108 protein-coding genes and 2 pseudogenes (2 of these 110 cut by a window edge) are annotated in these 113838 nt (G+C 62.1%); 59 read left to right on the top strand and 51 right to left on the bottom strand.

The features are described 5' to 3' along the window. Nucleotides 1-254, bottom strand: partial view of a LysR family transcriptional regulator gene (locus AC3WJP_RS05465; protein ID WP_493720213.1) — the beginning only. The gene continues 640 nt to the left of window position 1, outside the view; 254 of the gene's 894 nt are visible here — the first part of the coding sequence; its start codon is at nt 252-254; the stop codon falls past the left edge of the window. Between the two features lie 151 nt (nt 255-405). Between AC3WJP_RS05465 and AC3WJP_RS05460 the strand changes: the two genes are divergently transcribed. From AC3WJP_RS05460 to AC3WJP_RS05430, 7 genes are all read left to right on the top strand, one after another. Then, on the top strand, nt 406-666 hold the full coding sequence (locus AC3WJP_RS05460; protein WP_493720212.1) for a hypothetical protein: 261 nt from the start codon (nt 406-408) through the stop codon (nt 664-666). Between the two features lie 37 nt (nt 667-703). Beyond that, a complete protein-coding gene (locus tag AC3WJP_RS05455) occupies nt 704-1540 on the top strand; it encodes an oxidoreductase (protein ID WP_493720211.1) in 837 nt (278 codons plus the stop codon). A gap of 3 nt (nt 1541-1543) precedes the next feature. After that, nucleotides 1544-2146: a flavodoxin gene (locus AC3WJP_RS05450; protein WP_493720210.1), complete on the top strand. Its 603-nt coding sequence runs from the start codon at nt 1544-1546 to the stop codon at nt 2144-2146. Between the two features lie 53 nt (nt 2147-2199). Further along, nucleotides 2200-3192 carry an aldo/keto reductase gene (locus AC3WJP_RS05445; protein ID WP_493720348.1) on the top strand — a complete coding sequence of 331 codons (993 nt, stop codon included), beginning with the start codon at nt 2200-2202 and terminating at the stop codon, nt 3190-3192. Between the two features lie 67 nt (nt 3193-3259). Beyond that, nucleotides 3260-3739 carry a (R)-mandelonitrile lyase gene (locus AC3WJP_RS05440; RefSeq protein ID WP_493720209.1) on the top strand — a complete coding sequence of 160 codons (480 nt, stop codon included), beginning with the start codon at nt 3260-3262 and terminating at the stop codon, nt 3737-3739. A gap of 59 nt (nt 3740-3798) precedes the next feature. After that, on the top strand, nt 3799-4587 hold the full coding sequence (locus AC3WJP_RS05435; RefSeq protein WP_493720208.1) for a carboxymuconolactone decarboxylase family protein: 789 nt from the start codon (nt 3799-3801) through the stop codon (nt 4585-4587). After that, nucleotides 4584-5663 (top strand): alpha/beta hydrolase, encoded by a 1080-nt coding sequence (locus AC3WJP_RS05430; RefSeq protein ID WP_493720207.1) that lies wholly within the window; start codon nt 4584-4586, stop codon nt 5661-5663. The genes AC3WJP_RS05435 and AC3WJP_RS05430 overlap by 4 nt, the downstream gene beginning before the upstream one ends. A gap of 222 nt (nt 5664-5885) precedes the next feature. Here AC3WJP_RS05430 and AC3WJP_RS05425 read toward each other — a convergent pair whose 3' ends face one another. Beyond that, complete coding sequence (locus AC3WJP_RS05425; protein WP_493720206.1) at nt 5886-6827, bottom strand: LysR family transcriptional regulator; 942 nt, start codon at nt 6825-6827, stop codon at nt 5886-5888. A 157-nt stretch (nt 6828-6984) separates the two neighbouring features. Here AC3WJP_RS05425 and AC3WJP_RS05420 point away from each other — a divergent pair, with 157 nt between their 5' ends. The 3 genes from AC3WJP_RS05420 (at nt 6985) to AC3WJP_RS05410 (ending at nt 11238) form a co-directional block, all read left to right on the top strand. Further along, nucleotides 6985-7995 carry a zinc-dependent alcohol dehydrogenase family protein gene (locus AC3WJP_RS05420; RefSeq protein WP_493720205.1) on the top strand — a complete coding sequence of 337 codons (1011 nt, stop codon included), beginning with the start codon at nt 6985-6987 and terminating at the stop codon, nt 7993-7995. A gap of 258 nt (nt 7996-8253) precedes the next feature. Beyond that, nucleotides 8254-8724, top strand: coding sequence for a hypothetical protein (locus tag AC3WJP_RS05415; RefSeq protein WP_493720204.1), 471 nt, complete (start codon nt 8254-8256; stop codon nt 8722-8724). Nucleotides 8725-9021: 297 nt separating this feature from the next. After that, the gene (locus tag AC3WJP_RS05410; RefSeq protein WP_493720203.1) at nt 9022-11238 is read left to right on the top strand and encodes a TonB-dependent siderophore receptor; all 2217 of its coding nucleotides are present in this window, start codon (nt 9022-9024) and stop codon (nt 11236-11238) included. Nucleotides 11239-11573: 335 nt separating this feature from the next. Here AC3WJP_RS05410 and AC3WJP_RS05405 read toward each other — a convergent pair whose 3' ends face one another. Beyond that, on the bottom strand, nt 11574-12533 hold the full coding sequence (locus tag AC3WJP_RS05405; protein WP_493720202.1) for a LysR family transcriptional regulator: 960 nt from the start codon (nt 12531-12533) through the stop codon (nt 11574-11576). A gap of 46 nt (nt 12534-12579) precedes the next feature. Between AC3WJP_RS05405 and AC3WJP_RS05400 the strand changes: the two genes are divergently transcribed. Continuing rightward, nucleotides 12580-13581 carry an NADP-dependent oxidoreductase gene (locus AC3WJP_RS05400; protein ID WP_493720201.1) on the top strand — a complete coding sequence of 334 codons (1002 nt, stop codon included), beginning with the start codon at nt 12580-12582 and terminating at the stop codon, nt 13579-13581. Between the two features lie 141 nt (nt 13582-13722). Here AC3WJP_RS05400 and AC3WJP_RS05395 read toward each other — a convergent pair whose 3' ends face one another. Together AC3WJP_RS05395 and AC3WJP_RS05390 are read right to left on the bottom strand one after the other, a co-directional pair. Then, nucleotides 13723-13971 carry a hypothetical protein gene (locus AC3WJP_RS05395; RefSeq protein ID WP_493720200.1) on the bottom strand — a complete coding sequence of 83 codons (249 nt, stop codon included), beginning with the start codon at nt 13969-13971 and terminating at the stop codon, nt 13723-13725. Nucleotides 13972-14074: 103 nt separating this feature from the next. Beyond that, complete coding sequence (locus tag AC3WJP_RS05390; RefSeq protein WP_493720199.1) at nt 14075-14887, bottom strand: DUF1206 domain-containing protein; 813 nt, start codon at nt 14885-14887, stop codon at nt 14075-14077. Between the two features lie 364 nt (nt 14888-15251). Here AC3WJP_RS05390 and AC3WJP_RS05385 point away from each other — a divergent pair, with 364 nt between their 5' ends. Then, nucleotides 15252-16220: a LysR family transcriptional regulator gene (locus AC3WJP_RS05385; protein WP_493720198.1), complete on the top strand. Its 969-nt coding sequence runs from the start codon at nt 15252-15254 to the stop codon at nt 16218-16220. Here AC3WJP_RS05385 and AC3WJP_RS05380 read toward each other — a convergent pair. Next, nucleotides 16192-17853, bottom strand: coding sequence for a thiamine pyrophosphate-binding protein (locus AC3WJP_RS05380; protein WP_493720197.1), 1662 nt, complete (start codon nt 17851-17853; stop codon nt 16192-16194). The two genes, AC3WJP_RS05385 and AC3WJP_RS05380, sit on opposite strands and share 29 nt — an antisense overlap. After that, nucleotides 17846-19087 carry an MFS transporter gene (locus tag AC3WJP_RS05375; protein ID WP_493720196.1) on the bottom strand — a complete coding sequence of 414 codons (1242 nt, stop codon included), beginning with the start codon at nt 19085-19087 and terminating at the stop codon, nt 17846-17848. The genes AC3WJP_RS05380 and AC3WJP_RS05375 overlap by 8 nt, the downstream gene beginning before the upstream one ends. A 327-nt stretch (nt 19088-19414) precedes the next feature. On the opposite strand from AC3WJP_RS05375, the gene AC3WJP_RS05370 reads away from it, so the two are divergent. After that, entirely contained in the window at nt 19415-19954 is a 540-nt protein-coding gene (locus AC3WJP_RS05370) for a hypothetical protein (protein ID WP_493720195.1), read from the top strand. Between the two features lie 244 nt (nt 19955-20198). On the opposite strand, the gene AC3WJP_RS05365 is transcribed toward AC3WJP_RS05370, so the two are convergent. The 10 genes from AC3WJP_RS05365 to AC3WJP_RS05320 all read right to left on the bottom strand — a co-directional run bounded on the left by AC3WJP_RS05365 (nt 20199) and on the right by AC3WJP_RS05320 (nt 29421). Then, on the bottom strand, nt 20199-20720 hold the full coding sequence (locus tag AC3WJP_RS05365; protein ID WP_493720194.1) for a GNAT family N-acetyltransferase: 522 nt from the start codon (nt 20718-20720) through the stop codon (nt 20199-20201). A 303-nt stretch (nt 20721-21023) separates the two neighbouring features. After that, a complete protein-coding gene (locus AC3WJP_RS05360) occupies nt 21024-22316 on the bottom strand; it encodes an OprD family outer membrane porin (protein WP_493720193.1) in 1293 nt (430 codons plus the stop codon). Nucleotides 22317-22456: 140 nt separating this feature from the next. Further along, nucleotides 22457-22882: a DUF3830 family protein gene (locus AC3WJP_RS05355; RefSeq protein WP_493720192.1), complete on the bottom strand. Its 426-nt coding sequence runs from the start codon at nt 22880-22882 to the stop codon at nt 22457-22459. 23 nt (nt 22883-22905) lie between these two features. Beyond that, nucleotides 22906-23505: an LOG family protein gene (locus tag AC3WJP_RS05350; protein WP_493720191.1), complete on the bottom strand. Its 600-nt coding sequence runs from the start codon at nt 23503-23505 to the stop codon at nt 22906-22908. After that, nucleotides 23505-24287, bottom strand: coding sequence for an ABC transporter permease (locus AC3WJP_RS05345; RefSeq protein ID WP_493720190.1), 783 nt, complete (start codon nt 24285-24287; stop codon nt 23505-23507). The genes AC3WJP_RS05350 and AC3WJP_RS05345 overlap by 1 nt, the downstream gene beginning before the upstream one ends. Further along, a complete protein-coding gene (locus AC3WJP_RS05340) occupies nt 24284-25165 on the bottom strand; it encodes an ABC transporter ATP-binding protein (RefSeq protein WP_493720189.1) in 882 nt (293 codons plus the stop codon). The genes AC3WJP_RS05345 and AC3WJP_RS05340 overlap by 4 nt, the downstream gene beginning before the upstream one ends. Nucleotides 25166-25240: 75 nt before the next feature. After that, nucleotides 25241-26695: an allantoinase AllB gene (gene allB, locus AC3WJP_RS05335; RefSeq protein WP_493720188.1), complete on the bottom strand. Its 1455-nt coding sequence runs from the start codon at nt 26693-26695 to the stop codon at nt 25241-25243. Between the two features lie 11 nt (nt 26696-26706). Continuing rightward, entirely contained in the window at nt 26707-27498 is a 792-nt protein-coding gene (locus AC3WJP_RS05330) for an SDR family NAD(P)-dependent oxidoreductase (RefSeq protein ID WP_493720187.1), read from the bottom strand. A gap of 20 nt (nt 27499-27518) precedes the next feature. Next, nucleotides 27519-28589 (bottom strand): ABC transporter substrate-binding protein, encoded by a 1071-nt coding sequence (locus tag AC3WJP_RS05325; protein WP_493720186.1) that lies wholly within the window; start codon nt 28587-28589, stop codon nt 27519-27521. 10 nt (nt 28590-28599) lie between these two features. After that, nucleotides 28600-29421, bottom strand: coding sequence for a cysteine hydrolase family protein (locus AC3WJP_RS05320; RefSeq protein ID WP_493720185.1), 822 nt, complete (start codon nt 29419-29421; stop codon nt 28600-28602). A gap of 371 nt (nt 29422-29792) precedes the next feature. Here AC3WJP_RS05320 and AC3WJP_RS05315 point away from each other — a divergent pair, with 371 nt between their 5' ends. Continuing rightward, the gene (locus AC3WJP_RS05315; RefSeq protein ID WP_493720184.1) at nt 29793-30689 is read left to right on the top strand and encodes a LysR family transcriptional regulator; all 897 of its coding nucleotides are present in this window, start codon (nt 29793-29795) and stop codon (nt 30687-30689) included. Nucleotides 30690-30955: 266 nt separating this feature from the next. Further along, entirely contained in the window at nt 30956-33361 is a 2406-nt protein-coding gene (locus tag AC3WJP_RS05310) for a DUF3772 domain-containing protein (RefSeq protein WP_493720183.1), read from the top strand. A gap of 51 nt (nt 33362-33412) precedes the next feature. On the opposite strand, the gene AC3WJP_RS05305 is transcribed toward AC3WJP_RS05310, so the two are convergent. Together AC3WJP_RS05305 and AC3WJP_RS05300 are read right to left on the bottom strand one after the other, a co-directional pair. After that, nucleotides 33413-35272 carry an ABC transporter ATP-binding protein gene (locus AC3WJP_RS05305; protein WP_493720182.1) on the bottom strand — a complete coding sequence of 620 codons (1860 nt, stop codon included), beginning with the start codon at nt 35270-35272 and terminating at the stop codon, nt 33413-33415. 132 nt (nt 35273-35404) lie between these two features. Beyond that, nucleotides 35405-35527, bottom strand: coding sequence for a hypothetical protein (locus tag AC3WJP_RS05300; protein ID WP_493720181.1), 123 nt, complete (start codon nt 35525-35527; stop codon nt 35405-35407). Here AC3WJP_RS05300 and AC3WJP_RS05295 point away from each other — a divergent pair. The 3 genes from AC3WJP_RS05295 to AC3WJP_RS05285 all read left to right on the top strand — a co-directional run bounded on the left by AC3WJP_RS05295 (nt 35526) and on the right by AC3WJP_RS05285 (nt 38637). Further along, nucleotides 35526-36014, top strand: coding sequence for a hypothetical protein (locus AC3WJP_RS05295; RefSeq protein WP_493720180.1), 489 nt, complete (start codon nt 35526-35528; stop codon nt 36012-36014). The genes AC3WJP_RS05300 and AC3WJP_RS05295 overlap by 2 nt on opposite strands. A 120-nt stretch (nt 36015-36134) precedes the next feature. Then, entirely contained in the window at nt 36135-37364 is a 1230-nt protein-coding gene (locus AC3WJP_RS05290) for an MFS transporter (RefSeq protein ID WP_493720179.1), read from the top strand. A 145-nt stretch (nt 37365-37509) separates the two neighbouring features. Continuing rightward, entirely contained in the window at nt 37510-38637 is a 1128-nt protein-coding gene (locus AC3WJP_RS05285; protein WP_493720178.1) for a metallophosphoesterase, read from the top strand. A gap of 17 nt (nt 38638-38654) precedes the next feature. Here AC3WJP_RS05285 and AC3WJP_RS05280 read toward each other — a convergent pair whose 3' ends face one another. After that, nucleotides 38655-39212 (bottom strand): DUF4174 domain-containing protein, encoded by a 558-nt coding sequence (locus AC3WJP_RS05280; RefSeq protein ID WP_493720177.1) that lies wholly within the window; start codon nt 39210-39212, stop codon nt 38655-38657. A gap of 334 nt (nt 39213-39546) precedes the next feature. Between AC3WJP_RS05280 and AC3WJP_RS05275 the strand changes: the two genes are divergently transcribed. The 10 genes from AC3WJP_RS05275 (at nt 39547) to AC3WJP_RS05230 (ending at nt 51705) form a co-directional block, all read left to right on the top strand. Further along, a complete protein-coding gene (locus AC3WJP_RS05275; protein ID WP_493720176.1) occupies nt 39547-40779 on the top strand; it encodes an MFS transporter in 1233 nt (410 codons plus the stop codon). Nucleotides 40780-40863: 84 nt separating this feature from the next. Next, complete coding sequence (locus AC3WJP_RS05270) at nt 40864-41775, top strand: LysR family transcriptional regulator (RefSeq protein WP_493720175.1); 912 nt, start codon at nt 40864-40866, stop codon at nt 41773-41775. A gap of 97 nt (nt 41776-41872) precedes the next feature. Further along, on the top strand, nt 41873-43399 hold the full coding sequence (locus AC3WJP_RS05265; protein ID WP_493720174.1) for an amidase: 1527 nt from the start codon (nt 41873-41875) through the stop codon (nt 43397-43399). 52 nt (nt 43400-43451) lie between these two features. After that, nucleotides 43452-44789, top strand: coding sequence for a D-serine ammonia-lyase (gene dsdA / locus AC3WJP_RS05260; RefSeq protein WP_493720347.1), 1338 nt, complete (start codon nt 43452-43454; stop codon nt 44787-44789). A gap of 329 nt (nt 44790-45118) precedes the next feature. Further along, complete coding sequence (locus AC3WJP_RS05255; RefSeq protein WP_493720173.1) at nt 45119-46117, top strand: TRAP transporter substrate-binding protein; 999 nt, start codon at nt 45119-45121, stop codon at nt 46115-46117. Between the two features lie 302 nt (nt 46118-46419). Continuing rightward, nucleotides 46420-47052 carry a TRAP transporter small permease gene (locus tag AC3WJP_RS05250; RefSeq protein ID WP_493720172.1) on the top strand — a complete coding sequence of 211 codons (633 nt, stop codon included), beginning with the start codon at nt 46420-46422 and terminating at the stop codon, nt 47050-47052. Beyond that, a complete protein-coding gene (gene dctM / locus AC3WJP_RS05245; RefSeq protein ID WP_493720171.1) occupies nt 47052-48335 on the top strand; it encodes a C4-dicarboxylate TRAP transporter large permease protein DctM in 1284 nt (427 codons plus the stop codon). Before AC3WJP_RS05250 ends, dctM begins: the two co-directional genes overlap by 1 nt. A gap of 198 nt (nt 48336-48533) precedes the next feature. Beyond that, on the top strand, nt 48534-49295 hold the full coding sequence (locus tag AC3WJP_RS05240; RefSeq protein ID WP_493720170.1) for a substrate-binding periplasmic protein: 762 nt from the start codon (nt 48534-48536) through the stop codon (nt 49293-49295). 156 nt (nt 49296-49451) lie between these two features. Next, nucleotides 49452-50795, top strand: a complete 1344-nt coding sequence (locus AC3WJP_RS05235) for an MFS transporter (protein ID WP_493720169.1) — start codon at nt 49452-49454, stop codon at nt 50793-50795. Then, nucleotides 50776-51705 (top strand): 2-hydroxyacid dehydrogenase, encoded by a 930-nt coding sequence (locus AC3WJP_RS05230; protein ID WP_493720168.1) that lies wholly within the window; start codon nt 50776-50778, stop codon nt 51703-51705. Before AC3WJP_RS05235 ends, AC3WJP_RS05230 begins: the two co-directional genes overlap by 20 nt. Before the next feature lie 110 nt (nt 51706-51815). On the opposite strand, the gene AC3WJP_RS05225 is transcribed toward AC3WJP_RS05230, so the two are convergent. After that, nucleotides 51816-52223, bottom strand: coding sequence for an IPT/TIG domain-containing protein (locus AC3WJP_RS05225; RefSeq protein ID WP_493720167.1), 408 nt, complete (start codon nt 52221-52223; stop codon nt 51816-51818). 555 nt (nt 52224-52778) lie between these two features. On the opposite strand from AC3WJP_RS05225, the gene AC3WJP_RS05220 reads away from it, so the two are divergent. From AC3WJP_RS05220 to AC3WJP_RS05190, 7 genes are read left to right on the top strand one after another with little or no spacing between them, the layout of a single operon-like run. Further along, on the top strand, nt 52779-53516 hold the full coding sequence (locus AC3WJP_RS05220) for a FadR/GntR family transcriptional regulator (RefSeq protein ID WP_493720166.1): 738 nt from the start codon (nt 52779-52781) through the stop codon (nt 53514-53516). Further along, nucleotides 53513-54505, top strand: a complete 993-nt coding sequence (locus AC3WJP_RS05215) for an ABC transporter ATP-binding protein (RefSeq protein ID WP_493720165.1) — start codon at nt 53513-53515, stop codon at nt 54503-54505. Before AC3WJP_RS05220 ends, AC3WJP_RS05215 begins: the two co-directional genes overlap by 4 nt. Then, entirely contained in the window at nt 54502-55620 is a 1119-nt protein-coding gene (locus AC3WJP_RS05210; RefSeq protein ID WP_493720164.1) for an ABC transporter ATP-binding protein, read from the top strand. The genes AC3WJP_RS05215 and AC3WJP_RS05210 overlap by 4 nt, the downstream gene beginning before the upstream one ends. Beyond that, nucleotides 55617-57116: an ABC transporter substrate-binding protein gene (locus tag AC3WJP_RS05205; protein ID WP_493720163.1), complete on the top strand. Its 1500-nt coding sequence runs from the start codon at nt 55617-55619 to the stop codon at nt 57114-57116. The genes AC3WJP_RS05210 and AC3WJP_RS05205 overlap by 4 nt, the downstream gene beginning before the upstream one ends. Before the next feature lie 25 nt (nt 57117-57141). Continuing rightward, the gene (locus AC3WJP_RS05200; protein WP_493720162.1) at nt 57142-58086 is read left to right on the top strand and encodes an ABC transporter permease; all 945 of its coding nucleotides are present in this window, start codon (nt 57142-57144) and stop codon (nt 58084-58086) included. Continuing rightward, the gene (locus tag AC3WJP_RS05195; RefSeq protein WP_493720161.1) at nt 58086-58970 is read left to right on the top strand and encodes an ABC transporter permease; all 885 of its coding nucleotides are present in this window, start codon (nt 58086-58088) and stop codon (nt 58968-58970) included. Before AC3WJP_RS05200 ends, AC3WJP_RS05195 begins: the two co-directional genes overlap by 1 nt. A gap of 55 nt (nt 58971-59025) precedes the next feature. Then, nucleotides 59026-60621, top strand: a complete 1596-nt coding sequence (locus tag AC3WJP_RS05190; protein WP_493720160.1) for a gamma-glutamyltransferase family protein — start codon at nt 59026-59028, stop codon at nt 60619-60621. A 38-nt stretch (nt 60622-60659) separates the two neighbouring features. Here AC3WJP_RS05190 and AC3WJP_RS05185 read toward each other — a convergent pair whose 3' ends face one another. The 5 genes from AC3WJP_RS05185 to AC3WJP_RS05165 all read right to left on the bottom strand — a co-directional run bounded on the left by AC3WJP_RS05185 (nt 60660) and on the right by AC3WJP_RS05165 (nt 66350). Next, nucleotides 60660-61991, bottom strand: coding sequence for an MFS transporter (locus tag AC3WJP_RS05185; protein ID WP_493720159.1), 1332 nt, complete (start codon nt 61989-61991; stop codon nt 60660-60662). 190 nt (nt 61992-62181) lie between these two features. Then, on the bottom strand, nt 62182-63000 hold the full coding sequence (locus tag AC3WJP_RS05180; RefSeq protein WP_493720158.1) for an aldolase: 819 nt from the start codon (nt 62998-63000) through the stop codon (nt 62182-62184). Between the two features lie 87 nt (nt 63001-63087). Further along, complete coding sequence (locus tag AC3WJP_RS05175) at nt 63088-63966, bottom strand: LysR family transcriptional regulator (protein ID WP_493720157.1); 879 nt, start codon at nt 63964-63966, stop codon at nt 63088-63090. 130 nt (nt 63967-64096) lie between these two features. Beyond that, entirely contained in the window at nt 64097-65020 is a 924-nt protein-coding gene (locus tag AC3WJP_RS05170; protein ID WP_493720156.1) for a carbon-nitrogen hydrolase family protein, read from the bottom strand. Nucleotides 65021-65030: 10 nt separating this feature from the next. Beyond that, the gene (locus AC3WJP_RS05165; RefSeq protein ID WP_493720155.1) at nt 65031-66350 is read right to left on the bottom strand and encodes an MFS transporter; all 1320 of its coding nucleotides are present in this window, start codon (nt 66348-66350) and stop codon (nt 65031-65033) included. A 79-nt stretch (nt 66351-66429) separates the two neighbouring features. On the opposite strand from AC3WJP_RS05165, the gene AC3WJP_RS05160 reads away from it, so the two are divergent. Together AC3WJP_RS05160 and AC3WJP_RS05155 are read left to right on the top strand one after the other, a co-directional pair. Continuing rightward, on the top strand, nt 66430-67458 hold the full coding sequence (locus tag AC3WJP_RS05160; RefSeq protein ID WP_493720154.1) for a LysR substrate-binding domain-containing protein: 1029 nt from the start codon (nt 66430-66432) through the stop codon (nt 67456-67458). Nucleotides 67459-67515: 57 nt separating this feature from the next. After that, on the top strand, nt 67516-67764 hold the full coding sequence (locus AC3WJP_RS05155) for a hypothetical protein (protein WP_493720153.1): 249 nt from the start codon (nt 67516-67518) through the stop codon (nt 67762-67764). 28 nt (nt 67765-67792) lie between these two features. Here the strand turns inward: AC3WJP_RS05155 and fecE are convergent, their stop codons facing one another. The 7 genes from fecE to AC3WJP_RS05120 form a co-directional block, all read right to left on the bottom strand. Next, nucleotides 67793-68596, bottom strand: coding sequence for a Fe(3+) dicitrate ABC transporter ATP-binding protein FecE (fecE, locus tag AC3WJP_RS05150; protein ID WP_493720152.1), 804 nt, complete (start codon nt 68594-68596; stop codon nt 67793-67795). 4 nt (nt 68597-68600) lie between these two features. Next, nucleotides 68601-69569 (bottom strand): FecCD family ABC transporter permease, encoded by a 969-nt coding sequence (locus AC3WJP_RS05145; protein WP_493720151.1) that lies wholly within the window; start codon nt 69567-69569, stop codon nt 68601-68603. Next, the gene (fecC, locus tag AC3WJP_RS05140) at nt 69566-70555 is read right to left on the bottom strand and encodes an iron-dicitrate ABC transporter permease FecC (protein ID WP_493720150.1); all 990 of its coding nucleotides are present in this window, start codon (nt 70553-70555) and stop codon (nt 69566-69568) included. Before fecC ends, AC3WJP_RS05145 begins: the two co-directional genes overlap by 4 nt. 2 nt (nt 70556-70557) lie before the next feature. Further along, nucleotides 70558-71478, bottom strand: a complete 921-nt coding sequence (locus AC3WJP_RS05135) for a Fe(3+) dicitrate ABC transporter substrate-binding protein (protein ID WP_493720149.1) — start codon at nt 71476-71478, stop codon at nt 70558-70560. Nucleotides 71479-71654: 176 nt separating this feature from the next. After that, nucleotides 71655-72029 (bottom strand): AprI/Inh family metalloprotease inhibitor, encoded by a 375-nt coding sequence (locus AC3WJP_RS05130; RefSeq protein WP_493720148.1) that lies wholly within the window; start codon nt 72027-72029, stop codon nt 71655-71657. Beyond that, nucleotides 72022-73416: a serralysin family metalloprotease gene (locus tag AC3WJP_RS05125; RefSeq protein WP_493720147.1), complete on the bottom strand. Its 1395-nt coding sequence runs from the start codon at nt 73414-73416 to the stop codon at nt 72022-72024. The genes AC3WJP_RS05130 and AC3WJP_RS05125 overlap by 8 nt, the downstream gene beginning before the upstream one ends. 171 nt (nt 73417-73587) lie before the next feature. Then, complete coding sequence (locus tag AC3WJP_RS05120) at nt 73588-74670, bottom strand: DUF1615 domain-containing protein (protein ID WP_493720146.1); 1083 nt, start codon at nt 74668-74670, stop codon at nt 73588-73590. Between the two features lie 326 nt (nt 74671-74996). Between AC3WJP_RS05120 and AC3WJP_RS05115 the strand changes: the two genes are divergently transcribed. From AC3WJP_RS05115 to AC3WJP_RS05105, 3 genes are all read left to right on the top strand, one after another. Continuing rightward, complete coding sequence (locus AC3WJP_RS05115; RefSeq protein ID WP_493720145.1) at nt 74997-76223, top strand: MFS transporter; 1227 nt, start codon at nt 74997-74999, stop codon at nt 76221-76223. A 160-nt stretch (nt 76224-76383) separates the two neighbouring features. After that, on the top strand, nt 76384-76890 hold the full coding sequence (gene msrA / locus AC3WJP_RS05110; protein ID WP_493720144.1) for a peptide-methionine (S)-S-oxide reductase MsrA: 507 nt from the start codon (nt 76384-76386) through the stop codon (nt 76888-76890). A 198-nt stretch (nt 76891-77088) separates the two neighbouring features. Next, on the top strand, nt 77089-78459 hold the full coding sequence (locus AC3WJP_RS05105) for a GntT/GntP/DsdX family permease (RefSeq protein ID WP_493720143.1): 1371 nt from the start codon (nt 77089-77091) through the stop codon (nt 78457-78459). Nucleotides 78460-78478: 19 nt separating this feature from the next. On the opposite strand, the gene AC3WJP_RS05100 is transcribed toward AC3WJP_RS05105, so the two are convergent. Beyond that, the gene (locus tag AC3WJP_RS05100) at nt 78479-79273 is read right to left on the bottom strand and encodes an exodeoxyribonuclease III (RefSeq protein ID WP_493720142.1); all 795 of its coding nucleotides are present in this window, start codon (nt 79271-79273) and stop codon (nt 78479-78481) included. A 174-nt stretch (nt 79274-79447) separates the two neighbouring features. Between AC3WJP_RS05100 and AC3WJP_RS05095 the strand changes: the two genes are divergently transcribed. The 3 genes from AC3WJP_RS05095 (at nt 79448) to AC3WJP_RS05085 (ending at nt 80836) form a co-directional block, all read left to right on the top strand. Continuing rightward, nucleotides 79448-80002, top strand: coding sequence for a YbhB/YbcL family Raf kinase inhibitor-like protein (locus AC3WJP_RS05095; RefSeq protein ID WP_493720141.1), 555 nt, complete (start codon nt 79448-79450; stop codon nt 80000-80002). A 158-nt stretch (nt 80003-80160) separates the two neighbouring features. Further along, on the top strand, nt 80161-80322 hold the full coding sequence (locus tag AC3WJP_RS05090; protein WP_493720140.1) for a DUF2986 domain-containing protein: 162 nt from the start codon (nt 80161-80163) through the stop codon (nt 80320-80322). 52 nt (nt 80323-80374) lie between these two features. Next, nucleotides 80375-80836, top strand: coding sequence for a MarR family winged helix-turn-helix transcriptional regulator (locus tag AC3WJP_RS05085; protein WP_493720139.1), 462 nt, complete (start codon nt 80375-80377; stop codon nt 80834-80836). Here AC3WJP_RS05085 and AC3WJP_RS05080 read toward each other — a convergent pair. Together AC3WJP_RS05080 and AC3WJP_RS05075 are read right to left on the bottom strand one after the other, a co-directional pair. Further along, nucleotides 80828-81238 (bottom strand): ester cyclase, encoded by a 411-nt coding sequence (locus tag AC3WJP_RS05080; RefSeq protein WP_493720138.1) that lies wholly within the window; start codon nt 81236-81238, stop codon nt 80828-80830. The two genes, AC3WJP_RS05085 and AC3WJP_RS05080, sit on opposite strands and share 9 nt — an antisense overlap. A gap of 147 nt (nt 81239-81385) precedes the next feature. Continuing rightward, entirely contained in the window at nt 81386-81973 is a 588-nt protein-coding gene (locus AC3WJP_RS05075; RefSeq protein ID WP_493720137.1) for a LysE family translocator, read from the bottom strand. 102 nt (nt 81974-82075) lie between these two features. Here AC3WJP_RS05075 and AC3WJP_RS05070 point away from each other — a divergent pair, with 102 nt between their 5' ends. From AC3WJP_RS05070 to AC3WJP_RS05060, 3 genes are all read left to right on the top strand, one after another. Continuing rightward, nucleotides 82076-82990: a LysR substrate-binding domain-containing protein gene (locus AC3WJP_RS05070; protein ID WP_493720136.1), complete on the top strand. Its 915-nt coding sequence runs from the start codon at nt 82076-82078 to the stop codon at nt 82988-82990. 73 nt (nt 82991-83063) lie between these two features. Beyond that, on the top strand, nt 83064-83666 hold the full coding sequence (locus AC3WJP_RS05065) for a TetR/AcrR family transcriptional regulator (protein ID WP_493720135.1): 603 nt from the start codon (nt 83064-83066) through the stop codon (nt 83664-83666). Between the two features lie 88 nt (nt 83667-83754). Beyond that, entirely contained in the window at nt 83755-84918 is a 1164-nt protein-coding gene (locus AC3WJP_RS05060; protein ID WP_493720134.1) for an MFS transporter, read from the top strand. A 20-nt stretch (nt 84919-84938) separates the two neighbouring features. Here the strand turns inward: AC3WJP_RS05060 and AC3WJP_RS05055 are convergent, their stop codons facing one another. Further along, nucleotides 84939-85832: a LysR family transcriptional regulator gene (locus AC3WJP_RS05055; RefSeq protein WP_493720133.1), complete on the bottom strand. Its 894-nt coding sequence runs from the start codon at nt 85830-85832 to the stop codon at nt 84939-84941. Nucleotides 85833-85929: 97 nt separating this feature from the next. On the opposite strand from AC3WJP_RS05055, the gene AC3WJP_RS05050 reads away from it, so the two are divergent. From AC3WJP_RS05050 to AC3WJP_RS05035, 4 genes and pseudogenes are all read left to right on the top strand, one after another. Continuing rightward, nucleotides 85930-87111 (top strand): MFS transporter, encoded by a 1182-nt coding sequence (locus AC3WJP_RS05050; RefSeq protein WP_493720132.1) that lies wholly within the window; start codon nt 85930-85932, stop codon nt 87109-87111. 62 nt (nt 87112-87173) lie between these two features. Next, nucleotides 87174-87422, top strand: a pseudogene (locus AC3WJP_RS05045) (MBL fold metallo-hydrolase); the annotation flags it as partial. Nucleotides 87423-87490: 68 nt separating this feature from the next. Beyond that, entirely contained in the window at nt 87491-88330 is an 840-nt protein-coding gene (locus AC3WJP_RS05040) for a substrate-binding periplasmic protein (RefSeq protein WP_493720131.1), read from the top strand. Nucleotides 88331-88348: 18 nt separating this feature from the next. Continuing rightward, the gene (locus AC3WJP_RS05035; RefSeq protein ID WP_493720130.1) at nt 88349-88546 is read left to right on the top strand and encodes a DUF1737 domain-containing protein; all 198 of its coding nucleotides are present in this window, start codon (nt 88349-88351) and stop codon (nt 88544-88546) included. A gap of 98 nt (nt 88547-88644) precedes the next feature. Here AC3WJP_RS05035 and AC3WJP_RS05030 read toward each other — a convergent pair whose 3' ends face one another. Continuing rightward, on the bottom strand, nt 88645-89544 hold the full coding sequence (locus AC3WJP_RS05030) for an SdiA-regulated domain-containing protein (protein WP_493720129.1): 900 nt from the start codon (nt 89542-89544) through the stop codon (nt 88645-88647). A 234-nt stretch (nt 89545-89778) separates the two neighbouring features. On the opposite strand from AC3WJP_RS05030, the gene proP reads away from it, so the two are divergent. Both proP and AC3WJP_RS05020 read left to right on the top strand, forming a co-directional pair. Further along, nucleotides 89779-91281, top strand: a complete 1503-nt coding sequence (proP, locus tag AC3WJP_RS05025) for a glycine betaine/L-proline transporter ProP (protein ID WP_493720128.1) — start codon at nt 89779-89781, stop codon at nt 91279-91281. A gap of 335 nt (nt 91282-91616) precedes the next feature. Continuing rightward, nucleotides 91617-92897 carry a sugar MFS transporter gene (locus AC3WJP_RS05020; protein ID WP_493720127.1) on the top strand — a complete coding sequence of 427 codons (1281 nt, stop codon included), beginning with the start codon at nt 91617-91619 and terminating at the stop codon, nt 92895-92897. 155 nt (nt 92898-93052) lie between these two features. Here the strand turns inward: AC3WJP_RS05020 and AC3WJP_RS05015 are convergent, their stop codons facing one another. Further along, nucleotides 93053-93811 (bottom strand): hypothetical protein, encoded by a 759-nt coding sequence (locus AC3WJP_RS05015; protein WP_493720126.1) that lies wholly within the window; start codon nt 93809-93811, stop codon nt 93053-93055. Next, entirely contained in the window at nt 93808-94986 is a 1179-nt protein-coding gene (locus tag AC3WJP_RS05010) for an AAA family ATPase (RefSeq protein ID WP_493720125.1), read from the bottom strand. The genes AC3WJP_RS05015 and AC3WJP_RS05010 overlap by 4 nt, the downstream gene beginning before the upstream one ends. A gap of 288 nt (nt 94987-95274) precedes the next feature. On the opposite strand from AC3WJP_RS05010, the gene AC3WJP_RS05005 reads away from it, so the two are divergent. Then, complete coding sequence (locus tag AC3WJP_RS05005) at nt 95275-96384, top strand: aldose epimerase family protein (RefSeq protein ID WP_493720124.1); 1110 nt, start codon at nt 95275-95277, stop codon at nt 96382-96384. Between the two features lie 37 nt (nt 96385-96421). On the opposite strand, the gene AC3WJP_RS05000 is transcribed toward AC3WJP_RS05005, so the two are convergent. The 9 genes from AC3WJP_RS05000 to AC3WJP_RS04960 form a co-directional block, all read right to left on the bottom strand. Further along, on the bottom strand, nt 96422-97894 hold the full coding sequence (locus AC3WJP_RS05000; RefSeq protein ID WP_493720123.1) for an aldehyde dehydrogenase family protein: 1473 nt from the start codon (nt 97892-97894) through the stop codon (nt 96422-96424). Nucleotides 97895-97903: 9 nt separating this feature from the next. After that, the gene (locus AC3WJP_RS04995; protein WP_493720122.1) at nt 97904-98713 is read right to left on the bottom strand and encodes an ABC transporter permease; all 810 of its coding nucleotides are present in this window, start codon (nt 98711-98713) and stop codon (nt 97904-97906) included. A gap of 1 nt (nt 98714) precedes the next feature. Next, nucleotides 98715-99632 (bottom strand): ABC transporter permease, encoded by a 918-nt coding sequence (locus AC3WJP_RS04990; protein ID WP_493720121.1) that lies wholly within the window; start codon nt 99630-99632, stop codon nt 98715-98717. A gap of 31 nt (nt 99633-99663) precedes the next feature. Beyond that, nucleotides 99664-100806 (bottom strand): ABC transporter substrate-binding protein, encoded by a 1143-nt coding sequence (locus tag AC3WJP_RS04985; protein ID WP_493720120.1) that lies wholly within the window; start codon nt 100804-100806, stop codon nt 99664-99666. Between the two features lie 42 nt (nt 100807-100848). Continuing rightward, complete coding sequence (locus tag AC3WJP_RS04980) at nt 100849-101964, bottom strand: ABC transporter ATP-binding protein (RefSeq protein WP_493720119.1); 1116 nt, start codon at nt 101962-101964, stop codon at nt 100849-100851. Nucleotides 101965-102065: 101 nt separating this feature from the next. Continuing rightward, complete coding sequence (locus AC3WJP_RS04975) at nt 102066-102875, bottom strand: LuxR C-terminal-related transcriptional regulator (RefSeq protein ID WP_493720118.1); 810 nt, start codon at nt 102873-102875, stop codon at nt 102066-102068. A gap of 130 nt (nt 102876-103005) precedes the next feature. Further along, on the bottom strand, nt 103006-103569 hold the full coding sequence (locus AC3WJP_RS04970) for a TetR/AcrR family transcriptional regulator (protein WP_493720117.1): 564 nt from the start codon (nt 103567-103569) through the stop codon (nt 103006-103008). A 203-nt stretch (nt 103570-103772) separates the two neighbouring features. Further along, on the bottom strand, nt 103773-104474 hold the full coding sequence (locus tag AC3WJP_RS04965) for a glutathione S-transferase family protein (RefSeq protein ID WP_493720116.1): 702 nt from the start codon (nt 104472-104474) through the stop codon (nt 103773-103775). Between the two features lie 172 nt (nt 104475-104646). Next, on the bottom strand, nt 104647-105126 hold the full coding sequence (locus AC3WJP_RS04960; protein ID WP_493720115.1) for an isochorismatase family protein: 480 nt from the start codon (nt 105124-105126) through the stop codon (nt 104647-104649). A 181-nt stretch (nt 105127-105307) separates the two neighbouring features. Between AC3WJP_RS04960 and AC3WJP_RS04955 the strand changes: the two genes are divergently transcribed. Further along, entirely contained in the window at nt 105308-106015 is a 708-nt protein-coding gene (locus AC3WJP_RS04955) for a tRNA (adenine(22)-N(1))-methyltransferase (RefSeq protein WP_493720114.1), read from the top strand. 6 nt (nt 106016-106021) lie between these two features. On the opposite strand, the gene AC3WJP_RS04950 is transcribed toward AC3WJP_RS04955, so the two are convergent. Continuing rightward, on the bottom strand, nt 106022-106951 hold the full coding sequence (locus AC3WJP_RS04950) for a LysR family transcriptional regulator (RefSeq protein WP_493720113.1): 930 nt from the start codon (nt 106949-106951) through the stop codon (nt 106022-106024). A 134-nt stretch (nt 106952-107085) separates the two neighbouring features. Here AC3WJP_RS04950 and AC3WJP_RS04945 point away from each other — a divergent pair, with 134 nt between their 5' ends. The 5 genes and pseudogenes from AC3WJP_RS04945 (at nt 107086) to AC3WJP_RS04925 (ending at nt 112333) form a co-directional block, all read left to right on the top strand. Beyond that, nucleotides 107086-107805 (top strand): SDR family NAD(P)-dependent oxidoreductase, encoded by a 720-nt coding sequence (locus AC3WJP_RS04945; protein ID WP_493720112.1) that lies wholly within the window; start codon nt 107086-107088, stop codon nt 107803-107805. A gap of 52 nt (nt 107806-107857) precedes the next feature. Further along, nucleotides 107858-108019 (top strand): annotated as a pseudogene (locus AC3WJP_RS04940) (cupin domain-containing protein); the annotation flags it as partial. A 202-nt stretch (nt 108020-108221) separates the two neighbouring features. Further along, nucleotides 108222-108689, top strand: a complete 468-nt coding sequence (locus AC3WJP_RS04935; protein WP_493720111.1) for a DUF2231 domain-containing protein — start codon at nt 108222-108224, stop codon at nt 108687-108689. Then, on the top strand, nt 108686-109978 hold the full coding sequence (locus AC3WJP_RS04930) for a PQQ-dependent sugar dehydrogenase (protein ID WP_493720110.1): 1293 nt from the start codon (nt 108686-108688) through the stop codon (nt 109976-109978). Before AC3WJP_RS04935 ends, AC3WJP_RS04930 begins: the two co-directional genes overlap by 4 nt. A gap of 234 nt (nt 109979-110212) precedes the next feature. Then, the gene (locus AC3WJP_RS04925) at nt 110213-112333 is read left to right on the top strand and encodes a TonB-dependent siderophore receptor (RefSeq protein WP_493720109.1); all 2121 of its coding nucleotides are present in this window, start codon (nt 110213-110215) and stop codon (nt 112331-112333) included. 15 nt (nt 112334-112348) lie between these two features. Here AC3WJP_RS04925 and AC3WJP_RS04920 read toward each other — a convergent pair whose 3' ends face one another. Beyond that, nucleotides 112349-113838, bottom strand: partial view of a putative bifunctional diguanylate cyclase/phosphodiesterase gene (locus AC3WJP_RS04920; RefSeq protein ID WP_493720108.1) — the 3' portion only. The gene runs 121 nt beyond the window's last position; the window shows 1490 of its 1611 coding nt (coding positions 122-1611); the start codon falls outside the window, past its right edge; its stop codon occupies nt 112349-112351.

The raw sequence follows: 113838 nt of genomic DNA, 5'->3' as shown, positions 1-113838 counted from the left end.
AGGGAGGCGAGCTCCTGAGCAATCTCCTCGAAACGCGGCGCAAGGGTGTCGAACAAGCGCGTCCCTGCCTCAGTTGGCGCTACGCTGCGGGTCGTGCGGGTGAGCAGCCGCAGTCCGAGTCTCTCTTCAAGCCCCCTCACCGTCTGACTCAGCGCCGACTGCGAAACACTCAGCTTCGCCGCAGCTCGGGTAAAGCTGCGCTCTCGGGCGACCATGACGAACGCCGCCAACTCGTTGTAATTTTCGTTCGCCATTGATTAGCCTGACTTATAAGAGCATTCGGATTATGACATCTTATCGCACTCGGGAACCGGGCTTATAGTGGTCTGAACTCCTTCACCGGACTTCAGAAATACCATGAGCTTGTACTCAAGCCCTCCCCAGGCCACTCACAAGGGCGCCATCTTGGCGATCATCCTGATCAGCTATGTGATGATCGTGCTCGACATATCCGTGGTGCTGACCGGCCTTCCCAAGATTCATCAACAGTTGGGTTTCAGCGAAGCCAATCTCGCGTGGGTACAGAGCGCTTACACCTTGGGTATAGGTGGACTGGCGTTCGGTTTCATCCGCTCAGCCCAGAATGGATGGTCGGATCTGGCAACCATCGCTCGCCCCGTGCCGGTACAGGCAAACAACACAGCAGACGCCACTGACGCGGCGTGAATTATGCAAAACAAACACTGAGTCGGAGGAAAAACACATGACTACCTGGCTTATCACCGGTTGTTCTTCGGGCCTTGGCCATGCCATTGCTACGGCCGTGCTCGATGCAGGCTTCAATGCAATCGTCACCGCCCGCAGTGTCGACAAGGTAAAAGCGTTCGAGCGGGCCTACCCTGAACGCGCCCTTGCTGTTGCGCTCGACCTGACAGACAAGGCTTCCATTGCGCAGACCGTTGCCCTGGCTGAGGAGCACTTCGGTCCGATTGATGTGTTGATCAACAATGCGGGCTATGGCTATCGCGCTGCCGTTGAGGAAGGTGACGAACAAGATGTCGCCAACTTGTTCGCCACTCATGTGTTCGGCCCCATAGCGCTGATCAAAGCGGTACTGCCGGTCATGCGTGAAAGGCGCTCGGGCACCATTGTCAATTTCTCTTCGATTGGCGCTCAGTTCTGGAATCCGGGCTCGGCTTATTATTCAGCCGCAAAGATGGCCCTCGAAGGCATCACCCTCACGCTCAAGACCGAGGTCGAGCCGCTGGGCATCCGCGTGCTGGTCATCGAGCCTGGAGCGTTTCGCACCGACTTTGCAGGGCGTTCACTGACAGGGGCCAAGATTGAGATTGCCGACTACGCCGCGACAGTAGGCCCGCGCCGCCCCGAGAACGACCGCATGCACGGCACCCAGCCCGGTGATCCGACGCGGGCCGCTCGCTTGATCGTGGATACGCTGTGCAAGGAGCAGTTGCCGCAACGTCTGCTGCTGGGCAGCGACGCGGTGAAGATTGTGTCGCAAGCGCTGAATCGCCAATTGGCTGAGATCGCGGCATGGGAGACCGCCAGTACCAGCACCGACTTTCGGGAAGAGATCTGATCAGTGAAATCCCATCCCATCGCCCGCCGCACGGTGTTCAGCAGCGCACTCGCTGCACTGGCCAGCGCACCGCTTATGGCGCTCGGCAATACGCAAGAAGGCGCCAGCGAACGATCTGATTCGGGATCTCGCATCCTGGTGGTGTACTTCTCCCGCTCCGGCAACACCCGCGTCATCGCCGGACTGATTCAGAGGGGGCTTCAAGCGGACCTTTTTGAAATCAGCCCGTCGACGCCCTACCCCGAGGATTATCTGGAAACTGTGGAACAGGCCAGAAAGGAGCGTGACAGCGGCTTCGAGCCTGCGCTGCAAACCAGGATTGGCGATCTGGCGGATTACGAGACCCTGTACCTGGGGTTCCCCATCTGGGGGGAAACCGCCCCGCCGGTGGTGCGCTCATTTCTGAAAACCCACGACCTGACGGGCAAAACCCTTATTCCCTTCATCACCCACGGCGGTTACGGGTTAGGCGATAGCCACAGCGTTCTCAAAACACATGCGCCCCGCGCAAAGCTTGCAGACGGTTTCGTGATGGAGGGAGAGCAGGAACGCAAAACCATGGAGCGCGTGACAGCCTGGCTTGGTGAAAGCCACGTCCCAAGCTGATGAGGGCAGGCTCAATCAGTGCCGTAACCATTTTTCTTGAATTGGAGTCACCGATGAAAACTCGCACGCTGGGCAACGGCTTGGAAGTGTCCGCGCTGGGCCTTGGATGCATGAGCATGACCTCGGCCTACGGGCCAGCCGCTGATACACAGAACATGATCCGGTTGATACGCAACGCCCATGAGAAAGGGGTAACCCTCTTCGACACCGCTGAAGCCTACGGCCCTTTCGGCAATGAGGAGTTGCTGGGTGAAGCCCTGCAGCCCATCCGCGATCAGGTCGTCATCGCCACCAAGTTCGGCTTCGATATCGATCTGGTTTCCGGTCAGCGCGGCGCCGGCACCAACAGCCGCCCCGAGCATATCCGCGCCGTAGCAGAGGCTTCCCTCAAGCGCCTGCGCACTGATCGCATCGATCTGTTCTACCAGCATCGCGTCGATCCCAACGTACCCATCGAGGATGTCGCGGGTACTGTCAAAGACCTGATCGCCGAGGGCAAGGTCAAGCACTTCGGCTTGTCTGAGGCAGGCGTTCACACCATACGTCGCGCCCATGCGATTCAACAGGTGACAGCGGTGCAGAGCGAATACTCGTTGTTCTGGCGCGGCCCCGAGCACGAACTGTTGCCCGCGTTGAAAGAACTGGGCATTGGCTTTGTCCCCTTCAGCCCGCTTGGCGCCGGTTTTCTAACCGGCCAGATCGACGAGAACACGCAATTTGACGCCTCAGACTTCCGTAATTTCGTGCCTCGCTTCTCTCCCGAAGCGCGCAAGGCAAACATGGCGCTGGTCGAAATCGTCAAGGCCGTCGCGCAGCGCAAAAACGCAACGCCGGCACAGGTCGCGTTGGCCTGGTTGCTGGCGCAACAGCCGTGGATTGTTCCAATACCGGGGACCACGAAGCAGCATCGTCTGGATGAGAACCTGGGTGCTGTCGAGCTGGACTTGAGCGATGCAGACCTGTGCTTGATCAATGACCAGATGTCCCTCATCCAGGTGCAGGGTGATCGGCTGCCTGAGTCTGCGATGAAGATGACCGGACTCTAACGCCCACCCCCGCCGCTCGTCGCGAGGGCAATTGCGCCCAAGCCGACAGCATGAAGGATCATCTCTGATGAAACCATTGATTGCTCCCCTTGTGGCCTTATCGCTTCTGGCCGGTGAAGCCTGCGCTGAGCCCGCCAACGAAATCCGAATCAGCAGTGCAGGCTCTCAACCTTCGGCGAAAGGGCCTGAGGAATACTTCACAGGCTCAGTTCGGGTGGATGGCCTGTTCAAGGGCGATCTCCCTGCGCGTGTCGGCGGCGGCACGGTAACTTTTGAGCCTGGCGCTCGCACAGCGTGGCATACCCATCCGCTTGGGCAAACGCTCATTGTCACCGCAGGCGTCGGCTACGTGCAGCAAGAAGGCGGGCCACGTCAGGAGATTCGCCCAGGGGACGTCGTGTGGATTCCACCGCATACACGCCACTGGCATGGGGCGACTGCCACAAATGGCATGACCCATATCGCGATTGCTGAAGCCGAAAATGGCACAACCGTCACCTGGATGGACAAGGTTTCAGCCGCACAGTACGGCGGGGAAACGCCTTAGAGCAACCTGTAAAAACTAGCCGGATGTGCTCGGCAATGAAGCGCAAAGGATGACCACTCATGCCAATTACTCATCACGCCATCAAACGTCGTGCGCCCGTCCCCCTGGCTTTGGCCATTATCCTGTGTCCGGGGCTTGGATTCGCACCATTGCCCCAAACAGCCTTGGCGTCACAAACACTGAGTGTTGCACAAGCGGCATCGGCTGGACTTTCGGCCAAGCAACAAGCCATTCCGTTAATAGCGGCCTTCATGGCCACGAGTGACATGCCCAGGCTAAATCTCGCGCTTAATCAAGGCCTGGATGCAGGCCTTACGATATGCGAGGAGAAGGAAATCCTGACGCAGCTTTACGCCTACGCCGGCTTCCCGCGCAGCCTCAACGCGCTGAATGAATTGATGACGGTGGTCCAACTGCGCAAACAGCGTGGCATCCAGGACGCGCCCGGACGTGAACCCAGCCGGACCATACCCACGGGCGAGGCCTTGGTAGCCGCAGGTACGGCTAATCAGACGCGGATTTCCGGCAGTCCGGTAAAGGGACCCGTGTTCGATTTCGCCCCTGTCATCAATCATTTCCTAAAAGCCCATCTGTTCGGCGACATATTCGAGCGCGACAACCTTGATTGGCAGAGCCGCGAGCTGGCGACTGTTGGGGCTTTGGCCGCAACGTCCGGCGTGGAGTCGCAGTTGTTGTCGCATATGCGAGCGAGCCTGCGGGTGGGGCTGAGCGCAGCACAATTGCGCGAACTGACAGAAGTTTTGTCGACGCAAGCAGATGAGCACTCCGGCAAACGTGCAAGGACCGCCCTCACACAAGCACTCGCAACGTCAGAAGGTGAAGCATGAGTACTGGAAAATACCTAATGGCCGCTGCTCTGCTGAGCCTGCTTACCGCCTGCGCCAGCCATTCAAAAGAATCGAGTGCTCTCGCGCCGCTGATGATTCAGCAGCAAGGCAGCTTCACGGCTGGCGGGACGATGACGACGGCTCCAGGCATCTTCAACCCACGAAAACCCATGACGCCCGATGGTCAAACCTACCATGGCGACCATGCGTACACGTTTTATCAGATTCCCGTGAACGCCCGAAAACTGCCCATCGTCATGTGGCACGGCGCTGGCCAGTTCTCGAAAACCTGGGAAACCACGGCTGACGGCCGTGAAGGTTTCCAGACTCTCTTTCTGCGCCGTCAGTTCGGTGTGTACCTGATCGATCAACCGCGTCGAGGCAATGCTGGGCGCAGCATGGTCGAGGCGACGGTCAAGCCTACCCCTGACGAGCAGCTCTGGTTCAACCAGTTCCGTATCGGCCTGTGGCCTGATTACTTCAAAGGGGTACAGGTCGCTCAGGACGCGCAAACCCGCGAGCAGTTCTTCCGCGCCATGACACCGAACACCGGACCGTTCGACATGGCCGTAGTTTCTGATGGCGTGTCAGCAATATTCGACAAGGTCGGCCCCGGCATTTTGTTCACCCACTCCCAGGGTGGTGGGCCTGGATGGCTGACCGCGATCAAGAACAACAAGGTCAAAGCGATTGTTGCTTTTGAGCCGGGAAGCAGCTTCGTCTTTCCGGAAAATGAAGTACCCACGCCGATTCCCAGTGCATTCGATACGGTTCAGGGGATGGCAGTTTCGATGGCGCAGTTCACGGCTCTAACGCGAATTCCAATCCTGGTCATCTATGGCGACAACATCCCGGAAAACGCCGTCGATCTGCCCGCCCAGGATAGCTGGCGTGCCCGACTGGAGATGGCTCGGCTATGGCGCGATACCGTCAATAAACACGGGGGAGACGTGACGTTGATTCACTTGCCGGAAATCGGAATCAAGGGCAACACCCACTTCCCTATGTCTGATTTGAACAACGTGCAGATCGCAGACTTGGTATCCAGATTCTTGGCAACAAAACGTCTGGATTGAATTGAGTGGCTTACGATTTCTGTAAAAAAATGACAGGTTTGGATGGAAACTGCACTGGGCATTGGTAAGTGTCATGGCTTGGGCCGACCGAAGACCAGCAGCCATCGCAGACCGATAGTCAGATCCGTGGGATCAACCGAAGCCAGCCTGCCACCAGCAGTTTGACTGTCTCTTGACCGCCCGGAACGTCCGCTTTGGGTCGAAAGCAGCCTCTTTGCACATTCACCTCCGCGAAACCGGATTACCTGTCTGATCCTCTAGCCACCGTCCATAGAGTTGGGGGAATTGCTCGTGCACCCAATCAACGAACACCTCAACCTGCGGCGCCAGATGCGCACGGCTGGGGTATAACACGGATACCGGCCTTGGATGCGGGCGATAGGAACGCAGTACCTCAACCAACGTTCCGTCCGAAAGATAACGATCCAACGTAATTCCAGGCGCCTGAAGGATGCCGAAGCCCGCGACCCCGCACGCTACATAGGCGTTGGACTCGTTGACGGTAATGCCTTGGCGACTCACATGCGATTGCTCGCGCCCGTTATCCATAAATCGCCACGCCTGCGGGCGCCGATTGTGCCCGGATAAAAAAGTGACTCCTCGATGAGTGTTCAAATCCTCCAGGCTTGTGGGCTCGCCATGTTCCTCCAGGTATCGCGGTGCCACGCAGGTGACCATGGTCGCCATACCGATGCGCCGGGCTACGAGGCTTGAACTCGGTAACTCACCGATACGCAGCGCGCAGTCCACTCCTTCTGCAACCAGATCTACCGTCCGATCAGTGACCCCCAATGCAAGCTCGACTGCCGGGAAGCTCGTGGTAAATGTGCGCAAACTTTCGATCAGGCCAGGTTCAGAAAAAGCCGTAGGGATATCGACTCGCAGTCGCCCGCCTACGGTTGAGCGCGGGGAGGAAAACATCGCTGTTGCATTCGCAACCTCGCCCAGAATCGACTGCACGCGCTCGTAGAACTGCTCCCCTTCCGAGGTCAGCCTCACGGATCGGGTAGTACGCTGAAACAAGCGCACGCCGAGTGAAGCCTCCAACTCCTGTATCGCTCGCGTGACTTGAGGGCGACCGATCTGGATCACGTCTGCGGCGCGGGTGAAGCTGCCTAGTTCAGCCAATCGGGCAAATACCTGCATGGACTGGAGCAATTCCATTGTGTCGTCTCGCTTGTCTTTTGTTGCGCATTGAACTCATGGACTTACTCTGATTGTTATCTCAAAAAATAACAATCCTGTGCCTGACCGGGCATTTATCGGGCAAGCATGCTTGAGGACAATGCCGACGACAGATCACTCCACAGGAGAAAGACACATGAAAGCATGGCTTCTAAACGACTTCGGTCTCGATAATCTGGTTTTCGGCGAAGCGGCTACGCCTGTACCCAAAGCCGGCGAACTGCTGGTGAAGGTAGGCGCGGTTTCGTTGAATTTTCGCGACAAGGCCATCATCGATGGTTTCTACGAACCCCACCTAGTCCCGAAGCCACTGATCCCGGTCAGCGACGCTTCAGGGACTGTCGTCGCTGTTGGCGAGGGCGTCAGCCGGTTCAGCGTGGGCGACCGGGTAAACTCGCACCTCTACTCACGCTGGATTGACGCAGAGCCAGGGCCGAACGAACCCGACTACTGCTTTGGCATGCCCTTACCCGGTGGTTTGGCCGAGTACATGATCATTCACGAAGACAGCGCTGTAGGTGCTCCCGCCAACATGTCCGACGAACAAGCCTCGACGCTTCCCATCGCAGCCCTGACAGCATGGTTCTCGCTAGTGGACTATGGCCAGATCCAGCCGGGCCAGACCGTACTGGTGCAAGGCACCGGCGGGGTATCGATTTTCGCTGTACAACTCGCAACCGCACTTGGGGCCAAGGTGATCGTCACCTCCAGCAACGACGCTAACCTTGAAGCGGCTAAAGAGCTTGGCGCAGTGGCTGGCATCAACTATCGAACCTGTCCGCGCTGGGAAGAGGAAGCCCTAAAACTCACCGATGGCAAAGGCGTGGATCTTCTGCTGGACGTGGCGGGTGGCGAAGGCTTGAACCAGTCGATTTTGGCAACCAAGGCTGCTGGCAAGATCGCTCAGATCGGTTTCCTCACCGGGCAGGCGACAACGTTGAGCCTGATGCCGCTGATCTTCCGTCAGACCACCATCCGGGGCATCGCAGTGGCACCGCGCTCGTCGTTCGAGCGCATGAATGCATTCCTGAATACACACTCGATCCGCCCGGTGATCGATCAGACTTATGCGTTCGAAGACGTCCACAAGGCCTTTGAACGTCTGGCAAAAGGCGCGTTTGGCAAAGTGGTGATCAAAGTTTCCTGATTCGTTGCGTCGAGCGACAGCGGCAACCCGCCGCTCGGTTGTTGGCTGAACTGCAACTGGGCAATGGCGGGCGGCTGCCCATATCCGTATGAGCTGTGACCGAGCTTTTCTGATGGCAAGCAGTTGTCTGATGCAGGCACATCTTCACAATCCAGAGGCAGCTATCGGCCAGAAGCGGTCGATCGCGATCAGAAGGTTTGAGGACAACGAGTGACGCTCGCACTCCATTCACTTCCCGTTCATTCACTAGGTTCCCCCATGTCATTAGCGACCGTAGTGCTGCTCGACTCCTGGCCACAGCCAAGTACGTCGCCCGAACCCGTAGTGTTCGCCACGGATACGCAGCTATGGTTACGGTATTGCACCGCTGGGGAAGAAATAGCGGTGGTTCATTTCCCGCTAGTAAAGAAAATCCAGTTCGGTTCGCCAAACGACGAGGCTTTAGGTGGCCACCCGTTTATCGGACTTGGCCTGACGCATTACCAAATTCATCAAATAGAAAATTCGCCTTGGCTAACAGAGCTTGAGCAGAGAAACGCCATTCACCCTCGACACGATAAACAGCGGTTCATGAAAGATGCTATCCATTACGTCTTTACGTTTCAGGACTCTGCCTTGGAATGCATCGTAATCGAGGGGGAGTTCTGGCACCCAAAAGTGCAAGTCTTTACCTCAGAGCAAGAGGCAAGGGATGGATGGCGCAAACGGGTAAATGACGTGGGTGCATGACCCAATCGTCAGGACGGTGTGTACACCTCGCTGCCCTCCGAGTCCTCCGACTGATAGATCGTAGCCAGACCTGCGCCTCACAAGTCCGCCATTGCTGCCTCCTTGTGGCCGATGTCTGTCCTCCTCGAACGGCCACTACGGATCGAACCTAGCCTCAGGACTTCGCGTCAGCGTCTGAAGGCACCGCGCGCTCTGCATTTAAATCGTCCCTGACGCATTTTCGCTCGTTTAATTTGATTAAAAACAATTACAATTGCGAATTATTCGTACTATCAATTGTTTTAAGGATGAGCGGCCATGGCGGTTTCGGTTTTCCCCTCGACCCTTTCGATTATGGCCCAGTGCTTGCGCCGCCCCATGCAAATGGCCGGAGTCGGCCTGGTACTGGCCAGTTCGCCAGCCTGGGTGATGGCGGCCGACGCCAGCACTGGTCAATCTGCCGATGCCGACCTGACCCTGGACAACATCGAAATCAAGGCGGCCCTGCAGGTTGAAACCGGCGACGGCCCGGTCAAGGGTTACGTGGCCAAGCGCACCACCACCGGCACCAAGACCGATACCCCGATCAACGAAATTCCGCAGACCATCTCGGTGATTACCCGCGACGAAATGGACCAGCGCGGCATTCAGGACTTCAACAGCGCCGTGGCCTATACCCCCGGCATTCGCGCCATCGACTATGCCGGGGGCCAGGGCGCGCCCGACATCTTCCTGCGTGGCTTCCGCGCCTTCAACCTGTTCGGCATCTACCAGGACGGCCTGCGCACTGGCTTCAACCAGTACGACACCAATTTCGAAACTTTCGGCCTGGAGCGCATCGATGTGGTCAAAGGCCCGGCGTCGGTACTCTACGGACAGATGTCGCCCGGTGGCGTGGTCAACCTGACCAGCAAGCGGCCCCAGGACGAAGCGATCCATCACGTTGAGTACCAGGCCGGCAGCCATGGTCGCCAGCAGTTCGGCATCGACCTCAACGATCAACTAACGGACGACGGCAGCCTCACCGGCCGCCTGGTCATGCTGCGCCGCGACAGCGGCACCCAGGTCGATCACTCGCCGGACAACCGCACCTACATCGCCCCGTCGATCACCTGGAAGCCCAACGACAGTGACACCCTGACCGTTCTGGCGGCCTACAACAAGACCGTGACCGGCGGTTCGGAACAGAGCTTTCCGTACATCGGCACCGTCCAGCGCAGCCCCAGCGGCCACATCGACTCCGACACCAATCTGGGCTGGCTGGGCAGCTACTACCACGTCGAGACCACCTCGATCGGCTCGATCTACGCGCACGATTTCGACAATGGCTGGAAATTCCAACAGAACCTGCGCTACATGCACTCGGTGGTGGGCTTCCTCTCCAGCGGCCCGGACGTGGTGCTCAACCCTGATGGCCGCACCCAGGACATCGGCCTGCAGTACCGGCCGAAAAGTAGCAATACCTTCCTGATGGACAACAACATCCAGGGCAGCTTCAACACCGGAGCGATCCGCCACACGCTGATCACCGGGATCGATTATTCCCATTACAAGGCCGAGGAAACCCGGCTCAACGGCGACCCTGAAGACGCTTTCAACAACCTCGACCTGTACAACCCGGTCTACGGCGGTGCGCCGGTATGGTTCGACTCGCTGCAACGTGACACCCGCTCGAAAATGCAGCAGGTGGGCATCTACGTGCAGGACCAGATGAAACTCGATCGCTGGGCGCTGACCATCGGCGGCCGCCAGGATTACGCCCGGGACCACGAAGAGGACGCGGTCAGCCAGTCCAGCGGCACTCAGAACGACCATAAATTCACCGGCCGCATCGGCCTGGCTTACCTGTTCGACAACGGCGTGACCCCGTACGCCAGCTACAGCACCTCGTTCCAGCCGAACCCGGACACCGACATCAACAACAACTTGTTCAAACCCACCACCGGCAAGCAATTCGAAGTGGGGGTGAAGTACCAGCCCGAGGGCTACAACGCCTCGGTCACGCTGTCGGCTTTCGACCTGACCCAACGCAACGTCTCCACCGCCGACCCGGTCAACACGGGCTTTTCGGTGCAGACCGGGGAGATCGAATCCAAGGGCCTGGAACTCGAAGGCAAGGCCAGCCTGAACGAAAACCTCAACATGATCGCGTCCTACGCCTACACCCACACCGAGATCACCAAGGACAACACCTACGAGGGCAACACCCCACGCAACATCCCGCGCCATACCGCCAGCCTGTGGCTCGACTACAGCGTTCGCAGTGGCCCGCTGGACGGCCTGGGCATAGGCGCTGGCGAGCGCTACGTCGGCTCCTCGCAGAACCAGCAGAACACCTTGCGTACCTCGCAGTACTTCCTCACCGACGCGACCCTGCGCTACGACCTGGGCAAACTCGGGCTGACCGGAACGAAAATCTCGGTGACCGCCAATAACCTGTTCGACAAGCATTACTTTGAACCGGGCTACTACGAAGATTCGGTGTTCTACGGCAACCGCCGCAATGTGATCGCGACCCTGGGTTACGATTTCTGATTTGCCGCCACCCCTGGAAAAGTCCGCGCCGGATCACCGGCCCGGGCTTTTTTATGCTGTCACGCGGTCGCTCGGAACACCGCCGCCAGCGCCTCGCCGAAGTGACAGGCAACCCCGAGAGCAGCCCCGCCAGGCGCGCGCCCCAGCGATTGCCGGCGAGCGAAATGGCGAGCATCAGTGCGGGGTGATGAACAGCTTGAGGTATAAAACCGCCATGGCTAGGTAGGACGGATCGTTTGTTCAGGGCGGGTCCCCTTTGTGGGGCATGCAAAGTTTGGCGGCGTCATGCTGATCGAACCCCTGAGTAACAGACAGTTTTATCGCGCCCATCCCGTTCAAAGCCATTCGATCAATAGGTCCAGAAACGCCCGCACTGCCGGATTGCTGCGGCGACTTTCGGGCCATATGGCGGTGATGTTGTGCCGATCCACGGCAAAGTCGGACAAGATCGGGATCAACTCCCGGCGCTTCACCCATGGCGCGGCCATGAAGCTGGAGGCCATGCCAATACCGGCGCCCGCAGCGACCAGCGCCATCACCGCCTCGCTTGCGTCGACGATGACCGGCGACGATGGCAGTAGCTCGATTTCCCTGTCGCCGATCCGGAACGGCCAGCGAAACGCCTGGCCGGTGTTCTGATAGCGCAGGTTCACCGTTGCGTGCCCCTGCAGTTCATCGGGATGCATGGGGGTGCCGCACCTGGCCAGATAATCCGGCGACGCGTAGCAGCAGAGCCTGTAGGCAGAGAGCCGGCGCGACAACAGCGACGAATCCGCCAGCTCGCCGATCCGCACCGCCAGATCGATGCCCTCTTCGGCCAGTCCCAGGATCTGGTCGCTGAGGCGCAGATCGATGGTCACCTTGGGGTAGAGCGCACGAAACCGGGTGACGGCCGGCGCGATCATGTGCAACCCGATCGGCAGGGAGGTGGCGATCCGCAAGGTACCCGCGGGTTCGGAACGGGCTGACCTGGCCACTTGCTCGATGTCTTGCGCCTGGCGCAGCAGTTCCAGCACCCGCCCGTGCAGGTCGCGCCCCTCAGCGGTCAGGGCCAGTGAGCGTGTCGTGCGGGTAAACAGCGCGATGCCGAAATGGCGCTCCAGTCGTTGAATGCTCTTGCTGATGGCAGAGGGCGAAACCGACAGCGAGCGAGCGGCAGCGGTGTAGCTGCCCAAAGAGCCTGCGCGGGCGAATGCGATCAAGCCGGTGAGGCTGTCAAAACCTGTTTGTTCCTTCATGGCACTATTGAAACGAAATAAAGCGCCATTATCAACCTTGCCGATCACCTCTAACATCAGGCACCCCAATGGATCTCTGTGCGAGGTTGTGATGAGCGACATGATGAAAGCCGTGCAATTGCACGAATTCGGAGGCCCGCAGGTGTTGCGGTACGAACAGGCGCCCAAGCCCATCGCGCAAACCGGTGAGGTGCTGGTGCGCGTCATGGCGGCAAGCCTCAACCCACCCGATCTCTATCTGCGCGATGGATATCGGGCGCTGCCGCCCGAATGGCGGCCCAGCCCAAACTTCCCGCTGATTCTGGGCACTGATGTATCGGGGGTCGTTGTAGCGATCGGCGATGGGGTGGACGGCTTCAGCATCGGTGACGAAGTCTTCGCAATGCTGCGCTTCCCGGCCGATATGGCCACGGGCAGCGGCGCCTATGCCGAGTACGTCTGCGTTGCGGCCGCTGAGCTGGCGCTCAAACCCCAGGGCATCGATCACCTCCAGGCGGCGGGTGCACCCATGTCGCTGCTCACCGCCTGGCAGTTTCTGATCGACCTGGGGCATGACGTGCCGAACCCGTTTCAGGCGTTCCCGCATACCCCCGTAGCGCTCGCCGGCAAGACGGTTGTGGTCAATGGCGCGGGCGGTGGCGTCGGGCATCTGCTGGTCCAGCTGGCCAAATGGCAAGGCGCCCATGTGATAGCGGTGGCCTCGGGCAAGCACGAGAGCATGCTTAGGGATGTGGGCGCTGACGAGTTCATCGATTACACCCAGGTCGCTGTCGACACTGCTGAGCATGATGTGGATTTAGTGGTGGATGCGGTCGGCGGCGCGACCATGGAGCGTTTTCTGCGCGTCATCAGGCCGGGCGGTGCGCTGTTTCTGGTCAATCCGTTGGGCTTTTCGGGAACCAGTGAAGCAGCCCTTCGCGGGATCACCGTGTCCACCACGCAGGTGCGCTCCAGTGGCAAGCAACTGGCCCAGGCCGCTCGCCTGCTGGACGACGGTACTGTCCGTATCGTGCTCGACAGTACTTTTGCGCTGGCTGAGGCGGCGGCGGCTCATGAGCGCGCGGCGCGGGGGAGTATTCAGGGGAAAATCGTGCTGAGTGTCTGAGCAAGCGATATCGAGGGTGGCATTGGCGATCCCAGATCGGGATTGATAGGGCCTTTGTCGAGCGTACCTGTCCAAGCGCCCAAGAGCGGAGGCTGGCGGACCAACGGGGCTGCGGGCTTTGCCAGCAAAGCCGCGCCGCACCTAGCGTAGATCGATCACCCCGGTCATGGCCGTGAAATGGCTCTGCTTGTGCTGAACCCGGTCGAGAATTTCCGTAGGGGTCGACTCACGGAACACCACCATGTGCCCGACGTCCTTGCCGCCCTCGGTCACTCGCTCGATATCGTTGATCATCCAGGTCGTCAGTTCTTCGGCAGTAATGCCCAGTTCGGCCGCGACTCGCTGGTGCAGGCGCTCGGCGTCGTATTGATTGAATTGATCGCTGTTCATGGGGCTGGCTCCTTCAGGGGGTATCAAGTTCAGTCCCCGCCAGGGCGCAACAGTTCAGTCGCGTTCGAGCGGACCGCGAACGAGCTGTCATTGCGGCGCTGCCCTAGGCTCCCGAAACTCCGGGTACTTGCATATTTATCTTGCGCCAGAAGGCTTCAGAGAAGCTGTAGACCGAAAACGCAATCAACCCGAAGGCCATCACCATCAGCACCAGCCATCCGGCCGGCAGTTGCTGCAGCGCGTCGAGGGCTTCCTTCATACCGGGCGGGTCAATGGCTTGATAGGCAGAGCCGCTGACGGCCAACAGCAATGCAATCTCTATGAAAACGATGCCACGGGCAATCAGGCCAAATCGAGACACCGGGCGGACGTAGCGCATCACCTCCTCGTCGGCCTCGAAATACTTCTCGAACGACGCCTTCCATCCCTTGACGATGTGAGCGATTCCAACACCCAGCGGAATCACAGCGATCAGGTACACCAATAAGTTGGAATGCTCCCAGGACAACAGATGCGCCAGCCAGTCTTTGGTTTGCCCGCCTGAACCGCTTGAGCTGCCCATCGCGCTGATGAGCAGGCCTGAGGCGAAAAATGCCAGAGCCCCATTGACCAAACCTCCCGCCAACAGACCGGTGCGGATGACCAGACCCTTCAGACTTTTGCCGTGATGGTCGACATCGCGGGTCGCTTGCAGGACACGCCAAGCCGCAAATACCAGCAGACCCACCACCACAACCGCCACTAAAAAATAGCCGAACGGCTGGGCCAACAAGGCTTCCAGGCTCTTGTGGCTGTCTTTGGGGGCTGTCGAATCCTTTGCCGCCAACAAGGCGAAGACGCCGATGATCAGGTAAAGCACTCCTCGAGCGGCGTACCCTGCGCGTGCAAGAACAATAAGGCTGTGGCGCGGTGACATCGCTGTTTTCCTGAAAGTAATACAGGAACAGACCCGTCTGGCGGGAAGGGGTTCTATCACTGGATCGAGGACTGCGATCTTTGCAATGCGCGGGCTAGCCGGCTTGCGGTGCATCGTTAATGACGATCAGAGCCGGCGAAAGCACGCAGGCAATGACCAGGCATGAAAGCTTTACTCGTGACATGAGTGGTCCTCTGAAAAACAGCCAGCGTTGCAACCGGCTATTACGTCAGAATTAAGCCTGCCATGCGTCCACACCCTAGCTGCCATGCACAGGGCGCATGGCGCGTTGCCGCACAATTGCTCTGATCTATACTGCCGACCGCGCCGCCACAGGTCTGTTTCCCTCTCCAACGGAGCCCCCATGAACTCGGATGACCTCGAACTCTTCGCCCAGGTCGCCAAGAGCGCCAGCATTTCCCGCGCGGCCATTGCCCTGGGTGCCGATCAGTCGACCATCAGCCGCCGCGTCGGCCTGCTCGAGGCCGAGCTCGGGGTGAGGCTGTTCCATCGCAGCGGCCGTGGCGTCAGCCTCACCGAGCGTGGCACGCAATTGTTAAGTTATGCGGCCACCCTCAGCGCCACCTTGCAAGAAGCCGAGCGCGCCATGCGCGACAGCGTCGAGCAAGGCCCAGCGAAACTGTGCATCGCCGCCCAGCCGACCATCGCGCGCATTCTGTTCGGCCGCCTGGGGCATGCGCTCAAGGCGCGCTACCCGCTGACCCAGGTGCATTTCGTCGAGGGCCTGGCCGCCGACATCCTCGCGCGGCTCAGCGAAGGCAGCGTCGACATTGCCCTGCTCTACCTGCCCGAGCATCCCGGCGCCTTGCAATACGACCCGCTGCTGCGCGAAGGCGTGCACTTGATCACCCCCGCCGATTACCCGCTGGCGGGCGATAGCGTGGATGTGCGCGAGCTGGGCGAGATTCCGTTGATTCTGCCCAGCACCCACCACGGCTTGCGCTTGCTGGTGGAATCGCTGGCCAACCGTTACGGCTTTTCCAGCAACATCGCGCTGGAATGCGACGGCTCGATTTCCATCACCAAGCGTTTGGTCCTAGAAGACTGCGGCTGCACCGTGCTGCCGGAGGCGGCGGTGATCGAGGAAGTGAATGCCGGCCGCCTGAAAAGCTACCGGCTGGACGGCCATGATGTGCAGCGCACCATCGCCATGGTCTGGCCGAAAAACCGCATCGCCGCCGATGGGCTGTGGGCGGTGACGCAGATCATCCGCCAGCGCGCGGTGGAGATGGTCGAACACGGGCTGTGGCCGGGCGCCCAGTTGCTGGAGCCCCGCCCCGGCGCTATTCCTCAAGACGCGCCTGCGGGGTGATTTGCCTGGGATCGGCACGCAGTTCCAGCAGCGCGGCGCGCCCTGCCTGGCGCGCACGGGCGAAGGCGGCGGCAAAGTCCTCGGTACGCTCGACGAACTCGGCATGGGCGCCGAAGGCCTGGGCCAGAGCGACGAAATCCGGGTTCGCCAATTGCGTGGCCGAGATGCGCCCCGGGTACTCGCGTTCCTGGTGCATGCGGATGGTCGCCAGCATGCCGTTGTTGACCACGATCACCACGATCGGCGCGCCGTACTGCATGGCAGTGGCCAGCTCCTGCGGGTACATCATGAAGCAGCCGTCGCCGGCGAAACACACCACGTCACGCTGGGGTGCGTGCAACTTGGCGGCAATGGCCGCCGGCAAGCCGTAGCCCATGGCGCCGTTGGTGGGTGCCAGCTCGGTAGCCGGCCGTCGATAGCGATAGAAGCGATGCACCCATACCGTGTAGTTGCCGGCGCCGTTGGTGATCACCGCGTCGTCGGGCAGCACATCGTTCAAATGGGCGATCACCGCGCCCATGTCGACGCCCGCCAACTGCGGATGGGCGGCCGGCGGCGTCGAATGTTGCACATAGTCGGCGCGGGCGGCGGCAGTCCAGTTGGCCCAGCTCCTGCTGTCCACTGGCTCCAGCGCTTCGGCGGCGTGGGCAAAGGGGCCGAGCGCCGAGAGAATCGGCAGGTCGGCGAGGTACACGCGGTTCAACTCTTCGGGATCGGGATGCACGTGGACCATTTTCTGCGCGGGCCTGCCCGGCGCTATCAGGGCGTAGGCCTGGGACACCGTTTCACTCAAGCGCGAGCCTACCACCAGCAGCAGATCAGCCTCCTTCACCCGCTCCAGCAGCTTGGGCGAAGTACCGAGGCCGAGCTGGCCGACGTAATGCGGATCGCGGTTATCGAGAAGGTCCTGGCGCCGAAACGAAGCGGCTACCGGCAGATCATTGGCGTTCACAAAATGCTGCAACGCAGCGATGGACCATTCATCCCAACCGCTGCCACCGACGATCACCAAGGGCTTGCTGGCATTACTCAGCAGCTCACGCAGCTCCTCCATGGCGGCGGCTTCGGGCGCAGCGCGGGCGATGCGCACCGCGGGCACGTCGGCCACCTCGGCGGTGCCGAACAGCACCTCTTCCGGCAGACCGATCACCACGGGCCCAGGCCGGCCCGACATCGCGATGCTGAACGCCTTGCTGACGATTTCCGGGATACGCTCGATGCTGTCGATCTCGGTGACCCACTTGGCCAGGTCGCCGAACATCTGCCGGTAATCGACCTCCTGGAAGGCTTCGCGGCCCTTGAAGCTGCTCTCGATCTGGCCGACGAACAGGATCATCGGCGTCGAGTCCTGCTTGGCAGTGTGCACGCCGTTGCTGGCATGCGTCGCACCCGGGCCGCGGGTCACGAAGCAGATGCCGGGGCGGCCGGTCAGCTTGCCGTAGGCATCGGCCATGTTCGAGGCCGCGCCTTCGTGACGGGTGACGATGGTCTTGATCGCAGGCGTGTCGTGCAGTGCATCGAGGACCGGCAGGTAGCTTTCGCCAGGCACGCAATACAACGTGTCGACCGCATTGCGCAGCAGCGCTTCGACCAGGATCGCGCCGCCATGGCGGCTGTTGCAGGAATCAGACATGAATTTCGAGCTCCTTGTTGCGGGTTTCCGGCAGGAAGATCGCAACGATAAAGACCAATACGTACGAGCAAGCCGCCCATACTCCGATGGAAGCGGCCAGGCCGAACGTCGCGCTGGTCAGACCGACGCCCGCCGGCACCAGGGCGCCCATGCCCCGGCCAAAATTATAGGAAAAGCCCCCGGCGCTGGCGCGAATCTGGGCCGGGAACAACTCGGTGAAGCACGCGCCCATGCCCGAGACGATGCCCGACTGGAACAGCCCCAGCGGGAAGCCGAGCAGCAACAGGCTCCACATCGGCAAATGCAGTTGGGTGTACACCAGCACGGTCAGGGTCGCACCGGCGGCCGACAGCGCGAAGGTCGTGCGGCGCCCCAGGTAGTCGCTGAGGTAAGCCATGCCGACGTAGCCGCAGAACGAACCGAAGATGTTCACCGCCAGGTACAAGGCGGTCATGCTCACGGTCAGGCCCTGGGTTTCGCGCAGGTAGGTCACCAGCCAGGTCAGGATGGTGTAGTTACCGCCCAACGCACCGGCGGCCATCAACGAGGCCATCAGCGTCAGGGGCAACACCTTGGGCGAGAACACCAGTGCGAAGTTCTTCCACAGGCCGGTTTTCTCCCGGTACTCGGCGGCAGCTGCGAAGGCTGCGGACTCCTCGATGTTGCGGCGCATCCACAGCACCAGGAAACCCGGCAAGAGACCGATCAGGAACAGCACGCGCCAGGCGGTGTGCTCAGGCATCAGGCTGAAAGCGATCCAGTACGCCAGCGCTGCGGCGGCATAGCCGACCGGCCAGCCTGCTTGCACCGAACCGACGGCGCGCCCGCGGATACGCTTGTCGACGACTTCGCCGATCAACACCGCGCCCGCCGCCCACTCACCGCCGAAACCCAACCCCTGCAGGCTGCGCGTCAACAACAGGGTATGGAAGGAGTCGGTGAAGGCCGACAGGCCGGTGAACAACGAGAACCACAAGATCGCCAGCTTGAGCACCTTGACCCGGCCAATACGGTCGGCGAGCACGCCGGCAATCACACCACCGAGTGCCGAAGCGATCAACGCCGAGGTGCCGATGATGCCGGCCTCGCCTTTGGTCATGCCCCATACTATCAGCAGGGTCGGGATGACGAAGGCAAACAGCTGTACATCCATGGCATCCAGGGCCCATCCCATGAAACAGGCCCAGAAGGTCTTGCGTTGTCTGGGCGCCATACTGCCGTACCACGACTGCATACTCACTCCATCGCGCTGTAGCGCTGTTGTTTTTGGAATCTGGAACGCCGCCGCATTAAGCGACAGGCTGGGAGCAAGTATGCAAGAGGTACGCACCAGGCCTTAGGGCGTCAGGTACATAGCAGGTATGTCGAATATCGGTATCCAAAACCTGTTGAACATACGGTTCAGCCGATCAGCAAAACCGATACCTCCTTAAACATTTCCCAGCGGCCCGTCGATACCCGCGTCCTATAGTCAGCCAGCCGCTGGACGGCGGCCGGTTCCAAGGCCCGTATTCGCAGGTAGCGCTGCGGGAATCTCAACAACAATAAGAAGGGTTTAAACATGAGCAGCGAAACAGATTTCAGCATGAGCTCCAGCGACCTCGGCAGCCATTCGCCGGTGCGCTCGAACGAGCACACACTGCGGGCGTTGATTCGAGCAGGCACCCTTGGCGGTATCACGGGGGCGATCTGCATCTGGATCTACGAGGCGCTGGTCTGGGTGGGTGTTCAGCATTTGATGCCGCTGGCGGGCATACCGCGCAACGCAACGGGGCTGGTGTTCGGGAAGGATGTACAGGAAGCGCTAGGCATGGGTGCTTACTTTCTCGGCACCGCCATTCACTTCGTATTCGCTATCGCGTGGGGCGTGCTGTTTGCGCTGGTGTGGCCGTACTTTCGCCGGCGCGGCTACGAGGCGACGTTCATCGCCTTGTTCTACGCCATCATCGCGTGGATCGCCATGCACGTGGCCATTTCCATCGCCTCGGACAACCACCCCGATTACTACGACCCGGCCGTAATAATCGGTGGTTTCATGTCGCACTTCGTGTTCACCGTGCCGCTGGCGCTCACCGTGAAGAAGCTGTTGGCCTCGCGCTAAAGCACCCTGCACACGTACGGTGTGAAGAAATCGCTGCCCATCCAATGGTAAACGTTGCCGACGTCCTGCAACTCGACTCTGTGATGGGAGCTAGCCTGACCCACATCGCCCTCCCCGCTACACCCCTGGATAGGGATGGACCGGGTGGGTGCGACCGGCGTTGGCGGTGTCGGCCGGATTCTGGGTCATGTGGCGACACCGTCGGCTATCGCCCAGAAGCAGCCGCAGACCAACAGCCATTCCATTAGCCTTTGCCGGGCTGGGCAGTGAACACCAGGCTTGGCGCTGCTCCTGGTACATCGTCCAATTCATCGGTGTGGACCATGCCAACCTTGCGCAAGACGCTAATGGAAGCTGCGTGGGCCGGCCTGACTACAGCGAATATTTCGGGCGCAAGCAGCTGTTCAAACCCATAAGCAAGCGCCGCCCGACTGAGTTCCGTGGCGTAACCATGACCCCAGGCCTCAACGCCGAAGCGATAGCCCAGGTTCATACGGTCTACATCCAGATAGGCACGCGTATCAATGCCCCCAAAACCAATGACATGACCGGGTTCGGCACGAGTGCTGATCGCCCATTGGCCATAACCCCTATTCGCCCAATGGCTCAGCCATCGTTCAAGCAAGGCGCTGGCTTGGCGGATATCAGTCAGAGGCCCAGCGGGGTTGAATCGGTTTGTGGCAGGATCGCCGTAGATTTCAAACAAGCGCGCAAGGTCGTTGAGAGTTGGCGGACGCAATATGAGGCGGGAGGTCAAACGCTGCATCTGTAGGCCACGATGATCGATTGAAGGGGTGTGAGAGTAGCGGGTACCGCCGTGACTATAGCGATACCGGCATTGGGCACAACCCCCAGGGCAAAAATCACCGGCCAGGCGAGCAGAGAGTTGCCCTTCTCTCTTGGGTCGTGGGTGGCGCGTGCTGGAATCAGGCGAGCCGACTTCTGCCGCTGCCGCTCAGCGGCAGGTGTCGGCCAGGAGCGGACACCCATTATCCTTTCGACAATTAACCGTAGCGCACTCCTGTGCTGCTGCGGCTGCGCCTGGTCGACTCGTTAAGCAGCGCGGCTGTCAGAATGCGTATTCGATTGCCAATCGGTTCTGGAGAAACGTGGCGTCTTTGATCGGCGACTTTTGTACAGCCAGAAAATCCGTAATTTTCACGCCCTTCAATGCCCCGCCAAACGCGTAGCTGCCATAAACAAGGTACTCGGACTGATTCAGGCTCTCGGCAGACGGCGAGCTTTTAAGGTCCATGAAGCTGTAGCGGGCACCCAATACAACGCCCTGGGTGGGTGAGCCATTGACGTTGATGGCGTAGGCATTCCCGGCGCCCAGATCCATGGTGCTGGTCAACAACGGCTGAGCAAAAAAATCACCCGAAGAAAGTTTGTGCCCGTAAGGCATGACCGGTGCGCCGTTCAAATAGGAATTGGCGTTGGGCTTGATGTAGTCATACCCCAGGCTCGCAGTCACTAAGTTGACCTTCACCCCCAACTGCATGCCGTACACGTTGCTGTCCACATTGCCGAGGATGGCTTTGCCGTCGTCTTCCTGATGAATGTACTGAACGGCGACGAAAGGTTTGAGCACACCTTCGGCACGAATTGCACGCGCTTGCAGGTACGTCATGTCGGCGTAATCGATGTATTTGAAGTACCACGCCTGAGCGTCAATACTCACAGGTTTCATTGCCCAAGTACGCCCACCGCCCAGCCCCCAAAAACCATCAGTGTCCTCATCGCGTGCGCCAGTAGCAGAGGTGTCAATTGGCGGGTTGTAGCTGGTATGGCGACTGTAGTGATCGTCGATCACTGATTTGAAGCGATACATGCGAAAAGCGGTCAGGAAGTTGGCCGAGTCACCATAGTAGGCAGAGACCCCTTGGTACATCTGCGGCAGCATACGGAAGTCGTAAGTGCCCGTGAACGGAGCACTAAACCGCTGATTGCCCACGGTGATGCGCAGTTTTTCCCGCTGCCACTGCAAGTAGGCCTCCCCAATTGAGGTGACGTTTGGGCCAAGGTAGGAATCAACTTTATCCGGGTTATCGTCGTGACCAATACCGCGTTGCGCCAGTGCACTGAGGCCGAAGGAGAAACCTTCGAACGTCGCGGACCTGAACCCCAGCTCACCGCCGTAACTCAGCGTGTCCTGATCCTTGCCGGGTACATAAAAAGCGTTGTTGCTGGAGAAATAGAGCGAACGCAGGTAACCGGAGACTTTGCCTTGGGTGAACATTTGAGTAAGTGAGTCGGCTTGCGTCGCGTCAGCCGCGCTGGCCATTGCGCCATAAGCACTGGCCCCGCATGCAGTGAGCAGGGTCAGCGCCGACAGTCTTTGAAGCCTCTTGGTCGTTGTCATTGAGCTTTTTCCAGGACGAGTTTATCCACCCCGCGAAATGCAGGGAGTTGAAAATGAGTGAGGGCTTGAGCCCCTACAGCGAACGGTAGCGGCCGGCGTCACTGGCTGGACGTTAGAAGCGAGTCAGCCAGCGAAGCGTTTCATGCCAGTTCGAAGCGCACCTCCTGCGCGCCTTCCCATAGGGTTTTAACCCCCAGCGCACGCAGGTTTTCCTTGCCGTGAGTGATGGTCAGGAAATGGTTTGCGGCCAGTTGTCCCAATTTGCTGGAGAAACTGCACGCACCGTAGGCCATGATGATTTCGGTCTCGCTATATGGGCCGGGGTAGAACAGAACGTCGCCGACTGAGGGATGGCTGGTGTGGTTCTCGAAACCAATTGGCTCTTCATTTAGCAAGAGTCGATACTCGCCTAACGGCACCCAGCAGCCCTCACCGCTCCAGCGCACATGAATCAGCTTCTGCGTGTAAGGCAACAAGCCCAGAAATGCCGCGACCGTCTGCGGGGCATCGGGGTGGGTCTCGGCGAGGAAATCGTATCCGCCAGCCGAAATCTTGATGGTGGTCATGCATTTTCTCCGATGGTTGAAGTTCAAGAACCAGGTTGGCCAATCCACTTGGTGACGGTGGGTGCGCTCCATTGCTGCAATTGATCCAGCAAAGCGTCAGGGGCGGCATTGAGTACCAACATGTCGCGATGCTCAGCCTTCATGAAACCTTCCTGGACCGCGTGATCCAGCAACTGATACACCGGCTCATAAAAGCCGCGCACGTTCAAGCAGCCCACAGCCTTGAGGTGATCCCCCAATTGAGTCAGGGTGGCGACCTCAAACAGTTCTTCAAGCGTGCCAAGGCCTCCGGGGAGCGCGATGGAAGCGTCGGCAAGTTCACCCATCCGTGCCTTGCGACTGCGCATATCTGTAGCCACTTCGTGTCGGCTCAGACCTTGGTGCAAATGGCCACGGTCAAACAATCGCTGATTGATAATGCCGACGACCTCACCCCCTCCCGCCAAGGCAGCATCAGCTACCACACCCATCAAACCTTTCGCGGTGCCGCCATAGATAAGTGTCAGGCCCCTGCGGGCGATTTCGCTGCCCAAGGCACGCGCTGCTTCGGCGTACTCCGGTGAGCCGCCAAAGTTTGAGCCGGAAAATACGGCGACGCTGCGGATGTTTTGCGGAGTTGTCATCAGGTCATGTCCGAGTGAGTTTTTCGCTGTGTCCAGCCAGTCATGCGGCTCTCCAGTAGTGATGAAACCGCATAAAGAGCTACGCCCAGAACGGCAAGAATAAACAACCCCGCGAACACGAGGGCGACATCAAAGTTGCCGCTTGCAATCATCATCACGTTACCGATGCCCTTGTTAGAGGCGACGGTCTCGGACAGCACCGTGCCGACGAAGGCCAGCGTGATAGCGATTTTCAGAGAGGCGAAGAGATACGGCAGCGTCCTGGGCAGGCCGACATTCCAGAGAATGTCGCGTTTCTTGGCGCCCAGAACCCGAAGGACATCTTCAAGCTCTGGCTCAGTTGAGGCCAGGCCGGTAGCCACGTTAACCACGACGGGAAAGATGCTGATAACCATCGAGGTCAGAATCGCAGGTACAGTTCCTGATCCGAACCACACCACGAAGATCGGCACGACGGCCACTTTCGGAATACTGGAAAAACCCACCAATAATGGATAAGCAATGTCGTAGGCCAACCGCGAGGAACCAATCAGCATGCCTATCAACAGACCAGCAACGACGCCGAAAAAGAACCCCACCAGAGTCGTCATCAGCGTTTGTAAGGTGTGGGGCCAAAGAATCGGCATTTTCTCGATCAGTACAACAATGATCTGGCTCGGCTTGGGCAGGACCAAATCGGAAACATGCAATGCGCGACAGGCAAACTCCCAGATCAGGAAGAAGCTCACCAGTGCAATAAACGACAACAGATTGCGACGAAACCGCGAGAGTGAAGTGCTCATGGCGTAACCTCTTCAATGGCGCGAGCAGGTGTATCGACATTGTCCCTGCCCTTCGTATCGCCTTCGCAACGCGCCTGAGCGATTCGCATGCGTAACTGATGCACCAACGCGCCAAACTCAGGGGCGTAGCTCGACTCCAGTGTTCTGGGTCTGGCGAAATCCACTTGGGTATCCTGGATGATGCGACCCGGTCGGGAACTCATGACGCAGATTCGGCTGGCCAGGTACGCCGATTCACGCAAGTCGTGAGTGACCAGCAGAACAGTGGGTCGCTTGGCAATCCACAGTGCCTGCATGGTGTCCCACAGCTCCTCGCGCGTGAACTGATCCAGAGCACCGAAAGGCTCATCCAGCAACAGAATGTCCGGCTCGTGAATCAGCGCTCGACATAACGATGCGCGCTGCAACATGCCACCCGACAATTGCCAAGGGCGCTTGTCCCCAAAACCACGCAACCCGACTTGCTCAAGCAACGAATCAGCACGCTCACGAAATTCGGTCTTTCGTTTGCTTCGATACTGCTGACGATAAGGCTCTACGATTTTCAGAGGCATCATCACGTTATCGCGAATGCTCAGCCACGGCAGCATGGTCGGGTTCTGGAACGCCAGGCCGAGCTTGCGCTGCTGGGTACCTACAGCGCCCACCTCCCGGCCGCCAACGATTACCCCTCCATTGGTTGGACCCAATAGCCCAGCTACCAGTTTTAGAATGGTCGACTTACCGCACCCGCTCGGTCCCACAAGCGCTACGAATTCGCCCTGCTCAATCTGCAAGTCTGTTCTGTCCAGCGCAATGGTGCCGCCGCCGTACTGCACACTGACGGCAGAAAGCTTGATCAGCGGTCGTGGCGCAAAAGCATTTGTTTCTTGATTCATGTTCATGCCCCGCAAAAAAGTCTGATCGCGCGCCCTCTCCTCACGAGGCAAGGACGCGGCATCGTTGACTGGCTCTCAATCCTCGCGCAGGGGCTCTGCGGTCGGGCGTACGCCTTCAGGGGTCTTCAGAATGGCGCTGATGTAGTGTTCAGTGTTCAGCGGTTTGGCTTTGGGCATTGTCTGAACTGATTTGACGGAACGCCCCCAACCAGCAGCCTCGGTCACCAGCTTGCCGTCGCGCATGACGAAACGTCCACGCAATAGAGTGTGGATCGGGTAGCCCTTCACTGAGCGACCGTGCCAGGGCGAAATCTTGCTGATGCTTTGAAGCTGGTTCTGCGAAAGAATCCCGGTCTTGTTCATGTCAACGATGGCGATGTCGGCATGAGCACCGACCGCGATGACGCCTTTGGGACCGTAGATCCCCCAGGCTTTGGCCGGGGCGACCGAACTCCAGCGCACGTAGTCCATCAGGCTGGCCCGCTCGCGATTGACCTCGGTGAGCATTAACGCCATCTGGGTTTCCACGCCCGGGAATCCGCAATCGCACTCCCAGATATTTGGCCGCGTTTTCTCGTCCGGCGCGTGGGGTGCATGGTCGGTGGCAATCATGTCGATGGTGCCGTCGAGCAAAGCGTCCCAAAGCGGCTGGTTATGCCGCGCTTCCCGAATCGGGGGATTGAGGCGCAGGATGCCGCCCAGGTGATCGGTGAGATCCGTATTGAGCAGCACGTACTGAGGACAGGTTTCGACAGTGACGTCGACGCCCCGACGCTTGGCATCACGGATGACGAACAGCGAATCCGCCGCACTATGGTGGGCAATGTGCACCCGAGCGCCCGTCCACTCTGCAAGGGTCAGCACGCGGCCAATGGCTTCGATCTCGGCCACCACTGGGCGAGCCGCCAAGTGAGCATGCGCATCGATGCGTCCTTCGGCCTGCATGCGTTTCTGCCGGCGGGCCAGAATTGACGAGTTCTCAGCGTGCACGACGGTGCGAATCCCTAGTGGTGCAAGCTTTTCGAAACCTTCGAGCAAAGCTCCATCGGTGGGTGACGGCAGGTTGCCGAACGTGTTTCCGACAAATGCCTTGAAGCTGGTTACGCCAGCGTCGAGCAGCTCTTCGAGATGACCTACGGTAGCGTCACCCAGCAGGCCATGAATGCCGAAGTCCACGTAAGAGGACTCAGCCGCCTTCTGCTTGAGGCGCAGCGCTTCAATGGTGGCAGTAGGTGGGTTTGTATTCGGCATCTCAAATACGGTGGTTACGCCGCCACAAGCAGCTGCCGCAGAGCCGGTTTTCCAGGTTTCCTTGTTCGGGTAGCCGGGGTCACGGAAATGCACATGGCTGTCGATGGCGCCGGGCAGCAGGTACATACCATCTGCGTCGAGCACCTCCTTGGCCGAAGGCATCTGACTCTCATGTCCGACCGCCACGATCAGCTCGCCATCAATGGCCACACAGGCCTCGATGATCTGATCGGCCGACACCACTTTTGCACCACGAATAACCAGGTCAACTGTTTGCATTTCAATTCTCCTTAAAGCAGTGCCCATCCGCCGTCTACCGGCAGATCGACACCTGTGATTTGGCGGGATACATCGCTTGCCAGGAACAGGCAGGCGTTGGCGATATCGCTGTCCAGGGATACGCGTTTCAGGGCGTAATCGGCGGCGTGTCGGGTCGCCGCTTCTTCGGGACTGATTCCTAGCTTGTTGGCCATGTTGGCGCAGACCTTGTCGCGGAAACGGGGGCCATCAACCATGCCGGGCGCTACACAATTGACGTTGATGCCAAATTCGCCCACCTCAAGCGCAAAGCTTTTAGTGATTCCGCGCAGACCCCATTTCGATGCGGAATAGGCCATGCGTCCAGCGCGGCCACGCATACCGAAAGTGCCGCCGACGTTGACGATCTTGCCGCTCCGACGCTTGATCATCCCCGGCACGACAGCACGCATGGTGTTGAAGGATCCGGTCATATTGAGCTGAACGATCTCGTCAAACTCTTCCTGGCTCGTCTCCCACCCGGTCTTGCCAATCGGCCCCGAACCACCAGCCACGTTGACCAAAACATCAATCTGACCGAACTCCGCCAGCGCCACCTCAGCCAGCGCTTGAGCCTGGGAAGCCTGGGTCATGTCACATTTGACGATCAGTGCTTTGGCGCCCAGTGCACGGACCTCTTCAGCCACCGGTTCAATTGCTGCGGTATCGCGACCGGCAAGCACCAGGTGTGCACCCTCGGCGGCAAACGCCAGGCTCACAGCACGGCCCATGCCTTTGGCAGGGCCTGTAATCACAACCACTTTCCCACTCAGTTGAAGATTCATGTCGGTTCTCCCGAAAGGTGTTAAAGCGACGACAGACGAGTGCCGCGCGCAGGCAGGAAGCGGCGATCAAACACCGCGTCAGGTGTAGGGGTGACAGGCAATGCATTCGTCTCGACGACCACAGCGATATTTTTCTTGAGACGCTCTTCATCGACGTCACCCAAGCCGATTCGGGCGATCTCCGGGTGGCTCATGTCGACGGCCATTGCGCTTTTGAGCTTGGCCAGCTCGACGTCGCGTTTGAGCAGCGGCTCACGCTTCATGACCGCGTCGACTCCCGCCTCCGGGTCGGCAACGACGTCTTTGATTGCCTTGTCCAATGCGGCCAGGAATCCACGAACCGCTTCAGGGTGCGCATTGATGAACGGCTGCGAGAAAAAGATGGTGTTGGAGTACAGGTCCATCCCGTAATCGCCGTAGCGTATGAAACGCAGTTGGCTGGCCGGGTCGATGCCCATGGATTTGGCGCTGAAGCTGATAGTGGTGAGATAGCCGAACACCGCATCAACCTGCCCGCGCATCAGCAATTGCTCACGCAGATTAGGCGCCATGTTGGTCAGCGTGACCTTGGACAGATCTATCCCGGTCTGTTTGGCCAGTGCGGGGAACAGTTTCAAGGCACCATCGCCCGCTGGCGCACCGACCGTCTTGCCCTCCAGATCTTTGGGCGTTTTGATCGGGCTGTCAGCTTTCACTGCGATCACGAAAGGCGGTGTGTTGTACATCATGAAAACGGCCTTGGGTGCTTGAGCGGGCTCCTGTGCGGCCAACTGAATCAAGGCGCTGGTATCACCCACGCCAGCGTCATAGGCACCAGCGGCGACCTTCGGGATCGACGCAGAAGAGCCTTCGCCCTGATCAATGCTGACGTCTAGCCCCTCTGCCTTGAAGTAGCCCTTGTCTTGGGCAATGTAGTAGAACGCCTGCGGACCTTCGTACTTCCAAGACATGACCAGCTTGATCGGCGTGTCGGCCCACGCAGTGCCAGAGGATGCTAGCAACGCTGCGCCCAAGCTGACGAAAGTGCCTATCGCCCGAATTCGGGCCGAGAGAGCCCACCGGACCTGAGGCCCGGAAAAGAAAATTGCCATGAGACGACTCCTAACGAGGTGATCCGAGTGCGGTGATGAGTGATTGCGCCGTGGCGACGAATCCGTGTAATTGCTCGACAATGAACAGGATGGAGCGGGTGACGTAGGCGGGTGACGGCGTGCTGCAAGCGTCTTTGAGCAGGATGCAGTCGTAACCCAGGAACGCAGCGTCCTGAAGCGTGGAAAACACACAGCGATCTGTATTGATGCCGACAAAAAGCAGGGTGGTGATGCCGCGCATGCGCAGGACTGAGTCCAGTTCGTTGTCCCAGAATCCGCTAAGTCGATGCTTGTCCACGGCCAGGTCCGAGGGCTCGACCCTGAGTTCATCGATCACCTGAGCGCCCCACTCGCCGGTAACCACTGACAAGCCACGATCAATTGCAGAACGCTCGGCATAGCCGACGCCGGCCGACGTGCGCTTGCCCTTGAAGTGAATGGTGGGGCTCAGGTTCATCCGGTCGGCACGAATACCCCAGTTCAACCAGACGACTTGACCACCCGCGTCTCGCCAGACTGGCAGCAGTTTTTTCAGCATCGGGATCGGCTTGCGGGTGGCGCGCAGGCTCACGCCCTTCTGGGCAAACCAGCCCTCCTTGTGACAAAAGTCGTTTTGCATGTCCACGACGATAACGGCGCTGCGCGTGAGATCGATTTCCAGATCCTTCGGAGTGCACGCAAACTTCAATGTTCTAGGAAGCAGCGGCTGACGGACAAGACTCACCGCTTCATCAGTCACAGACCATGCGTTGTGTTCGGCCGGGCCGAACTTCACGTCGTCGGCAGAGCTTTCGATGTGAGTGGGGATGAGGTCGATCGATTTGATGTTCATGCCAGATACAAAGCACTGCACATGCCAGCCGGCGCGCCAAATAGCTGCCTTTTCACGGCATCCCCGTTGCCGGAACGGCAACATTACCAATGCGTGCGAGCGAATCCGGGTCTTTGCCGATTACTCTTCCCTGGCCTACGCCTGCTGAATGGAAAAGGATTTCCAACAGGCGCCAGGAACCTTGCTCACTAAAGCTCCTGCTGCGGCCGCACGGCGTTTGAGCATTGCGCCGAGATGGTGCGTAGGTGAGCGAAAATGTCGCGCAAAGACGCAGAGCTTGATCCGGCACAGGTTGCGATGCGGGCAAGTTGACTGTAGTTAAATTCCTGTGACAGGCTCGCCGATCAACTGTCGGCCTCGTGGACCCTACTGTGAACCATCTGCGCTTTTTGCATTATCTGGATGAGGTGGCTCGCGTGGGCTCGATACGTCAGGCCGCCGAACGTCTTCACGTCGCTCCGTCAGCGGTAAATCGACGGATACAAGACCTGGAAGATGAACTCGGTACGCCGATTTTCGAGCGGCTTCCCCGCGGCATGCGCCTTACTGCAGCGGGTGAGCTTTTCGTTGGTTACATCCGTACTCGCGCGGCGGACCTCGCTCAGGTCAGATCAAAAATCGAAGATCTCCAAGGGCTGCGCCGAGGTACGGTGAAGATCGTCGTGAGCCAGGCCGTGGCTTCGGTTTTCTTGCCTAGACACATCGCCCATTTCCGCTCACTCCACCCAATGGTCGACTTTCAGGTTCAAGTGGGCGGTCACCGCCAAGCGCTCAACGCGCTGCGCACGTTCGAAACCGAACTTGCTCTGGTATTTAATCTTGCTCCCGAAAATGATATCCAAGCGATATCCGAGCATGAGCAGCAGTTATGCGTGATGATGCACAAGGACCATCCACTGGCAGTCAAACCCGGCAAGATTCGCTTGCGTGATTGTGCGGAATACCCCTTGGTGCTCCCGTCGGGCGAAATGGCAGGACGTCAGTTACTTAATGATTACCTCGTGCGCCGCTCGCTAAAATTGCGCCCTGCCATCGAGAGCAATAGTTTCGATTTCCTGCGGGGTTATCTTTATTACGAACAGGCCTTGTCGTTTCAGATCGCGATCGGTGTCATGACCGATGGAGGGCAACTGATCAGTCGTGAAATAGAAGATAGTGGGTTTCCGAAAGGCAGACTCGTACTGGCCAGCTTAAGAGGCAGACAACTGCCCGTTATCGTCTACGCGTTTGCAGAATACATTTCCCAAGTGTTTGCGAACGGCGAGTAGTTTCAAGAGCAGCAGGTGACCGGCTGGGTAACTATGTGGCGAGCGTCCGCCAAAAGCAGCCACCAGAGAAAATCGAAACAACACCCCCCTCCTCAAGCTAATCACCAGGCGACAAACGGCCACGTAGCGGCGTAGACACCTTGATCCCCAAAAGGCAAAGGCGATGCAGGCACGCCCCCTGCGCTTTGCTGTACCCTTGCGCCCCAGGGTGCCACCGGATGGTCTCTATACCTGCCATCGCGTTCAACGCCGAAGAGAGAATCAGCATGTTCAACCGTTTATCATCCGGGCTGTTCGCCTTGATGTTGCTGTGCATTACCCTGCCCATCATTGCCCAGGCAGACAGCCCCGCGCCGTCGGTCAGTGCCGCCGCCAGTGCCAGCGATGCCACCGACCAGGACGAGGGGCCGACCCTCGATGCGCTCAGCGACCAGCTGGATCAGATCCGCCAGAAAGTCACGGTCAGCGCCAATGACGACCTGCTGTCGACCCTGCGCCAAGGTGCGCTGCAGGTGCAGAAGCAAGTCGATGACCTGTCAGCCCGGCAAGCCACGCAGCTCGAGCATCTGGACGACCAGCTGAAGATCCTCGGCCCGGTGCAGCCCGATGAAACCCCTGCTTTCAGCACCCAGCGCAAGACCCTGACCGCGAAGAAGACCGCGCTGGTCAAGGATCAGAGCCAGACCACCACCCTCAGCCAGTCGGCCCGTGATCTGGCGACCCAGATCGTCAGTCTGCGGCGCAGCCTGTTCGACTCGCAGATCAGCACCCGCTCGGCCAGCCCGCTGAGTTCGGCGTTCTGGTCCAGCCTGATCCGTCCGACCGATGATGATCTGGGGCGCATCAAGGGGCTGATGGATGACGTCAGAGGTGTGTTCGCCGCCGCGCTGGCACCCGGCAAGCGGGTGTTTTTCGCCACGGTGGTGATTACTGCCCTGGTGCTGTGGGGCGCGGGCCGTCGCTTGCTCGAGCGGCTGCTGATCTGGGCGATGATCCGCTGGCTGCCCGAGGGACGGCTGCGCCGCAGTGCGCTGGCGCTGGCCGTGGGCCTGTCGACCATCGTCACCATCGCCGCGGCCACTTCACTGTTGCGCTGGGGCGTCACCGACAATGCGGTGCTGAGCGCCGATGTGGTCAACCTGCTCGACCAGTTGCAGACCCTGGTGATCTTCTGCGCCTTCATCGTCGGCCTGGGCCGCGCGCTGTTGATGGTCGCGTACCCGTCGTGGCGCTTGCCGCATATCCCTGACCCGATCGCCGCCGCGCTGGGCTACTTCCCCACCGTGCTGGCCCTGGCGCTGCTGATCATCGGCACCCAGGAGCGAATCAACAGTGTCATCGCCAGCACCCTGGCGCTGACGGTGGCGGTCAACGGCCTGACGGCATTGGCCATCGCGCTGGTGTACCTCTTCGGCCTGCTGCGTTATCGCCGCACCCGCCGACGCCACAAGCTGGAGCGACCGGCGGGCGTCGCCGGGCTGCTGCCCTTCGTCGCGGCTGTGTGGGTGGGGTTCAGCCTGCTGGCGCTGCTGGGGGGCTACCTGACGCTGGCGTACTTCCTGGCGGTCAAGCTGCTGTGGATGAGCGCGGTGGCGGCCACGGCCTATCTGCTGATCGCCTTCTTTGGCGACCTCTGTGAAACCCTGCTGTCGCCCAAGCTGCCGGACGGCCTGGCACTGGGCTCCGTGCTCGGTTTGTCCGAGCGCCACCAGGCCCAGGCCAGCACCCTGCTGGCGGGTATCGGGCGCACCTTGCTGCTGGGTACCGCGTTGCTGCTGGCCTTCCTGCCGTCGGGCTCCAGCCCGGGCGAGTTGCTCGAGGGTTTGACCCAGATCGGCCTCAGCGACAAACCGCTGGGCAACCTCAACATCCTCCCGGGCGACATCCTCCTGGCCCTGGTGCTGCTGGGCGCCGGTCTGCTGTGCCTGCGCGTGCTCAAGGAGTGGCTGGGCGAGAGCCTGCTGCCGGAAACCAACCTAGATGCCGGCATGCGTGCCTCGCTGGTGACGCTGGTGGGCTACGTGGGCATGGTGTTGCTGGCCGGCGTGGTGATGTCGACCCTGCATATCAGCCTGACCAACCTGACCTGGGTGGTCAGTGCGCTGTCGGTCGGGATCGGCTTCGGCCTGCAGGCCATCGTGCAGAACTTCATCTCCGGGTTGATCCTGCTCACCGAGCGGCCGGTCAAGGTCGGCGACTGGGTCAGCCTGGCCGGGGTCGAGGGCGACATTCGCCGGATCAACGTGCGCGCCACCGAGATCCAGATGTCGGACCGCTCCACGGTGATCGTGCCCAACTCGCAGTTCATCACCCAGAACGTGCGCAACGTGACCATGGGCAACGCCCTGGGGGTCGTCGGCATCACCCTGACCCTGCCACTGGACACCGACGTCATGCAGATTCGCGAGTTGCTGCTGGGCGCCTTCACCGAGCACGAGGCGGTGCTCGAGACGCCGGCGCCTTCCGTCTCCTTCAAGGACCTGACCACCACCGGGCTGATCATCAGCGTGAGCGGCTACGTCAACAGCCCCCGCTCGGTCGGCGGCACCCGCAGCGACCTGCTGTTCACCGTGCTGGGCCGCTTGCGCGACGTCGGCGTGGCCCTGTCGACGCCGCAAAGCATGCTGCTGATCAGCGAGGATCCGAGCAAGGCAGCGGACCCAACCGTCTAGGCAAACTACGCGGCGGGGGGCGGGCCAGGCTGACCGGCGATCAAAGCCCCCCTACTCCCGATCCATGGCCTCGACCACGCCCTGGTCCTCTCCCAGAAACCCGCCGCTCTGGTGCTGCCAGAGCCGCGCGTAGATGCCGTTCTTGCCGAGCAGTTCGGCGTGGGTGCCCTGTTCGATGATACGTCCGTCGTCCATGACCACGAGCCGGTCCATGGCCGCGATGGTCGACAGTCGATGGGCGATGGCGATCACCGTCTTGCCCTGCATCATTTCATCGAGGCTTTCCTGGATCGCCACCTCGACTTCCGAATCCAGCGCGCTGGTGGCCTCGTCAAGCAGCAGGATCGGCGCGTTCTTGAGCATCACCCGAGCAATCGCGACGCGCTGGCGCTGGCCGCCCGACAGCTTGATGCCGCGCTCGCCCACCAGGGTGTCGTAGCCGGTGTGGCCCTGGCGGTCGCTCAACTGGCTGATGAAACCATCGGCCTGGGCATTGGCCGCGGCGCTGCGGATCTGCGCGTCGGTGGCATCGGGGCGGCCATAGGCGATGTTGTCGCGAATGGAGCGGTGCAGCAGCGAGGTATCCTGAGTGACCATGCCGATAGCGCTGCGCAGGCTGTCCTGAGTCACCTGGGCGATGTCCTGCCCGTCGATGCGGATGGTTCCGCTGTCGACATCATAGAAACGCAGCAGCAGGTTGATGAGCGTGGACTTGCCCGCGCCAGAGCGGCCGACCAGGCCGATCTTCTCACCGGCGCGGATGCTCAGGCTCATGCCCTCGAGCACCTGGCGCTCGCCGTTGTAGTTGAAGCTCACGTTGTCGAAGCTGACCGCCCCGCCGCGGGTCACCAGCGTGCTTGCGTGCGGCGCATCCTGCACCTTGGCGCCCCGGGTCAAGGTCTCCATGCCGTCCTGCACCGTGCCGATGTTCTCGAACAGCGAGGTCATCTGCCACATGATCCAGTGCGACATGCCATTGATCCGCAGCGCCATGGCGGTGATCGCAGCCACGGCACCGGTGCCGATATCCCCCAGGTGCCAGAGCCACAGGGCATAGCCACCCGCGGCCATGAGCAAGGCGACGACCAGGGCCTGATTGACGATCTCGAACTGACTGACCAGACGCATCTGGCGAAAACCGGTTTGCTTGAAATCCTCCATCGCCGCCCGGGCGAAGTGCGCTTCGCGATTGGAGTGGGAGAACAGCTTCACGGTGGTGATGTTGGTGTAGGCGTCCGAGATACGCCCGGTCATCGACGACCGCGCATTCGCCTGCTCCTGCCCGACCTTGCCCAGACGCGGCACGAAGTAACGCATGGCCAGCGCGAACAGGACGATCCAGGCAACGAACGGCAGCATCAACTTGAGCGCGAAGCCACCGGCCAGGGCGATGATCGCCACGAAATACACGCCGATGCCGGGGATGATTTCGATCAGGGTGAACAGGATGTCGCGCACGGCCAGCGCGGTCTGCATCACCTTGGTAGTGACCCGGCCGGAGAATTCATCGGAAAAGAACGACAGGCTCTGGCGCAGCATCAAGCGATGGAAGTCCCAGCGCAGCCGCAACGGCAGGTTGATCGCCAATATCTGGTGCTGCACCATGGTGCGCAAGGCCACCAGCCCGACGCTGGCCACCATGACGATGCCCATGCCCCACAACACATGGCTTTCCCGCCCCGCCGCATCGCCACCGGCCTGCCAGGTCGAGAGCAGGTCCACGACCTGACCGAGGAAGGAAAACAGCCAGGCTTCATAGATGGACACTGCGGCGCTGAGCAGCGCAAGGGCCAGGATATAGCCCCGGGCGCCCCGCGAGCAGGCCCACAGGAACCGCGCCAGGCCATTGGGTGGCGGTGGCACCTCGTCGGGCGGAAAGGGGTCGAGCCGTCGTTCAAATGCGCCAAGCATGGAGGTCTCCGTCACGATCAAATGAGCGCAATTCTGCCATTTAACCGGCGCTCTGAGGGATTTATGGGGGACAAAGCCATCAACCCAGCAAGGCGTTGCGCTGTTGCGGACGCTGACTGATGGCGACTGAAGTCAGACCATCAGCAAAGAAAAATGCCCGCTTGTGCCGACGAACTGCGCCAGACTGCCTACAATACGCGCCTGATTATTCCGCATCCTGAACACGGTTGCCCCGGACAAGGAACTCGCCAGCATGGCCTCTCCAGACAAACAGCAAAAACGCGCCCAGCGGGCCAAAGCCAAGGCCAAGCAGAACCGCGCCGGCAAGCCCAAGACCAATGTCGTACACCCGGTGCTGGCCAACCCGCTGATCAACGAACCCTTCGATGACGTTGAAATCGACCTCTCCACCTTCGACTTCAAGGACATCGAAGAGCACGGTTTTGACCCGGCGCATTTCGACGACCTGTTCCAGGCGATGAAAGTCGGCGAAGGCATCAGCCTGTTGGCCATGTGTCTGGTGTTCCTGCAGTACCCGGTGCTGGAACTGGTGGTTGCCGAAGAAGCGCAAGACCCGGCGACCGACTTCATGATGGGGCTGCTGATCGTCTATCGCGAGATCTTCCACGATGACGAAGAAGACGCCGCGGTGGCCTGGATCAGCAGCGACGTCTTCCAGCAGGCCTTCAACGAAGCCTCGATGATCCTGCAAAAAAAGAACGCCCGCGACCTCCGCGCTTGAAGAGGTGCCTGGCGCCCGAGGGCTCCATAGCCGCATGACCCTAATTCGCTGCCGAGGGTTCTTTGTCGGGCGCTTTTACCCCATGATTGGCCGCTTGCCCACACCTGCCCGAGCCCATCGATGACCTCCGACGTCCCCGCTTTGATGCCCTTCAGCCGCTATCAGAAGTTCGTTGTCGGCCTGCTAGCCACCCTGCAATTCGCGGTCATCATCGACTTCATGCTCATGGCGCCACTGGGCGCGATGATCATGCCGGCGCTGAGCATGTCGGCCAGTCAGTTCAGCCTGGTGGTCAGCACCTATGCGTTCGCCGCTGCGTTCAGCGGCTTGATCACCGCAGGCTTTGCCGACCGCTTCGATCGCAAGAAACTGCTGTTGTTCTTCTACGGCGGATTCGTCGTCGGCACCCTCTGGTGCGGCCTGGCCAACAGTTTCGAGACCTTGCTGCTGGCACGGGTGGTCACCGGCATCTTCGCCGGCGTGATCGGCTCGATCGTACTGGCCATCGCCGCCGATCTGTTCGCCCCGCAATCGCGCGGCCGGGTCATGGGGGTGATCCAGACCGCCTTCGCCGCCAGCCAGGTGCTCGGCTTGCCGGTGGGTCTGTACCTGGCCAATCACTGGGGCTGGCATGCGCCGTTCCTGCTGCTGGCGGCCATGGGCGCAGCCGGGGGCGTGGTGATTGTGCTGGTGATGCGCCCCGTGGCCGATCACCTTAAAGCGCCGCAGGAACACAGCGCCTTTCGGCATCTGTTCAACACCCTGGCAACCCCGCAGCACTGGGCTGCGTTCGCCGCCACCGCGCTGCTGACCACCGGCGGCTATATGCTGATGCCCTTCAGCAGTGCCTACACGGTCAACAACCTGGGCATCGACATCGCCAGCCTGCCGACCGTGTACCTGCTGACCGGGCTGTGCACCATCGTCACCGGCCCGCTGATCGGCCGCGCCAGCGATGCCTTCGGCAAGTTGCCGGTGTTCTATATCGGCAGCACCTTGACCATCGTCATGGTCACGATCTACACCCACCTGTCCAACGTGCCGTTGCTCTGGGTCATTGTGGTCAACGCCGTGCTGTTCGTGGGGATCTTCTCTCGGCTGATTCCCTTTCAGGCGATGGTCGCCGGCGTCCCGCAACCTTCCCACCGCGGCGCGTTCAACGCCGTGAGTGCGGCCATCCAGCAGCTGTCGGGCGGGTTCGCCTCGCTGTTGGCCGGGCACATTGTGATGATCGGCGCAGACGGCAAGCTGCAGCACTTCGACGTGGTGGGTTATTGCCTGGTCGCTACCACGGTGGTTGCCGCGTTTCTGGTGCGGCGGGTGCAGCGCGGGTTGGCGGCGCGCGGCTGAAGTGGGGCAACAACGAGCAAGGCAAAATCTGATCTGGTATGAACGTATCGTTGCGGCTATTGATCTCAACCTCTCTGGCACAACACTTTCAGCGCCGTTTCGCGACGCGGGCGGGTAGAACCACCATGGTCACAGGAGTCACCTGATGTTTCACGCTATGTTCAGCACGCCATGTCTGTATGTGATCGTTCGCTTCATCTGGCCCATGCCCTGGCCGCTGCCCGCCAGGTTGGCCGCTGCGCTGGTGCTGCTGCTCGCCTCGCAATATCACCTGTATGCGCGGTTCTCGTCGGGCAGCGTGTTCTCGCCGGAGTTTCCCCGCGCGGTGCTGATGTTCTTCAACTGGGCATTTGGCGCGATCTTGTTGATCGCGGTGCTGCAACTGGTCATCGACCTGGCCACCCTGGTGACGATGCTGGCGCGCCAGCAATGGCTGACCATCCCCGCCCCTCTGCGATATGCCGTGGGGACCGCAGCGCTGGTGCTGGCGGCAATCGGCGTGCAGCAAGCGACGCGCGTGCCGCCGGTGAAGGATATCGAGGTGGCCATCAAGAACCTGCCAGCGCAATTCGACGGCTATACGCTGCTGCAACTGACCGACATGCACATCACCCGGCTGTTCAACGAGCCATGGGCGCGCGCGGTGGTGGACCGCTCGAATGCGCTGGGAGTGAACCTGATCGTGATCACCGGCGACTTGATCGACGGCCCGCTCAGCGCGCGCATCAAGGATGTGGAGCCGTTGCGCGACCTGCATGCGCCCGATGGCGTGTACGTGATTCCGGGCAACCACGAGTACTTCTTCGACAACGAAGAGTGGATGCAGTATTTCGTCTCGCTGGGGATGAAGCGCCTGGCCAACAGCCACGCGCTGATCGAGCGTGACGGCGCGCACCTGACGCTGGCTGGGGTCACCGACCTGAGCGCGCCGCGTGTCGGCCTGCCCGGGCCCGACTTGAAGCAGGCGCTGGCCGGGGCGCCCGTCGATGCGCCGATCATCCTGCTCGACCACCAGCCGCGCAATGCGCGGCAGGCCGCCCGGCAAGGGGTCGCGTTGCAGCTGTCCGGCCATACCCATGGCGGCATGATCCGCCCGCTCGACCTGATCATCGCCCGCGCCAACGAGGGTTTCGTGTCCGGTTTCTACGACGTCGACGGCATGCGGCTCTACGTCAACAACGGCACGGCCCTGTGGCCTGGTTTCGCCATACGCCTGGGCGTGCCTTCGGAACTGACCCGCATCACCCTCAGGCGCGCTGTCGAGCCGGGCTGAAACCGCGGCCGGGCGACTCAGTCGTCGAGTCCGGCCGGCGGCGCCTCATCGGCCGGTGCCGCCTTGCCCGGCTTGGTGCCCTTGGCGGCTTTGCCCGCGGGCTTGGCAGGGGCCTGCGCCGGCACCGGCGCCGCAGCCTCCTTCTCGGCCATGGGCATGGCATCGATGGTGGCAAAGATCTTCTTCAGATCGACATCGCCCTTGTCGACGATCTTCTTCTCGCCATCCAGGCCCACCAGGATGAACCTCATGGCGTCGCTCACGCCGGGATTGAGCTCACGGATCATGCCCATGGTGGTCTGGGTTTCGAGGTTCTTGCCATCGCGCTGGCCCAGGGTGCCGATGACGGTGTAGAGCACCATCTTGCGGTCTTGAAAGCCTTTATGAAGGGCCGGGTCGGCCAGATCCCTCTGCAGCGCCTGCAGGGAGGGATCCGAGGAACTGCGCGCGATCACGATCAAAGGACGATATTGGCCTCTGTCCTTGGCCAGTACCGAATCCGAGTCGGCCGCCATGACGGGCGTGAATACCAGGGTGAGCAGTGCAGCGATGAGGGGCAGAAGCCGGCAGAGCATGAGCGTTTCCTTTCAGGTTCGTGCCTATAGCATTGTTCATATTGACGAAAAATCCACTCTCGGTGGCAATGGCCGGCGCTTTCGTCCGTTTCGGAAAAAAAATATGCCCGGCGCCGATTGCCGCAAGAGCCTGAAAAACCCGCTGCGCACGCACCAAGTCAACGCATCTCTACCGATTTTTGCCGTCTGCGGGCGCCCCTCAACAGTGCTCGCGCACCATGCAAGTGCTGTGATTATTGGACACACCTGCACTCTCTTTTTATCACTTGTTGCCCCCTTCGATGCTGCCCACCATGGCCCGTATTCCAGCCATTTATTCGCCAGGGCAGCCGCCATGAAGGTCACCAGATTCCTGCATAACCCCCTGTTTGTATTCGTGCTTCTGTACCTGGGCTACATGATTTCCTACGTCGACCGCGCGGCCATTTCCCTGGCTCTGGCGCATATCGGCAAGGACTTCAACGTCGGCCCGGCGCAACTGGGCGTGGTGCTCAGCGCCTTCTACCTAGGCTATGCCGCGATGCAGATTCCCGGTGGCTGGCTGGCCGACAAGTTCGGCAGCAAGCGCGTGGTGGTGGTCTCGATCGGCCTCTGGTCGCTGTTCACCGTGCTCACCGGGCTGGCCTGGTCGCTGAGCGCGCTACTGGTGATCCGCTTCCTGTTCGGCCTGGGCGAAGGCGGCTATCCGTCGTCGGCGATGAAGGGCGTGGCGGAAATCTACCCTCGCGAACAACGGCCGAAAATGGCCGGGCTGATGATCTCGTCCAACTACACCGGCAGCTTCGTCGCACCGCTGATCATCGCCCCACTGATTCTATGGCTCGGCTGGCGCGACGTGTTCCTCGCCATTGGCCTGGCGGGCATCGTCTTCGCGGTGTTCTATGCCCTCACCGTGCGCCGCAGTGTCGCCGTGCTCGATGAAGCCACCTTGCCCAAGGCCGCCAGCAAGGTCAGCGTCAAGGCGCTGCTGCGCATGCCGCTGATCTGGAAGATCGTGGTGGTGTGGTTCTGCCTGAGCCTGCTCAACAAAGGCCTGGACGCCTGGATGCCGATGTACCTGCTGACCGTGCGCGGCCTGGACCTCAAGACCGTCGGCATGCTGGTGCTGCTGCCGTTCATTTCGGCCAGTATCGCCACCGCCATGGGTGGCTGGCTGATGACGCGCTTCTTCGACGGCAAGGAAAAGTTCCTGATGATGGGCAGCTGCGTGCTCACCGGGGTGTTCGTGTACGGCATGTACCAGGCGCACACCACGACCCAGGTGATGGTGTTCCAGACCGTGGCCTACTTCTTCAAATCGTTCGTGTTCGCCACCGCGTTCGCCCTGCCCACCAAGATCCTCTCGCAACGGTTGGTGGGCACCGGCATCGGCATGGTCAACTTCGGCGGGCAACTGGCAGGCTTCGTGTCGCCCATGGTCATCGGCTTTCTGGTGCAATACACCGGCAGCTACAACTCGGCCTTTCTGTTCCTGCTCGGTGCCGTGGTGGTAGCAGCGCTGGTGAGTACCAGCATCAGCGCGCAGAAGATCCGCGAAGTGCAGCTGGCCAACGCTCACGAGGCCTGAACCATGGCCTTGCCGCTGCAAGCCGCGTTTTGTGAGGAGCCTGGGCTAAAATGTCGCCTCCCCACCCCAGAGAATCAGTTCCCCATGAGCGCCCGTATCCTCAGCGAGACTGCCGTCCGCTACTTTCTGCAGGTGGTCAACAGCGGTTCCATCAGCGAAGCGGCCCTGCGCCTGCACGTCGTGCCGTCGGCCATCAGTCGGCAAATCAGCCGCCTGGAAAGTGAACTGGATGCGCCGTTGTTCGAGCGCCAGTCGCGGGGCGTCAGCCTGACCAGTGCCGGCGAGCTGCTGGCCGGCTATGCACGCCGTACCCTGCTGGACGCCGAGTTGGTGAGCAACGAGATCAAGGCGCTGCGCCAGCAATCGGAATCGCTGATCAAGATTGCCTGCACCGAAGGCTTCGCGCCGCACTTCCTGCCCGACGCCATCGCCCAGTTTCGCCTGGCGGGGCAACAGAGCAGCTATCAGATTCAGGTGGCCTCGGCCCAGGAAGTGACGCGCCTGGTACGCGAAGGCCAAGTGGACATCGGCCTGTGCTTCAGCCTTGGCGCCGCCAAGGGCATTCACGTTGCCTACAGCCAGCCGGCGCCGGTACTGGCACTGGTCGCGCCCAGCCATCCGCTGGCGGCGCAAACGGATGTGTCGCTCAAGGACATCGTCAGCTATCCCTTGGCGCTGCCTGGCCCCAACACCACCCTGCGCCAACTGCTGGACATCTATTGCAGCCGCGAAGGCCTGATCTACAAAAGCATCATGGACACCGACAGCCTGGAAACCCTGGTGCAGTTCGCCATGTCGGGCAGCGCGGTGACCTTCACCGGCGAATTGTTCGTGCGCCACCGCCTCAAGCGTCAGCAACTCAAGGCCCTGGACGTGCCGGAGATCGCCGACGGCGCGCGTTCCATCGAGATTCAGACCTTGGCGCGGCGGCAACTTTCGGTGCCCATGGAAAGCTTTATCGAGCACCTCAAGCATGTGCTCCAGTGCGCCGCGTGAGCCTTCTGCAAACAGCATGGCAGCCTTCGAATTAAGTTGGTTGTGGCGGCCGGGCGGTGTTTTTACTCTCTTGTTTTATTTGCGCAGGATCGACCCCATGCACACCCTGAACGAATTGGCCGACAAAGGCGCGGTGGAACTCAAGGCCCTGATCGACTCGCGCCAGGTGTCGCCGGTCGAAGTGCTGGAGGCCTGCATCGCCCGTATCGAAGCCTACAACCCGAAGATCAATGCCTTCTGCGCCACCGCCTTCGACCGCGCCCGCGACGAAGCCCGCGCCACTGAACGGGCAATCGCCCGCGGCGAACCGCGCGGGCTGCTCAGCGGCCTGCCGATCGGCATCAAGGACCTGGAAGAAACCCAAGGCCTGCTGACCACCTACGGCTCGCCGCTGTTCCGCGCCAACCTGCCCGCCCAGGACAACCAGTTGGTACGCCGCCTGCGCGCCGCCGGCGCGATCGTGGTCGGCAAGACCAACGTGCCGGAAATGGGTGCCGGCGCCAACACCCGCAACCCGGTGTGGGGCGCCACCGGCAACCCGTTCAACCCGCGCCTGAACGCCGGCGGCTCGTCCGGTGGCGCCGCCGCCGCGCTGGCCGCCAACATGGTGCCGCTGTGCAGCGGCTCCGACACCGGTGGCTCGCTGCGCATCCCTGCAGCCAAATGCGGCATCGTCGGCCTGCGCACCTCACCGGGCCTGGTGCCGAGCGAGCGCAAGCTGCTGGGCTGGACTCCGATCTCGGTGGTCGGCCCCATGGGCCGCGACGTCGCCGACACCTGGCTGCAACTGGCTGCCACCGCCGGCCTCGCACCGAACGATCCGCTGAGCTATGACTTCAGCATGCCCGCTGCCATGCAAGGCAGCGTCGACCTGTCACGCCTGCGCGTGGGCTACACCGAAGACTTCGGCGTGTGCGACGTCGACGACGATATCCGCCGTGTGTTCCGCGCTAAGATCGCCAGCCTCAAGGGCCTGTTCGCCAGTTGCGAAGAGGTCGAAGTGGACATGCAGCACGCCCACCGCTGCTTCGACGTGGTCCGCGCCGAAGCCTTCGTCGGCAGCCTGCAGGCCGCCTATGAGCAAGACCCGGACTCCCTCGGCCCCAACCCCCGCGCCAACTACGAGATGGGCGCGCGCATGTCACTCAAGGACTGCGTGTGGGCCAACGCCGAGCAGACCCGCATCTTCCGCCGCTTCCAGCAGTTGTTCAGCCGGTACGATCTGATTCTCTCGCCCACCACGCCGGTGTCGGCCTTCCCCTGGGAGCAGCCGTACCTCGAGAGCGTGAACGGCGTGGCGCTGGAGAACTACTACCGCTGGCTGGCGCTGACCTACGTGGTCACCCTGGCCACCAACCCGGCGCTATCGATGCCCATGGGCGTCGATCACCTCGACATGCCATTCGGCATGCAGGTGATCGGCAGATTCCGCGGCGACCTGGAGTTGCTGATGGCGGCGCGGGCGCTCGAAGCCCATTGCCAAACCACCGAGGACTTGCGTCGCCCGCGCCCGGACATGGCCGCCCTGGCCCGCAGCGAAGTGGACCTGTGGACGCCCGTGACCCATCCGCCGCTGGCCCCGGACCAGTACGCCACCGCCACCGATGGCCGCCCGGCCGTTTGACCCCGTTGAGCCAGCGGCGCCTCCGTGCGCCGCCGTTGGAGACCCTGCTGTGATCACATCCGTATATGGCAAAAGCCTCGCCGACTGGACCACCGAATTCCCCCTGTTCAAGCCACTGCTGGCCGGTGAAGAAGTCAGTTGGTTCAACCCGCAGATCGCCCCCCTCGCCGACGCGCTCAGCGATATCGCCTTGACCGCCGCCGACGTGCGCCAGGCCAGCGAGCGCCTGCAGCGCTTTGCGCCATTCCTGGCCCAGGCCTTCCCGGAAGTTGCCGCCAGCCAGGGCATCATCGAATCGGAGCTGGTCGGCGTGCCGGCTTTCGCCCGCGCTCTTTGTCAACGCTACGCCGTCGAAGGGCCGGTGCGCCTGCTGCTCAAGAAAGACAGCCACCTGCCTATCTCCGGCTCGGTGAAAGCCCGCGGCGGCATCTATGAGGTGCTGTTCCACGCCGAGCAACTCGCCATTCGCCACGGCCTGCTAAGCGAACAAGACGACTACCGACGCCTGGCCGAAGCGCCCTGCCAGGCGCTTTTTCGCGCTCACAAGATCGCGGTCGGCAGCACCGGCAACCTTGGCATGTCGATCGGCATCGCCGGCGCACGCCTGGGCTTTGCCACCACGGTGCACATGTCGGCCGACGCCCGGCAGTGGAAGAAGGACAAACTGCGCGCCCACGGCGTGACCGTGGTCGAGTACGCCGGCGACTACGGCCAGGCCGTCGAGCAAGGCCGAGAGCAGGCGCAGGCCGACCCGTCCTGCCACTTCATCGACGACGAGAATTCGCAGACGCTGTTCCTTGGCTACGCGGTGGCCGGCGAGCGCCTGAAGGCGCAGTTTGCCGAGCAGCAGATTCGGGTCGACGCTCAGCACCCCTTGTTCGTCTACCTGCCCTGCGGTGTGGGCGGCGGCCCTGGCGGCATCGCCTTCGGCCTGAAATTGGCCTTCGGCGACCATGTGCACTGCATCTTCGCCGAGCCCACCGAGTCACCGTGCATGCTGATGGGAGTGTACACCGGCCTGCACGACGACCTGGCGGTGCAGGATTTCGGCATTTCCAACTACACTGCCGCCGATGGCCTGGCGGTGGGCCGACCTTCGGGGTTCGTCGGTCGCTCGATGCAGCGCATGCTCGATGGCTTCTACACGGTCACCGATGCCGAACTGTTCAGCCTGCTGCAACTGCTCGACCGCACCGAAGGCCTGCGCCTGGAGCCCTCGTCCCTGGCCGGAGCGCCGGGCTTCGCGCGGGTGCTCCAGGAGCGCCAAGGGTACGGGCTGCGGTTGGGCTTGCCGGCCGGCATCCCCACGGGCGCGACCCATTTGATCTGGGCGACGGGAGGCGGGATGGTGCCTGAGGCCGAGATGGCGGTGTATTTGAATAAACGCTAATAGCAACAGTGCCAGGGCTGACGGTTGAAACAGCTGGGCAGCGCTCCAGCGCAGCAGCATCAACCCTCAACCCGCAACGCTCCTAGCAGCGCCTCCAGCGATTCCACCGACCGCGCAAAAACATGCTGGCTGCGCAACGTATCCGACTATGCGCGAATCAACAGCTATGCTTCAGCACCAGCGTTCGGCTCAAGCGAACGCTGGGTTATCGAAAAGCTGATTCTCAGCACGCGATGGATTGACCCATCTTAGGCTGATGCCGATCGCGGTCCGGTTGGAGACAGAGGCCCATAGAGACCTCTCATACAACAATAAAAAAGGAGCATTTCATGCTGAAGTTGACCAAGGCGCTGTTCTGCGCCGCCGCAGTGTCCATGGCGGGCCTCGCTCAGGCAGCCGACCCCATCGTCATCAAGTTCGCCCATGTGGTCGCCGATAACACCCCCAAAGGCCAAGGCGCGCTGATGTTCCAGAAGCTGGTGGCCGCCGACCCGCAGCTCAAGGACAAGGTCAGGATCGAGGTGTACCCCAACTCCTCGCTGTTCGGCGATGGCAAGGAAATGGAGGCCTTGCTGCTGGGCGATGTACAGATCCTCGCGCCGTCACTGGCCAAGTTCGAGCAATACACCAAGCAACTGCAGATTTACGATCTGCCCTTCCTCTTCGATGACCTGGCCGCGGTCGACCGCTTTCAACAAGGCCCGCAGGGCAAGGCGCTGCTGACCTCGATGGACGACAAGGGCATCCACGGCCTGGCCTATTGGCACAACGGCCTCAAGCAGCTGTCGGCCAACAAGAAAGTCATCCTGCCCAAGGACGCCCGTGGCCTGAAATTCCGCGTCCAGGCCTCCAGCGTGCTCGAAGCGCAATTCATCGCCATCCACGCCAATCCGCGCAAGATGAGTTTCGCCGAGGTCTATCAAGGCCTGCAGACCGGCACCGTGAATGGCACCGAGAACACCTGGTCCAATTACGAGAGCCAGAAGGTCAACGAAGTACAGCCCTATTTCACCGAAACCAACCATGGCTTGATCGATTACATGGTCATCACCAATGCCAAGTTCTGGAACGGTCTGCCGGACGATGTCCGCACCGAACTGCAAAAGATCATGGATCAGGTGACCGTCGAGGTGAACAAGCAGGCTGAAGCCCTGAACAACACCGCCAGGCAAAAGATCATCGACGCCAAGACCAGCGAAATCGACCCGCTCACCGCCGAGCAACGCCAGCAATGGCGTGAGGCGATGCGCCCGGTGTGGGACAAGTTCTCCGATGAAATTGGCGCCGATCTGATCAAGGCTGCGGATGACTCGAACAAGGCGCCGTAAGGTCGGGCCTCTTCGCGGGCAAGCCTCGCTCCCACAGGTGTACGCCTCTGGAACTGTTTGCACTGTGGGAGCGAGGCTTGCCCGCGAAAGCCCTGATCCCACAGGTGTACGCCTCTGGAACTGCCTGCACTGTGGGAGCGAGGCTTGCCCGCGAAAGCCCTGATCCCACAGGTGTACGGCTCTGGAACTGCCTGCACTGTGGGAGCGAGGCTTGCCCGCGAAAGGGCCCTAAAGTCGTGCCTTCTCAGCCCCTGTTTGCGCGCCCTCAGCGGCGCCGCGCATGCCCTGTTCGGAGAATACCGATGCAATCACTCAGACACTTCTGGGAGCGCTTCGAGGAAGGCATGATCGCCTTCCTGCTGGCCGCCATGACCCTGGTGACCTTCACCTACGTGGCGCTCAACAACCTCTACACACTGTTCTACACCCTCAGCGACAAACTGCCGTTCGCCAGCGACCTGCTCGCCGGCGTCGGCGATCACCTGATGACCTACGCCCAACAGATGACCTGGAGCGTGGCCCTGACCAAGGCGTTGTTCGGCTGGCTGATCTTCTTCGGCATCAGCTACGGCGTGCGCACCGCCGGCCATCTTGGCGTCGACGTATTGGTGAAAAAAACCAGCAAGCCGGTGCAGCGGCTGCTGTCGATGCTCGCCTGCGCCTGCTGCATGGCCTACGCAGGATTGTTCCTGGCGGCAAGCTACAAATGGGTTTCGGCGCTACTGGTGGCCGGGGTCGGTGCTGAAGACCTGGACCGCTACGGCGTCAAGGTCGGCTACATCGCCGCTATCGTGCCGTTCGGCTTTGCCCTGATCATCGCCCGCTACCTGGAAATCTTCTATCGCCTCTACACCCATCGCCAGACCGGCCTGGGCCTGGCGGACGAAGCCGCCGAAGCGACCAAGCTGGCCAATCCGAGCGAGGAGCAACACTGATGACGGTGATCTGCCTGTTCCTGCTGCTCTTCGTGTTCATGTTCCTGGGGGTGCCGATTGCCATCTCGCTGGGCCTGTCGGGCGCGGTGTCGATCCTGCTGTTCAGCCACGACTCCCTGAGCTCGCTGGCGATCAAGCTGTTCGAGACGTCCGACAGCTACACCTTCCTGGCCATCCCCTTCTTCCTGCTGTCCGGCGCGTTCATGACCACCGGTGGCGTGGCCAAGCGTCTGATCGACTTCGCCAACGCCTGCGTCGGCCATATCCGCGGCGGCCTGGCCATCGCGGCGGTGCTGGCGTGCATGCTGTTCGCGGCGTTGTCCGGCTCTTCACCGGCTACCGTGGCGGCGGTCGGTTCGATCGCGGTCGCCGGCATGGTGCGCTCCGGCTACCCCAAGGAATTCGGCGCGGGCATCATCTGCAACGCCGGCACCCTGGGCATCCTGATTCCGCCGTCGATCGTGATGGTGGTGTATTCGGCCGCCACTGAAACTTCGGTGGGCAAGCTGTTCATGGCCGGGGTGGTACCGGGCATCCTGCTGGGCGTGGTGCTGATGGTGGTGATCTACATCGTCGCCCGCATCAAGAAGCTGCCGGCCCAACCGCGGGTGAGCCTGCGCGAATGGCTGGCCACGGCGCGCCGGGCATTCTGGGGCCTGCTGTTGCTGGTGATCATCCTCGGCGGCATCTACAGCGGCATGTTCACGCCCACCGAAGCCGCGGCGGTGGCAGCGGTGTACTCGGCCTTTATCGCGCTGTTCGTGTACAAGGACATGAGCTTCAGGGACTGCCCCAAGGTGCTGCTCGAGTCTGGCCGGCTGACCATCATGCTGCTGTTCATCATCGCCAATGCGATGCTGTTCGCTCACGTGCTGACCACCGAACAGATTCCCCAGCAGATCACCAACTGGGTGGTGTCCGAGGGGCTGACGCCAATCGGCTTCCTGATCATGGTCAACATCGTCTTGCTGGTGGCCGGCAGTTTCATGGAGCCGTCGGCGATCATCCTGATTCTGGCGCCGATCTTCTTCCCGATCGCCACGAAACTGGGCATCGATCCGATCCACCTGGGCATCGTCATGGTGGTGAACATGGAGATCGGCCTGGTGCATCCGCCGGTGGGCCTGAACCTGTTCGTGACCTCGGCGGTGACCGGGCTGACGCTGGGGCAGACCATCCGCGCGGCGCTGCCGTGGCTGTCGATCCTGCTGATGTTCCTGATCCTGATCACCTACGTGCCGATCATCTCGCTGGCGCTGCCCAAGTGGCTGGGCATGCCTTGACCCTGAAGGACAGCGGCCGGCGAAGTGCCGCTGTCCTGCCCGCCCCTGCCACTGTGGAATGGATCATGTCGCTGCCCGCGTGGACGCCGACGCGAAGACTGCGGATTTCATGTGCCTGGCAACGTCTGTACCTATACTCAGATTGCCGTTGGAATCCCTTCCAGTCCTCGACACCGCTCAGCCCACCAGGCAGGCCACGTGAAACAGTCGATACCCACCCTAGCGCTGTTCTGCCTGTTGCTCGGCATCTCTGGCCCGCCGGTCAGGGCCGACGACTATCAAGTCGTGACCGAAGCCTGGGCGCCATACAACTATGAGGAGAACAACCAGCTCACCGGCATGACCACCGAGATCGTCCGAGCCATCATGGCGTTGACCGGCGATCACTTCGAGATGATCCTGCTGCCCAGCATGCGCAGCACCTATACCTTGAACAACCGGCCGAAGACGATCATGTATTCGCTATTTCGCACCCCGGAACGCGAGCACCTGTACAAGTGGGTCGGGCCGATCGTCGAAGAGTCCATCTACCCCTATCAGCTGGCGAATGCGCCGCAGCCGATCGATAACCTGGAACAACTGCGGCGCGCGCCACAGATCACCACCCGCCAGGCCGGCCTGATTCCCGAAACCCTTACGGCACAGGGCTTCACCAACCTCGACAGAAGCGCCAGCGGCAACCAGCAGCTGTACCGCATGCTGATGGCCAAGCGTACCGATCTGATCGTCGGCGACACCGCTGCCGGGGTCGCTTACCACAGCCGCCAATTGAACATCGCACCGGGCACCTTGCGTCAGGTGCCGGTCGAGCTGTTCCACTCCGCGCTGTACATCGCCTTCAGCCTGGACTGCGACGACAAGGTGGTCGCCGCCTGGTCTCGCGCGCTGGATCGATTGCGTCATACGGGAGCGCTGGAGCGGATCATGCAAAAGTATGCTCCGCCCGTGGCCACACAGTGACCCCGCAGCTTTGTGCCGGATGCCCCCCTGCGCAGTCGAATTGCCATATCCCTATATATGGGACAGCAAATCATATATTGAGCTAACCCCCAATCTCGTCTATGGTAGGGCTCATATACCCGTCGCTTGCTCTCATAACAACAATAGAGAGGCCACATGCACCAGCCATCCCTGGATTCGGGCCTGCACGCCAGTACCATGAAGCGCCTCAACCTCAAGTTGATCCCCTTCCTGATGCTGCTGTACATGGTCGCCTACATCGACAAATCGAACATTTCCGTCGCCGCCTTGCAGATGAACGCGGAGCTGGGCCTGACCGCGCAGATGTACGGCTTGGGTGTCGGTCTGTTCTTCCTCACCTATATCCTCCTGGAAGTGCCCAGCAGCGTGATCCTGACCAAGGTCGGTGCGCGCCGTTGGATTGCACGCATCATGATCACCTGGGGCATCGTCGCCGCGGGCATGAGCCTGGTGCAGAGCGCCAACCAGCTGTATGGCATGCGCTTGCTGCTGGGCGCCGCCGAGGCGGGGTTCACGCCGGGGATCATCTACTACCTGTCTCAGTGGTATCCGCGCAGCGATCGAGCCAAGGCCATGTCGTTCTTCTACATCGGTGCGGCGCTGGCCTCGGTGATCGGCCTGCCGCTGTCGGGCGCATTTCTGCATCTGGATGGTTACTTCGGGGTCAGCGGCTGGCGCTGGCTGTTTCTGATGGAAGGCCTGCCGGCGGTGGTGCTGGGGATCGTGGTACTGCGCTATCTGCCAGATACCCCGCAAAGCACCCACTGGCTGCAGCCCGAGCAAAAGGACTGGCTGAGCCGCACCATTGCCAGCGAGCAGGCCAAGACGCCGATCTCCCACCATGCCGCCTGGCAGACGGCCTTTCGCAGCCGCCAGGTGTGGTTGCTGAGTCTGTTCTGGTTGCTGCAGGCGTTCGGCACCATCGGCATCACGCTGTTCCTGCCCTTGATCGTCAAGTCGGTGTCAGGGCAGGAATCCTTCACCGTCAGCGTGCTGTCGGCAGTGCCCTTTCTGTTCGCTTGCGTGTTCATGTACCTCAACGGCACCCACTCGGACCGCAAGCGTGAGCGTGGTTGGCACCTGTGCCTGCCGCTGGTGCTGGCCGGCGTGCTGCTGGCGTTGGCGGTGGCGACCAGCAACCCATGGCTGGCCTACGGGTTGCTGGTGGTCGCCGTCGGTTTGAACTGGGCGGCGACGCCGGTGTTCTGGGCGACCACCACCGAGTACCTTTCCGGCGCTGCGGCGGCGGCCTCGATTGCGCTGATCAACTCCATTGCCAATATCGCCGGCCTCGGCCTGCCGCCGGTCATGGGCCTGATCAAGGACGTCACCCAGAGTTACGACTACGCCCTGCTGCTGGTGTCCGCAGCGCTGCTGGCAGGCGGCGTGCTGGGGCTGTATCTGGGCCGTCCCCGCCGTGCGGCACCTCCTTTACCCGTCAACCCTTCGCGAGGTTTCGATGAAGCCAAGAGTCCTTAAGATCGCCAAACTGCCGCCCATGCTCGATGAAGCCCTGCACGGGACGTACGAAATCGTCGAGGCCCATCAGGATGGTACCGGCGTGAGCGCGGCGACCGCCGATATCCGCGCGCTGGTCGCCAATGGCGAATCCACCGTCACCCGGCAACTGCTGGAGCAATTGCCGGCACTGGAAATCATCGCCGTGCTGGGCGTGGGCTATGACGGTGTCGACGTCGTGGCGGCCCGAGAGCGTGGCATTCAGGTCACTCATACCCCTGATGTATTGACCGATGACGTGGCCGACTTCGCCATGGCGCTGCTGCTCGGCATCGCCCGCAACACGCGAGTGGCCGATCAGTTCACGCGCTCCGGCGCCTGGGCCGACGGGCCTTTCGCGTTCAGTCGCAAAGTCAGCGGCGCGCGCCTGGGCATCATCGGCCTCGGTCGCATTGGCAAGGCTATCGCCCGCCGGGCCCAGGCGTTCGACATGTCGATCGCCTACACCGGGCGTCATCCGCAAGCGGTCGAACACAGCTATTACGCCTCGGTGGTCGAGCTCGCCGCTGCGGTGGATTTTCTCGTGGTGGCGGTGGGCGGCGGCGCCGGCAGTTATCACCTGGTGGATGAGCAGGTGCTGCAGGCGCTGGGGCCGCAGGGCTATCTGATCAATGTCGGGCGCGGCAGCGTGGTCGATGAGCAAGCGCTGGCACAGGCGCTAGCCGAGGGTCGGCTGGCGGGGGCGGCACTGGATGTCTACGAGGACGAGCCGCGCCCGCACCCAGGTTTGCTCGGGCTGGAGAATGTATTACTGACCCCGCACATGGCCAGCGCCACCCTTGATACCCGCCGGGCGATGTCCGATCTGGTGATGGCTAACCTGCAAGCTTGGGACCGGCAAAGCCCGTTGCCTACGCCGGTACCGGAGTAGAGCTATGGATAAGGCGATGGATAAGGGCCGAAATTGTCTTCAGCCCCTACGCCTATAAAAGCACCATGCCCATTATGGCCTGCCTAAATCAAAGGCGCATGCGAGCTTGACTAGCCTCGATGTGTGCCATCCGGCCTTATAACTGTATATCTCCCCTCCCCTTGATAAGCCACCACGGTAAGTTTATTTTCGTCGCCGTCACGCCATACCAGTGTGCTCCCACCAGTCCCGTTTGGTGCGGTATCTCCGTCAGGGTCAGTGCTTGCTACCTGCGGTATCGAAGCCAGTTCGCCATTACCCTCGACCATTACATAATAACGCCCAGTAGGTGTATAAGAGGTTGTCATCGTAATCTGACTCGAATTATCCACTACAAAACTTGCAGCCGGTACCTCCTTCGAATTCATGTCCAACAGAAAAACTCGGCTGACATTCGTAAACTCCCTACCCTCAATGACAATTTTCTCGCCAGGCCGGTGATAAATAACACCTGGGTAAATCTTCGTAATGACTGCCATGATCGTTCTCCAGATTTCTGCCGAAGCATCGTTAGATTTAGTTACTGATGACAACTTGCGCCTTTCATCAGTACCCGATTCAAGAGCACTTTTGAATTGATCGATTAAACTACAACTCTCCAGTAACGCATTACCCCAAGAAAAAAATAGTACCTAAGCTGAAAGTGAGCAGATACTCCCAGATCTGATAGTTGACGGACACAATTTTGCGCGCTTGAGACCTGCAGAAGCCCCCCAACGCTGTTGACTCGAAGGCAGCAGCACCAGCAGCGCCCACTAACGATGCAACGCGCCTCAACATCGCACACCCAAATCGCAGCGTAGAAAATTGGTTCGCTTCACGGCGAACCAATCCGCGCAACGCTGCGAACCAGCCCTTGAACCAATATGGCATTGGCCCGCTCCCCTCTCGCTCTCCCGCCCAACCCGCTTTGACAACCCTCCGCCAGCCCGAACCAATTTCCATTGGCATCGCTATTGCAACCGCCTGACTATCGTCAGTCGCCGCACTGAACGGCGGCGACCGCCCTATTGAGCTTGTCACGAGAAACCATCATGGAAAGGTTCGAGACTGACGCGGCCCACGACAACGCTTCCAGGCTGGCCCTCGACGCGCTGCGGCAAACCGTGGCGCAACACGCCGCGTTCCCCCAGCGGGCGCTGCCTACCGAGCGGGAACTGGCGATATTGTTCGGCGTAAGCCGCCGGGCGATCCGGCGGGCGCTGGCGGTGCTCGAAGCCGAAGGCCTGATCTGGCGCCGCCAGGGCAAAGGCACCTTTGTCGGCCCGACCCCGCCCAGCGCCTCCCTGAGTTTCGCCAGGCTGTCGAGCCGAACCAATTTCAGTGAGGTCATGGAAGCCCGCCTGCATCTGGAACCGGCGCTGGCCTCCCTGGCGGCAGTGCGCGCCAGCGGCGAGCAGATGGCGATCCTGCGCCGCCTCACCGAACGCACCACCCGCCAACAGGGCGCCGAGGCAGTCGACGCCGAAGGCCTGGAGCTCTGGGACAGCGCCCTGCACCGCGGCATCGCCGAAGCGGCCGGCAATCGGCTGATGCTGGACATCTTCGAAATGCTCGACGCCATCCGCCTCGACCCGGCCTGGCGCGACTTGCGCCAGCGCGCCCGCAACAGCGATCGGCTGAGCACCTACAGCCACGACCACGACGACATCGTCGACGCCATCGAACGCCGCGACCCGGTCAAGGCGGCCACCGCCATGCGCGGTCACCTGCGCGCGTTGCAACAGGCGCTCGACAACGTCATTCATCAGGACCTCGAGGCGAGTCTATGAATCCGCAAGCCCCAGTGTTGAGCGTCGAGCACCTCACCGTGCGCTTCAAGGGCGCCCCGGCCAACGTGGTCGATGGCGTGTCCTTCGCGGTGCAGCCCGGCAAGACCCTGGCCATCGTCGGCGAGTCCGGCTGCGGCAAAAGCGTCACCTCCATGGCGCTGATGGGCCTGCTGCCGGACACCGCCACAGTCAACGCCAGCGCCTCCAGCCTGTTGGGCGAACCCTTGCTGGGCATGCCCGCGCAGCGCTTGTTGAACGTACGCGGCAATCGCCTGGCGATGATTTTCCAGGAGCCCATGACCTCGCTCAATCCGGTGTTCACCCTGGGCGACCAGATCGGCGAAAGCGTGATGCGCCATCAAGGCCTGTCCCGCCAAGAGGCCCGCCAGCGCGCCTTGCAGATGCTGGAAAAAGTTCGCGTGCCCGATGCCGCGCAACGCCTGGACGCCTATCCGCATCAGTTGTCGGGCGGCATGCGCCAGCGCGCGATGATCGCCATGGCGCTGGCCAACGATCCGGCGCTGATCATCGCCGACGAGCCCACCACCGCGCTGGACGTGACCATCCAGGCGCAGATCCTCGCACTGGTGGCCACGCTGCAGGCCGAAACCGGCACCTCGATGATCCTCATCACCCATGACCTGGGCGTGGTCGCCGAGGTGGCCGACGAGGTGATGGTGATGTACGCCGGCCAAGTGGTGGAAAGCGGTACGGTCAAGACACTGTTCGACGATCCGCAGCATCCTTACACCATCGGCCTGATGGGCTCGATGCCCTCGATCGGCCCGCGTGAAGGACGCCTGGCGACCATCAACGGCCGGGTGCCGACGCCTGCAGAGATGCCCAGCGGTTGCCGCTTCGCCGGGCGCTGTCCGTTCGTCATCGGTGCCTGCCGCGAGGCGCGTCCGCCGTTGCTCGAGGTGTCGGCCGGGCACTTCGCCGCGTGCATCCGGGTGCCACTGGAACAGCACGTGGGGGTCAGCGCATGAAGCCCGAACTCGACAACGCGCTAAGCCCCGATCCTGACCAGCCGATTCTCGAAAGCATCGCCGTCAGCAAGCATTTCAGCAGCGAAGCGGGCCTGTTCCAGCGCAAAAAGCCACCGGTGCAGGCGGTCAATGAGGTGTCGCTGGCCGTGCGCAAAGGCGAAACCCTGGCGCTGGTGGGGGAATCCGGATCCGGCAAGTCGACCCTGGGCCGAGTTCTGCTGAACCTGCTCAAGCCCACCGCCGGCGATGTCATCTACGAGGGCCGCAACCTGGCCAATCTGGCCCCGGACAAACTGCGCCAGGTGCGCCGCGACCTGCAGATCATCTTCCAGGACCCCTTCGCCTCGCTGAACCCGCGCATGAGCGTCGACGCCATCGTCGGTGAGCCGATCTGGCTGCACCGCGACGACAGCCGCAGCGCCAGGCAGGACAAGGTCGCTGAACTGTTGCGCACCGTGGGCCTGGCGCCGGAACACGGCAGCCGCTACCCCCATGAGTTTTCCGGCGGCCAGCGCCAACGTATCGGCATCGCCCGCGCCCTGGCTTCCGAACCGCGCTTGATACTGGGCGATGAACCGGTGTCGGCGCTGGATGTTTCGGTCCAGGCCCAAGTGGTCAACCTGCTCGAAGATCTCAAGCAGCAGTTCGGCCTGACCCTGGTCATCGTCGCCCACGGCCTGGCGGTGATACGCCACATGAGCGATCGCGTGGCGGTGATGTATCTGGGCGAGATCGTCGAGCTAGCGCCCGTCGATGCCCTCTTCGAAACGCCCCTGCACCCCTACACCCAGGCGCTGATGAGCGCGGTACCGGTCAGCCATCCCGATCTGCGCCACCCGCGCGCGGTACTCGGTGGCGACATGCCGAGCCCCAGCAAGCCGCCCTCGGGTTGCCGTTTTCACACCCGCTGCCCCCACGTCAGACCGCTGTGCCGCGAGGTCAAACCGCTGTTCGAAAACGTCGAGGGCGAGCGGCAGGTGGCTTGCCATTACTGGCGCGACATCGCCAACGCGGGGGCCGGATCCCTGGTCGTCCCGACACCCAGCGCCGCCTACAGCCGGCGCCTGGACCTATTCAAAAGCCATCAGGCCTTATCTCTGGAGAGTCAGCCATGAAGTTCGCCCGCCTCATGACCGGAACGCTGCTACTGCTCGCTGCCAACGCTGCCTTCGCCGAAACTACCCTGCGCATCGGCATTCAGGATGACCCTGACGTCCTCGACCCGCACCGCTCGCGCACCTACTCAGGCCGACTGGTCTACACCGCGCTGTGCGACAAGCTGGTGGACATCGACCCGCACCTCACCTACGTACCGCAGTTGGCGACCGCCTGGCACTGGAGCGAGGACGGCAAGACGCTGACCCTGACCCTGCGCGACGGCGTGACCTTCCATGACGGCGAAACATTCGACGCCGCAGCGGTGAAGTTCAACCTCGACCGTGCCCGCACCCTGCCCGACTCGCTGCGCAAGAGCGAGCTGGCCTCGGTGGACAGCGTCGAGGTCATCGATGGGAAAACCGTCGCGATCAAGCTCAAGCAGCCGGACGCCACGCTGATTTCGCAACTCTCCGACCGCGCCGGCATGATGCTCGCGCCCAAGGCCTCGGCCACCGAGGTCGGTGCCAGGCCGATCTGCTCGGGGCCGTACAAATTCGTCCAGCGCGTACAGCAGGATCGCATTGTGCTGGAGCGTTTCGATAACTACTGGAACAAGCAGGCCTATCACTTCGACAAGGTGATCTTCTTGCCCATCCCGGACACCTCGGTGCGCCTGGCCAACCTGCGCGCCGGCGACCTGGACATCATCGAGAGGGTAGCGCCCACCGACGTGAAGACCGCCAAGGCCGACAGCACCCTGCAGGTGTTCAATACACCGGGCCTGGGCTACATGCAGCTGATGTACAACACCAACAACGGTGAGCGGGCGAAAACCCCGATCGGTCAGGACCCGCGCGTGCGCAAGGCTTTCGATCTGGCCATCGACCGCGACGCCATCAACCAGGTGGTGTTCGAAGGCTTGTACGCCCCCAGCGCCCAGCCCTTCCCAACCAGCAGCCCGTACTACGACAAGAGCCTGCCGATCCCGGCGCGCGACGTGGAGCAAAGCAAAAAACTGCTGGCCGAAGCCGGGGTCAAGTTGCCCCTGGAGGTGGAGCTGAAAGTCGCCAACAATCCCATCGCCCAGCAAGTGGGCCAGATCGTCCAGGCCATGGCCGATGAGGCCGGTTTCAAGGTCAATCTGGTCGCCACCGAATACGCCACCCTGCTCAGCGAGCAGCAGGCGGGCAACTTCCAGATCGGCATGACGGCCTGGTCCGGGCGGCCCGATCCGGATGGCAACATCCATCAGTTCGTCACCTGCAAGGGCGGCCAGAACGACGGCCATTTCTGCGACCCCAAACTCGACGATCTGCTCAACAAGGCGCGCACCACCAATGACCAGGCCCAGCGCCAGGCGCTGTACGCCGAGGCCCTGCGGCTGATGGCCGTGGACGTGCCGGGTACCTACCTGTACTTCGACCCGCGCATCATCGCCATGACCAGCAAACTGAGCGGTTTCGTGCCGAGTCCGGACGGGCTGATCCGCCTGACCGGCGTCGCCTTCAAATGATCAAGGCACCCGCCGAGGAGCGTGCATGCTGACGTTCATCCTGCGCCGCCTGCTCAGCGCCATCCCGACGCTGATACTGGTGTCGCTGTTCGTCTTCACCCTGCAGAAACTGCTGCCGGGAGATCCGGTGCTGGCCATGGCCGGCGAGGAACGCGACCCGGCGGTGATGGCGTATCTGCGCGACAAATACCGGCTCAACGATCCGCTGCCGCTGCAGTACCTGCACTGGGTCGGCAACGTGCTGCACGGTGACTTCGGTACCTCGCTGCGCACCGAGCAACCGGTGACCACCCTGCTGGCCTCCAAGCTGCCCGTGACCATCGAGCTGGCAGTGGTGGCGTTGATCATCGCGCTGCTGATCGGTATCCCGACCGGGGTGATATCTGCGGTACGCAAGGGCACCGCAGTGGATTACGGCGCCAATGTCTTCGCCTTGTCGGGTATCTCGATCCCGCACTTCTGGCTGGGGATCGTGCTGATCATGATCTTCGCCGTGAAGCTGCAATGGCTGCCCGCCTCGGGCTTCGTGCCGCTGGGCGAGGATCTCGGGCAGAACCTCAAGACCCTGATTCTGCCGGCCTTCGTCCTCGGTGCCGGGCTGTCCGGCGTGCTCATGCGCCACACCCGCAGCGCCATGCTCGAAGTGCTGCGCGCCGACTACGTGCGCACGGCGCGGGCCAAGGGCCTGTTCCCGCGCACGGTGATCCTCAAGCACGCCCTGCGCAACGCCTTGATGCCCATCGTCACCCTGACCACCCTGCTGTTCGGCGAACTGCTGGGCGGCGCGGTGCTGACCGAACAGGTGTTCAGCATTCCGGGGTTCGGCAAGATGATCGTCGACGCCGTGTTCAACCGCGACTACGCGGTGGTGCAAGGCGTGGTGCTGTGCGTCGCCATCGGTTTTGTGCTGCTCAACCTGCTGGCCGATGTGCTCTACCGCCTGATCAATCCACGCTTGAGGACGGCCTGATGACCGCTATCGCCCCGACCGTTTCAGCCTCGGCCGACCTGAGCCTCAAACCGCGCAGCCGCTCGCCGTTCGTGCGCAAGTTTCTTGGCAACAAAGGCGCAGTCATCGGTAGCGCAGTGCTGTTGCTGTTCATCGTCGCCGCGCTGCTGGCACCCTGGATCGCGCCGTACGACCCGCTCAAGGCCAACTTCCTGCTGGTGCGCAAAGCGCCGTCGCTGGCGCACTGGCTGGGCACCGACGAACTGGGCCGAGATCTGTTTTCCCGTCTGCTATGGGGCGCGCGCAGTTCGTTGCTGGCGGGCGCGGTATCAGTGGCGATCGCCATGGCCATCGGCGTGCCGCTGGGTTTGATCGCCGGTTATTTCGGCGGCAAGCTCGATGCGCTCATTTCACGGGTGATGGAGGCGCTGCTGTCGTGCCCGTTTCTGGTACTGGCCATTGCTCTCGGGGCCTTCTTGGGGCCGAGCCTGAGCAACGCCATGATCGCCATCGGCCTGTCGGCGATGCCGATCTTCTCGCGCCTGACCCGCGGTCAGGTGCTGGCGATCCGGCACGAAGACTACCTCGAAGGCGCCCGCGCCATCGGTCTGCCGGACCGCTGGATCATCCTGCGCTACGTGCTGCCCAACGTGCTGTCGCCGCTGGTGGTACAGGCTACGCTGACCATCGCTTCGGCTATTCTCGCCGAAGCGAGCCTGTCGTTCCTGGGCCTGGGCCAGCAACCGCCCTCGCCGTCCTGGGGCTCGATGCTCAACACCGCGAAGAATTTCATGGAGCAGGCACCGTGGATGTCGATTGCGCCGGGTGTGGCGATCTACCTGACGGTGCTGTGTTTCAACCTGCTGGGCGATGGGCTGCGTGACGCCCTCGACCCCAAAAGCTGATCGATCCACCTTCACCCCTCATCCCTTGAGTATCACTGCCAAAGAGACCGCCTTCATGCATGATGATCTGGACTACAGCCAACCCTACGCCTCCGCCCGTTCACCGGTGATGGGCAACAACATGGTCGCCTGCTCCCAGCCACTGGCGGCCCAGGCCGGCCTGGCCATGCTGCACAAGGGCGGCAATGCCGTGGACGCCGCCATCGCCGCGGCCATGGTGCTGACCGTGGTCGAGCCCACCGGCTGCGGCATCGGCAGCGACGCCTTCGCCATCGTCTGGGACGGCAAGACCCTGCAAGGCCTGAACGCCTCCGGACGCTCGCCCAAGGGCTGGACGCCAGCGCATTTCGCCGGGCACAAACAGATGCCGCAGCGCGGCTGGGGCGCCGTGACCGTGCCCGGCGCGGTATCGGCCTGGGTGGCGCTGTCCGAACGTTACGGCAAGCTGCCGTTCGCCACCCTCGCCGAGCCTGCCATCGGCTACGCCCGCGACGGTTACCAGGTGACACCGATCATCGCCGAGCTGTGGCGCCGTGGCGCGCAATTGCTCAAGGACCAACCGGGCTTCGCCGAGTGCTTCCTGCAGGGCGGCAAGGCGCCGCAGGCCGGCGAGAAAATCACCCTCAAGGACCACGCCACCACCTTGCAAGCGATCGCCGCCAGCAAGGGCGAGTCGTTCTACCGTGGCGACTTGGCCAAGACCATCATCGACCACGCCCAGGCCAACGGCAGCGTCATGACGCTGGACGACCTGGCCAGCCACAGCGTCGACTGGATCGACACCCTGTCGGTGCCCTATGCCGGCGCGGTGGTCCATGAACTGCCGCCCAACGGCCAGGGCATCGCCACCCTCTCCGGCCTGACGATGCTCGAAGCGCTGGGCGTGGGCGAGCATCCGGTGGACAGCGTCGAGACCGTGCACCCGGTGCTCGAGGCGATGAAGCTGGCCCTGGCCGACCTCGACGAGCACGTCGCCGATGAAGACCACATGCGCCTGCGCTCGCCGCAGTTGCTGGACCCCGCCTACCTGACGGAGCGCGCCTCGCTGGTCGGCGACCAGGCGGCCAATCCGGGGCACGGCTCGCCCAAGGCGGGCGGCACGGTGTACCTGTCGGCGGCCGACGAAAGCGGCATGATGGTCTCGTTCATCCAGTCCAACTACATGGGCTTCGGCTCGGGCGTGGTGGTGCCGGGCACCGGGATCAGCCTGCAGAACCGAGGCGCGGGCTTCACCCTCGACCCCGATCACGTCAACACCGTGGCCCCGGGCAAACGGCCGTTCCACACCATCATCCCGGGCTTCGTGATGAACGCCGACGGCACACCGCTGATGTCCTTCGGCCTGATGGGCGGACCGATGCAGGCCCAAGGTCACCTGCAGATGATGATGCGCATCCTGCGCTACAGGCAAAATCCGCAAGCCGCCGCCGATGCACCCCGCTGGCGCCTGGAGGCCGGGCTCAAGGTGGCGGTCGAGCGCGCCTTCGACCCGGCGGTGGTGGCGGCGCTCAAGGCCAAAGGGCACGACATCGAGGTGGAAGAGCCCAGCGGCGTGTTCGCCTTTGGTGGCGCGCAGATCATTCAGCGCACTGCCCACGGCTATGTGGGCGGGACCGATCCGCGCAAGGATGGGCTAGTGGCGGCGTATTGATGCAAGGGATGCCAAACCGCTGCGCAGGGCATTGGCCGTCACTGCTTCAACGCCCTGCCCGCCGTCTCCGGTGCCAGCCACGCGGCTGTCAGCGTCAGGCAGGCGGCGCCGATCAGAAAGCACGAGACCGGCCAGGTCAGCCCGCCTGACCAGTTCATCAACACCGCCGCTACCAGCGGCGTTAGCCCTCCCGAGATCGCGCCACCCAACTGGCACCCCAGGGAGGCGCCGCTGTAGCGAAGCCGCGTCTGGAACAGCTCGGACATCCACGCGGCTTCCGGGCCGAACATGATGCCTTGGCCGAAGCTCACCGCGATGGCAACGGTCAAGGCGATGATCAGCGGATCGCGAGTGTCCAGTAACTGGAACATCGGAAACGCGAACAGAATCGAAAACACGCAGCCAATGATGAACATCCTGCGCCGACCGAAGAGATCGGACAGCCAACCGAACAGTGGAATGGTGATCAACTCCAGGGCGGCGGCGCACAACAGTCCATTCAGAATCACGCTTTTTGGCAACCCCAAGTGGGTGGTCACGTAACTGATGCTGACGATGGTCGCCACGCTGACCCAGGCGATTTCCGATACTTTCAGGCCAATGGCAATGAAGAAACTGCGCCGATGCTGAGTCAGTATCTCCAGCAAGGGTATTTTTTCCGGCTTGGGCCCCCGCGCGGCCCTCTGGAAGACAGGGCTTTCAGCGATCTTGTGACGAATGTAGAGACCTGCCCCGGCGAAGATGACACTCACCAGAAACGGTAGCCTCCAGCCCCAGCTCATGAAGTCCTCGGGTGCCAGGGTCGATACCAGCGAGAAGGCGCTGGTCGAGCCGATAACGCCGATCGGATAGCCTAACTGCACCAGGCTGCCGTACAACCCACGGCGATTTTGCGGGGCATGCTCCACTGCCATCAGCACCGAGCCTGCCCACTCGCCGCCGATGCCCAGGCCCTGCAGGAAACGCAGCAGTATCAACAGCGCTGGAGCCCAGAGTCCGATCTGCGCAAAGGTCGGCAGGCAGCCGATCAGAAAGGTACCTGATCCCATGATCAGCAGGGTCAGCGAGAGCATCGCCTTGCGCCCGACCCGATCACCGAAATGACCGAAGACGATGCCTCCCACAGGCCGTGCCACATAGCCGACGGCATAGGTGCCGAAAGCCGCGATAGTGCCGGCCAGGGCGCTGCCGGCCGGAAAGAACAGCGTGTTGAACACCAATGCCGAGGCGATCCCGTACACCACGAAGTCGTACCATTCGAACACCGAGCCGATGACACTGGCGATCAGCACCCGCCGCCGCTCCTTGTCCATACGGTCCGGAGTGGTTTCCCCGCAATGAAGGGATGTATTACTGACGAACTGTTCCATGACCAAACCCTGCTGAAGGAGACGAGAAGTCTGCTTCCAGGCCACCGCTGCGCTTTGCAGAGAACCGAAAAAAAGGCGAGCGATGGCTGAAAGCCCGTAACGCGGCAGTAGCAGCAAAAGGAGGGACGGTCGTTGTTGTTCTGGTAGCCCGAGCGGCTCTGGCGTCCGCTTCGGTCGACGGCGTGGGCCGTCAGAGACAGTCGGCACCCTGGCGCAGCGCGCGCCGGGCGTAATAAGCGAATGCCGCGTAATTTCTCTTGGGCCTGCGGGTCCAGTCTCGGGCCTCGCGCCCCAACAGCGGATCCACCGGGCGGATCTCGCCGGCAGCCATCGCGACCAGTTGCATCTTCGCCGTGCGCTCGAACGCCAAGGCCAATACGCAGGCCTCTTCGACGGTTCTCCCGGCGATCAGCAAACCGTGGTGGGCCAGCAACAATGCGTGCTTGTCGCCTAGTGCCTCGACCATGAATACGCCTTCCTCGTTGCCCACCGGCACTCCGGGCCAGGCGTTGGCGAAGGCCACGTCGTCATACAGCAAGCAGTTGTCCATGTGCGACACCTGCAGCGGCACCTCCAGCATGCTCAGTGCCGCGGTATGCAACGAATGCGTGTGAATGATGCACTGCACGTCAGGACGCGCCCGATACACCCAGGAGTGAAAGCGATTAGCAGGGTTGGCCATGCCGGCGCCGCGCAACACATTGAGGTCTTCATCCACGACCAGCAGGTTCTCGGCGGTTATCTCGTCGAAACCCAAACCCAGGCGCTGGGTGAAATAGGTGCCGGGCTGTTCGGCACGGGCCGTTATCTGACCCGCCAGGCCGGAGTCGTGACCGTTGTCGTAGAGGATTCTGCAGGTCAAGGCGAGCTTTTGTTCGAGCGTGTAGGTGCCTTCATCGAAATGCTTGTCCATCAGCTGGTTGGACTGCTGCATCAAGCTGGCTTTATCTAATTCGAATGTACTGTTCACCTGGGGCTGCCTTTGATAGTGGGCCTGATCGTCAATCATCACGCCCTGTTTCAGGGTGGACTCAGTATCGATGCAGCCACCACGGGGCAGCTATGCAGCCGCGCTCATACAAGCTATGACCGGGCACTAACGGGGGATCTGCAAAGCGATGTCCAGCATCAGTTGCGTAAGTGCGGTAGGCACCTTTGCACGACGGGTGATCGCGACAATGCGCCGACTGATACGCGGCTCCTTGATACGCAACCGCTTGAGCCCGTAGCCGTGCAGTAGCTGGGCCGGCATGCTCTGTGGCAATACGCACTGGCCTGCGGTCAGGGACGCCAGTTTGAGCATGGCATCGGCGGTATCGACCTCGGCGGCAACCTGTACCTCCAAGCCTTCGGCGTGCAGCATGCGGCGCAAGGCATAGGGGGGCGGAAACACGATAAGCGGCAGCGGCTGGCTGCGCAGGTCGATCTCTTCCAGGTCAGCCAGTGGCGATTGATCATGGACGAACAACGCCATGGTCTCTTCGAACAGAGGGGTGATGAGCACCGCATCGGACACCACTGCGGTGTCATACACGAAACCGATGTCGGCTTGACCGTTCTCGACCATCTCCACGACATCCGGCGAGCTTCGGCCCAGCATTGACAGGGCGACCCGTGGCCGCACTTGTAGAAAGCGCGCCATGACATCGGCCACGAAGTAATAGCTCAGGGTGTGGATCGTTGCGATGCGCACGCTGCCTTCGGTCACACCCTGTTGCTCGCGCAGCAGCATCAAGGTGTTGTCCAGCGCATCGAACGCGGGCTCGGCAACGACTTGCAGCCGCGCACCGGCATCGGACAGCGTGACGCCTCTGCCATGCCGGATGAACAAGCTCTGGCCGACATGGGCCTCCAGGCTCCTGAGCTGTCTGCTGACGCCCGACTGAGTCAGGCCCAACGCATCGGCCGCCTTGGACAGCGAGCGATGCCGGGCAATTTCGAGAAACAGGCGTATCTGTTGGTCACGGTTGATCATCGGCCGGCTCCAGCGCAGGGACGAAGGTGGTGAAGGCGCTGGCAGGATATCAGCCTCGGCCCTTTGCCCATCTGGGCGTCTGAACGGCGCCCAGCCTTCACACTGCCATGCCGGCAGACGGTCATCCCGCTCAGCTGAACGTCACGGCTTTCATCGGCTGCACATTCACTTTCAGCTCGAAGATATCCGGCCGAGCATAGTGCCCGCAGACATCGAAATCCTGATTGCCCTTGCTCAGCAGGCTCATGTCCAGATCGGCATAGAGTTCGGTTTCGCACTCATAGCTGGGGCCGGCCAGTACCTCGCCCAAGGGGCTGACGATCATGCTGCCACCGCGCATGATGTAGTCGTCGGGTTTGAAATCCAGACCGAACGCGCGCTGGTGCGCTTCGCCGTAAGCCTCAAGCTTGATCGCCTGGCACGCAGACAACACGAACACCCGGCCTTCCAGCGCGATGTGCACCATGGAGCCAGGCCACGAGGGTCGGTCGTCGGCGGTGGGCGCACAGTACAACTGAACCCCTTGCGCGTACATGGCCTGACGCAACGCGGGCATGTAGTTTTCCCAGCAGATGACGCTGCCCAGCACGCCCAGTTCAGTAGGCACGGCGTCAAGCGTCGAGCCATCGCCGAAGCCCCAGATGATGCGCTCTTGCCCGGTGGGCATCAGCTTGCGGTGATAACCGGCGATGCCTTGGCCCGGCACCAGAGTGACCGCGGTGCAATACAGCGTTCGGCCAAAGCGCTCGATGATACCGACCACGCAGGTCACGCCGGTTTCATCGACGCCTGCGGCCAAAGTGCGCAATTGCTGGCCATCGAGGCTGACCGCCGCCTCGACGTAATCATGATATTGCTCCCGCCCCGCCATGCTGCGGTTGCCCACCACACTGCCGAAGCTCTGCCCCTTGGGGTACCCGCCGATGAACGCCTCGGGGAATACGGCCAGCCGGGCGCCCTGCCCGGCCACACGATGCAGGATTTCACAGGCTTTGTCTACGCTGGCGGCCGCGTCGTCGGGAATCGAGGCTGCCTGAATAACTGCCACTCGCATGGTATCGCTCCTAGTATTGGCTGATGTCTTTGTCTTTGGTTTCGGGAAGGTTGCGCCACAGCACCAGCAGGCAGACCAGCGAAACCAGCGCCAGATACCCTGCGGGCAAGTCGGGGTTGCCAAACTCGCGGACCAGCGCCGCGGCAACGAAGGGGCCGGGGCCCGCCAGGATCGCCAGCGCCAGGTTGTGCCCCAAGGCAGCTCCGGTAGAGCGTATGGAAGCGGGAAATACCTCCACCAGCAGCACCACGTCCATGACCGCAGTAACGGCCACCAGCACGCCCAATAGGGTCAGCGCAAACACGATCGCCAGCAGACTGCCGGTGTTGAGTAGCAGAAAAATGGGATAGGCCAGCAGGGTCAGCGCTGCCGCCGCCCCCAGCAACAAGCGGCGGCGACCGAAGGCATCGCTGAACCGACCGATAAGTGGATGGGTCACGCAATACACCACCAGCGACAGACTGCACAGCCACAGCGCCGTACTCTTCGGCAGGCCGACGGTGGTCACCAGATGGTTGTTGGCATAGGTGATGAAGAAGTACAGCGATACGCCGAACAAGGCCGAGAAGGCGAAGGTGGTGATGAACGCCTGGCGCTTGACCGCCTTGGAAGGCGCCTGCACCTGATTGGTGCCACGCTGGCGCACCATCTCTTCATAGACCGGCGTATCGCCCAGCTTGCGGCGGATGTACACCGCGACGGCGGTCATGACGATCGATGCGACAAACGGCAAGCGCCAGCCCCAGGCGCTGAGTTGTGCATCGCTCAACAGGTTCGACAGCAGCGCCGCCGTGAAGGTACCGAACAGAAAGGCACAGCCTGCCGTCCCCGTGATGACGCTGGCCGCCGTGGCGCGGCGATGGCGCGGAGCGCTTTCGACGATGTAGATACCAGCGCTCGACCATTCACCGCCCACCATCATGCCTTGCACGAAACGCAGCCCGATCAGCAGCGCAGGTGCCAGGATGCCGATGGCGTCATAGGTTGGCAGCAAGCCGATCAGGGTAGTGCAGATACCCATGCCGAATACGGTGACGATCAGCACCGCTCGGCGCCCCAGGCGATCGCCGACAGGCCCCAGAATCAGCGCGCCGAAAGGCCGGGAAATGAACCCGACCGCAAACACCGCCAGCGACGATAGCAGTGAGACCCCAGGGGCGCTGGATGGAAAGAACAGCGCGCCGATGATGGCGGCGAAATAACCGTAGATGGCGAAATCGAACCACTCCATGAAGTTGCCGATGCCCACCGCAATGGCCCGCTTGCGCATGTCCAGGTCGTGGCTGGAATGAATCTTGCCTCGATCTGCCAGATGTTGTGTCGTGTCCAATGCCCTATCCCCAGTGCTATGCAGTTAATGGGGAATAGACTAGGAACGATGAAGCCCGCCTAGCAAACGATTAGAAAAGATGAGCCGGATTAACGTACGTAATATCGCCCGCATCGACATGAACCTGTTGCTCACATTCCACTGCTTGATGACCGAGCGCAGCGCGACCCGGGCCTCGACCGTGCTGCACGTCACTCAGGGCGCCGTGAGTTCAGCGCTCAAGCGCCTGAGAGAGCACTTCGACGACGAATTGTTCCTGCGCACCGCGTCAGGCATGCAACCCACGCGCAAGGCAATGTTGTTGGCACCGAGGATCAGCGAAGCGTTGACAGCGATCTCGGGCCTGCTGACCGGAGAGCTGGAGTTCTGTCCCGAGCAGTCCCAACACGTATTCAATATCGGCTTGTCAGATGACATCGAAAGCTATCTGGCGCCATTGCTGATCAATGCCGCGGCCCAAGATGGGCTGGGGGTCAGTTTCGCTTTTCATCAAACCAATAGCACGCTGTGGAAAACCGCACTGCAGGATACCGACATGGACCTGGTGATCTGCTGTGAACCTAAGGACTTCAATACGCGATTCTCCTCACAGGTACTGTTCTCGTCGTCTTACTCCTGCCTGTTTCGGCCACGGCCGGGCGCCAGCGAGTGCATGGGGATCGCGGACTACTTCAATGCCGACCACGTGCGGATCTCATATGACGGACGTCGAGGTTTCATCGACGATATCTTTGAAAGCGCTGGGTATGCGCGCAAGGTCATTGCCTCGTTCAGCCACTTTTCCGGTGCACTGTCGACCCTGGCCTCCAGTGGCGCCATCGCCACTCTGCCTACTTTCGCCGCCAATACGTACGCGGCGATGATGGGGTTCAAGGTCAGCCAGGTGCCGCTCCCCGTGCCCTCGTATCGGTGCTTTCTGGTATGGGATAACGCCCGCCATACCGATGCCCATCACCTGTGGCTGCGTCATTTCATTGCCGAAGTGATCCAGCAAGCGGAGTACGGCAGCGACGTCCTGGTCAAAGACAACACGCTATCGATGCAAGATCCCCACGCCGATTCGGCCTATCGAAAAAAATTTGAACCGCCCTTGGACGCATCCGCCTAATGATCAGCCCCTGACCGATTTCAGGGGCAAGATGCCAATACTGGCGAACCTCGAGAGGTGGTTGACGTGGCTAAAGATGACAAGAAAAGCAAGAGCGATGCGCCGAAAGCCAGCAAAGAGTTGAAAGACAAAAAGGCATCACCGGCCAAGAAATCCGCGGCTGCTTCAGCGCTGTCGAAAGTGTCCGAGAAGAAGGACAAGAAAAAAGAACCCGAGCTGAAGAAATCCGCCAAGAAAGCGGATAGCAAGCCGGAAAAGGACAAGAAGTCCGACAAGACCGAAAAGTCCGCAAAAAAGAAGAAGTGATACTAGCTGTCCGCTAGGGCGTCATGCCCTAGCTTCCTGAAGATGCGTGGCCACGCGTGCTCCTTTCGACCACGCACATCGGCGTCCCCGCCACCGGCTCGCGCAGGATCTGCACCTGCACATCGAACACCTGCCGCACCAGATCGACATCGATCACCCCTCGCGGCGCGCCATCGGCCACCAGCTTGCCGCCTTGCATGACGGCCAGGTGATCGGCGTAGCGGCAGGCCTGATTGATGTCGTGCAGCACGGTGATCACCGTTTTGCCTTGCCCAGCCAGTTCGCGCATCAAGTCCAGCAGCTCGACCTGATGGCTGATGTCCAGGTACGTCGTGGGCTCGTCCAGCAGTACCACGGCAGCATCCTGGGCCAGCACCATCGCCAGCCACACCCGCTGGCGCTGACCACCGGAGAGGTCGGCCAAGGCGCGATCCGCCAGGGCGTCCAGCTCCATGCGCTGCATCGCCTTGACGACCCATGACTGATCGGCGCCGCTCAGCCGTCCCCACAGCGAGTTGTGCGGGCTGCGGCCGTAGGCCACCAGTTGCCGCACGCTGACGCCCTCGGGAATCGGCAGCACCTGCGGCAGGAACGCGACCTTGCGGGCCAGGTCCCGCGCCGAGAGGCTGGCGTACGCTTGCCCATCGAGGGTCAACTCGCCCTTGGCGGGTTTGAGGATGCGCGCAAAGGTCTTCAGCAAGGTCGACTTGCCACAGCCGTTGGGGCCGATCAGCGCAGTCACCTGCCCGGCTGGCGGTGTAAACGAAAGCCCCTTGATGACGGGCGTGGCGCCATAGCCGATATCAAGCCGTCGTGCCTGGATAATGCTCATTTCATCAACCCTTGAACCTGGCCAGCAGCCAGAGGAAATACGGCGCACCAATCACTGCGGTGAGGATGCCAGCGGGAATCTCGCTGGGCGCAATCAAGCTGCGGCCCAGGGTGTCGGCCAGCACCAGCAGCAAGGCGCCGATCAACATGGCACCGGGCAGCAGAAACTGATGGTGGCCGCCCACCAGCCGCCGCGCCATGTGCGGCGCTACCAGGCCGATGAAGCCGATCGGGCCGATGATGCCGACGCCGAGGCTGGTCAGCAGCACCGCGCAGATCATCGCCGCCAGGCGGGTCGGACCCAGCGCAGTGCCCAGGCTGTGCGCCGATTCGTCCCCGAGGGCGATCAGGTTCAGCGGTTTGGCCAGGCACAGGCCGGCCGGCAGCAACAGCAGAAACGGCAACGCCAGAGCGACGTGATGCCAGCTGCGGCTCCACAGGCTGCCGGTCAAGGCCAGCAACGCGGTGTTGATGTCCAGCGGATGAGAAAGAATCAAAAACTCGGTCACGCTGGACAGGGTGACCGCGATCGCGACACCCGAGAGCGCGAAACGCGCGCCGGAAAAACTCAGCCCCGTGTTGTACAGCGCGAGCAGCACCGCGCCGCCAGCGCCGCCCAGGCAGGCGATCCAGGGCAGCCCGGCCAGCGGCAGCTGCGGCCAGGTGATGATCGCCACGGTCAGCGCCAGCCCCGCGCCTTGCGTGACGCCAAGGATTTCCGGCGAGGCCAGTGGGTTGCGGATGACGCCCTGGACGATCGCGCCTGCCAGGCCGAAGGCACTGCCCACCAACAAGGCGATCAGGCTGCGCGGCAGGCGGTGGTTCCAGACTTCGAAGTCCAGCGCATCGTGGGCCAAGAGCCGCCGCAGCACCGTCTCGGGCGTCAACCAGGAGGTCCCCGCGCTGAGGCTGAGCCAGGTGGCGAGCAGCACCAATACCAGCAGTGCAAGCAATCGCGGACGGGGATGGTTCATAGTGCGCGCCGGGCCAGAAACAGGAAAAACGGCGCGCCGATCAACGCCGTGACCACACCGGCCGGCGTTTCCACCGGGAAGGCCACGGCGCGGCTGATCAGGTCGGCCGCCAGCACGATGACGGCACCGAGGATCGCACTCAGCGGGATCAACCAGCGGTAGTCGTTGCCCAGTCCCTGGCGCGCGATGTTCGGCGCGATCAGGCCGACAAAACCGATCGGGCCGACCGCGCAAACGCTGGCACCGACCAGCAACAGGCTGACCACGAACACCTGCAGGCGCAGACCGGTGATCCCTACGCCCAGCGAGCGCGCGGCATCTTCACCGAGGTTGACGAGGTTGAGTTTCGGCGAGCAGTAAACCGCCCACGCGGCGCCGATCAAGGTGCATGGCCAGAGCAACTGCAGCTGTGCCTGGCCGACATTGGCCAGCGACCCGGCGAGCCAGTTGAGCACGCTCTGCGCCTGGGCCTCCACCAGGATGACCGTCAAGCGCGTCAAGGCCGCGCACAAGGCCGCCACCGCCACCCCGGCGAGCACCAGCCGCCCCTGCGCGGCAGCCGACGACCAGGCGCCGCCGAGGCTGAACACCGTTACCCAGGCCAGCGCACCGCCCAGGCAGGTCATGATCAGCGCGCCACCGGCAAATGGCAGCGCCACCAGCCCGGTGGAAAACAACGCCAGCCCCAGCGCCGCGCCGGCGGTCACGCCGAACAGTGACGGCGACGCCAGACGGTTACGCGTGATGCCCTGCATCAAGGCTCCGGCCAGCCCCAGGCAGCCGCCCACCAGCGCCGCACACAAGGCGCGGGGCACCCGCAGTTGCGCCACGATATAGGCCATGTTGCCGCCCACCTTGCCTTGGTGCATCAGGCCATTCCAGGCGTCGGTCTGGGTGACCGGGAACGGCGACCAGCTGTACAGCGATAGCCAGAACAGCCCCGCGCCGATCAGCACGGCCAGCGCTGTCCAATACACACGCCGCATAGTTACTGGCTCTGCACGGCTTTGCCGCCCTTGAGGATCGCCACCGTATCCTCCGCGATCTGCTCGGAGGCCATGACGCCGCGGTTGCGGGCCCAGGTGTCACCATCCACTTCGGCGACCTGCTGGCGCTGCACCGCACTCAAGACTTGCCACAGCGGTTGCTTGCTCCAGCCATCGACGATGCTTGGATGCCGGTAATGCCCCACCAACAGCCAGGCCGGATTCAGCGCCAGCAGTTGCTCGAGGCTGACGAACTCGGTGGGCGCGGCATTGGCGCGGACTTCGGGAACCTTCAGGCCGATCGCCTGGAGCACACTGCCGGCGTAGGAATGCGGCCCGTGCACGGAGAAGCTGTCCTCTCGGGCAACGCCGAACAGCACCACGGCGCCGCCGGGAATCTGCTGGGCGATGGCCTTGAGGTGAGCGCGGTTCTGGGCGATTCGCGCCGCCATCTGCTCAGGCTTGCCCAGCGCCTTGCCGATCAATTCGGCAGAAGCCAGGCTGCCTTCGTAGTCTTCGCCACGAGAAGGCAGCAGCAGGGTGGGCGCGATGCTCGACAGGTCCTTGTACAGGGCCTGGTGGCGGTTCAGGTCGGCGATGATCAGGTCAGGCTTGAGGCGCGCGATCTCCTCGATGCTGGGTTGCGAGCGCAGCCCCACCGAGCGCCATTGGCCGATGGCCTGGCGCACCCGCGGCAGCACGCGCTTGGCATCGCCATCGTCGGCAGCCCCTACCGGGGTAACGCCCACTGCGGCCAGGCTGTCCAGAAAAGAAAACTCCAGCACCACCACACGCTGCGGCGCGGCGGCCAAGTGGACGCTGTGCTGGCCGTCGTTTACCTCGATCGGGGCAGCGCTCAGCAGGGTCGAACACGCAATGAGCAGACAAGCCATCAGGCCCTGAATGAAACGGGAAATACGCATGACATGACCCCAGCGTTGAAAGGCCCGTAGCAGACGGGCGCGTAAAAACGGCGGGTACTATTTCATAGTGAGGCGCGATGATCAAAAATCATTCTCGATAAGCGGCGATTCCAGGCGCCGCAAGCGCGGAGGCGGGACAACAGCGGGTCATGGGTAGCCGTCCAAGCGCCGTCTGCTCAATCGCTACCGCGCTCGATCCACAACGTGCCCCCCGCCCTACCCCGAGCGCTGTAGCGCCCAGCGTCACGACGGCTGAACAGCATCGGCATCGCCAGGCCCTTGCCGGCGACCACGATGCCGTCCGGCTGCACCAGCCATGAGGTCGCGACGAACCCCAGGATCGGCTTCAGGCAATGCTGCGGGTCGAGCACGGCGCGGTCTTTTTCCTGGAGTTCAAACGCGCAACTCGCATCGGCCGGATCGTCGGACCTGATCTGCCAGTGCCCCGCCACCTGCGAGGCATCCGGCAGCTTCTGCGACTCCCCGAGCGCCTCCCTCGCCAAACCGCCGAGACCGAGGGCCAGCAGCATGGCGACCAGGGGCCTAGACAAGAAAATCGCCCTGGTGCGCCTGGCCGATGATGCGGATCTCGAAATCGGCAGCGCGGTCGCCGTCGAAATCCACCATCAAGGCCGTGCCATAGCTGGCATCGCGCAGGCGCATGGCACCGTCGTCGCCGTTGAACGCCTGGACGAAGTGCAAGTGATCGTCGGCCCCCAAGGGCAAGCCGGACAGATCGATGTGGTCCTGGCCGCTGACGAAATCCATCAGCCGATCCGCCGCGCCGATCCTGGAATCACTGGCAGCGAAATACACGAAGGTATCTGCCCCCGCACCGCCGTACAGCTTGTCGGCGCCGCCGCCGCCGGCGATCACATCGTCGCCGGCGTTGCCGCGGATATCGTTGTTCAAGGCATTGCCAAGGATCAGATCCGAGCCGGAGCCGCCGATGGCTTTTTCGATATCCACGCCTTGGGCGATAGAGACGTTGCCGACCAGACCACCGACATCGGAGAAGCTGGCCTGCTCGAGGTTGATATGTTGCTCGGCGCTGTAGCCGGAGAAGTCCAGCGTATCGACACCGCCGGCATCCCAGATGCTGAAGATCAGCGGCGTGTGGGCGTCCACGGCGGTCATTTCTTCGCGGTGGCTGTTGGAGTTGAAGCCATAGATGGTGCCGCCGCTGCGGGTCGACTCGTTGGCGCCGTAGAGCAACTGAATGGCGGCGATATCGTCCATCAGCGGCGCCGAGGCGTAGTTGCCGCCGTTGTATTGATCGGTGTTGAGCTCGCTCCAGTAGCTCATCACGCTGTAGCCGCGCGAGTCCTGGGCATATACGGCGTTGTCCTGATAACTGGGCACGCCGTTCCAGGCGCTGTAGTCACTGGGGTGCGCCAGGCCCAGGTTGTGGCCGATCTCGTGGACCAGTGTCTGGCGCCCGTAGCTGTCGAGGGTGGGGTTGGCGTTTTCGCGATAGGCATCGCTCACCCAGTACCAGGACTGCCCGCCATAGGGGTAATAGGCGAAGGCCGCCTCGCCGTGGGAGACCGAGTAGCTAGCCATCGACAAGTGCCCTTCGGCGGCTTTGCCGGACTCGGTGAACGTCAGGTTGGCGACGTCCGACCAAGACTGCAGGGCCAGACGCGTCTGCGCTTGCTGTTGCGCGTTGAAGGCAATGAAGTCGCCCCAGCTGGGGTCGAAATTGGCCGGGGCCGCCTGGAGGAAGCTGTAGGTCAGCGAGACCTTGCCATCGTGATTGGTATCGTAAAACGCCAGGTCGTAGCGATCGATCTGCAACGCCGCCTCATCGACGCTGTAGGAAGGATGACCGTTGACCGTGCCGTCGCCGCGATCGTACAGATGGCGGAAACTGTCGAGGCGTGTATAGGCGTTGCTGGGAGCGGACAGATCTGTGGCGGTATCGAGCAGGCTGGACATCTATGAATCCCTCGTGGATACAAATACAGCCTCGACAGGTTCCTTGCCGGTAGTACATGGCGTGTCGAGGCAAACTCAGCTGAGTCCCAGTCTAGAGCGCGGCGAAGACTGCGCGTGATGGCACCCGATGAGTGGCTGCTGGCTACCCGTTCAAGGCACAACCCGGCGTTTTCAATTGCGGGCAACGCAACGCGCCCGGCGTTCATCGACGCGCTGGGCGAACCAGGCGGTGGTCAGATGGCGGGTGATCTTCGGGCTCTCCAGAGTGATGCCCGGCAGGATCGCCCGCGGCAGCGGCTGGCCGGCCACCTGGTCCGCCAGTTCGAATACGCGGCGATAGAGCTCGGTGTCTTCGAAGTCCAGTTGCTCGCCCTTCTTCAGTGCCAGAAAGATCTGGTTGTTGCTCATGTTCAGCCGCGAACCCAGCGAGCGCACCGCCAATTCAGTCTGGCCCGCAGCGCTGGAGTCGTAGTTGATCAGATCGCCATCGAGCGCCAGCCGAGTCTTGACCAATCGGTTGAGGGCGGCCTGAAAGGCGGCGTTGCGGCTGGCGTAGTGACCGGCGTTGAAATCGGCGAAGCGGTACAGGGATTGTGGGTAGTGGGTCGGGTAGCCGAGCAAGTGCATGCTGCCGTAATAGACCCCGCCGCGGCGGCTGAACACCTCTTGGCGAATCGAGCCGTCATGGGGATAGGGATAGCCCTTGGCGTTCTGCTCGGCGAAGGCCACCGCCACCTGCATGGGGCCGCCGGTGTGCACCGGGTTGAAGTTGCCGAACAGCTGCTGGCCCAGCGGCGCCATGCTGATGAAATCGTCGAACACATCACTCAGCTCGCGCTCCGAGCGCACGCTGTTGATGCGCTGGGCGTAGGTCTTGCCGGTGCGGGACTTGAGGCCCAAGGCGGCATCGACAACGAAGCCCGGCACATGCAGGCGCCCGGCGCGGCGATCGATTTCCTGGCGCGCGATACGGCCCAATCCCGGCACCTGCGGGTCGGCCTGGAAGTTGGACTCTTGCTCGATGACGGCGATGACCGAGCACAGGTTCTCGGTAGTGGGCGCCAGCGCCTGGGCCTCGAAGGCTGCCTGAATGTCCGTGGCCCAGCCCTGGCGGTTGTTGGCAGAGGGCGGCAACAAGCGCTCGACGCTGGCACGCACCTGCTCGGGGCTGGGCCCTGATGGCTGTTGCTGCTGGCTACAGGCGGCAAGGATCAGCAAGGCCAGCAACAGCGCGATGCGTTTGAGCTCGGTCAATCGTTTACCTCTGTCAGTGTCGGTGGCTGGGTTGTGGGAGCGATTGCGCCTGGGCCCTGGTTTGCTCAGGGATCAGAGCGCGATCCGGGCCTGGCAGTTCCGTGAGTGCGCCTGCAGCGCCTCATCCTCGCCGCTCGTGGCCAGTCACATACCTTCCATGGGTGACGGCAGCCCCTCTATCCAGCGCATCTTATCGATGACACTGATGATTACTATCGAAAGGAGCGCCTGTCGAGTTGGCAAAACCGACTTCTATAATGGCCTCCGATTTCTCCCCGCTCCCCGCGCCTGCCTGCAGGCGACATTCCCCCTTGGAACCCAGTACCATGCCAAGCGCACGCCAGGCCCCCAGCGGCCTTCCCGAACATGATCAACAGAGCGTCAAGCAGCAGTGGCTGGCGATTCTCTCCGTCGCCGTAGGTGCTTTTGCCCTGGTGACCAGCGAGTTTCTGCCGGTGGGCGTACTCAACGACGTCGCCAGCGACCTGGGCATCAGCGCCGGCCACGCCGGCCTGATGGTGACCCTGCCCGGCATCGCCGCCGCTCTCGCCGCGCCCTTGCTGTCGGTGGGCATCGGTGCCCTGGACCGCCGCTATCTGCTGATCGGCCTGACGCTGATCATGATCATCGCCAACTCGGTCGTGGCCTATGCCAGCGACTTCAGCCTGCTGTTGTTCGGCCGCGTCTTGCTGGGCATCAGCATCGGTGGCTTCTGGGCCACCGCCATTGCCTTGAGTGGCCGCCTCGCGCCGAGGGGGGTGGGCGTCGCGCAGGCGACCTCGATCATCATGGTCGGGGTGACCCTGGCCACCGTGCTGGGCGTGCCGGTCGGCACCTGGCTGAGTGGGCTGATGGGCTGGCGCATGACTTTTCTGGTCACCGCGCTGCTGGGCGTACCGGTGCTGCTGGCGCAGATATTCCTGCTGCCGCGGCTCAACCCGGAGAAGGCCATTCGCATCAATGACCTGCCGGCCCTGTTCATCAATCCGCAGGCGCGCGTCGGCTTGATCGCGGTCTTGCTGATCGGCCTGGCGCACTTTGCCGCGTACACCTATGTGGCGCCCTTCTTCAAACACAGTTCCGGCTTCGACGGGGCAACCATCAGTTCGCTGTTGCTGCTCTATGGCGTTGCTGGGGTGGTGGGCAATGTGTTCGCGGGTTTCGCCGCCAATCGCAGCGTGCGGCACACCCTGTTGCTGGTCGCCCTGCTGATCGGCACCAGCACCATTCTGTTTCCCTACTTCGCCACCGGCCTCACCGGCGCCGCGATGCTGATCGCGCTCTGGGGCTTCGCCTTTGGTGCCTTCCCGGCCTGCTCCAGCATCTGGATGTTCGTCGTAGCGCCCAAGGATGTCGAACGCGGCATGCCCATGTTCGTCGGCCTGTTTCAGGTGATCATCGCGTTGGGCTCGTTCTTCGGCGGGCAGATCGTCGACCACCTGGGCACCTCGGTGCTGATGAGTCTGGCCACGGCCCTGGTGGGCTGCGGTTTCGTCACGGTACTGGTGCTGGGGCGCAACGTCAGTAATAACCCGGTGGCGCAAACGGCCTGATCGAGCGGGTGCACAGACCGGTGCTCATGGCCAGGCGCCTGGGATCATCTTCAGGCGCGCGCCGGCGAACCGCCTTATTTACACCGCACGACCTTGGAATTGGCCTGAGCGCCCTCATAACACTGCCTATATTCAACGTCCCTGAGGGGAAGGACAGACCATGACCAGCCAAACCGAAACCGCCATCCTTGCAGGCGGCTGCTTCTGGGGCATGCAGGACCTGATACGGCGCTATCCCGGCGTGCTGACCACGCGCGTCGGCTACACCGGCGGCGAAGTGCCGAATGCCACCTACCGCAATCACGGCAACCACGCCGAAGCCATCGAAATCGTCTTCGATCCGGCCGTCATCAGCTACCGGCAGATCCTCGAGTTCTTCTTCCAGATCCACGACCCGAGCACGCCCAACCGCCAGGGCAACGACCTGGGCCCCAGCTATCGCTCGGCGATCTATTACCTCAGCGAGCAACAACGCGACATCGCTGAAGACACCGCCGCCGATGTCGACGCCTCGAAACTGTGGCCGGGCCCCGTGGTGACTGAAATCGAACCCGCCGGGCCGTTCTGGGAAGCGGAGCCTGAGCATCAGGATTACCTGGAGCGTCTCCCCAACGGCTACACCTGCCACTTCATCCGACCGAACTGGAAACTGCCCAAGCGCGCTTGAGGCGCTGCCATACCACAGCATTGCGCAGCGCGGTTCAGACCGCAGTGCGCCATGCTGCATCGCTACACGCCATTGTCCTCCCCCTTCCTGATCACCCCATCGGACCCAGCAAATGCTCAAACCAGGGCCTTTGCGGTATGCTGGCAGGGATTTGCAACATCTGGTTACAAATCCCGATAATGATAAGGAGTACCCCCGGTGGATGTTTCTGCTGTCGCCTGGGTGTCCCATGACACCCGCTTGATTGTGTGCTGCCTGGCTGCTATCGCAGCGATCATCGTGCTGATCAGCGCGACCCGGCTGCCGCCGTTTCTGTCCATTCTGATCGGCACCTTCGTGGCCGGAGTCGGTGCCGGCCTGGCGCCGGAAGAGGTGGCCAAGGCCTTTGGCAAGGGTGCCGGAGCGATTCTCGGTGAAGCCGGGATCATCATCGCCCTGGGCTCGATGCTCGGCGCGCTGATGGCCGAATCCGGCGCTGCCGACCGTATCGCCTCGACCTTGCTGGGGCTGGGCAAGGGCAAGTCGCTGCCCTGGGTGATGGCGCTGGTGGCAATGGTCATCGGCCTGCCGCTGTTCTTCGAGGTCGGGCTGGTGATGATGGTGCCGATCATTTTCGTCATGGCGCGGCGCTCCAATCTACCGCTGCTGAAGATCGCCATCCCGGCACTGGCCGGCATGACCACCCTGCACGCCCTGATGCCACCCCACCCCGGGCCGTTGATCGCGGTCAGCGCGCTGCACGCCGACCTCGGCCTGACCATGCTGCTGGGCTTTTGCATCGCGGTGCCGGCGGTGATTCTCGCCGGCCCGCTGTACGGCAACTGGCTGTCGCGGCGCCTGCACATCGAGGCCCCGGCAGAGATGGACGCGCTGTTCAATCAGCGTACCGAAACTGCCCGGCAACCCGGCTTCGGTATCTCGCTGCTGATCATTCTGCTGCCGGTCATCCTGATGCTCGGCAGCACCCTGGCGAAGGTCAGCATGGCGCCCGAGAGCGGTCTGGCACAAACCCTGAAGTTCCTCGGTGAGCCGCTGATCGCGCTGGGCCTGGCGGTCGTGGCGGCGGTGGTCTTTCTGGGCTGGGGCAACGGCATGGCCCGTGATCAGGTCGGCGGCATCCTGCGCAAGGCCATTGCGCCGGTCGCGGTGCTGCTGCTGACCATCGGCGCCGGCGGCGGCCTGAAACAGACACTGCTCGACGCGGGGGTCAGCCATACCATCAGCAAGGCGGCGGAAGGTGCTCATCTGCCCTATATCCTGCTGGCCTGGCTGATTGCCGTGGCGCTACGCCAGGCGACCGGATCGGCGACGGTGGCGACCACCACCACCGCGGGCATCCTGGCACCGATGATGGCCGGCCTGGCCGCGACCCAAAGCTCGCTGGTGGCCCTGGCCATTGGCGCCGGATCGGTGTTCTTCTGCCACGTCAACGATGCCGGCTTCTGGATGGTGCGCGAGTACTTCGGCCTGCAACTCAAGGAGACGATCTGGGTGTGGTCGGTGCTGCAGACCATCGTCTCGGTGGTGGGCCTGGTGGGGACTTTACTGCTTTGGCACTTTCTGACCTGAGACTCGGCGCCGGACCCATCTAGGCCTTGGTTCGCCCGCCCAGCTGTATCCACGTCGGCGCATGATCGCTGGCGTGCTCCTCATTGCGCACCCAGGCGTCGACCCCGGCGTTCTTGAGGAACCGCGCCGCAACGGGGTTGAGCAGCAGATGATCGATGCGCAGGCCGGAGTTCTTCTGCCAGTGCTGGCGGAAGTAATCCCAGAAGGTAAACACCTGCTCGTCCGGATACAAATGGCGCACGGCGTCGGTCCAGCCTTGCCCCAGCAAGCGGTTGAAACACTCGCGGCTCTCGGGCTGCAGCAAGGCATCCTTTTGCCACGAGCGCGGGTTGTAGATATCGAAATCCGTGGGCACGACGTTGAAGTCCCCCGCCAGTACCACCGGATGCTCACTGCCTTGCAGCGTTTGCGCATGCGCGATCAGCGCCTCGAACCAGGCCAGCTTGTAGTCGAACTTCGGCCCCGGCTGCGGGTTGCCATTAGGCAGATAGAGGCAGGCGATCACCGTGCCTTGCACCGCCGCCTCCAGGTAGCGCGCGTGAGTATCGGCTTCCATGCCCGGCAGCCCCTTGCGAATGCACAGCGGCTCACTGTCGCGGGCCAGGATCGCCACACCGTTCCACGACGTCTGGCCCAGGTGCAGGCAGCCGTATCCGGCAGCTTCCAGCGCGGCGGCCGGGAAGGCGCTGTCAGGTGCCTTGAGCTCTTGCAGGCACACCACGTCGGGGCGCTCGCGCTCCAGCCATGCCAGCAGGTTGGGGAGTCGGGCACGAATGCCGTTGATGTTGAACGTGGCGATCTTGAGGCTTTTCATGGGGCGATCCTGCCTGGAATGACCGGCGCGAACACTCCGGGACGTTAGCCATGGGACTGGGGGATGGCGCCAGGGTTTCATCCGCCTGCCGCAGGACTTGGGCTGACCTGTCGCACCAAACGCCAAGCGGCCGGTCCTAGCACATGACTATCCCGCCATTGGAGATTTGCCGAGATGAAACTCAACCTGCGCCGATACGCGGCCACCGCATTGTTGTCACTGGCCGCGGCCACCAGCGCCGAGGCCGCTTCATTGTCGATCAGCTCGACATCACTGGCCGATGGCAAGCCCATACCGCTGACCTATATCGGCGCCGAGGCCAACTGCGGCAGCGGCCAGGCCAGCACCCCGCAAGTCAGCTGGGCCAACGTGCCGACGGGTACGCGCTCGATCGCGGTGTTGCTGTACGATCCGGACGGCGCCAAGGGCCTGGGCGTCGCCCACTGGGTGGTCTACAACGTCGACCCGGCGCGGGGGCAGATTCGCCAGGGCGAGGCCGCTGGGAGCGCTACCGGCCTCACCGTGGGCAACAACGTGGCCGGGGCGCCCGCCTATAAGGGCCTGTGCCCACCGGCAGGGGAGCATCCTCATCACTACGTGCTGACGGTGATCGCCACCGACCTCGCCCCCGGCGCCCTGCCCGCCGGCCTCAGCCACGAGGAGCTGCTGCTGCGGCTCAAGGGCCACGGCCTGGCTGGGCAGAGCGTGGTCGGGACCTACGCGCACTGATCGGGGTTTTGCCTGCGACAAGGCGGTCGAAGACTCAGACGTCGAGTCGCAGCCGCCTCGTTGCTGCTTTTCGCTTGCGCGATGGCGCCTCCTGCCATCAACATCCACCTCCTGAATCACCCGTCGTCCCGAACACTGACCACCCGAGCATTCCAGCCATGAACCGGCAAAAAAAGTTACAGCAGTTATTCAAGGCCAAAGCCAAAAAGGCCAGTGCCAAACTGGCACCAGCGAAGAAGAACACCTACATCAGCAAAGCGGACCGATTGAAGCTGGCTGCCGAGGCCGATCCGCAAACCATCGCTCCCACTGAAGGCTGATCCGCACGGTTCGACGATTTGGCCGGTCGTTGACCCGCCCAGAGGAATCATTTTGTCTTCACATCCACCACTTCCGCCCGAGGCCGATCAGGTTGCCGAGCAACTGCGGCGAGTGATCGGCAATCTGGTGCGCAAGGTCCGTAGCGAAGCGCAGACGCCTTCCAGCGCCCAGTCCGAAACGCTCGGCTTCATCGAGCGCAACGGCCCTGCCAGCGTCAGTGAAATGGCCGCGCACCGCCACGTCAAGCATCAAAGCATGCGGCTGGTGATCGCTCAGCTGGAGCAGCAACAACTGGTCGAGCGCGCGCCGGATCCCATTGATGGCCGCAAGCAACTCATCACCTTGACCGCCGCCGGGCACGCAGCCCTTGCGCAGGGTCGCACCCTGCGCAGTGACTGGCTGGCCAGTCAGCTCAGACAAAAAGCCACCGCCACGCAGCTCGACACCTTGGTGGCCGCCGTGGAAATTCTCGAGCAACTGGTGACGGACGACGAGCGCGGGCAGTCAGGCTGAGCGCAGCGCGGCGAGCACGCTTGCCAGAGAATTGATGCCCCAATGCTCGACGTACTGCCCCTCGCGGATCCGCACGATGTCGATTACCTCGATCTGCACCTCCCGGCCAGTCGCCGCGATCCCCAGAAGCGCCCCGGAGTGCACGCCAGTAATGCGCTTGCGGGTCGTTACCTTGTCGTCCTCGGCCACCTGATCCAACACCACCACCTTGAGGTCGGACAAGCCCGGATGCAGCACATTGCTGAACGTATGCCACAGGCTTTCGCGTCCTTGGGGCTGGCCGGGCGCTGCGCTGTGGTTGACGAAATCCTCGGCCACCAGCGCCTCGAAGGCCTCGCGGCTGCATTGCTCGATGACCTGATGGTTGAAAGTGCGGGCGATGGCTTTGTTCACGGCTGACATGGGCTGACTCCAGATTCGGTAGAAATCGTCAGCAGGCAATTTATACAGTCATGCTGTATAAATCCAGTCTCTCGACATGAGCGCCAGCATCACCACTTGACTGGCTGCACTGGTGGGTGTGAACACTCTGAATGGGCACCTTGACACTTATTGCCAAGTCGGAACGATCGACAGCACCAGCAGCGCCGCCATGAGCAGGTTGAACCACAGCCAATGACGATCAGTACGCAACAATCGCGCTAACAAGACGCCCAGCGCACACCACAGCGTCAGCGACACCGAGGCGGCGATACCGAATGACACGCCCAGCAGCATCGCAAGCGCGCCCGGGCTGGTGGCGACCGGCGTGAAGGCTGCGGCAGCGCTGACCGTCATGGCCCAGCTTTTGGGGTTCAGCAAGAGCAGCGGTATCGCCTTGACCAGCCCTAACGGCTGGCCCAATGGCGCACCCGATGTGGGAGCGCCGCTGCGGGCGATGCGCCAGGCGAGCCACAGCAGATAGGCAGAGCCGAGCAGCTTGACCGCCAGCTCCAGCCTCGGCTGTTGCGAGATCAGGTTGACCAGCCCGAACGCGGTGATTGCCGCCACGAACGCCAGGCTCACGGCGATACCGGCAATCAATGGCAAGGATCGCCCCAAACCGAATCGCGCCCCTGACGCCGTGGCCAGTGAGGTGGCGCCACCGGGCGAAAAAGTCGAGGCAGCGACAAACAGGAACAGCGGCAACAGTGTCATCGGTACGACATCCGGAGATTGAATGCAGACAACCTACTGATGGCCCTAGGATTAGAAAACCGAATATATTTAATTCCCGGCATTACATATCGTAATTCGAACATGAACAGAAACCTCGACCTCAGCCTTATCCGCACTTTCATCGCCGTCGCCGACCACGGCAGCATGACCGCCGCTGCCAACCTGCTGTTCATGACTCAGGGCGCCGTCAGCCAGCAGATCAAACGACTCGAAGAGGTGCTCGATCACCAGTTGTTCATCCGTAGGCCACGCCAGCTGGAGCTATCGCAACAAGGTGAGATGTTTCTGGCAAAGGCACGTCAGCTGCTGCAATTGAACGATGAGATTTGGGCCGACACGGTCGATGGCCCGGTGCGTGGACACTTGCGACTCGGCGCGCCGCCCGACCTGATCACCTCGCTGGCTCCGGCCATGAAAGCCTTCTGCGAGGCCTGCCCGCAGGTCGAACTGTCCCTGAGCTGCGCGCCGTCACCGGAACTGGACGCTGCGGTCGATCAGGGTCAGCTGGATGTCGCGATCATCGAGTACCTGGCCAGTGACGCCCGGGGGACCGTCATCCGCGTCGAGCCGCTGGTCTGGGTAGGCAGCCCCGGCAGCGAGGTATGGAAAACCCGCCCGCTGCCGCTATCTCTGGTGGATGAACGCTGCGCGTTTCGCCCACTGGTGCTGGGGGCGTTGGCGAAAGAGGCGATACCCTGGCGGACAGTGTTCGAAAATGGCAGTTTCGAGGCTACGGCTGCAACTGTTCGCGTCGGGCTTGCGGTCTCGGCCTGGCTGGCGTCCACCGTGCCCGATGACCTGCGGGTGCTCTCGACCGATGCCGGGCTCCCGGCACTTCCGGCATTCGCCATCTGCCTGCGCCTGCCGACGACCGTGCAGCCGGTCGTCGAGGCATTTACCCAGTGTTTGCTGAAGAGCGTGGCGCCCGGAGTGGATCTGTCGCTTCAGGCGCAACCGCGTAGCGACGCCTCCTCGCATTTGCCACCCACAGCCTGAGCAGGCAACATTACTCGCCAGTACGTTCCGTTCACCTCGTCTGCAGCGCCGCCACCAAGGCATAGGTAACCCCATGCAAAAACAACAACAACAAAAAACCGCACAACCCTTGACCAAGGGTGAGAAGACTCATCTGCGCCTGCGCGCCGTCGCTGCGTCCGAGTTCGCCAAGCGGGGCTTTCACGACACCAAGGTGAGCGACATCGTGCTCGCCAGCGGCCTCAGCCAGCCGACCTTCTACAACTATTTCGAGAGCAAGGAGGCGGCCTACGAAGAACTGGTGGGAGAGTTCCGCAAACGCCTCGAAGCGCTGACCAAGACTTTGTTGATCGAAACCTCCATGAGCCAGCAGGACCTGCTGGAAAGCGTCGGTGGCAGCTTTATGAAGTTTCTCGACTTCCTCGCCGAAGACGCCGACCTCACCCACATCGGCTTCTTCCAGCCACCGGGCTGCACCGAAACCAAGGCCGGACTCGCTTCCTGGATCGCCAGTAATATCGCCAAGGAGCAAGCCATCGGCCTGTTCCGCTCGGACATCTCCTCCACGCAGATCGGCAAATGCTTCGTCGGCATGATCGAACAGATGGCCAGGGACCCGATGACTGCGCAGGAGCGCGCCGTGGTCGCTCGCGGCTGCGCCTTGCTGCTCTGCGACGGCTTGTGGCAGCGCGGTTGAAAGGCTGGAGCTGATTTAAAAGCTATTTGAAACTAAGGTTACTGACGAGTACTCTGAGAGCAATAACTTACTCGTCAATAGGTTTCCGATGAAATCACAACTGCTCGCCCTGTCGGCGGGAGCCTTCGCGATCGGCGTCACCGAATTCGCGCCCATGGGCTTGCTGCCCTCCATCGCCCAGGGCGTCGATGCCTCGATCCCGGCCACCGGCATGCTGATCAGCGCCTATGCCATGGGTGTGATGGTTGGCGCCCCCTTGATCACCCTGCTGCTCAGTTCGGCGCGCCGGCGTTCGGCGTTGGTGGGCCTGATGGTGCTGTTCACCGCGGGCAACCTGCTGTCGGCGATCGCGCCGGGTTACTACACCTTGCTGGCCGCGCGGGTGATCACCAGCCTCTCCCACGGCGCCTTCTTCGGCCTGGGCGCCATCGTTGCCGCGAGCCTGGTGCCGAAGGAAAAACGCGCCTCGGCGGTATCGATGATGTTCATGGGGCTCACCGTGGCCAATATCGGCGGCGTACCGGCGGCAACCTGGCTGGGCCATGCCATCGGCTGGCGCATGGCGTTCGTGGCGATTTCGGTGCTGGGTGTGATCGCCGGTCTTTCCCTGTTCCTGACGCTGCCCCGTGGCGAGTCCCATCCACGCCCGCACGTGGGCAACGAACTGCGGGTGCTGGTCAAGCCAGCGGTGCTCAACGCCCTGATGACCACCGCGTTCGCCGCAGGCTCCATGTTCACGCTGTATACCTACGTCGCCGCCGTGCTGCAAAACATCACCCATGCGAGTCCCGCCTTCGTCACCGCCATGCTGGTGACCATCGGCGTCGGCTTCACCCTGGGCAACGCGATCAGCGGCAAACTGGCCGACCGCTCGCTCAAAGGCACACTGATCGGCTTTCTCAGCCTGCTCGCGGTCATCAGCTTCGTGTTTCCGTTGATCGCCACTACCGGGCCGGGCGCGACCATTGCCCTGTTGCTGTGGGGCGCGGCGACCTTCGGCGTCTCGGCGCCGGTGCAGACGCGGGTCATGCAGGAAGCTCACGACGCACCGGCCTTGGCCTCGTCGGTCAACATTGGCGCCTTCAACCTGGGCAATGCCCTGGGCGCCGCCGCGGGCGGCGCGGCCCTCAGCCTGGGCCTGGGTTACACCTCGATCGCCCCGGTCGGCGGCGTGCTGGCGCTGTTGGCCCTGGCGCTGGTATTGATGTCGAAACGTTCGGCGTCAGGCGAAGCGGTACAGCTGGCCAGCTGATGCGGCGCCTGCCTGGAGCATCACGCGCGGTGGCGCTCCAGCAGAAAATCCACGAACGCCCTCACCCTTGCCGGCATCGCCGCGCCACCCACGAACACTGCATGGATCGGCTCCCGGTCATCCGGGTTGAACGCCTCCAGCAACGGCACCAACGCGCCGTTTTGCACATCCTGCGCCACGCTGAAAGCGCCTACGCGGACGATGCCTGTCCCCAGCCGCGCGAACTGCGCCAGGACCTCCCCGCTGTTGCCTTCGACCGTACCCGTCACCTTCAAGGAGAACTCCACACCGTCGCGACGGAACGGCCAGTCCGACGCGGCCCGGCGAAAGTTGAAGCGCAAGCAGTTGTGCTGCAGCAGATCCTCCGGCTGCAACGGCACGCCATGGCGCGCCAGGTAGTCCGGGGATGCGACGATGATCTGCCGGGTCTCGCCGAGGCGCCGCGCGGTCAAGGGGCTGTCGGCCAGCAGCCCGAAGCGGATCGCGACGTCGGCCTGACCGCCGAGGATATCGACCACCTCGTCGCCCAACGCGAGATCGACCAGAATCGCCGGATAACGAGCGCTGAACGCCGCTACCAGGGGCACGATCGACAACCGCCCATGGGCCAACGAGGCGCTGACCCGCAGCCGCCCGCGCGGTACGCCCTGATCGGCGATGGCGTCTTCGACCTCCGCCATGTCCGCCAGAATCCGCCGCGCGCCACGCAGATACGCCTCGCCCTCGGCCGTCAAGGTGATGGCGCGGGTGGTACGGATCAGCAAGCGCGTGCCGATGCGCTGCTCGGTGCGGGCAATGACGCGGCTGATCGCCGAGGGCGTCAGGCCCAGCACCCGTGCTGCACCCGACAGGCTGCCCTCTTGGGCGACCAGGGCGAAAATCGCCATCTCCCCTGAACGACCCGCGATATCCATTCGTGCCTCCAGCGCAAAGGTGTTAGTGATTTTGCGGGGCTACCGCCTTGCGGGGGCGGATTGTAGCATCTGGCACACAGATGAGGAGTCACCCACCATGCGTATCAACCCACCCCTTGTAGCACTCTCCATAGGCGCCTTCGGCATCGGCGTCACCGAGTTCGCCCCCATGGGCATGTTGCCCGGCATCGCCGCCGATCTGGGCGTATCGATTCCCTCCGCCGGGCTGCTGGTCAGCGCCTACGCCATGGGCGTGTTGATCGGCGCGCCGCTGATGACGCTGACGACCGCGAGGATCCCCCGGCGCTGGCTGTTGATCGGCCTGATGGCGATTTTCACGCTGGGCAATCTGCTCTCGGCGCTGGCGACCAACTACCAGACACTGATGATCGCCCGCGTGGTGACCTCGCTCAATCACGGTGCCTTCTTCGGTATCGGCTCTATTGTCGCGGCCAGCCTGGTGGCACCGGACAAGCGCGCTGGCGCCGTGGCGGCGATGTTCATGGGCCTGACGATCGCGACCATCGGCGGCGTGCCCCTGGCCACCTGGTTCGGTGAGTCGTTCGGCTGGCGAACCGCGTTCTGGGGCATCGCCAGCCTGGGCGCGATCGCCATGGCCGCCTTGTGGTGGGCGCTGCCCGATGTACCCACAGCAAAGGGCGAAGGCATGCTGGCCGAGATCCGCGTATTGGCGCGCAAGCCGGTATTGGCCGCGCTGGCCCTGACCGTGGTGGGCTCGAGCGCCATGTTCACCGTGTTCACCTACATCGCACCGATCCTGCGCGATGCCACCCATGCCTCGACGACCTTTATCACCGGCATGCTGATGCTCTTCGGTATCGGCTTGACCCTTGGCAACGTATGGGGCGGCAAGGCGGCGGACCGCTCGGTCGACCGCACGCTGGTGCTGTCGTTGAGCGCCTTGATCATCGTGCTGCTGGCGTTCTCGGTGCTGATGCGCTGGCCGCTGCCGGCGGCGGCGGCGATCCTGATCTGGGGCGCCGCCAGTTTTGCCTTGGTGCCACCGCTGCAGATGCGTGTCATGGAAGCCGCCAAGGACGCACCCAACCTGGCGTCCGCGGTGAACATCGGCGCGTTCAACTTCGGCAACGCCATCGGTGCGGTGCTGGGTGGCGCGGTGATCAATGCCGGGCTGGGTTATCCCGCCATTGCCTTGGCCGGTGCCGGAATGGCCGCGCTTGGGCTGGTGATGGTGCTGACCTTGAGCTGGCGCTCGAAACGGGCATCTGGTGCGGTGTTCGAACAAGCGCTCGAGTGATCGCGTAGCCAGCCTGCGCGGACGGTGCCGCAGGCCTTGCGGTCTGCGGCACCACCCGCGATGGGCGCTGCGGCCATAGCACCGCCGCCGCAGTGGCACGCTTCGCGAGAGCCGCAGGGGTGCCGAACCTGGTCCTCACTCATTTCAGCGCGCGCTATCAGAACAACTCGCAGCGCAGTCCTTGCATCGACGATGTCCGCGCACAAGCAGCAGCGCACTACTCGGGGCGATTGATTCTGGCGGCGGATGTGCAGCCATATCGCCTCGGACGGGATGGCGATTTGCTACCGATCGAAACTTTGTCATCCTGACGACGCCATTTGTGCCTATTCTTGTGCATCAGAAGTGGGCAACCACTCGCTTTATTGGGTGCTTTTTTATGGGTCATTTGACCAGGCCGTTTCGCTTTACCCGCAAAGGATTGCTGTGCTGCGCCACATGGCTCGTCTTGTCGGCAGGCTCGGCTGTCGCAGGGGGCGTCCCTGCAGTCGATCTGTACCTCTCCCAGTCGCCGCCGCTGTCGGTGCTCGAGCCGACCGACCAGAATGGCAATAACGGCATCACCGGCATCGTCGGCGAGGTCACCGCCAAGGCCGCCGCCCTGGCCGGCTACGATCTGCACCCCCAGGCATTGCCCTGGGCGCGGTCGCAACGGATCGTCCAGGCGGGGGAAAACCAGCTGATCATTCCTCTGTCCCGCACCCCGGATCGAGAAGACCAATACACCTGGATCGCCCCGGTGATGACCATGGACCGGGCGTTTTTCAGCCTCGACAAACAGGTGGAAACCTTCGAACAGGCGCGCAAGACGTTCGCACGAGTCGCCGTCGGCATGGGCAGCGCGCAGGAACAGATGCTGCGCGACGAGGGCTTTGCCAATGAGCAGATCTACTCACTGAAAATTGGTGAAAACCCGGCGCAGATGCTGCTCAAGGGCCGCGTCGACGCCTGGTTCAACGGGGTTCCGGAAACCCGCTATTTCTGGCCGCAAGTCTCTGATCGCCCGCTGCGGATGAGCCCCGCGCTGATGACATCGGACCTCTACCTGGCGTGCTCGAAAATCTGTGACGAGACGATGGTCCATGACTTGCGAAAAGCCATCGACACATTGCGCAACGACGGTACGATCAAACGCATCACCGACGCTTACCTGGCCCGCACAGCCGCCCAGCAAACGCCCCCGCCCTCCCGGCGTGCGCACTCCAATTCGCAGCAATGACCCACCAGGAACCCGATCATGAGCCGTCAGCCCCCCGACAACCTGCCCATCTACCGCGTACTGACCGGCCCCGATGACGCCGCCTTCTGCCAGCGAGTCAGCGCTGCGCTGGAACTGGGCTACACGCTGCATGGCTCACCGGCCCTGACCTTCAATGGCCAGCAGGTGATCGTTGCCCAGGCGGTCATCTGGGCGGGCCAGGTCAAGGCCTATTGAGCCACCGGGCAATCCGCGAGCAGGTATGGCGGCGAATGGCGCTGCTTCATGCTTGGCGTCAAGCGGCATCCTCGACATGACGCGCCTGGTGGCTCCACTCACTCGGACGCGACAGGCTTCTTGAAAACGTAGAACAGGTTCGGTTCGCTCACCAGATAGATCGTGCCGTCGTTGTCCAGCGCCACCCCTTCAGCCTGAGGCACCGAGCGTTTCAAGCCATTAAAGCCCTGGCGTAACGAGAGTGTCCCGACGGGTTTGTGATGTTGGCCCAATTCCAGTAACAACTTGGATTGGTCAGACAACGCCAGCAGATGGTCATGGCGCTGATCATATTCCAGGCTTGAAAGATCGGTGACGAACAAATCGTCGTCGCGGGTAATCGTGATGGGTTCGGCGCCGTCCCCTTCGGCGAACCCGCTGATCTCGAAGATCGACATCGGCGACTGTTCGTTGGCGACGAACAAGCGCTCCTGAACACGATCATAGGCAAGCCCTTCGAATCCGCGATTCCTCCTGCCGCCCAGCGCCAAAACGATCTGTTCGGCGTCGTCCGCATTCAGCGTGGTGGTGTGGTCATCGATGTTCACGACCAATAAACGCTGGTCGCCTTCGTCACTGATAACGAAGGTGCCCGGGCGAATATATTCCACGCCCTCGGGATCGCCGAAGCCTACCAACTCGATACGCCGTTCAATGTCACCGTCCAGAGAAAGCTCCACCAGTTCGGACTGCTTGTTAGTCACGGTAAACAACGAATTGCGCTCGGGATCGAACGTAAGTGCGGATACGTTGGCCAAGCCACCGATAACCTTGCCTTGAATGACCGCGCGGTAGTCGGCCAACCCCATTGATTGGCCGTGAGAAACACCGAAGGCATGGCGCATATTGAACCAGGCTCGGCCGAACAGGCGTTGGTAATGACTCGCCACGGCCAGCGAAAGCCCGAGCACAACAAGCAGAATGATAAGCAGATGACGGCGTTGCAACGTGGAGGGCATGGACACTGCTCGCAAAAGAATGCGCGAAGTTTATCAAACAGCCCCGCGCAAATTTGCACAAAAGGCCCTTTGACAGCACGAAAACAGCCCCCTGCAGTGAATTATTTTGTGCGCCGTTATCTCTGATGCAGGAGAGCTGGAGCGCGACGCATCGTCGTGCGCACCAGGCGACTGAGGTTCCTCCCACGCCTGACCTGGGAGGAGCAAGCGTCTACAAGATCCTGAGTAAACCCCATGAAGCTAGGCAAGAAACGCGTAAAACCCTTCGGATTGAAAGACATCACCATCGTCGACGATGCCAAGATGCGCAAGGCGATCACCGCCGCCGCCCTGGGCAACGCCATGGAATGGTTCGACTTTGGCGTCTATGGCTTCGTCGCCTACGTACTGGGCAAGGTGTTCTTCCCCAGTGCCGACCCCAGCGTGCAGATGATTGCCGCGCTGGCGACCTTCTCGGTGCCCTTCTTGATTCGCCCGCTGGGCGGGTTGTTCTTCGGCGCCCTGGGCGACCGCTACGGGCGACAGAAAGTGCTGGCGGCGACCATCGTCATCATGTCCTTGAGCACCTTCGCCATCGGCTTGATCCCCTCCTACGCCTCGATCGGCATCTGGGCACCGGTGCTGCTGTTGCTGGCCAAGATGGCCCAGGGCTTTTCGGTGGGCGGCGAATACACCGGCGCTTCTATCTTCGTCGCCGAATACGCCCCGGACCGCAAACGCGGCTTCCTCGGCAGCTGGCTGGATTTCGGCTCCATTGCCGGCTTCGTGTTCGGCGCAGGCCTGGTGGTGCTGATCTCCGCAGTGCTGGGCGATGAAAAATTCCAGGAGTGGGGCTGGCGCCTGCCGTTCTTCCTTGCCCTGCCCCTGGGCATGCTCGGGCTGTATCTGCGTAACGCGCTGGAAGAGACCCCGGCCTTTCAGCAGCACGTCGAAAAACTTGAGCAAGGCGACCGCGAAGGCCTGGCGACCGGCCCACAGGTGTCGTTCAAGGAAGTGGTCACCAAGCACTGGCGCAGCCTGGTGACCTGCGTCGGCGTGGTGGTCTCCACCAACGTCACCTATTACATGCTGCTCACCTACATGCCGAGCTACCTGTCGCATAACTTGCACTACAGCGAGAACCGCGGCGTGCTGATCATCATCGCGATCATGGTCGGCATGCTGTTCGTGCAGCCGCTGATCGGCCGGTTGAGCGACAGGTTCGGGCGTCGGCCGTTCATCATCTGCGGCAGCGTCGGCTTGTTCTGCCTGGCCATTCCCGCCTTCATGCTGATCATCAGCGGCAAGGTCGGCCTGATCTTCTCCGGCTTGCTGGTCCTGGCGGTATTGCTCAACTTCTTCATTGGCGTCATGGCCTCGACGCTGCCGGCGATGTTCCCCACCCACATCCGCTACAGCGCACTGGCCAGCGCCTTCAACATCTCGGTGCTGATCGCCGGCGTCACCCCGACCCTGGCCGCGTGGCTGGTGGAAACCACGCAGAACCTGTACATGCCGGCCTACTACCTGATGGTGATCGCCCTCATCGGCCTGGCCACCGGCGTGACCATGAAAGAAACCGCCAACAAGCCCCTGCGCGGGGCGGCGCCGACGGCGTCCGATCTGGACGAGGCGAAGGAGCTGCTGCAGGAGCATCACGACAATATCGAAGAGAAAATCGAAGACATCGACGCCAAAATCGCCGAGTTGCAGGCCAAGCGTGAGGAGCTGGTCCAGCAGCATCCGCGCATCGATTGAAGCCTTCCGGCCGGCCCTTCAGCGACTGAACTCGACGTTGACGGGCCGCTGACTCATCAGACCCCAAGCCTCCTGACGTCGGCCTGCATCGATAAGTGCCTTATCGCTGCTCGCCAGCGTCACACACGATCTCTGATCGCGAGCCCTGCGTACTCAGTCGCAAACCTGCGATCCAGAGCTGTTTCTTCATGTCGATGTATGAACTTTCCTGCTGGCGAGGTTTCAGTTCATCCTGAGATGTTCCGGCCTTGGTATGAAAATGCCAGCAGTGACCGTGACAGACGTCGAGACACAACAATGAACCAATACCCCCGACAGAAAACAGGACCGTGGCCATGACGGATAACACCGTTGCAGCACCCTTGGAACAAAACCCACCTATTGCCAACGTCCAGCGACTGAGCTTGTTCGTTTTCGCGCTGTTTTTCATTTTTGGCGGCATCACCAGCCTCAATGACATCCTGATCCCCAAACTCAAAAGTCTGTTCAGCCTCAGCTATGCCGAAGCGATGCTGGTGCAGTCGGCGTTCTTCCTCGCTTATGCGCTGGCTTCGATCCCCGCCAGCCTGCTGATCAGCCGCATCGGCTACATGCGCCCTGCGGCCATCGGCCTGGTGACCATGGCCGTAGGTTGCGCGTTGTTCATTCCCGCCGCGCTGGTGGGCCTGTTCGGCGCCTTTCTGATCGCGCTGTTCGTGCTCGCCATCGGGGTCACCGTGGTGCAGGTGGTGTCGAATCCACTGATCTCGCTGCTGGGCCCGCAACAGACCTCCCACAGCCGCGTGACCTTCGCCCAGGCGTTCAACTCGCTGGGCACCACCGTTGCGCCGTACCTGGGGGCCATGCTGATCCTCGGTTCGCTCAGCCAGGTCGACCCGGCCACCCTGAGCGGCTCCGCCCTGGCGACCTACCTGGCCGAAGAAGCCAAGGTCATCAGCAACACCTACGCGGGCCTGGCGGTGGCGCTGATAGTGGTGGCCTTGCTGGTCTGGCAGCAACGCAAGCACCTGCCCTCCACGCTCACCAGCGGCAACGCCAATCCGCTCTCGGCCTTGAGCCTGCTCAAGCAACCGCGCTTCGCCTTCGGCGCGGCCTGCATCTTCTGCTACGTCGGCGCTGAAGTATCCATCGGCAGCCTGCTGACCAACTTCCTGATGCAGGATTCGACCTTCGGCTTCAACGCCGAACTGGCCGGCAAGCACGTCGCCTACTACTGGGGCGGCGCCATGGTCGGGCGCTTCATCGGCGCCGGCCTGCTGCGCGCGTTCGCACCGGGCAAGGTGCTGGCCTGCGCCGCCGTAGTCGCCATCGCCCTGATCGCCAGCGCCGCCACCAACCACGGCGCCGTGGCCGGCTGGTCGATCCTGGCCATCGGCCTGTTCAACTCGGTGATGTTCCCGACCATCTTCGCCTTGGCGTGCGAAGGGCTGGGCAAACGCGCCGCCGAGGGCTCGGGGCTGATCTGCTGCGCCATCGTCGGCGGCGCCATCGTGCCGCCGCTGACCGGCCTGGCTGCCGACCTCAGCACCCTGGGCCTGTCGCTGGCAGTGCCGGCAGTCTGCTACGCGGTCATCGCGTCCTATGGCTGGTACGCGCGCCGCTCCGCGCTGGCCTGATCGCCATCATCTCGCGCCTGCGGCGAGCAGGCGCGACTCGCCCTCCCCAAAGCCGCTGACCAGCGGCTTTTTATTTGCCCCGAGTCACTTTCACGTTTGATCACGAGACGTTGACGGTCAATGAGCTTAAAGGGGGTTATTACACCGGTTTCAACTTAGCGAGCTCGTACACCAAAAATTGATTCCACCGCCAGACGAACATGCTGCTTGAACTGATTGAAACTGGGCATATCCAGTCGTTCTACGTCCACGTCACGCGCTAGCATCAGGAGCTCGTCCCGCACCACTTCATCGGTGCCGAGCAATCTGGCCAGGTGGTCTTTCGGGGACCTTGCTTGAGAGTCCTGGTTTCCAGCCAGGCTGGTTTCCAACAGATGACAATGTTGATAAGGCGGCGTACCAGCATGGCAGATGAACCAGGCTTCCGACGTAGGTTTCGGGACCATGGCCACGCCGGTGATTTTCTGTATTTCAAAGCCTCTGGAGGCACCTTCTACGATGATGTTCTGCAGATGTGGGGTCTTGCGTAACAAGGCTTGGGTGCCATCGGTGTCATGAAAATAAACACAAAGGTCGGCGCCGCGCTCCATGGCGATTTGTCCTAGCGCCCAAGCGCCCTTCGCATGTTCAAGACCACCGCGGCCGCTGTTATGCGTTTGAAACAAGTTGGGTTTGAGGGTCTTGGTCACCCTGGATCGTTCGCCACGACTGATCACGTAGGTAGGGATAGGAACATCTTGCGTCCAGTCGTACAGGTCCCGATACCAGTCGGGTGCATACAAATGAATGAGCTTGTAAATCAGTAAAAGGGCGGGGCCCACCTCAATATCCTCACCCTCACTTACCGCGAGGTCTCGTCGAGATGCTCCCAGGTCGGTGACGCCCTCTCCACTCACGGCAATAGCTCGAATCATTTGTTCGACTCGGCCCTGCCCAGCAATATTTCCTCAGCTTCCTGAGCTATGACCGCCTGAGAAATATCAACCATGACCTCGCCTGGTGAAAGAAAGTCCAGCTTGGTGGATGCCGAGGGCACGTCGAAAAGTCGTATGGCGCGGGTTACGCCATCGTCGCGTTTGTACACGAACACGACAGCTTCACGAGCCAGTTCATCCGTCAGGAAGTTCAGCACCACCGGGGAATGGGTAGTGACGAGGTTTTGCTTGGGGGACTCGACCAATGCATCGACGAGTAGCTGAGTAACTTCGGAGTTGACGCCATTCTCGATCTCGTCGTACAGCAAGAACGAATTCGAGCTGAAACGTTGGGCAGAAATGGCCAATAGCCTCATGAAGCCGTCGTTGATGTGCTTGGCTTCGGTCTTGAAGGTTTCTCCATTATGGATCGATTCTTCGATTTCGATTTTGATCCAACCGCCGGCTACCGAGGCGGTGTGGATGGCTAGAAGCTGGGGGTAATAGCGGCGCAAGTCTGTGACTATTAGCTGACGCTCGGTGGCGGCAAGGCCATGGAGGAACGCTGACAGTTTTTCACCACCCAGGCCGATATCCGGCAGCGAGCCGGCTCGAGATCTTTCTCGTATCAGATTGGGCGCCAGAAGGTCGAGCGAACGAAACCCACTGACGAAGTCTCTGATAGCAGAAAGTTCTGAACCCAGTATTTCAGGCTTGATGTGCGAAAAAACCGAACCCGCATAATTAAAATCGACCGAACGAGTATCTCTCTCGAACAGCTTGTAACTTTTCTCAGTGGCTTCGAAAAGGTTTACAGGAGTGACGCCAGATATACGACTAATATGCTCAACGGAGCATGTCATCTTGGTACGATTGAATCGCGCGCCCCAAAAATAGTGCTCATCTCCAATGCGAAATACGAGCCTGAGGGTAATTGACTGCTTGCGCCCAGGTTTGAAAGTCAGGTCAGTGTTTTTCCAATTACGTGCTTTAAGCCAGCGCTCCGTGGAGCCCTGAAAAAGGCTGGCAATAAAATCGAACACCTGAAGAATAGTGCTCTTTCCTGCACCGTTGAAACCCACCAGGCAAGTAAACTCGGCCAGATCCAGATTGAAATCCACCAGCGATTTAAAGTTATCGACATATACCGATACAACTTCTGTGTCTCGCCGCATTCCTAAGTCTCGCTTGCCATGATTTTGCTTGCCGTATCGAAGAATCTGGAATCAATGCCAGATAGTTGTTAGCGGGTGACACCTTAGCACAGGCGGTACGGCTAAAAAATCCTGCGTCAGAACAGAGTATCGACATGCCAGGAATCGACGCGACAGGAGTGGATACCCACGCTCACGGCGTTGAACGCGAAATAGCCGTTGCTGTCATCTTGCCAGAGTGAACAAGCCCATCTGCGCTAGTCTGAAACCCGCATTCATCCGCCGCCGTTCATACCCAAGGATCGATCCATGCCCACCCCTGCATCGCCCGCCACCGCGTCCGGCCTCACCCAGCACAAGCGCCCGTTCGGCACGCTGGCCGACGGTACCGCCATCGACCGATACACCCTGAGCAACAGCCACGGCATGCAAGTCAGCGTGATCACCTATGGGGCAGTGCTGCAGTCGGTGATCGTCCCCGATCGGCACGGCCACAGCGACGACGTGCTGCTCGGCTTCGATGACGTTCAGAGCTATCAGACCCACGCCGATCCGCACTTCGGCGCAACCATCGGCCGCTATGGCAACCGCATCGCCGATGGCCGTTTCGTGCTCGATGGCGTCGCCCACCGCATCCCGCTCAACGACGGCGCCAACGCTATCCATGGCGGCCCGCAGGGCTTCGACACGCGATTGTGGACAGCCGCACCGTTTCAGGGGGCAGGCTCGGTAGGCGTGACGCTCAGCTACACCAGCCCGGACGGCGAAATGGGCTTCCCGGGCGAACTGCAGACCCGCGTGACCTACAGCCTCAACGACCACAACGAGCTGCGCATCCACTTCCACGCCACCACCACCAAAGCCACGGTGGTGAACCTGACCAACCATGGCTATTACAACCTGGCGGGCGCCGGCAACGGCACCATCCTCGATCAGGTCGCCACGCTGCACGCCAGCCACTACACCCCGGTGTCGGCCAAGCTCATCCCGACCGGCGAACTCGCACCGGTTGCCGATACGCCTATGGATTTCCTCACACCCACCCCTTTCGGCAGGCACATCCACGCTGACCATCCACAGCTCAAGTTCGCCGAGCCCAGCCAAGGTGGCTTCGACTTCAACTATGTGCTGGATACCGATGGCGACCTGAGCAGGCCGGCGGTCGAGGTGTTCGATCCGGGGTCGGGCCGACGTTTGCAACTGTTTACCACGCAACCGGCGGTGCAGCTCTACACCGCCAACCTGCTCGACGGCAGCATCCGCGGCAAAGACGGCAAAATCTATGGGCATTGGGGGGCCTTTGCCCTGGAGGCCGAGCATTTCCCTGACGCCCCCAATCAGCCGGGCTTCCCCAGCACCCGGCTGGATCCGGGCGAGGTCTATGCGCATACGACGGTGCTGAAGTTCTCCCTCGACTGACGCTCGAAGCTAGCAGCAAAGGCCGTAGCGACCGCAGCTACTTCAGATACCATGCCCACGGCTCGGTGCCGACGTACTCGGTGACCTGCTTGACCTCCAGGTAGTTCTCCAGGCCCCAGTGCCCCAGTTCGCGGCCGATCCCGCTCTGCTTCATGCCGCCCCAGGGCGCTTCGACGAAGGTCGGCTGCGAGCAATTGACCCAGATGATCCCGGCACGCAGCTGGTTGGCGATACGGGTGGCCCGTTGCGGGTCCTGGCTCATCACCGCCGCCGCCAGGCCGAAGCGGCTGGCGTTGGCCATCTGCACCGCCTGGGCCTCGGAGGTGAAGCGCTTGACGCAGAGCAAGGGCCCGAACACTTCTTCACGCCAGATCAGGCTGTCGGCATCCGGCTCATCGAAAATCGTCGGCTCCATGAAAAAACCGCGGTCCAGATGCGCCGGGCGTTTGCCACCGGTCAGGAGCCGTGCGCCGCTGGCCAGCCCCTGGGCGATGAAGTCCTGCACCTTGGCGTGCTGAGCCTGGCTGACCAGTGGCCCCAGCAAGACGCCCGGTTCGAGCCCCGGCCCGATGGTGATCGCTCGGGCGGCCTGCACCAGCCGCTCCAACAGGCGTGGGGCGATGCTCTCCTGAACCAGCAGGCGCGAAGTAGCGCTGCACACCTGGCCCTGGTTCCAGAAAATACCGAACAGGATCCACTCCACCGCCGCTTCGATATCGGCGTCGTCGAACACGATGAAGGCGGATTTGCCGCCCAGCTCCAGGCTGATGTTCTTGATGTCGGCGGCGGCCGCCGTCATGATTTTCGATCCGGTGGGCACGCTGCCGGTGAACGCCAGCTTGTCGACCCCGGCGTGCTCGGCCAGCGCCGCCCCCGCCTCGGCGCCGCCCCCGGTGACGACATTGAGGACCCCGGCCGGCAAGCCGATGCGATCGGCGGCGCCGGCCAGTTCCAGCGCTGTCAGGGGCGTGAGCTCCGACGGTTTGAGCACCATGGTGGCGCCAGCGGCCAGCGCCGGAGCGACTTTCCAGGCCGCCATCAGCAGCGGGTAATTCCACGGGATGATCTGTCCGGCGACGCCGATGGGCTCCAGCCGCGTGCGGCAGCGAAAGCGCTCGTCCGGCAATGCCACGGGTTGGTCCTGGCGCTCATCGAGTTCCCGGGCGAGCCCGGCGTAATAGCGAAAACAGCCCACCGCATCGCCGATATCCCACTGCGCCTCGGGCAGCGGTTTGCCGTTGTCGCGCACTTCCAGTTCGGCCAGAGCGCCCTGGCTGCTTTCCAGCTCGTTGGCCAAGGCCTCGAGCCAATCCCCACGCTGCGCCCCGGTGGTCTGCGACCAACCCGCATCGAACGCTCGGCGCGCCGCGCGCACGGCATGGTCGATGTCTTCTTCCGTGCCGGCCGCCACCCGTTGCAACACCTGCTCGGTGGCCGGGTCGATCACCTCCATGTAGCCGCCCAGGTCCGGGCCCACCCACTCTCCATTGATATACAACTGGTCACGCATACCAGACTCCTAGGCGCCAGCGCGGCGGTTTTGCAGATAACGGGAGGTGAACAGCAAGGCCATTGAGACGCAGATGATCACCGTCGACAGGGCATTGATCTCCGGCGTTACACCGCGGCGGATCGAAGAAAAGATATAGATCGGCAAGGTGGTCTGCGGGCCGGCGACGAAGAACGCGATGATGAAATCGTCGAAGCTGAAGGTGAACGCCAGCAGGAATCCGGCCATGATCGCCGGGGTGATCTGCGGCAGGATCACGCGCCGGAAGGTGTCCAGCGGCGGTGCGTACAGATCCGCCGACGCCTCCTGCAAGGCCGGATCAAGGGCATCGACGCGGCTGCGCACGATGATCATCACCAGCGCCATGGTGAACAGCGAATGCGCGGCGATCACCGTGGCGAAGCCCATCTCCAGCCGTGGCAACTGCGGCAGCCATTGCGCCAGCAACGGGTTGATCAGGTCGAACAGGCTGATGAACGCGATCAGCGTGGAGATGCCGATGACGATGCCGGGGATGATGATCGCGCAATAGGTGAACGCCTCGAACAGCAGGCGCACCTTGGGGCCGCAGCGGCGCAGGCCGAACACCGCCAGGGTGCCGAACAGTGTGGCGATGATCGCCGACGTGAAGGCGATCAGCGCGCTGTGGCCCAGCGCTTCCATGATGAAAGGGTTGCCGAAGGCGCTGCCGAACCACTGCACCGAGCAGCACTGGAAGGCCAGCCCGCTGCGTCCGGCATTGAAGGCAAACACCATGATCAGGGCGATGGGCGCATAGAGAAACAGGTACAGCGAGGTCGAATAGCTGCGCAGCCACATGTCACAGGCCTCCATCGGCAGGGCGGCCGCCGTAGCGCGCCACCAGCTTGAGGTACACACCGATGATCAGCAGCATCATCGCCACCAGGGTCATCGCCAGCGCACTGCCGAAGGGCCAGTTGCGCGATTGCAGAAACAGGTCGACCAGGGCGTTGCCGACGAAGAACACTTTGCCGCCGCCCAGCACTGCAGGGATCAGAAACTCGCCCATCAACAGAATGAACACCAGCATCACCCCGGTGATGATCCCCGGCGCCGACAGCGGCAGGGTGATCCGCCGCAGGGTTTCGAAACCGCTGGCGCCCAGGTCCGCCGACGCTTCGAGCAGACGCTTGTCGAGTTTTTCGAGGCTGACGTAGATGGGGAACACCATCAGCGGCAGGTAGCCGTAGACGATGCCGATCAGCACCGCCCACGGCGTATTGATCAGGCGCACGCCTTCGAGCCCGACGCTGGCCAGCAGCGCCGGTATGCCTTTGCCGCTGAGGATGAAGATCCAGGCGTAGGTGCGAATCAGAAAACTCGTCCAGAACGGCACGATCACCAGGGTCAACAACAGCGAGCGATTGCGCCCGGCCCGCACCGCGAGAAAATACGCCAGCGGATAGGCCGCCAGCAGACACACCAGCGTGCCCAGCGGCGCCAGGGTCAGGGTATTGCCGAAGGCGGCGGCCCGTGACCCCAGGTTCAGGTAGTTGTCGAGGGTGAAGCCGCCGGCATAGCCACCCACCGCACTGCGCTGGCCGAAACTGAACACCAGGATGATCACCATCGGCAGCAGCAACAGCAGCAGAAACCACAGGGTCGAGGGCAGCAGCATCAGCCAGGTGATCCGCCGCGCCAGGCTGCGCCGGCGTTGCGGGTCCTGGACGCCAGCGCTGGCCGCCGGCAGGGTTCGAAGCGAGGCGGCTGCACTCATGGCTTTCTCCTTAAGGTGCATGGGGACGGGATCAGGCCGACTTGAAGCGGGCCATCAACTCGGCGCGCAACGGGCTGGTGAGTGTGGCCGCCGCGCCGAACTCCAGCGGGCTGAGCGCTTCGGCTGCGGGGTACATGATCGGATCGTCGAGCATGGCCGCGGGCAGCAATGCATCGACCCGCTTGTCGCCACTGGGGTAACCGTGGCTCAACACCTCCAGCTTGTTGTGCTGTGGATCGAGCAGGTAGTTGATGAAGGCGTAGGCCGCGTCCTTATGTTCCGAGCTTTTCGGAATGGCGAAGAAATCGCTCCAGAGCTCGCCACCCTCCTTGCCCAGGGTGTATTGCATGCTGGGGTTGTCGCGGTGCAACTGCGAAGCGTCACCGGTCCACGACATGGCCATGGTGGCGTCGCCGCTGCGCATCGAGGGCTGAATATCGGAGTTGATCGCAAACAGGTGAGGCTTGACCTCGATCAGCAGTTTTTCCGCATCGGCCAGCTCTTTAGGGTCCAGGGAGTTGAAGCCGTAGCCGAAGGATTTGAGCGCGTTGCCGATGGCGGTCAACTGGTAGTCGTGGACGATCACCTGGCCGCTGGCCTCGCCCTGGCTCAAGGCCCAGAACTCCTTCCAGGTGGTCGGCCGTGCATTGAGCTTGCTGGTGTCATAGACCCACCCGGTGGTGCCCCAGTTTTTCGGCACGGCATAGACCTTGCCGTCCACCGTGCCCTGGGCCATGAACTTCTGCTGAAAGCCGGCGGCGTCGAAGTTGGGGATGCGTGACAAATCCAGCGGTTCGATGAGTCCCAGCTTTACATAGGTGCTGATGGCGTAGTTGGTCGGTACCAGCACGTCCCAGCCGCTGCCGCCGGCTTGCAGTTTGGCGAGCATTTCCTCGTTGGAGCCGAACACACTCATGGACACCCGCGCGCCGGTGGTCTTGGCGAAATTCTCGAGGTTTTCCGGGCTGTGGTAGTTGGGCCAGGTGGCCAGCGACAGGCGATCGCCGATCTTGCCTTGTTCGGCAGCTTCGGCGGAAGAAGTCAGCAAGCCCGGCATGTTGGTAGCGACCACCGCAGCCGCGACCCCGAGGCCGGTGCGGCCAAGAAAATCACGGCGGCTGATGGAGCCGTTCTGCCAGCTGCGCAAGGTCTTGATAAACGATTTCTGGTCCATTGCCGTTCCCCGTATTTGCGATAACCACATGAGTGAATGTTTTCAGTGCGCCATGGCCAGGCCACTGGCATGGTTCCAGCCAACGCTGACGACGGCGCCATGTGCGAAGGTGTCCAGGTCCTTTTCCCGTGCCCGCGCGACCCGCACGCAGACCACGCCGAAGGCCTCGGTACGGACGCGGTATTCAGTGCTGTTGCCCAGGTAGATGCGATCCTCGACCTGCCCCGCCAGCACCACATCACGGGCCGGGCCGCTGCCCGGGGCGGCGATGCTGATCAACTCGGGGCGCACCGCGATGCAGCCGGGAGCCTGGGCGCTGAGGGCGACGCCGTTGGGCGTCATCGGGCTGCTCAGTTCCAGGCCCTGGGCGGTGCGCAACACCGCGGTAGCGCCCTGCAGGCGTTGCACGGTGCCGTCGAACAGGTTCGATTCGCCGATGAAGTCGGCGACGTAGCGGCTGGCGGGCGCCTCGTAGAGCTGTTCGGGGCTGGCGGTCTGCACGATCGAGCCGTTGTGCATGACGCTGATGCTGTCGCTCATGGACAAGGCCTCTTCCTGATCGTGGGTCACCAGCACGAAGGTGATGCCGACTTCACGCTGCAGGCGCAGGAGTTCGGATTGCATCTCCTTGCGCAATTTGCGATCCAGCGCCGCCAGAGGTTCATCGAGCAACAGCACCGTAGGCTTGTTGACCAGCGCGCGGGCCAGCGCCACGCGCTGCTGCTGGCCGCCGGACAACTCGCTGGGCTTGCGCGCGCCGTAGCCGCTCAGGCGCACCATCTCCAGCGCTTCATCGGCCAGGCGACGCTGGCTGTTGCGGTCCGGACGCGGGGTGCGATAGCGCAGCCCATAAGCAATGTTTTCGGCGATGGTCAGGTGCGGGAACAGCGCGTAGTGCTGGAACACCATGTTCACCGGACGCTGATAGGCAGGGATGCCAGAGACGTTCTGGCCACCCAGGCGGATCTCCCCGGAAGTCGGCTGCTCGAAGCCGGCGATCATTCTTAGGGTGGTGGTCTTGCCGCATCCCGAACCGCCCAGGAAGGAATGAAACGAGCCGCGCCGAACACTGAAGTTGAGATCGGCCACGGCCTGCAAGTTGCCGTAGAGTTTGCGAACGTTGCAGAATTCGATATCGCTGGGCTGACTCTCGTGCATGGTGGCATCCCGATGAGCATGGCTGTCGTTGAACGAGGGCCACGCTATCAACCGGGGTTTTGCGGTGTATATATCCCCTGAGGGATAGAGTCGTTTTCAGATCAGTCGATCACGCCCATTTCGTGCCCCGCCAGCTCGCGGATAAACAGCCCCAGCAGCTCCGACTGGCTGCCGATGCCGAGCTTGGCGTAGAGATTCTTGCGGTGGATCTTCACCGTACCGACGCTGATGCTCAACTGCTCGGCCACCGACGCCCCGGAATGCCCACGCAACAGCAACTGGACGATTTCGCGCTCCCGGGCGGTGAGGCGATGGGCACCGAACTGCTCGAAGGCTTCGCGGATCTTGTAATCCAGCTCATGGGCCGGCCGCGGCTGCTCGGCGCGCTGCAGCTGCCAGGCCTCATGGATGATCTGCGCCACGACGCCTTGGGCACATTCGAGCCATTGCAGCTCATCGCGACTGAACGCGCAGTTGGCGCTGGCACGCATGAGCGACAGCACGGCCATGGTGCCCTCCTCCAGATCGACGAAAAACGCCACCTCTTCGGCGAGCCCGGTTTGCTGGTAGTAGGTGAGGTAGTACTCGCCCAGATAGAAATGATCGGGCGCAAACTGCCGCAGCCGCCACAGCCCCGGCGCTTGCTGACGGGTGCAGGCCAGGTAGAAAGGGTCCAAAAGGTACGGGCCGCACTGGTAGTCATCGACGTAAATGCGTCGGCTGTCGGCGGTGAACGTATCGAAGAGTGCCAGCGGCCGATGCTGCCCCTCATAGACGAACAGCACGAAATGATCGATCGGGCAGGTCTGCCGCAGCCAGCCGCACAGCGCGGACAGGCGCTGGCGACCGGGCGCCAGGCTATAGACCTGGGCAAGGCCGGTGGTCCAGTTTTTGAGTTCCTTGGGCGTCATGAGCGGGGTACACAGGGCCAGGAAGCGGAGGCTGCATCATAGGCGCCATTGCCAGCTCCGCCAACGGTGGGCAAGAAAAGGATGCACGCTCATTCGCGACTGCAGTACGGGCGCCAATGCCCACTGCCGATCACGCCGGCAGCGGTCCGCAGGCACGGTAAGCGGCGATCAGCGTATCGAACAGCGCGATGTCCGCGCGACTTCTGGCGAGTAGCTGGGCCCCGGCCACGGCGGCAAAGATCGCCCGCGCCCGGACTTCACTGTCTGCTGGCATGCAGATCTCGGCCGCCACCAGCAGCTTGCACAGCCAAGCGACATTGACCTCGGCGAACGCCTGGATTTCCCGGGTCATTTCAGCAGGCAGGTTATCGGTCTCGGCACCCACGAAGCTGGCCAGGCAAAGACGATTGTCCGCTTCCAGCGAGCGCCGAAAAATTTCGGGAAAACGCCGCAAGGCATCCACAGGGTTTGGGCTTTCCTCACTGATCGCCTCAAGCGCTGCAGCCCCGTCCTGCCAATAGCGCTGGGCAACCGCGACCCCCAGATCGGCCTTGCTCGGAAAGTGGTAATAGATGCTGGCTGCCTTGATCCCGACTGCCGTGGCCAGATCGCGAAAATTCAGGCCGTTGTAACCCTGTGACTGGGCGATGTTTCTGGCGGCCAGAAGTATGGCTTCGCGGGCGTTGATGGTCATGGTGGGCCTTTCGCCCGGTGGGCGATCGCTGGAAAAAATGTGCCGCAATGCTAAATCAAAAATCTACCTTTTGTTAGGTAGAGCCACGCTGGGCTCCGGTCCGTCTCGACTGACAGGGACGCGTCATCACGCTGTCCCGTTGCTTTCATCGAGCACGCCAGGTCATGGCGGTCTCGATGATTACACCACAAACATCCTGGGCGTCACGCGGCCGGCGCATCCAGTTCCGGGATGCCACTGCTGCGATCGGCATAGGCCGCCTTGAAGCTTGGACGTGCCTGCCAGCGCTGCCAGTAGAGGTCCAGAAACTCGAAGCGCTCGTCCAGCGGCGTGGCGTTGACCGGGAATTTGGAGAATGCAATGGCGGTTGCCAAGGTGATATCGGCAAAGGTCGGCTCAGCACCGCCCAGCAGCCATTCACGGCCATCGGACAAATGCCGGTTGACCAATGCCGCGTGGGTCAGCGCCTCCTTGCGGCAGTGTTCGCCCCAGGCTTCGTTCTTGGTCAGCTCCAGCTTGAAACCCAAGCCGGTGTGCAACACATGAAACGCCGTGACGATGCGATAGAGGATGTGCACCCACACGCGGTTGTCCCACATGTTATCGAGGCCTTGCTCCAGCGCAGTTTCTCCCATGATCTTGCGGCCGGGGTAGGACTGGTCGAGATAGCGCACGATGGCTGCGGTTTCGGAGATAAAGCTGCCGTCTGCCAATTCGAGTGTCGGCGTTTCGCCCCAGGGGTTCATGTTGAGATGCCGCCAGCCGCGTTGTTCACCGCCGGGGGCCATGTCGTAGACCGTTTCATCGAAGTGGTCGGCAATGCCTTTTTCATGCATGAACAGGCGCAGACGTTGTGGGTTGGGAAAGGCCGAGGGGGAAGTGAACAGCTGGAGTTTAGAGGTCATGGTCAAGCCCGCAGAGAGGTAGGTGGATTAAACTAACAAATGTTAGGTAGACTTACCGTAGCCGACCCCCAACCCTCCGTCAAACCCTATCTAACATTTGTTAGGTTGGCAATTGAGGCGTTGTTTGCTGCCGTTTGGGGAGCACCTACCGATTCTTGTCCCGCTACAGGGCTCATGCACCCAATTCGGCAATCACCTGCGCCCGCGTCGTCACCTGACGGAAGTGATGCTTCCACAGATCGATGCCCAACTGCCCCGACCGGTCCAGCGACGACCCCACCGTGAGGTCAGTGACCAGTGTCGGGTTCAGCCCTGCATCGAACAGCGCAAATCCGGCGGCGAGCACGCAGGTTTCGGTCTGCATGCCACAGACCAGCACGCGCTCGACGCCAAGCTGCTGGAGGTACTCGACGGCCTCGCGCGTCTGTCCGTAGCCATGCTTGACGAACACCTTGTCGGCCTCGACCAGGCTCTCGTCCTCGGCTGCGGGGTGCCAGCCGAGCTGCCGCTCGAAGGGTGTGACCTGCTCGTCGTGCAGCTCGATCGAGGCGACGGTCGGGATCATCGCCGAGAACGCCCGCGCGCCATCGACCAGCCACTCGGGCGGGCTGAAGGTGGACTGGATATCGACGATGAGCAATACCTGGCGCATGGGTTTGTCCGCAAAGCAAAGGGAGGGCGCGGAGTATATCGTTGCCTACCTGCTGTGCCACGCGCAGACGGCTGGTGAAGAGGCTCTGGTCGCAAAAATTTGAAATGCGCTGCATTGCTCGCCAGAATCGCGGCCCGATCCGGCCTCATTGGCGCAGGCGTGAAGTGAACAGGGATTACCGTTGAACGAACACACATTGTCCATCCGCCTGGAGCGCGTGGCGGCGCAGGTTCCGACCGGGGCGCGATTGGCCGATATCGGCTCGGATCACGGCTATCTGCCGGTCGCGCTGATGCGCCGTGGCGTCATCGTCGCAGCAGTGGCCGGCGAGTTGGCACCGACACCGTTCCAAGCGGCCCAAAGAACCGTGCGCGACAACGGCCTTGAGCACCGAATCAGCGTGCGTTTGGCCAACGGCCTGGCGGCGATCGAGCCCGGCGACGGTATCACCGCTATCAGTCTCTGCGGCATGGGCGGCGAGACCATTCGTGACATCCTCGACAGCGACAAGGCCCGGCTGAGCGGTCAGGAGCGCCTGATCCTGCAGCCCAACGGCGGCGAGCAGCCATTGCGGCGCTGGTTGATGGAAAACGGCTATCGCATCCTTTACGAGGAGGTGCTGCGAGAACAGCGTTTCGACTACGAAATCATCGTCGCCGCACGCACCGGCCCCGTGCAGTACTCGCCTCAGGCGCTGTATTTCGGCCCGCTGCAACTGCAGGCCCGCAGCCCGGCGTTCCTGGCCAAATGGCAGCGCCGTTTGCGCGAGCGCCAGCGCACCCTCGCCCAGCTCTCTCGAGCTCGCCAAGGGATACCCGAGGAGAAGCTGCGGGACGTCGAGCAACAGATCCGCTGGATCAGCGAGATGCTGGATGACGTTGGGCGCTGAATCCCCTTACAGCGCCGCGAGTGGATAGGCTTGCTGACACAGTTCGATAACGCTGTTTCTGAGCCAGCGATGCACCGGATCGGCGTCCATCCGCGGATGCCACATCGCCGAGATGGTGATCCGCGATATGGAGGCCGGCAGGTCAAAGGGTTCAAGCCCAGATGCAACGCTGCCCGAAACCAGGTTTCCCAGACACGAACGCGGCACGATGGCGACCAGATCAGACTGCCGAGCGATGCGCATCGCGTCGGGATATCCCGGTACCACGACCGCCACCGTGCGTTTCAGCCCACGGCCCTTGAGGGCGCTCTCCAGGGACTCGATGGCGCTGCCCTCTTGCATTGCAGCGATGTGATTGAACGCCGCAAAGCGCTCCAGCGTTACCGGCGATCCCGCGACCAGTGGGTGTCCGACGCGCGCCACACCGACATAGGCATCATGGAACAAAAAGCGGGTACGAATCTCGGGCGCAGATGTGCCTACCAGACCGATCTCCAGATCGACCAGGCCCTCGCGCAGGGGCTGCGCCTCTTTGTCGGGCTTGGCCACGAAGCGCAGCACGATGCGCGGCGCCAACTGCGTGACTGCCGCCACCACCGGGCCGGACAGCCACTCCATGAATGATTCGCTGGCGCGGATCGTGAACGTCCCTTGCACCATCGCCATATCGACCTCATCAACCTGCGGTCGCAGAATCCCGCGCGCATCACGGGTCAAGGCGTGTACCTGATCGCGCAGTTCAATGGCCCTCGGCGTCGGTACCAGGCCCCGTCCGGCACGCACGAGCAACGGATCGCCGGTCACCCGGCGCAGGCGAGTCAAGGTGCGACTCATGGCCGAGGTACTCAGGTTCAAGCGGATGGCCGCAGCGGTCACGCTGCATTCGGCAAGCAAGGCATCCAGCGCTACGAGAAGATTCAGGTCGACGTTGTTCATGGGAATATCGGCTCGGTTTAAATCGCCTGACCAGGCGTCTGCTGCAACTATATTGTGATTCCTGTGCGCCTACCGCTCCAAGTGCACACATCCTATCGTGGTGATGTTCTCAATCCCCCATGCAGGTTGACTCCATGTCTGAAGACACTCTCCATGAACGACCAGGTACGATTCTCATCATCGGCGCTTCCCGTGGCCTCGGCCACGCCATGGCCACGGAGTTCTTGCACAAGGGCTGGACCGTGGTCGGCACGGTGCGCGCGCACTCGGCCCGCACGCCGCTGCATGACCTGGCAGACGCCTACCCCGACCGGGTCGAAATCGAGATCCTCGACATCCGCGAAACCGGCCAGCTCCACGCTTTGCACGAGCGCCTGAAGGGCAGGACATTCGACATCCTGTTCGTCAACGCCGGCACCACCAACCCGGACCCGACGCAGACGATCGGCGAGGTCTCGACCGAAGATTTCGTCGACCTCATGCTCACCAACGCGTTGGGCCCCATGCGAGTCATCGAGCGACTGCAGTGCTACGTCCCCGACCACGGCACCCTGGGCGTGATGTCGTCAGGACAAGGCAGCATCGGCGACAACCTGACCGGCCAGCGCGAGCTGTATCGCGGCACCAAGGCAGCGTTGAACATGTTCATGCGCAGCTTCGCCGCACGCCAATCCGCCACCGCTCGAGCCTTGGTCATCATGGCGCCCGGCTGGGTACGCACTGACCTGGGCGGCCCGCAGGGGCGTTTGAGCATCGGCGAAAGTGTGCCGAAACTGGTGGATGTGCTGCTGGCAAAACACGGCCGGCCGGGGCTGGAGTATCTGGACTATCTCGGGCGTACGGTGGCTTGGTAGGGGCCGCAAGTTGACGCACGAAGCATTGCGCCCCAGTCTGCTGGCTTTGACGGTATTCGTCGGGCCCGGCGAGCTGTACGTAGTACCGCGGGGTATCGAGCACCGAACCGCCGCCGTCCGTGAAACCCGGTTGCTGATGATCGAGCCGCGAGGAATCCTGAATACCGGGCACGAGGGAGGTGAGCGCACGGCGGAAAATGACGTGTGGATTTGAATGGCGCGCGCCCACGACGTAGCGGCGGCGCGTAGAGCCAGCCACGATCGACGCAACCCAAAGTACCTCGACGCCAAATATCTTTGAACTAACCCTCCGGCGGCAGGATCGTTTTCTATGCGCAGTGAGCGCGGCCCGGGCAGGCCGGTGTATCCGCACCGAGCCCTACGCGCAGGGTCGCTGAACGACATAAGGAGCAATCATGACCGTCACCACCCTCCCCGACTATCGCTACCGGCCTGGGCCGCTGCACGCGATCCTGCTGGCCGGCAGCGTGCCACTGTTTCTGGGCGCCCTGCTAAGCGATGTTGCCTACTACCTGACCTACCAACCGCAGTGGAGCAACTTCGCCGCCTGGCTGCTGTTCGGCGCCGCGCTGTTCAGTGGCCTGGCGCTGGTGTTTGCGCTGGTCAATCTGATCCGGGCCGAGCACAAGGGCGGGCGCCCCACGGCGTACTTTCTGCTGGTGCTGATCAGTTGGGCCCTTGCGGTGTTCAACTCGTTCGAACACGGCAAAGACGCCTTTGCGGTCATGCCCTCGGGTCTGGTGCTGTCGGTGATCGCGGCGCCGCTGATCCTGATCGCCGCCTGGCTCGGCCTGAGCAACCTGCGCGCCACGCCATACCCTGTAGCGAGGGGGCTCGCCCCCGAAAAAGGAGGTCTGGCATGAAGCATTCCATAGCACTCTCCACCCTGAGCATCGCCCTGCTGCTGAGCGGTTGCAACGGCGCAGGCGACGCCACCGAGACCCATGGCGCCAACCCGAAACTGCCAACACCCGAACGTGGCCTGCTGCCGACCATGAAGATCGCCGACCCGGCCGCCTGGGGCGATCAAAAGCCCAAGGTACCCGAGGGCTACAGCATTACCGCCATCGCCAGCGACCTGAAGATCCCGCGCCAGACGCTGGTGCTGCCCAATGGCGACATCCTCGTGTCCGAGGGCAAAGGTGGCACCGAGGCACAGCTCAAGCCCAAGGACGTCATCGCCGCCGTGATCAAGGCCCGCGGCACCACGCCGGTCAAGGGCGGCAACCGCCTGACCTTGCTGCGCGATGCCGACGGTGACGGCGTGTATGAAGTGAAAACGGTATTCGCTGAAAACCTCAACGCCCCCTATGGCCTGGCCTTCGCCAACGGCAAGATTTACGTCGCCAACCAGGATGCGCTGGTGAGCTTCGACTACACCGATGGCCAGACCAAGGCCAGTGGTGCACCGACCACCGTCACCGACCTGCCGGCGCGGATCAATCACCACTGGACCAAATCCCTGGCCGCCAGCCCCGACGGCAAGTGGCTGTACGTGGGGATCGGCTCGAACAGCAACATCAACGAGCGCGGCATGGAGGTCGAGCAGAACCGCGCCCGCGTCTGGCAGATCGATGCCCAGACCGGCGCCCACCGGCCTTACGCCACCGGCATCCGCAACCCCACCTCGCTAACCATTCAGCCCGGCACCGGGCAGTTGTGGGCGGTGGCCAACGAGCGTGACGAGATCGGCCCGGACCTGGTGCCGGACTACCTGACCTCGGTGCGCGATGGCGCCTTCTATGGCTGGCCTTACAGCTATTGGGGCCAGAACGTCGATACGCGCGCGCAGCCGCAGAATCCCGAGCGCGTCGCCGCGGCGATCAAACCGGACTACGCCCTGGGCTCCCACGTCGCGGCGCTGGGCGTGACCTTCTCCATTGCAGCGCTGGGCGACAAGTTCGCCGACGGCGCCTTCGTGGGCGAGCACGGCAGCTGGAACCGCGAGAACCCAGTGGGCTACAAGGTGGTGTTCGTGCCGTTCAGCAACGGCAAGCCTGCCGGCGAGCCGATCGATTTCGCCACGGGCTTCCGCGGTGAAGACGGCAAGACCCGCGGCCGGCCGGTGGGTGTGACCGTGGATCCGAAAGGCGCGCTGATCATCGCCGACGACCTGTCGAACACCGTGTGGAGGGTGACGCGCAACCGTTGAGTCGAAAATTCCGGGTGGCCTGCGCTGGCGGGCCGCCCGGTGTCCCCGCCTGAAAGACTGCATCAATCCCCGCCTGAACGCTCCTTTCTGGACGTATCCGCCCTGATACTCAAAAAAATGTGAAATGCGAATCAATATTTGGTTACTATTCGATCCGATTCGTATCTGAGTGTGTTTCTCATTTGCAGTCGCGCTCGATATTGACGCAAATCCATCCAATCCAGGAATCCCATCTTGAACCGTCGCCTCTCCGCCAGCTTGCTGCTGCTTAGCGCCTGCAGCGCCCTGCCCCTCGCCCATGCCGCCGATGAAGTGGTGCTGCCTTCCACGCAGATTCAGGACAACGCCGTTCAGGGCGACGAGCCGAGCGTGGGGTATCAGGGCAAGCCGGCGTCCAGCACTACCAAGCTGGGGCTGACGGACAAGGAAACGCCCCAGGCGATTACCACCATCACGCGCAAGCAGATGGACGATTACCAGATTAACGGGATTAAGGATGCGCTGCGCTCTGCGCCTTCGGTGACCGTCGAGCAGTCGGAAACTGACCGTACCGAATTCACCTCCCGCGGCTTCGACATCGGTACCTTCGAATACGATGGCATGGGCATGCCCTTCGCCCAGACGATCCTGATAGGTGATCAGGACATGGCCGAATTCGAACAGGTCGACGTGCTGCACGGCGCCAACGGCTTGATGAGCGGCACCGGTAACCCGTCCGCCACGGTCAACTTCGTGCGCAAGCGCCCGACCGATACGTTCCAGGCGCAAATAGATACCAGCGTCGGCTCCTGGGATAGCCGTCGCGTCGACGTCGATGTATCAGGGCCGCTGACTCCTACAGGCAATGTGCGCGGGCGCTTCATTTATGCACATGACAAGGGCAACTCGTGGCTGGATCGCTACAGCCACGAACGCAATGTTGCGGCAGGTCTGCTGGCGTTCGACCTGTCCGATGCCGACACGTTGACGGTGGGTTTTTCGCAACATAACAGCGACTCCAACGGCAGCAGCTGGGGCAACCTGGCGCTGGTCAACGGAACGGACGGCAGCAATTTCACACCGATTCACTACAGCGGGCGCAGCGCCAGCGTCGGGCAGCCCTGGACCTACTGGAACATGCACACCCAACGCGCTTTCGCGGAACTGAAACATGATTTTGGCAACGGTTGGAACGGCACGGTCACCGCTACCGGGATCACCGAGTACCAGAACACCAGCATGCTCTTCGTCAATACGGTGGTGGGCGACGACGCCAACGTATATGCCGGCCAGACCAGCAGCAAAGCTCACGAGATGATCGGCGAAGCCAAGGCGTCCGGGCCGTTCAGCCTGTTTGGCCGTGATCATGAATTGACCTTCGGCGTCAGCTACGGTCGCACCCACCAGAAGGCTCGCGAGTACGATGCCGAAGGCGCCAATTACTTCGACACCTCCTACTCGCAGCTGCTGCACGGCAACATGCCGGAGCCGGTGTTCGACTACACCAGCGACTACGGCATGCAGAACTTCATAGACACCCAGAAAAGTGCCTTCCTCGGAGCACGCTTCAGCCTGGCCGACGACCTACACTGGATCGCCGGTGCACGCATGCTCAGCGCCGATGGTTCAGGCAGCAGCTATGGCTCCGACCACTCCCTGCGCGTGCATGGCAAGGTCACGCCTTACACCGGCCTGGTGTATGACCTGACTCCGCAGTGGAGTGTCTACACCAGTTGGACGCAGATCTTCAATCCTAACTACGCGAGCGTTGGCTTTGACGGTAAGGTCGTTGCTCCGCTTGAAGGCAAAAGCCTGGAAGCCGGCGTCAAAGGCAACGTGATGAATGATCGCCTGAAGTTGCAGGCGGCGGTGTTCAAGACCAATCAGGACAACGTGGTCAACACCAATGACTATGTCTTTGTGAATGGCCAATACCGCTATGGTACCGCCAGCTACAAGAGCCATGGCCTCGAACTGGAAGCCTCCGGCGAAGCTTTGCCGGGACTGGATCTGCTGGGCGGCTACACCTACGCACATATCGAGGATGACGACGATAACAAGGCGCGCAAATACGTACCGACCCACAGCTTCCACGGAATGGCCACCTACCGCCTTCCCGGCCTGCCGAAGGCGCGAGTGGGGACTCGTGTGAGCTGGCAGAGCGCTGTACAGAACGACTCCTACAGCTACATTCGCCAGAACTCGTACGCGGTGGTCGATCTGATGACCAGCTACGACATCGACAGCCATTGGAGTACGGCGCTGAACCTGAACAACATCAGCGACCGCAAATACCTGACATCGTTATACAGCGGCACCGAGAGCAACTACGGCGCCCCGCGCAACCTCACCGCCTCGGTAACCTGGAAGTACTGATCCCCCCTGCGCACTTCACCGTGAGCCCTGCGCCAAGGCGCTCACGGCGAGTGCGCCAGACGAACATTGACACGCTGATGCCAGGGCCTGCGCGGTCGCTTGCGGGCGACCGAACAGATAACCCTGAGCGAAATGGCAGCCGTTGCGCGCCAGCCATTGCGGCAGAAGCGGCAAATGAAACTCCTCGATGCCTTCGGCCGTGACTTGCATGTTCAGGCTGCGGGCCATGCCCAATATGGCCTCGACCATCGGCAGATGGTTGATCGCCCCGGGCTCGAAGAAGGATCGGTCGATCTTGATCTTGTCGATGTTCAAGCGGGTCAGGTGATAGAGCCCGGAGTAACCGGTGCCGAAATCATCCAGCGACACGGTGATCCCGTGGGCTTGCAGCGTGCTCAAGTTGCGCCGCGCGGCATCCAGATTCCCCACCAGCGCCTCTTCGGTGATTTCCAGTTCCAGGCGGCTGCACGGAAAATCCAGCTGCTGTAACTGCGCCAGCAAAGCCTGGGGGAACGCCTCGTCAATGATCATCGCCGCGCTGATATTGAGCGAAAGGCGATAGTCCCCCCGCCACTGTCGAGAAGCCGCACAGGCCTGGGCCAGCAATGACCGGGTCACTGCCGGCAGAAGCCCCAGATCCTCGAGCACCGGCACGAAATCCCCAGGCATGCCGACACTGCCGTCGGGTTTGATCCAGCGCGCGAGAATCTCGAAGCCCACCACCTGTTTACCCGGCAGCGCCACGATCGGCTGGTAGAACGGCACGATTTCCTGTCTTTCGACGGCCAGCGTCAGGGCGAACTGCAGATCGGACAAAGCCCGGCGCTCCAGTTCGTAGTGCGGATCATAGAAGTTGTAGGTCGATCGACCACTCTGCTTGCCCCGGTACATGGCCGTGTCGGCAAAGTGCAGCAAGGTGGAGGCATCGCTTGCATCCACCGTCGAACGGGAAATGCCCACCGTCGCCCCCAGGCCTGAAGGCTTGACGATCTCGGGCATCGGCGCACTCAGGTTGGCGATGACGGTTTCGGCGATCTGCGAAAGCCTCGCGACCTCATGGTCCCCTTGCAACAGTAGACAAAACTCGTCGCCCCCCAAGCGGGCGGCTATCGCACCGTATTCCAAGGCGATGTCTTCCAGACGACTGGCGACCTCGCAGATGACACTGTCGCCGACCGAATGACCGTGGTTGTCGTTGACCGGCTTGAAGTGATCCAGATCGATCAGAAAGATCACCACCGGCCTGGATGCCGCCAGCCACTCGGTCAGCAGGTCCATGAACTTGCGCCGGTTGATCAAACCGCTCAGTGAGTCGTAGTAGGCCAGGGTCTGCGTCTGCGAATGGGCCCATTGCATGCGCCGGTAGCTCATCCGCGTGTTGTTGACCAGGCGCTTGAGCACCAGGATGGGCAGGATCAGCGACATGAAAGAAAACGCCGTCGAGGTCAGCACGAAACGCCAGCGCTCGGCATTCTCGAAGCCGCTCTCGTAAGGCAGGCCGAGCA

It is taken from the genome of Pseudomonas sp. GW821-FHT01A09 (assembly GCF_058986725.1).
The sequence above is the reverse complement of the archived record's forward strand: the minus strand, read 5'-3'. Positions and strand labels throughout refer to the sequence as shown.

Coding starts and splice junctions, on each gene's coding strand:
- fecE (WP_493720152.1), bottom strand. CDS start 68,596: ATGAGCATTATCCAGGCACGACGGCTTGATATCGGCTATGGCGCCACG.
- dctM (WP_493720171.1), top strand. CDS start 47,052: ATGACGGTGATCTGCCTGTTCCTGCTGCTCTTCGTGTTCATGTTCCTG.
- AC3WJP_RS05060 (WP_493720134.1), top strand. CDS start 83,755: ATGAAATCACAACTGCTCGCCCTGTCGGCGGGAGCCTTCGCGATCGGC.
- AC3WJP_RS05350 (WP_493720191.1), bottom strand. CDS start 23,505: ATGACAACTCCGCAAAACATCCGCAGCGTCGCCGTATTTTCCGGCTCA.
- AC3WJP_RS05235 (WP_493720169.1), top strand. CDS start 49,452: ATGCACCAGCCATCCCTGGATTCGGGCCTGCACGCCAGTACCATGAAG.
- AC3WJP_RS05355 (WP_493720192.1), bottom strand. CDS start 22,882: ATGACCACCATCAAGATTTCGGCTGGCGGATACGATTTCCTCGCCGAG.
- AC3WJP_RS05415 (WP_493720204.1), top strand. CDS start 8,254: ATGTCATTAGCGACCGTAGTGCTGCTCGACTCCTGGCCACAGCCAAGT.
- AC3WJP_RS05010 (WP_493720125.1), bottom strand. CDS start 94,986: ATGCGGCGAGACACAGAAGTTGTATCGGTATATGTCGATAACTTTAAA.
- AC3WJP_RS05420 (WP_493720205.1), top strand. CDS start 6,985: ATGAAAGCATGGCTTCTAAACGACTTCGGTCTCGATAATCTGGTTTTC.
- AC3WJP_RS05125 (WP_493720147.1), bottom strand. CDS start 73,416: ATGTCCAGCCTGCTCGATACCGCCACAGATCTGTCCGCTCCCAGCAAC.
- AC3WJP_RS05185 (WP_493720159.1), bottom strand. CDS start 61,991: ATGGAACAGTTCGTCAGTAATACATCCCTTCATTGCGGGGAAACCACT.
- AC3WJP_RS05380 (WP_493720197.1), bottom strand. CDS start 17,853: ATGTCTGATTCCTGCAACAGCCGCCATGGCGGCGCGATCCTGGTCGAA.
- AC3WJP_RS05020 (WP_493720127.1), top strand. CDS start 91,617: ATGACGGATAACACCGTTGCAGCACCCTTGGAACAAAACCCACCTATT.
- AC3WJP_RS05290 (WP_493720179.1), top strand. CDS start 36,135: ATGACCTCCGACGTCCCCGCTTTGATGCCCTTCAGCCGCTATCAGAAG.
- AC3WJP_RS05065 (WP_493720135.1), top strand. CDS start 83,064: ATGCAAAAACAACAACAACAAAAAACCGCACAACCCTTGACCAAGGGT.
- AC3WJP_RS05090 (WP_493720140.1), top strand. CDS start 80,161: ATGAACCGGCAAAAAAAGTTACAGCAGTTATTCAAGGCCAAAGCCAAA.
- AC3WJP_RS05345 (WP_493720190.1), bottom strand. CDS start 24,287: ATGAGCACTTCACTCTCGCGGTTTCGTCGCAATCTGTTGTCGTTTATT.
- AC3WJP_RS04980 (WP_493720119.1), bottom strand. CDS start 101,964: ATGCACGAGAGTCAGCCCAGCGATATCGAATTCTGCAACGTTCGCAAA.
- AC3WJP_RS05030 (WP_493720129.1), bottom strand. CDS start 89,544: ATGCCCTCCACGTTGCAACGCCGTCATCTGCTTATCATTCTGCTTGTT.
- AC3WJP_RS05180 (WP_493720158.1), bottom strand. CDS start 63,000: ATGATTGACGATCAGGCCCACTATCAAAGGCAGCCCCAGGTGAACAGT.
- AC3WJP_RS05360 (WP_493720193.1), bottom strand. CDS start 22,316: ATGACAACGACCAAGAGGCTTCAAAGACTGTCGGCGCTGACCCTGCTC.
- AC3WJP_RS05190 (WP_493720160.1), top strand. CDS start 59,026: ATGCATGATGATCTGGACTACAGCCAACCCTACGCCTCCGCCCGTTCA.
- AC3WJP_RS05395 (WP_493720200.1), bottom strand. CDS start 13,971: ATGAACAGCGATCAATTCAATCAATACGACGCCGAGCGCCTGCACCAG.
- AC3WJP_RS05070 (WP_493720136.1), top strand. CDS start 82,076: ATGAACAGAAACCTCGACCTCAGCCTTATCCGCACTTTCATCGCCGTC.
- AC3WJP_RS05340 (WP_493720189.1), bottom strand. CDS start 25,165: ATGAATCAAGAAACAAATGCTTTTGCGCCACGACCGCTGATCAAGCTT.
- AC3WJP_RS05100 (WP_493720142.1), bottom strand. CDS start 79,273: ATGAAAAGCCTCAAGATCGCCACGTTCAACATCAACGGCATTCGTGCC.
- AC3WJP_RS05385 (WP_493720198.1), top strand. CDS start 15,252: ATGAACTCGGATGACCTCGAACTCTTCGCCCAGGTCGCCAAGAGCGCC.
- AC3WJP_RS05305 (WP_493720182.1), bottom strand. CDS start 35,272: ATGCTTGGCGCATTTGAACGACGGCTCGACCCCTTTCCGCCCGACGAG.
- AC3WJP_RS05255 (WP_493720173.1), top strand. CDS start 45,119: ATGCTGAAGTTGACCAAGGCGCTGTTCTGCGCCGCCGCAGTGTCCATG.
- AC3WJP_RS04930 (WP_493720110.1), top strand. CDS start 108,686: ATGAAGCATTCCATAGCACTCTCCACCCTGAGCATCGCCCTGCTGCTG.
- AC3WJP_RS05445 (WP_493720348.1), top strand. CDS start 2,200: ATGAAAACTCGCACGCTGGGCAACGGCTTGGAAGTGTCCGCGCTGGGC.
- AC3WJP_RS05425 (WP_493720206.1), bottom strand. CDS start 6,827: ATGGAATTGCTCCAGTCCATGCAGGTATTTGCCCGATTGGCTGAACTA.
- AC3WJP_RS05430 (WP_493720207.1), top strand. CDS start 4,584: ATGAGTACTGGAAAATACCTAATGGCCGCTGCTCTGCTGAGCCTGCTT.
- AC3WJP_RS05115 (WP_493720145.1), top strand. CDS start 74,997: ATGCCAAGCGCACGCCAGGCCCCCAGCGGCCTTCCCGAACATGATCAA.
- AC3WJP_RS05220 (WP_493720166.1), top strand. CDS start 52,779: ATGGAAAGGTTCGAGACTGACGCGGCCCACGACAACGCTTCCAGGCTG.
- AC3WJP_RS05400 (WP_493720201.1), top strand. CDS start 12,580: ATGAAAGCCGTGCAATTGCACGAATTCGGAGGCCCGCAGGTGTTGCGG.
- AC3WJP_RS04945 (WP_493720112.1), top strand. CDS start 107,086: ATGTCTGAAGACACTCTCCATGAACGACCAGGTACGATTCTCATCATC.
- AC3WJP_RS05200 (WP_493720162.1), top strand. CDS start 57,142: ATGCTGACGTTCATCCTGCGCCGCCTGCTCAGCGCCATCCCGACGCTG.
- AC3WJP_RS05135 (WP_493720149.1), bottom strand. CDS start 71,478: ATGCGTATTTCCCGTTTCATTCAGGGCCTGATGGCTTGTCTGCTCATT.
- AC3WJP_RS05205 (WP_493720163.1), top strand. CDS start 55,617: ATGAAGTTCGCCCGCCTCATGACCGGAACGCTGCTACTGCTCGCTGCC.
- AC3WJP_RS05435 (WP_493720208.1), top strand. CDS start 3,799: ATGCCAATTACTCATCACGCCATCAAACGTCGTGCGCCCGTCCCCCTG.
- AC3WJP_RS05005 (WP_493720124.1), top strand. CDS start 95,275: ATGCCCACCCCTGCATCGCCCGCCACCGCGTCCGGCCTCACCCAGCAC.
- AC3WJP_RS05265 (WP_493720174.1), top strand. CDS start 41,873: ATGCACACCCTGAACGAATTGGCCGACAAAGGCGCGGTGGAACTCAAG.
- AC3WJP_RS05175 (WP_493720157.1), bottom strand. CDS start 63,966: ATGATCAACCGTGACCAACAGATACGCCTGTTTCTCGAAATTGCCCGG.
- AC3WJP_RS04975 (WP_493720118.1), bottom strand. CDS start 102,875: ATGACGCCCAAGGAACTCAAAAACTGGACCACCGGCCTTGCCCAGGTC.
- AC3WJP_RS05285 (WP_493720178.1), top strand. CDS start 37,510: ATGTTTCACGCTATGTTCAGCACGCCATGTCTGTATGTGATCGTTCGC.
- AC3WJP_RS05055 (WP_493720133.1), bottom strand. CDS start 85,832: ATGGATATCGCGGGTCGTTCAGGGGAGATGGCGATTTTCGCCCTGGTC.
- AC3WJP_RS05295 (WP_493720180.1), top strand. CDS start 35,526: ATGGCCTCTCCAGACAAACAGCAAAAACGCGCCCAGCGGGCCAAAGCC.
- AC3WJP_RS05375 (WP_493720196.1), bottom strand. CDS start 19,087: ATGCAGTCGTGGTACGGCAGTATGGCGCCCAGACAACGCAAGACCTTC.
- AC3WJP_RS05330 (WP_493720187.1), bottom strand. CDS start 27,498: ATGAATCTTCAACTGAGTGGGAAAGTGGTTGTGATTACAGGCCCTGCC.
- AC3WJP_RS05145 (WP_493720151.1), bottom strand. CDS start 69,569: ATGAACCATCCCCGTCCGCGATTGCTTGCACTGCTGGTATTGGTGCTG.
- AC3WJP_RS05275 (WP_493720176.1), top strand. CDS start 39,547: ATGAAGGTCACCAGATTCCTGCATAACCCCCTGTTTGTATTCGTGCTT.
- AC3WJP_RS05440 (WP_493720209.1), top strand. CDS start 3,260: ATGAAACCATTGATTGCTCCCCTTGTGGCCTTATCGCTTCTGGCCGGT.
- msrA (WP_493720144.1), top strand. CDS start 76,384: ATGACCAGCCAAACCGAAACCGCCATCCTTGCAGGCGGCTGCTTCTGG.
- AC3WJP_RS04935 (WP_493720111.1), top strand. CDS start 108,222: ATGACCGTCACCACCCTCCCCGACTATCGCTACCGGCCTGGGCCGCTG.
- proP (WP_493720128.1), top strand. CDS start 89,779: ATGAAGCTAGGCAAGAAACGCGTAAAACCCTTCGGATTGAAAGACATC.
- AC3WJP_RS05035 (WP_493720130.1), top strand. CDS start 88,349: ATGAGCCGTCAGCCCCCCGACAACCTGCCCATCTACCGCGTACTGACC.
- AC3WJP_RS05015 (WP_493720126.1), bottom strand. CDS start 93,811: ATGATTCGAGCTATTGCCGTGAGTGGAGAGGGCGTCACCGACCTGGGA.
- AC3WJP_RS05250 (WP_493720172.1), top strand. CDS start 46,420: ATGCAATCACTCAGACACTTCTGGGAGCGCTTCGAGGAAGGCATGATC.
- AC3WJP_RS05195 (WP_493720161.1), top strand. CDS start 58,086: ATGACCGCTATCGCCCCGACCGTTTCAGCCTCGGCCGACCTGAGCCTC.
- AC3WJP_RS05365 (WP_493720194.1), bottom strand. CDS start 20,720: ATGCAGCGTTTGACCTCCCGCCTCATATTGCGTCCGCCAACTCTCAAC.
- AC3WJP_RS05080 (WP_493720138.1), bottom strand. CDS start 81,238: ATGTCAGCCGTGAACAAAGCCATCGCCCGCACTTTCAACCATCAGGTC.
- AC3WJP_RS05370 (WP_493720195.1), top strand. CDS start 19,415: ATGAGCAGCGAAACAGATTTCAGCATGAGCTCCAGCGACCTCGGCAGC.
- AC3WJP_RS04985 (WP_493720120.1), bottom strand. CDS start 100,806: ATGGACCAGAAATCGTTTATCAAGACCTTGCGCAGCTGGCAGAACGGC.
- AC3WJP_RS05215 (WP_493720165.1), top strand. CDS start 53,513: ATGAATCCGCAAGCCCCAGTGTTGAGCGTCGAGCACCTCACCGTGCGC.
- AC3WJP_RS04960 (WP_493720115.1), bottom strand. CDS start 105,126: ATGCGCCAGGTATTGCTCATCGTCGATATCCAGTCCACCTTCAGCCCG.
- AC3WJP_RS05230 (WP_493720168.1), top strand. CDS start 50,776: ATGAAGCCAAGAGTCCTTAAGATCGCCAAACTGCCGCCCATGCTCGAT.
- AC3WJP_RS05170 (WP_493720156.1), bottom strand. CDS start 65,020: ATGCGAGTGGCAGTTATTCAGGCAGCCTCGATTCCCGACGACGCGGCC.
- AC3WJP_RS05040 (WP_493720131.1), top strand. CDS start 87,491: ATGGGTCATTTGACCAGGCCGTTTCGCTTTACCCGCAAAGGATTGCTG.
- AC3WJP_RS05390 (WP_493720199.1), bottom strand. CDS start 14,887: ATGTCACCGCGCCACAGCCTTATTGTTCTTGCACGCGCAGGGTACGCC.
- AC3WJP_RS05300 (WP_493720181.1), bottom strand. CDS start 35,527: ATGCTGGCGAGTTCCTTGTCCGGGGCAACCGTGTTCAGGATGCGGAAT.
- AC3WJP_RS05050 (WP_493720132.1), top strand. CDS start 85,930: ATGCGTATCAACCCACCCCTTGTAGCACTCTCCATAGGCGCCTTCGGC.
- AC3WJP_RS05280 (WP_493720177.1), bottom strand. CDS start 39,212: ATGCTCTGCCGGCTTCTGCCCCTCATCGCTGCACTGCTCACCCTGGTA.
- AC3WJP_RS05160 (WP_493720154.1), top strand. CDS start 66,430: ATGAGCCGGATTAACGTACGTAATATCGCCCGCATCGACATGAACCTG.
- AC3WJP_RS05310 (WP_493720183.1), top strand. CDS start 30,956: ATGTTCAACCGTTTATCATCCGGGCTGTTCGCCTTGATGTTGCTGTGC.
- AC3WJP_RS05000 (WP_493720123.1), bottom strand. CDS start 97,894: ATGCGTGACCAGTTGTATATCAATGGAGAGTGGGTGGGCCCGGACCTG.
- AC3WJP_RS05095 (WP_493720141.1), top strand. CDS start 79,448: ATGAAACTCAACCTGCGCCGATACGCGGCCACCGCATTGTTGTCACTG.
- AC3WJP_RS05075 (WP_493720137.1), bottom strand. CDS start 81,973: ATGACACTGTTGCCGCTGTTCCTGTTTGTCGCTGCCTCGACTTTTTCG.
- allB (WP_493720188.1), bottom strand. CDS start 26,695: ATGCAAACAGTTGACCTGGTTATTCGTGGTGCAAAAGTGGTGTCGGCC.
- fecC (WP_493720150.1), bottom strand. CDS start 70,555: ATGCGGCGTGTGTATTGGACAGCGCTGGCCGTGCTGATCGGCGCGGGG.
- AC3WJP_RS05320 (WP_493720185.1), bottom strand. CDS start 29,421: ATGAACATCAAATCGATCGACCTCATCCCCACTCACATCGAAAGCTCT.
- AC3WJP_RS05225 (WP_493720167.1), bottom strand. CDS start 52,223: ATGGCAGTCATTACGAAGATTTACCCAGGTGTTATTTATCACCGGCCT.
- AC3WJP_RS05455 (WP_493720211.1), top strand. CDS start 704: ATGACTACCTGGCTTATCACCGGTTGTTCTTCGGGCCTTGGCCATGCC.
- AC3WJP_RS04970 (WP_493720117.1), bottom strand. CDS start 103,569: ATGACCATCAACGCCCGCGAAGCCATACTTCTGGCCGCCAGAAACATC.
- AC3WJP_RS05270 (WP_493720175.1), top strand. CDS start 40,864: ATGAGCGCCCGTATCCTCAGCGAGACTGCCGTCCGCTACTTTCTGCAG.
- AC3WJP_RS05405 (WP_493720202.1), bottom strand. CDS start 12,533: ATGTTAGAGGTGATCGGCAAGGTTGATAATGGCGCTTTATTTCGTTTC.
- AC3WJP_RS04950 (WP_493720113.1), bottom strand. CDS start 106,951: ATGAACAACGTCGACCTGAATCTTCTCGTAGCGCTGGATGCCTTGCTT.
- AC3WJP_RS04990 (WP_493720121.1), bottom strand. CDS start 99,632: ATGAGTGCAGCCGCCTCGCTTCGAACCCTGCCGGCGGCCAGCGCTGGC.
- AC3WJP_RS05210 (WP_493720164.1), top strand. CDS start 54,502: ATGAAGCCCGAACTCGACAACGCGCTAAGCCCCGATCCTGACCAGCCG.
- AC3WJP_RS05410 (WP_493720203.1), top strand. CDS start 9,022: ATGGCGGTTTCGGTTTTCCCCTCGACCCTTTCGATTATGGCCCAGTGC.
- AC3WJP_RS05325 (WP_493720186.1), bottom strand. CDS start 28,589: ATGGCAATTTTCTTTTCCGGGCCTCAGGTCCGGTGGGCTCTCTCGGCC.
- AC3WJP_RS04965 (WP_493720116.1), bottom strand. CDS start 104,474: ATGACCTCTAAACTCCAGCTGTTCACTTCCCCCTCGGCCTTTCCCAAC.
- AC3WJP_RS04995 (WP_493720122.1), bottom strand. CDS start 98,713: ATGTGGCTGCGCAGCTATTCGACCTCGCTGTACCTGTTTCTCTATGCG.